General features: G+C 38.1%; 123 protein-coding genes and 4 pseudogenes (2 of these 127 cut by a window edge). 87 read left to right on the forward strand and 40 right to left on the reverse strand.

What is annotated here, in order from left to right; genetic code table 11:
• Positions 1–1,009, reverse strand: the 5' portion of a protein-coding gene (locus MKX29_RS11295; RefSeq protein WP_224937295.1) for a sigma-54 interaction domain-containing protein. The gene continues 395 nt to the left of window position 1, outside the view; 1,009 of the gene's 1,404 nt are visible here — the first part of the coding sequence; its start codon is at positions 1,007–1,009; the stop codon falls past the left edge of the window.
• A gap of 212 nt (positions 1,010–1,221) precedes the next feature.
• Here MKX29_RS11295 and MKX29_RS11300 point away from each other — a divergent pair, with 212 nt between their 5' ends.
• Genes MKX29_RS11300 through MKX29_RS11315 form a run of 4 tightly spaced genes read left to right on the forward strand, consistent with a single transcriptional unit; the run spans position 1,222 to position 5,560 of the window.
• Entirely contained in the window at positions 1,222–2,469 is a 1,248-nt protein-coding gene (locus tag MKX29_RS11300; protein WP_341105556.1) for a M20 family metallo-hydrolase, read from the forward strand.
• A 21-nt stretch (positions 2,470–2,490) separates the two neighbouring features.
• Entirely contained in the window at positions 2,491–3,777 is a 1,287-nt protein-coding gene (locus tag MKX29_RS11305) for an ArgE/DapE family deacylase (protein WP_341105558.1), read from the forward strand.
• A gap of 18 nt (positions 3,778–3,795) precedes the next feature.
• Positions 3,796–3,966 carry a hypothetical protein gene (locus MKX29_RS11310; protein ID WP_224937292.1) on the forward strand — a complete coding sequence of 57 codons (171 nt, stop codon included), beginning with the start codon at positions 3,796–3,798 and terminating at the stop codon, positions 3,964–3,966.
• Between the two features lies 1 nt (position 3,967).
• Entirely contained in the window at positions 3,968–5,560 is a 1,593-nt protein-coding gene (locus MKX29_RS11315; RefSeq protein ID WP_224937291.1) for a sodium:solute symporter family protein, read from the forward strand.
• 91 nt (positions 5,561–5,651) lie between these two features.
• Here MKX29_RS11315 and MKX29_RS11320 read toward each other — a convergent pair whose 3' ends face one another.
• Genes MKX29_RS11320 through MKX29_RS11330 form a run of 3 tightly spaced genes read right to left on the reverse strand, consistent with a single transcriptional unit; the run spans position 5,652 to position 7,598 of the window.
• Positions 5,652–6,047: a 5-carboxymethyl-2-hydroxymuconate Delta-isomerase gene (locus MKX29_RS11320; RefSeq protein WP_341105561.1), complete on the reverse strand. Its 396-nt coding sequence runs from the start codon at positions 6,045–6,047 to the stop codon at positions 5,652–5,654.
• A gap of 13 nt (positions 6,048–6,060) precedes the next feature.
• Positions 6,061–6,813, reverse strand: a complete 753-nt coding sequence (locus tag MKX29_RS11325; protein ID WP_251162244.1) for a fumarylacetoacetate hydrolase family protein — start codon at positions 6,811–6,813, stop codon at positions 6,061–6,063.
• Entirely contained in the window at positions 6,810–7,598 is a 789-nt protein-coding gene (locus tag MKX29_RS11330) for a fumarylacetoacetate hydrolase family protein (protein ID WP_341108252.1), read from the reverse strand. Before MKX29_RS11330 ends, MKX29_RS11325 begins: the two co-directional genes overlap by 4 nt.
• A 307-nt stretch (positions 7,599–7,905) precedes the next feature.
• Between MKX29_RS11330 and MKX29_RS11335 the strand changes: the two genes are divergently transcribed.
• Entirely contained in the window at positions 7,906–8,232 is a 327-nt protein-coding gene (locus MKX29_RS11335; protein ID WP_251162242.1) for a DUF485 domain-containing protein, read from the forward strand.
• A 1-nt stretch (position 8,233) separates the two neighbouring features.
• The gene (locus tag MKX29_RS11340) at positions 8,234–9,790 is read left to right on the forward strand and encodes a solute symporter family protein (RefSeq protein ID WP_251162241.1); all 1,557 of its coding nucleotides are present in this window, start codon (positions 8,234–8,236) and stop codon (positions 9,788–9,790) included.
• A 232-nt stretch (positions 9,791–10,022) separates the two neighbouring features.
• Here the strand turns inward: MKX29_RS11340 and MKX29_RS11345 are convergent, their stop codons facing one another.
• Positions 10,023–10,910, reverse strand: a complete 888-nt coding sequence (locus MKX29_RS11345; protein ID WP_224937288.1) for a LysR family transcriptional regulator — start codon at positions 10,908–10,910, stop codon at positions 10,023–10,025.
• Between the two features lie 156 nt (positions 10,911–11,066).
• Here MKX29_RS11345 and hpaI point away from each other — a divergent pair, with 156 nt between their 5' ends.
• The 5 genes from hpaI (at position 11,067) to MKX29_RS11370 (ending at position 16,592) form a co-directional block, all read left to right on the forward strand.
• Positions 11,067–11,996, forward strand: a complete 930-nt coding sequence (gene hpaI / locus MKX29_RS11350; RefSeq protein WP_095371699.1) for a 2,4-dihydroxyhept-2-ene-1,7-dioic acid aldolase — start codon at positions 11,067–11,069, stop codon at positions 11,994–11,996.
• Positions 11,997–12,023: 27 nt separating this feature from the next.
• Entirely contained in the window at positions 12,024–13,544 is a 1,521-nt protein-coding gene (hpaE, locus tag MKX29_RS11355) for a 5-carboxymethyl-2-hydroxymuconate semialdehyde dehydrogenase (protein ID WP_341105567.1), read from the forward strand.
• A 12-nt stretch (positions 13,545–13,556) separates the two neighbouring features.
• Complete coding sequence (gene hpaB / locus MKX29_RS11360; RefSeq protein WP_341105568.1) at positions 13,557–15,029, forward strand: 4-hydroxyphenylacetate 3-monooxygenase, oxygenase component; 1,473 nt, start codon at positions 13,557–13,559, stop codon at positions 15,027–15,029.
• Between the two features lie 13 nt (positions 15,030–15,042).
• Positions 15,043–16,032, forward strand: coding sequence for a 3,4-dihydroxyphenylacetate 2,3-dioxygenase (gene hpaD, locus MKX29_RS11365; protein WP_341105570.1), 990 nt, complete (start codon positions 15,043–15,045; stop codon positions 16,030–16,032).
• Between the two features lie 221 nt (positions 16,033–16,253).
• Positions 16,254–16,592, forward strand: coding sequence for a hypothetical protein (locus MKX29_RS11370; RefSeq protein ID WP_341105572.1), 339 nt, complete (start codon positions 16,254–16,256; stop codon positions 16,590–16,592).
• Between the two features lie 109 nt (positions 16,593–16,701).
• Here the strand turns inward: MKX29_RS11370 and MKX29_RS11375 are convergent, their stop codons facing one another.
• The gene (locus MKX29_RS11375; protein ID WP_224937308.1) at positions 16,702–17,619 is read right to left on the reverse strand and encodes a nuclease-related domain-containing protein; all 918 of its coding nucleotides are present in this window, start codon (positions 17,617–17,619) and stop codon (positions 16,702–16,704) included.
• 277 nt (positions 17,620–17,896) lie between these two features.
• On the opposite strand from MKX29_RS11375, the gene MKX29_RS11380 reads away from it, so the two are divergent.
• On the forward strand, positions 17,897–19,207 hold the full coding sequence (locus tag MKX29_RS11380; protein ID WP_224937282.1) for a short-chain fatty acid transporter: 1,311 nt from the start codon (positions 17,897–17,899) through the stop codon (positions 19,205–19,207).
• A gap of 45 nt (positions 19,208–19,252) precedes the next feature.
• Here the strand turns inward: MKX29_RS11380 and MKX29_RS11385 are convergent, their stop codons facing one another.
• On the reverse strand, positions 19,253–21,010 hold the full coding sequence (locus MKX29_RS11385; protein ID WP_341105575.1) for an ABC transporter ATP-binding protein: 1,758 nt from the start codon (positions 21,008–21,010) through the stop codon (positions 19,253–19,255).
• Positions 21,011–21,130: 120 nt separating this feature from the next.
• Between MKX29_RS11385 and MKX29_RS11390 the strand changes: the two genes are divergently transcribed.
• The 3 genes from MKX29_RS11390 to MKX29_RS11400 are packed head-to-tail and all read left to right on the forward strand — an operon-like array spanning position 21,131 to position 25,934.
• Complete coding sequence (locus MKX29_RS11390; protein ID WP_224937281.1) at positions 21,131–22,591, forward strand: ABC transporter permease subunit; 1,461 nt, start codon at positions 21,131–21,133, stop codon at positions 22,589–22,591.
• Between the two features lie 13 nt (positions 22,592–22,604).
• On the forward strand, positions 22,605–24,104 hold the full coding sequence (locus tag MKX29_RS11395; protein ID WP_224937280.1) for an ABC transporter permease: 1,500 nt from the start codon (positions 22,605–22,607) through the stop codon (positions 24,102–24,104).
• 30 nt (positions 24,105–24,134) lie between these two features.
• Positions 24,135–25,934 (forward strand): ABC transporter substrate-binding protein, encoded by a 1,800-nt coding sequence (locus MKX29_RS11400; protein WP_095371709.1) that lies wholly within the window; start codon positions 24,135–24,137, stop codon positions 25,932–25,934.
• Positions 25,935–26,177: 243 nt separating this feature from the next.
• On the opposite strand, the gene MKX29_RS11405 is transcribed toward MKX29_RS11400, so the two are convergent.
• From MKX29_RS11405 to MKX29_RS11415, 3 genes are all read right to left on the reverse strand, one after another.
• The gene (locus tag MKX29_RS11405; protein WP_224937279.1) at positions 26,178–26,846 is read right to left on the reverse strand and encodes a DNA alkylation repair protein; all 669 of its coding nucleotides are present in this window, start codon (positions 26,844–26,846) and stop codon (positions 26,178–26,180) included.
• Positions 26,847–28,085: 1,239 nt separating this feature from the next.
• Positions 28,086–28,616, reverse strand: a complete 531-nt coding sequence (locus MKX29_RS11410) for a ClbS/DfsB family four-helix bundle protein (protein WP_224937278.1) — start codon at positions 28,614–28,616, stop codon at positions 28,086–28,088.
• Positions 28,617–28,643: 27 nt separating this feature from the next.
• Complete coding sequence (locus MKX29_RS11415) at positions 28,644–28,799, reverse strand: hypothetical protein (protein WP_180316918.1); 156 nt, start codon at positions 28,797–28,799, stop codon at positions 28,644–28,646.
• A 454-nt stretch (positions 28,800–29,253) separates the two neighbouring features.
• Here MKX29_RS11415 and MKX29_RS11420 point away from each other — a divergent pair, with 454 nt between their 5' ends.
• The 7 genes from MKX29_RS11420 (at position 29,254) to MKX29_RS11450 (ending at position 32,367) form a co-directional block, all read left to right on the forward strand.
• A complete protein-coding gene (locus tag MKX29_RS11420; RefSeq protein ID WP_224937277.1) occupies positions 29,254–29,616 on the forward strand; it encodes a PadR family transcriptional regulator in 363 nt (120 codons plus the stop codon).
• On the forward strand, positions 29,577–30,353 hold the full coding sequence (locus MKX29_RS11425) for a VanZ family protein (RefSeq protein WP_224937276.1): 777 nt from the start codon (positions 29,577–29,579) through the stop codon (positions 30,351–30,353). The genes MKX29_RS11420 and MKX29_RS11425 overlap by 40 nt, the downstream gene beginning before the upstream one ends.
• Positions 30,354–30,491: 138 nt before the next feature.
• Complete coding sequence (locus MKX29_RS11430; RefSeq protein ID WP_224937275.1) at positions 30,492–30,779, forward strand: hypothetical protein; 288 nt, start codon at positions 30,492–30,494, stop codon at positions 30,777–30,779.
• 38 nt (positions 30,780–30,817) lie between these two features.
• On the forward strand, positions 30,818–31,267 hold the full coding sequence (gene yiaA, locus MKX29_RS11435) for an inner membrane protein YiaA (protein WP_373370931.1): 450 nt from the start codon (positions 30,818–30,820) through the stop codon (positions 31,265–31,267).
• A gap of 78 nt (positions 31,268–31,345) precedes the next feature.
• Complete coding sequence (locus tag MKX29_RS11440) at positions 31,346–31,522, forward strand: DUF6366 family protein (RefSeq protein ID WP_224937273.1); 177 nt, start codon at positions 31,346–31,348, stop codon at positions 31,520–31,522.
• Between the two features lie 107 nt (positions 31,523–31,629).
• A complete protein-coding gene (locus tag MKX29_RS11445; RefSeq protein ID WP_224937272.1) occupies positions 31,630–31,962 on the forward strand; it encodes a YxiJ-like family protein in 333 nt (110 codons plus the stop codon).
• Positions 31,963–32,133: 171 nt separating this feature from the next.
• Complete coding sequence (locus MKX29_RS11450; RefSeq protein WP_224937271.1) at positions 32,134–32,367, forward strand: hypothetical protein; 234 nt, start codon at positions 32,134–32,136, stop codon at positions 32,365–32,367.
• A gap of 37 nt (positions 32,368–32,404) precedes the next feature.
• On the opposite strand, the gene chrA is transcribed toward MKX29_RS11450, so the two are convergent.
• The 6 genes from chrA to MKX29_RS11480 all read right to left on the reverse strand — a co-directional run bounded on the left by chrA (position 32,405) and on the right by MKX29_RS11480 (position 36,429).
• Positions 32,405–33,580 (reverse strand): chromate efflux transporter, encoded by a 1,176-nt coding sequence (gene chrA, locus MKX29_RS11455; RefSeq protein ID WP_224937270.1) that lies wholly within the window; start codon positions 33,578–33,580, stop codon positions 32,405–32,407.
• Between the two features lie 11 nt (positions 33,581–33,591).
• Positions 33,592–33,903, reverse strand: a complete 312-nt coding sequence (locus MKX29_RS11460) for a PadR family transcriptional regulator (protein WP_180316920.1) — start codon at positions 33,901–33,903, stop codon at positions 33,592–33,594.
• A gap of 161 nt (positions 33,904–34,064) precedes the next feature.
• On the reverse strand, positions 34,065–34,751 hold the full coding sequence (locus MKX29_RS11465; protein WP_341105583.1) for an N-acetylmuramoyl-L-alanine amidase: 687 nt from the start codon (positions 34,749–34,751) through the stop codon (positions 34,065–34,067).
• Positions 34,752–35,023: 272 nt separating this feature from the next.
• Complete coding sequence (locus MKX29_RS11470) at positions 35,024–35,887, reverse strand: GAF domain-containing protein (RefSeq protein WP_224937268.1); 864 nt, start codon at positions 35,885–35,887, stop codon at positions 35,024–35,026.
• Between the two features lie 75 nt (positions 35,888–35,962).
• A complete protein-coding gene (locus MKX29_RS11475; RefSeq protein WP_224937267.1) occupies positions 35,963–36,139 on the reverse strand; it encodes a hypothetical protein in 177 nt (58 codons plus the stop codon).
• Positions 36,140–36,228: 89 nt separating this feature from the next.
• Positions 36,229–36,429: a cold-shock protein gene (locus tag MKX29_RS11480; RefSeq protein ID WP_095371726.1), complete on the reverse strand. Its 201-nt coding sequence runs from the start codon at positions 36,427–36,429 to the stop codon at positions 36,229–36,231.
• 395 nt (positions 36,430–36,824) lie between these two features.
• Here MKX29_RS11480 and MKX29_RS11485 point away from each other — a divergent pair, with 395 nt between their 5' ends.
• From MKX29_RS11485 to MKX29_RS11495, 3 genes and pseudogenes are all read left to right on the forward strand, one after another.
• Entirely contained in the window at positions 36,825–37,268 is a 444-nt protein-coding gene (locus tag MKX29_RS11485) for an SRPBCC family protein (RefSeq protein ID WP_224937266.1), read from the forward strand.
• Between the two features lie 361 nt (positions 37,269–37,629).
• A pseudogene (locus tag MKX29_RS11490) lies at positions 37,630–37,995 on the forward strand (DUF6262 family protein).
• A gap of 149 nt (positions 37,996–38,144) precedes the next feature.
• The gene (locus MKX29_RS11495) at positions 38,145–38,834 is read left to right on the forward strand and encodes an alpha/beta fold hydrolase (RefSeq protein WP_251162220.1); all 690 of its coding nucleotides are present in this window, start codon (positions 38,145–38,147) and stop codon (positions 38,832–38,834) included.
• Positions 38,835–39,138: 304 nt separating this feature from the next.
• On the opposite strand, the gene MKX29_RS11500 is transcribed toward MKX29_RS11495, so the two are convergent.
• On the reverse strand, positions 39,139–39,714 hold the full coding sequence (locus MKX29_RS11500; RefSeq protein ID WP_341105588.1) for a cysteine hydrolase family protein: 576 nt from the start codon (positions 39,712–39,714) through the stop codon (positions 39,139–39,141).
• A 118-nt stretch (positions 39,715–39,832) separates the two neighbouring features.
• Between MKX29_RS11500 and MKX29_RS11505 the strand changes: the two genes are divergently transcribed.
• Together MKX29_RS11505 and MKX29_RS11510 are read left to right on the forward strand one after the other, a co-directional pair.
• Positions 39,833–40,279: an Lrp/AsnC family transcriptional regulator gene (locus MKX29_RS11505; protein ID WP_095370616.1), complete on the forward strand. Its 447-nt coding sequence runs from the start codon at positions 39,833–39,835 to the stop codon at positions 40,277–40,279.
• A gap of 1,081 nt (positions 40,280–41,360) precedes the next feature.
• Positions 41,361–41,882 carry a DinB family protein gene (locus tag MKX29_RS11510; protein ID WP_341105590.1) on the forward strand — a complete coding sequence of 174 codons (522 nt, stop codon included), beginning with the start codon at positions 41,361–41,363 and terminating at the stop codon, positions 41,880–41,882.
• A 186-nt stretch (positions 41,883–42,068) separates the two neighbouring features.
• Here MKX29_RS11510 and MKX29_RS11515 read toward each other — a convergent pair.
• Positions 42,069–42,533 (reverse strand): annotated as a pseudogene (locus MKX29_RS11515) (transposase); the annotation flags it as partial.
• A 230-nt stretch (positions 42,534–42,763) separates the two neighbouring features.
• On the opposite strand from MKX29_RS11515, the gene MKX29_RS11520 reads away from it, so the two are divergent.
• The 9 genes from MKX29_RS11520 (at position 42,764) to MKX29_RS11560 (ending at position 52,217) form a co-directional block, all read left to right on the forward strand.
• On the forward strand, positions 42,764–42,868 hold the full coding sequence (locus MKX29_RS11520) for a metal-sensitive transcriptional regulator (protein ID WP_263624216.1): 105 nt from the start codon (positions 42,764–42,766) through the stop codon (positions 42,866–42,868).
• A 207-nt stretch (positions 42,869–43,075) separates the two neighbouring features.
• Positions 43,076–43,282 (forward strand): copper chaperone CopZ, encoded by a 207-nt coding sequence (copZ, locus tag MKX29_RS11525; protein WP_224937260.1) that lies wholly within the window; start codon positions 43,076–43,078, stop codon positions 43,280–43,282.
• 86 nt (positions 43,283–43,368) lie between these two features.
• On the forward strand, positions 43,369–45,795 hold the full coding sequence (locus tag MKX29_RS11530) for a heavy metal translocating P-type ATPase (RefSeq protein WP_341108254.1): 2,427 nt from the start codon (positions 43,369–43,371) through the stop codon (positions 45,793–45,795).
• Positions 45,796–45,799: 4 nt separating this feature from the next.
• Complete coding sequence (locus MKX29_RS11535) at positions 45,800–46,624, forward strand: hypothetical protein (RefSeq protein ID WP_341105592.1); 825 nt, start codon at positions 45,800–45,802, stop codon at positions 46,622–46,624.
• Between the two features lie 33 nt (positions 46,625–46,657).
• Entirely contained in the window at positions 46,658–46,930 is a 273-nt protein-coding gene (locus MKX29_RS11540) for a glutaredoxin family protein (RefSeq protein WP_224937258.1), read from the forward strand.
• Positions 46,931–47,052: 122 nt separating this feature from the next.
• Positions 47,053–47,670, forward strand: coding sequence for a nitrite reductase (locus MKX29_RS11545; protein WP_224937305.1), 618 nt, complete (start codon positions 47,053–47,055; stop codon positions 47,668–47,670).
• A 122-nt stretch (positions 47,671–47,792) separates the two neighbouring features.
• On the forward strand, positions 47,793–49,220 hold the full coding sequence (locus MKX29_RS11550; protein WP_341105593.1) for a DHA2 family efflux MFS transporter permease subunit: 1,428 nt from the start codon (positions 47,793–47,795) through the stop codon (positions 49,218–49,220).
• A 201-nt stretch (positions 49,221–49,421) separates the two neighbouring features.
• On the forward strand, positions 49,422–50,810 hold the full coding sequence (locus tag MKX29_RS11555; protein WP_224937256.1) for an aminotransferase-like domain-containing protein: 1,389 nt from the start codon (positions 49,422–49,424) through the stop codon (positions 50,808–50,810).
• A 111-nt stretch (positions 50,811–50,921) separates the two neighbouring features.
• On the forward strand, positions 50,922–52,217 hold the full coding sequence (locus MKX29_RS11560; protein WP_224937255.1) for an MFS transporter: 1,296 nt from the start codon (positions 50,922–50,924) through the stop codon (positions 52,215–52,217).
• A 185-nt stretch (positions 52,218–52,402) separates the two neighbouring features.
• On the opposite strand, the pseudogene MKX29_RS11565 reads toward MKX29_RS11560, so the two are convergent.
• The 5 genes and pseudogenes from MKX29_RS11565 to MKX29_RS11585 all read right to left on the reverse strand — a co-directional run.
• Positions 52,403–52,513, reverse strand: a pseudogene (locus tag MKX29_RS11565) (transition state regulator Abh); the annotation flags it as partial.
• Between the two features lie 249 nt (positions 52,514–52,762).
• On the reverse strand, positions 52,763–53,578 hold the full coding sequence (locus tag MKX29_RS11570) for an ABC transporter ATP-binding protein (RefSeq protein ID WP_224937254.1): 816 nt from the start codon (positions 53,576–53,578) through the stop codon (positions 52,763–52,765).
• Entirely contained in the window at positions 53,578–54,609 is a 1,032-nt protein-coding gene (locus MKX29_RS11575) for a FecCD family ABC transporter permease (RefSeq protein ID WP_251162210.1), read from the reverse strand. The genes MKX29_RS11570 and MKX29_RS11575 overlap by 1 nt, the downstream gene beginning before the upstream one ends.
• Positions 54,606–55,640 carry a FecCD family ABC transporter permease gene (locus MKX29_RS11580; RefSeq protein ID WP_307316040.1) on the reverse strand — a complete coding sequence of 345 codons (1,035 nt, stop codon included), beginning with the start codon at positions 55,638–55,640 and terminating at the stop codon, positions 54,606–54,608. Before MKX29_RS11580 ends, MKX29_RS11575 begins: the two co-directional genes overlap by 4 nt.
• A complete protein-coding gene (locus MKX29_RS11585; RefSeq protein ID WP_341105596.1) occupies positions 55,633–56,697 on the reverse strand; it encodes an ABC transporter substrate-binding protein in 1,065 nt (354 codons plus the stop codon). The genes MKX29_RS11580 and MKX29_RS11585 overlap by 8 nt, the downstream gene beginning before the upstream one ends.
• Positions 56,698–56,994: 297 nt before the next feature.
• Here MKX29_RS11585 and MKX29_RS11590 point away from each other — a divergent pair, with 297 nt between their 5' ends.
• Both MKX29_RS11590 and MKX29_RS11595 read left to right on the forward strand, forming a co-directional pair.
• Positions 56,995–57,465: a hypothetical protein gene (locus MKX29_RS11590; protein WP_341105598.1), complete on the forward strand. Its 471-nt coding sequence runs from the start codon at positions 56,995–56,997 to the stop codon at positions 57,463–57,465.
• A gap of 265 nt (positions 57,466–57,730) precedes the next feature.
• Positions 57,731–58,291, forward strand: a complete 561-nt coding sequence (locus MKX29_RS11595) for a hypothetical protein (RefSeq protein ID WP_341105600.1) — start codon at positions 57,731–57,733, stop codon at positions 58,289–58,291.
• Positions 58,292–58,496: 205 nt separating this feature from the next.
• On the opposite strand, the gene MKX29_RS11600 is transcribed toward MKX29_RS11595, so the two are convergent.
• From MKX29_RS11600 to MKX29_RS11615, 4 genes are all read right to left on the reverse strand, one after another.
• Positions 58,497–59,687: an iron-containing alcohol dehydrogenase gene (locus tag MKX29_RS11600; protein ID WP_251162207.1), complete on the reverse strand. Its 1,191-nt coding sequence runs from the start codon at positions 59,685–59,687 to the stop codon at positions 58,497–58,499.
• A 17-nt stretch (positions 59,688–59,704) separates the two neighbouring features.
• A complete protein-coding gene (locus MKX29_RS11605; RefSeq protein WP_224937246.1) occupies positions 59,705–61,126 on the reverse strand; it encodes an aldehyde dehydrogenase family protein in 1,422 nt (473 codons plus the stop codon).
• A gap of 1 nt (position 61,127) precedes the next feature.
• Positions 61,128–62,525, reverse strand: coding sequence for a hypothetical protein (locus MKX29_RS11610; protein ID WP_224937245.1), 1,398 nt, complete (start codon positions 62,523–62,525; stop codon positions 61,128–61,130).
• A gap of 172 nt (positions 62,526–62,697) precedes the next feature.
• A complete protein-coding gene (locus tag MKX29_RS11615; RefSeq protein ID WP_224937244.1) occupies positions 62,698–63,687 on the reverse strand; it encodes a LacI family DNA-binding transcriptional regulator in 990 nt (329 codons plus the stop codon).
• A 132-nt stretch (positions 63,688–63,819) separates the two neighbouring features.
• Here MKX29_RS11615 and MKX29_RS11620 point away from each other — a divergent pair, with 132 nt between their 5' ends.
• The 4 genes and pseudogenes from MKX29_RS11620 to MKX29_RS24505 form a co-directional block, all read left to right on the forward strand.
• Positions 63,820–64,578: an SGNH/GDSL hydrolase family protein gene (locus MKX29_RS11620; RefSeq protein WP_251162204.1), complete on the forward strand. Its 759-nt coding sequence runs from the start codon at positions 63,820–63,822 to the stop codon at positions 64,576–64,578.
• A 27-nt stretch (positions 64,579–64,605) separates the two neighbouring features.
• On the forward strand, positions 64,606–65,022 hold the full coding sequence (locus MKX29_RS11625) for a hypothetical protein (protein WP_341105603.1): 417 nt from the start codon (positions 64,606–64,608) through the stop codon (positions 65,020–65,022).
• Between the two features lie 250 nt (positions 65,023–65,272).
• Positions 65,273–65,395, forward strand: coding sequence for a hypothetical protein (locus tag MKX29_RS11630; RefSeq protein WP_341105605.1), 123 nt, complete (start codon positions 65,273–65,275; stop codon positions 65,393–65,395).
• 11 nt (positions 65,396–65,406) lie between these two features.
• Positions 65,407–65,925 (forward strand): annotated as a pseudogene (locus MKX29_RS24505) (spr1630 family ClpXP-sensitive toxin); the annotation flags it as partial.
• A 35-nt stretch (positions 65,926–65,960) separates the two neighbouring features.
• On the opposite strand, the gene MKX29_RS11640 reads toward MKX29_RS24505, so the two are convergent.
• The 4 genes from MKX29_RS11640 to MKX29_RS11655 form a co-directional block, all read right to left on the reverse strand.
• The gene (locus MKX29_RS11640) at positions 65,961–66,689 is read right to left on the reverse strand and encodes an alpha/beta family hydrolase (protein WP_341052308.1); all 729 of its coding nucleotides are present in this window, start codon (positions 66,687–66,689) and stop codon (positions 65,961–65,963) included.
• A gap of 21 nt (positions 66,690–66,710) precedes the next feature.
• Positions 66,711–67,424 (reverse strand): tryptophan-rich sensory protein, encoded by a 714-nt coding sequence (locus MKX29_RS11645; RefSeq protein ID WP_224937239.1) that lies wholly within the window; start codon positions 67,422–67,424, stop codon positions 66,711–66,713.
• Positions 67,425–67,531: 107 nt separating this feature from the next.
• Positions 67,532–68,008 (reverse strand): glutathione peroxidase, encoded by a 477-nt coding sequence (locus MKX29_RS11650; protein ID WP_224937238.1) that lies wholly within the window; start codon positions 68,006–68,008, stop codon positions 67,532–67,534.
• A complete protein-coding gene (locus tag MKX29_RS11655; RefSeq protein ID WP_341105610.1) occupies positions 68,005–68,463 on the reverse strand; it encodes a MarR family winged helix-turn-helix transcriptional regulator in 459 nt (152 codons plus the stop codon). The genes MKX29_RS11650 and MKX29_RS11655 overlap by 4 nt, the downstream gene beginning before the upstream one ends.
• Positions 68,464–68,635: 172 nt before the next feature.
• Here MKX29_RS11655 and MKX29_RS11660 point away from each other — a divergent pair, with 172 nt between their 5' ends.
• The 10 genes from MKX29_RS11660 to MKX29_RS11705 all read left to right on the forward strand — a co-directional run bounded on the left by MKX29_RS11660 (position 68,636) and on the right by MKX29_RS11705 (position 77,444).
• Positions 68,636–69,259 (forward strand): acyltransferase, encoded by a 624-nt coding sequence (locus MKX29_RS11660; protein ID WP_281202723.1) that lies wholly within the window; start codon positions 68,636–68,638, stop codon positions 69,257–69,259.
• Between the two features lie 731 nt (positions 69,260–69,990).
• Entirely contained in the window at positions 69,991–71,163 is a 1,173-nt protein-coding gene (locus MKX29_RS11665; RefSeq protein ID WP_341105612.1) for a bis-aminopropyl spermidine synthase family protein, read from the forward strand.
• Positions 71,160–72,260, forward strand: a complete 1,101-nt coding sequence (gene rsgA, locus MKX29_RS11670) for a ribosome small subunit-dependent GTPase A (protein ID WP_341105614.1) — start codon at positions 71,160–71,162, stop codon at positions 72,258–72,260. The genes MKX29_RS11665 and rsgA overlap by 4 nt, the downstream gene beginning before the upstream one ends.
• A 372-nt stretch (positions 72,261–72,632) precedes the next feature.
• Positions 72,633–73,433 (forward strand): MBL fold metallo-hydrolase, encoded by an 801-nt coding sequence (locus MKX29_RS11675; protein ID WP_341105617.1) that lies wholly within the window; start codon positions 72,633–72,635, stop codon positions 73,431–73,433.
• A gap of 19 nt (positions 73,434–73,452) precedes the next feature.
• Entirely contained in the window at positions 73,453–74,079 is a 627-nt protein-coding gene (locus MKX29_RS11680; protein WP_341105619.1) for a histidine phosphatase family protein, read from the forward strand.
• 12 nt (positions 74,080–74,091) lie between these two features.
• Positions 74,092–75,123 carry a DUF2804 domain-containing protein gene (locus MKX29_RS11685; protein ID WP_341105622.1) on the forward strand — a complete coding sequence of 344 codons (1,032 nt, stop codon included), beginning with the start codon at positions 74,092–74,094 and terminating at the stop codon, positions 75,121–75,123.
• A gap of 16 nt (positions 75,124–75,139) precedes the next feature.
• Entirely contained in the window at positions 75,140–75,442 is a 303-nt protein-coding gene (locus tag MKX29_RS11690) for a hypothetical protein (protein WP_341105625.1), read from the forward strand.
• A 21-nt stretch (positions 75,443–75,463) separates the two neighbouring features.
• Entirely contained in the window at positions 75,464–76,681 is a 1,218-nt protein-coding gene (locus MKX29_RS11695; RefSeq protein ID WP_341105627.1) for an MFS transporter, read from the forward strand.
• A gap of 364 nt (positions 76,682–77,045) precedes the next feature.
• Positions 77,046–77,243 carry a hypothetical protein gene (locus MKX29_RS11700; protein WP_341105629.1) on the forward strand — a complete coding sequence of 66 codons (198 nt, stop codon included), beginning with the start codon at positions 77,046–77,048 and terminating at the stop codon, positions 77,241–77,243.
• 57 nt (positions 77,244–77,300) lie between these two features.
• On the forward strand, positions 77,301–77,444 hold the full coding sequence (locus tag MKX29_RS11705; RefSeq protein WP_341105631.1) for a hypothetical protein: 144 nt from the start codon (positions 77,301–77,303) through the stop codon (positions 77,442–77,444).
• 199 nt (positions 77,445–77,643) lie between these two features.
• Here MKX29_RS11705 and MKX29_RS11710 read toward each other — a convergent pair whose 3' ends face one another.
• The gene (locus tag MKX29_RS11710; protein WP_341105633.1) at positions 77,644–78,798 is read right to left on the reverse strand and encodes an acyl-CoA dehydrogenase family protein; all 1,155 of its coding nucleotides are present in this window, start codon (positions 78,796–78,798) and stop codon (positions 77,644–77,646) included.
• A 214-nt stretch (positions 78,799–79,012) separates the two neighbouring features.
• Here MKX29_RS11710 and MKX29_RS11715 point away from each other — a divergent pair, with 214 nt between their 5' ends.
• From MKX29_RS11715 to MKX29_RS11750, 8 genes are all read left to right on the forward strand, one after another.
• Entirely contained in the window at positions 79,013–79,765 is a 753-nt protein-coding gene (locus MKX29_RS11715; RefSeq protein ID WP_251162191.1) for an amino acid ABC transporter ATP-binding protein, read from the forward strand.
• A gap of 17 nt (positions 79,766–79,782) precedes the next feature.
• The gene (locus MKX29_RS11720; RefSeq protein WP_224937225.1) at positions 79,783–80,628 is read left to right on the forward strand and encodes a transporter substrate-binding domain-containing protein; all 846 of its coding nucleotides are present in this window, start codon (positions 79,783–79,785) and stop codon (positions 80,626–80,628) included.
• Positions 80,629–80,679: 51 nt separating this feature from the next.
• On the forward strand, positions 80,680–81,378 hold the full coding sequence (locus MKX29_RS11725; RefSeq protein ID WP_224937224.1) for an amino acid ABC transporter permease: 699 nt from the start codon (positions 80,680–80,682) through the stop codon (positions 81,376–81,378).
• Between the two features lie 18 nt (positions 81,379–81,396).
• Positions 81,397–82,149: an amino acid ABC transporter permease gene (locus MKX29_RS11730; RefSeq protein WP_341052289.1), complete on the forward strand. Its 753-nt coding sequence runs from the start codon at positions 81,397–81,399 to the stop codon at positions 82,147–82,149.
• A 152-nt stretch (positions 82,150–82,301) separates the two neighbouring features.
• Complete coding sequence (locus tag MKX29_RS11735) at positions 82,302–82,625, forward strand: PadR family transcriptional regulator (RefSeq protein WP_095371757.1); 324 nt, start codon at positions 82,302–82,304, stop codon at positions 82,623–82,625.
• Positions 82,618–83,175, forward strand: coding sequence for an HAAS signaling domain-containing protein (locus tag MKX29_RS11740; protein WP_224937221.1), 558 nt, complete (start codon positions 82,618–82,620; stop codon positions 83,173–83,175). The genes MKX29_RS11735 and MKX29_RS11740 overlap by 8 nt, the downstream gene beginning before the upstream one ends.
• A complete protein-coding gene (locus MKX29_RS11745) occupies positions 83,168–83,965 on the forward strand; it encodes a DUF4097 family beta strand repeat-containing protein (protein WP_251162187.1) in 798 nt (265 codons plus the stop codon). Before MKX29_RS11740 ends, MKX29_RS11745 begins: the two co-directional genes overlap by 8 nt.
• 209 nt (positions 83,966–84,174) lie before the next feature.
• Positions 84,175–84,954, forward strand: coding sequence for a hypothetical protein (locus MKX29_RS11750; RefSeq protein ID WP_341105636.1), 780 nt, complete (start codon positions 84,175–84,177; stop codon positions 84,952–84,954).
• 171 nt (positions 84,955–85,125) lie between these two features.
• On the opposite strand, the gene MKX29_RS11755 is transcribed toward MKX29_RS11750, so the two are convergent.
• On the reverse strand, positions 85,126–86,334 hold the full coding sequence (locus MKX29_RS11755; protein WP_224937218.1) for a M20 family metallopeptidase: 1,209 nt from the start codon (positions 86,332–86,334) through the stop codon (positions 85,126–85,128).
• Between the two features lie 141 nt (positions 86,335–86,475).
• Between MKX29_RS11755 and MKX29_RS11760 the strand changes: the two genes are divergently transcribed.
• The 6 genes from MKX29_RS11760 to MKX29_RS11785 all read left to right on the forward strand — a co-directional run bounded on the left by MKX29_RS11760 (position 86,476) and on the right by MKX29_RS11785 (position 94,018).
• Positions 86,476–88,275, forward strand: a complete 1,800-nt coding sequence (locus tag MKX29_RS11760) for a sigma 54-interacting transcriptional regulator (protein ID WP_341105638.1) — start codon at positions 86,476–86,478, stop codon at positions 88,273–88,275.
• Positions 88,276–88,416: 141 nt separating this feature from the next.
• Positions 88,417–89,610: an iron-containing alcohol dehydrogenase gene (locus MKX29_RS11765; RefSeq protein ID WP_341105639.1), complete on the forward strand. Its 1,194-nt coding sequence runs from the start codon at positions 88,417–88,419 to the stop codon at positions 89,608–89,610.
• 22 nt (positions 89,611–89,632) lie between these two features.
• Positions 89,633–90,970 (forward strand): GntP family permease, encoded by a 1,338-nt coding sequence (locus tag MKX29_RS11770; protein ID WP_251162182.1) that lies wholly within the window; start codon positions 89,633–89,635, stop codon positions 90,968–90,970.
• 21 nt (positions 90,971–90,991) lie between these two features.
• Positions 90,992–92,455: a CoA-acylating methylmalonate-semialdehyde dehydrogenase gene (locus tag MKX29_RS11775; RefSeq protein WP_095371764.1), complete on the forward strand. Its 1,464-nt coding sequence runs from the start codon at positions 90,992–90,994 to the stop codon at positions 92,453–92,455.
• An 89-nt stretch (positions 92,456–92,544) separates the two neighbouring features.
• A complete protein-coding gene (locus MKX29_RS11780; RefSeq protein ID WP_373370924.1) occupies positions 92,545–93,204 on the forward strand; it encodes a carboxymuconolactone decarboxylase family protein in 660 nt (219 codons plus the stop codon).
• Between the two features lie 367 nt (positions 93,205–93,571).
• Positions 93,572–94,018: a VanZ family protein gene (locus tag MKX29_RS11785; RefSeq protein WP_224937213.1), complete on the forward strand. Its 447-nt coding sequence runs from the start codon at positions 93,572–93,574 to the stop codon at positions 94,016–94,018.
• A gap of 201 nt (positions 94,019–94,219) precedes the next feature.
• On the opposite strand, the gene MKX29_RS11790 is transcribed toward MKX29_RS11785, so the two are convergent.
• On the reverse strand, positions 94,220–94,546 hold the full coding sequence (locus tag MKX29_RS11790) for a YnfA family protein (RefSeq protein ID WP_341108258.1): 327 nt from the start codon (positions 94,544–94,546) through the stop codon (positions 94,220–94,222).
• 66 nt (positions 94,547–94,612) lie between these two features.
• Between MKX29_RS11790 and MKX29_RS11795 the strand changes: the two genes are divergently transcribed.
• From MKX29_RS11795 to MKX29_RS11805, 3 genes are all read left to right on the forward strand, one after another.
• Positions 94,613–94,843 (forward strand): hypothetical protein, encoded by a 231-nt coding sequence (locus tag MKX29_RS11795; RefSeq protein WP_341105642.1) that lies wholly within the window; start codon positions 94,613–94,615, stop codon positions 94,841–94,843.
• A gap of 15 nt (positions 94,844–94,858) precedes the next feature.
• Positions 94,859–95,002, forward strand: a complete 144-nt coding sequence (locus MKX29_RS11800) for a hypothetical protein (RefSeq protein WP_341105644.1) — start codon at positions 94,859–94,861, stop codon at positions 95,000–95,002.
• 66 nt (positions 95,003–95,068) lie between these two features.
• Positions 95,069–95,251, forward strand: coding sequence for a hypothetical protein (locus MKX29_RS11805; protein WP_224937211.1), 183 nt, complete (start codon positions 95,069–95,071; stop codon positions 95,249–95,251).
• A 31-nt stretch (positions 95,252–95,282) separates the two neighbouring features.
• On the opposite strand, the gene MKX29_RS11810 is transcribed toward MKX29_RS11805, so the two are convergent.
• Complete coding sequence (locus tag MKX29_RS11810; protein ID WP_341105646.1) at positions 95,283–96,812, reverse strand: amidase; 1,530 nt, start codon at positions 96,810–96,812, stop codon at positions 95,283–95,285.
• A 145-nt stretch (positions 96,813–96,957) separates the two neighbouring features.
• Between MKX29_RS11810 and MKX29_RS11815 the strand changes: the two genes are divergently transcribed.
• The 4 genes from MKX29_RS11815 (at position 96,958) to MKX29_RS11830 (ending at position 99,625) form a co-directional block, all read left to right on the forward strand.
• Entirely contained in the window at positions 96,958–97,377 is a 420-nt protein-coding gene (locus MKX29_RS11815) for a DUF4825 domain-containing protein (RefSeq protein ID WP_224937209.1), read from the forward strand.
• A gap of 551 nt (positions 97,378–97,928) precedes the next feature.
• Positions 97,929–98,354, forward strand: a complete 426-nt coding sequence (locus MKX29_RS11820) for a hypothetical protein (protein ID WP_224937208.1) — start codon at positions 97,929–97,931, stop codon at positions 98,352–98,354.
• A gap of 23 nt (positions 98,355–98,377) precedes the next feature.
• Positions 98,378–99,142 carry a hypothetical protein gene (locus MKX29_RS11825; RefSeq protein ID WP_224937207.1) on the forward strand — a complete coding sequence of 255 codons (765 nt, stop codon included), beginning with the start codon at positions 98,378–98,380 and terminating at the stop codon, positions 99,140–99,142.
• Positions 99,143–99,199: 57 nt separating this feature from the next.
• Positions 99,200–99,625, forward strand: a complete 426-nt coding sequence (locus tag MKX29_RS11830; RefSeq protein ID WP_341057797.1) for a hypothetical protein — start codon at positions 99,200–99,202, stop codon at positions 99,623–99,625.
• Between the two features lie 443 nt (positions 99,626–100,068).
• Here MKX29_RS11830 and MKX29_RS11835 read toward each other — a convergent pair whose 3' ends face one another.
• Positions 100,069–100,683, reverse strand: coding sequence for a nitroreductase family protein (locus MKX29_RS11835; protein WP_095371775.1), 615 nt, complete (start codon positions 100,681–100,683; stop codon positions 100,069–100,071).
• 128 nt (positions 100,684–100,811) lie between these two features.
• Between MKX29_RS11835 and MKX29_RS11840 the strand changes: the two genes are divergently transcribed.
• Both MKX29_RS11840 and MKX29_RS11845 read left to right on the forward strand, forming a co-directional pair.
• Positions 100,812–101,147 carry a winged helix-turn-helix transcriptional regulator gene (locus MKX29_RS11840; RefSeq protein ID WP_341105648.1) on the forward strand — a complete coding sequence of 112 codons (336 nt, stop codon included), beginning with the start codon at positions 100,812–100,814 and terminating at the stop codon, positions 101,145–101,147.
• A gap of 155 nt (positions 101,148–101,302) precedes the next feature.
• The gene (locus MKX29_RS11845) at positions 101,303–101,752 is read left to right on the forward strand and encodes a DUF1569 domain-containing protein (RefSeq protein ID WP_341105650.1); all 450 of its coding nucleotides are present in this window, start codon (positions 101,303–101,305) and stop codon (positions 101,750–101,752) included.
• Between the two features lie 4 nt (positions 101,753–101,756).
• Here the strand turns inward: MKX29_RS11845 and MKX29_RS11850 are convergent, their stop codons facing one another.
• Together MKX29_RS11850 and MKX29_RS11855 are read right to left on the reverse strand one after the other, a co-directional pair.
• The gene (locus tag MKX29_RS11850) at positions 101,757–102,218 is read right to left on the reverse strand and encodes a low molecular weight protein-tyrosine-phosphatase (RefSeq protein WP_224937203.1); all 462 of its coding nucleotides are present in this window, start codon (positions 102,216–102,218) and stop codon (positions 101,757–101,759) included.
• Entirely contained in the window at positions 102,211–102,822 is a 612-nt protein-coding gene (locus MKX29_RS11855) for a TetR/AcrR family transcriptional regulator (protein WP_251162174.1), read from the reverse strand. Before MKX29_RS11855 ends, MKX29_RS11850 begins: the two co-directional genes overlap by 8 nt.
• Positions 102,823–102,992: 170 nt before the next feature.
• On the opposite strand from MKX29_RS11855, the gene MKX29_RS11860 reads away from it, so the two are divergent.
• Positions 102,993–103,763 (forward strand): SDR family NAD(P)-dependent oxidoreductase, encoded by a 771-nt coding sequence (locus tag MKX29_RS11860; RefSeq protein ID WP_224937201.1) that lies wholly within the window; start codon positions 102,993–102,995, stop codon positions 103,761–103,763.
• Between the two features lie 49 nt (positions 103,764–103,812).
• Here the strand turns inward: MKX29_RS11860 and MKX29_RS11865 are convergent, their stop codons facing one another.
• A complete protein-coding gene (locus MKX29_RS11865) occupies positions 103,813–104,607 on the reverse strand; it encodes a GNAT family N-acetyltransferase (RefSeq protein WP_341105652.1) in 795 nt (264 codons plus the stop codon).
• A 354-nt stretch (positions 104,608–104,961) separates the two neighbouring features.
• On the opposite strand from MKX29_RS11865, the gene pgsB reads away from it, so the two are divergent.
• Genes pgsB through MKX29_RS11890 form a run of 5 tightly spaced genes read left to right on the forward strand, consistent with a single transcriptional unit; the run spans position 104,962 to position 109,566 of the window.
• Complete coding sequence (gene pgsB / locus MKX29_RS11870; protein ID WP_224937199.1) at positions 104,962–106,143, forward strand: poly-gamma-glutamate synthase PgsB; 1,182 nt, start codon at positions 104,962–104,964, stop codon at positions 106,141–106,143.
• 12 nt (positions 106,144–106,155) lie between these two features.
• On the forward strand, positions 106,156–106,605 hold the full coding sequence (gene pgsC / locus MKX29_RS11875) for a poly-gamma-glutamate biosynthesis protein PgsC (protein WP_095371783.1): 450 nt from the start codon (positions 106,156–106,158) through the stop codon (positions 106,603–106,605).
• 18 nt (positions 106,606–106,623) lie between these two features.
• A complete protein-coding gene (locus MKX29_RS11880; protein WP_224937198.1) occupies positions 106,624–107,778 on the forward strand; it encodes a CapA family protein in 1,155 nt (384 codons plus the stop codon).
• Complete coding sequence (locus MKX29_RS11885; protein WP_251162169.1) at positions 107,775–107,933, forward strand: hypothetical protein; 159 nt, start codon at positions 107,775–107,777, stop codon at positions 107,931–107,933. The genes MKX29_RS11880 and MKX29_RS11885 overlap by 4 nt, the downstream gene beginning before the upstream one ends.
• A gap of 13 nt (positions 107,934–107,946) precedes the next feature.
• The gene (locus MKX29_RS11890; RefSeq protein WP_341105657.1) at positions 107,947–109,566 is read left to right on the forward strand and encodes a gamma-glutamyltransferase family protein; all 1,620 of its coding nucleotides are present in this window, start codon (positions 107,947–107,949) and stop codon (positions 109,564–109,566) included.
• A gap of 141 nt (positions 109,567–109,707) precedes the next feature.
• Here MKX29_RS11890 and MKX29_RS11895 read toward each other — a convergent pair whose 3' ends face one another.
• Positions 109,708–110,244, reverse strand: a complete 537-nt coding sequence (locus MKX29_RS11895; RefSeq protein WP_341105659.1) for a hypothetical protein — start codon at positions 110,242–110,244, stop codon at positions 109,708–109,710.
• Positions 110,245–110,728: 484 nt separating this feature from the next.
• Here MKX29_RS11895 and MKX29_RS11900 point away from each other — a divergent pair, with 484 nt between their 5' ends.
• The 6 genes in view from MKX29_RS11900 to MKX29_RS11925 are tightly spaced (at most 12 nt apart) and all read left to right on the forward strand, a layout consistent with a single transcriptional unit that may run on beyond the window.
• Positions 110,729–112,099, forward strand: coding sequence for a capsular polysaccharide export protein, LipB/KpsS family (locus MKX29_RS11900; protein WP_289434689.1), 1,371 nt, complete (start codon positions 110,729–110,731; stop codon positions 112,097–112,099).
• Complete coding sequence (gene kdsB, locus MKX29_RS11905; RefSeq protein ID WP_251162165.1) at positions 112,056–112,787, forward strand: 3-deoxy-manno-octulosonate cytidylyltransferase; 732 nt, start codon at positions 112,056–112,058, stop codon at positions 112,785–112,787. The genes MKX29_RS11900 and kdsB overlap by 44 nt, the downstream gene beginning before the upstream one ends.
• Positions 112,780–113,661, forward strand: a complete 882-nt coding sequence (kdsA, locus tag MKX29_RS11910) for a 3-deoxy-8-phosphooctulonate synthase (protein ID WP_224937191.1) — start codon at positions 112,780–112,782, stop codon at positions 113,659–113,661. Before kdsB ends, kdsA begins: the two co-directional genes overlap by 8 nt.
• Positions 113,624–114,607 (forward strand): KpsF/GutQ family sugar-phosphate isomerase, encoded by a 984-nt coding sequence (locus MKX29_RS11915; protein ID WP_224937190.1) that lies wholly within the window; start codon positions 113,624–113,626, stop codon positions 114,605–114,607. The genes kdsA and MKX29_RS11915 overlap by 38 nt, the downstream gene beginning before the upstream one ends.
• Before the next feature lie 11 nt (positions 114,608–114,618).
• On the forward strand, positions 114,619–115,140 hold the full coding sequence (locus tag MKX29_RS11920; RefSeq protein ID WP_251162164.1) for a KdsC family phosphatase: 522 nt from the start codon (positions 114,619–114,621) through the stop codon (positions 115,138–115,140).
• A 12-nt stretch (positions 115,141–115,152) separates the two neighbouring features.
• A protein-coding gene (locus tag MKX29_RS11925) for an HIT family protein (protein WP_224937188.1) crosses the window boundary here: on the forward strand, positions 115,153–115,343 show its beginning. Its footprint extends 229 nt past the window's final position; only the first 191 of its 420 coding nucleotides appear in the window; its start codon is at positions 115,153–115,155; the stop codon falls past the right edge of the window.

Below are 115,343 nucleotides of genomic sequence, written 5' to 3' on the forward strand. Positions count from 1 at the left end.
AATCTGTAATATGTTCTTTTCTACCACGGATAGGGGGGAGCTTAATTGTAAGGATATTTAGACGAAAGTATAAATCAGCTCGGAATTTTCCTTCTTCTACCATTTGATCGAGTTTTCGATTAGTTGCAGCTATAATTCTCACATTTGCTCTTTTATATTGTCTTCCACCAATAGGTAAGTAAGTTTTGGTTTGTAAAAAATGTAATAGTTTGGCCTGGAGGTGGATGGGGAGTTCACCTATTTCGTCTAAAAATAATGTACCACCTTCTGCAGCTTGAATAAGGCCCTGTTGCCCAGTTTTGTTTGCCCCTGTAAAAGCTCCTCTCATGTACCCGAAAAGCTCTGACTCTAGCAAACTTTCAGGCATAGAAGCACAATTAATTTGTATAAATGGTTGACTATGTCGGTTACATAATAGGTGAATCCTCTCTGCTGTTACACTTTTTCCAGTCCCTGTTTCTCCAATAATTAAAGCAGTTGTATCTACTCTAGAAATTTTATTAATAATATTTTCAATCTCATTATCAATCATTTGTTCCTTTTGTTCAGGATTAGATTGTCTAGTAGATAGGTAGAGTTTCTTAATCTCTAAACTATATTTTTCTAGTAACTCTTCTGTCTCTTTTAATCGTGAGGAGGTCTTTACTGCTTCGGTTATGTCTCTGCAGTGAGCAACAACTGCAATGACTTGTCCATGCTCTTCCTTAACTAGATGTCCAGTAGCAATAAACTTTCGACCATCTCTCATCTCTTGAACAGTACTTATATTCTTTTTTGCTTCTAATGCAAGTCTGGTGACTGAAGGAGTGAAGACTTTCTCTTTCTCTAGTTCTTGTACACTTCTACCAATGAGCTTCTCCTTTGGAATATTACACATTTCTTCACTTGTAGAGTTTACCCATAAGGTCATACCGTTTTTATCTGTAATATAAACAGCGTCATTGATTGAGTTTAAAATTTCAGAGAAAAATTCAGGTCTCAATTGAGCAATTGCGTGAAGTCTCTTCAAATTGACCCTCCTTTAGTGAGTTGTATTCGAATCACCCCTTCAAAAGAAGAAATTCAAATGGTTTAAGTGAATTGAAATCAACTCAAAGCGAGTCGATATTAAAGAAATTATAACAAATATTTAAAATTTTCTCTATAAATAAAGGGTCAATTGTTACAATCACTTGGCATGCTAATTGCATCTTACTCATTAAAAGAGAAGGAGTGGCTAGGATGAGTCAGCAATTAGCAGAAATTAATATTCAGCGTTTAATGGGAACGATTGAGGAAAGTGCGGAAATTGGAAAGTTACCTAATGGAGGGATTTGTCGTTTGACTTTAACTGATGAAGATAAGGTCATGCGAGACTTATTTTATCAGTGGTTGTTAGATGCCGGTTTGGAGATCAGAATAGATGACTTCGGAAATATGTATGGGCGTCGTGAAGGAGAAAGGGATGAATTAGCACCTGTCTTAATTGGTTCCCATTTAGATACACAGCCCAATGGTGGTAAGTTTGATGGGATATTAGGAGTTCTTGGTGCATTGGAAGTTATTCGAACTTTAAATGACCTGGAGTTAAAAACAATGAGGCCAATAGAAATTGTTAATTTTACGAATGAAGAAGGCGCACGTTTTGAGCCAGCAATGTTGGGTTCAGGTGCAATGACAAATGTTTTTTCTAAGCAAGCCGTTTTAAATAAGACCGATCAACAGGGGAAGGTTTTTGGTAGTGAATTACGGAGGATAGGTTATGAAGGGACTGAGGAAAATCGAGCTAAAGATATTTTTAGTTTTCTAGAGTTACATATTGAACAAGGTCCTATTTTGGAAGATAGTCATAAAGCAATCGGTATAGTGTCGGGTATCCAAGGCATGAACTGGATAGAAGTAACGGTGAAAGGTGAAACGGCACATACAGGCACAAGGCCGATGGTTAATCGAAAAGATGCCATTCTACATGCAGCAAAACTAATAACAAGAATCTATTCATTAGCAGCGGAGTATCCGGATTTATTAATTTCAGTAGGCCGGATAAATGCCTACCCGAATGTGATTAATTCTGTATCCAGTGAAGCTAAATTTTCAATTGATATTCGTCACCCTAATAACAAAACACGCAAACGATTTACTAACCAATTAAGAGAGACTTTAAGCATGATGACGTTAGTTGAAAATATGGAGATACAAATCACTGATATAGCTGACGTTGAAACAGAGCACTTTACTGATAGCATAATAGATGTCATTCAAACGGCTGTTGAGAAGTATGGTTACTCTTACTTAAACATGCAAAGTGGAGCTGCTCATGACGCGAAGTATTTAAACAAGGTAGCACCTACAGGAATGATATTTATCCCAAGCATTAATGGGGTAAGTCATTGTGAGGAAGAACTCAGTGAAGCAGTAGATATCGAAAGAGGTGTTCAAGTATTGCTTCATAGCGTTATCACACTCGCAAATAAAGAGAATCTAATATAAAAATTAAGGGGGCTAAGGTAAATGACTAAAAATACAAAAGATGTAGTGAACGAGGTTTTTGAAACAGTTGAAAGCTTATGGGATGAAGAAGTTGAATTTTTACAAAAATTAGGACGTTATCCTTCCACTTTAGGAAATGAGACAGCCATTCAAGAATACATCGCTACCTTTTTACAAAATGATTTACGTTTAGAGGTAGAAGAAATGATTCCTGATCCGAAGCAACTTGGTGCTCATCCAGGTTTTTCAACCCCTGAATGGTCGTATAAAGGCCGTCCAGTTGTTGTGGGTAAGTATGAAGCACCTGGTGAGAAAGATGGGAAAAGTATTATCTTACAGGGACATATTGATGTTGTAAGCCCAGAACCAATGACAAAGTGGAGTCATGACCCGTGGGGTTCTTCAATTGTTGGAAATAAAATGTATGGTCGTGGTATTGCAGATATGAAATCTGGTGTAGTTGCTATGATCTATGCCTTAAAAGCTGTACGGGAGGCAGGAATCATTCTTTCTAATGATGTCATTATAAAGACAGTAATTGAAGAGGAATGTACGGGAAATGGTGCATTGGCTGCTATAGAGGCTGGGTATCGAGCAGATGCTGCGTTAATTCCTGAACCTTTAGGGCAAAAAGGATTAATCGGTCAAGTGGGTGTAATATGGGTACGAATCAAAGTAACAGGGTTGGGAGCCCACACAGAAAGAGCAGAGCAATCAATCAATGCAATTGTTAAGTCCTATATAATGGTTCAGGCACTATTAGACTATGAAGAAGCCATTAATAGTAAAGAAAATCACCCCATATTCGCTGATCACCCTCATCCATTGAATGTAAATATAGGAAAAATACATTCAGGAGATTGGCCATCTACGGTACCGTCAGAATGTATTATAGAAGCAAGAGTAGGTTTTAATCCGGGTATCGACCCACAAGATGTGAAGGAAGAGTTGAAGACATTTTTATTAGCTGAAGCGAAGAAAGATCCTTGGCTGATGGAAAATTTGCCTGAAATTACATTCTATGGGTTTCACGCAGGTGGGTTTGTCATAGACCCCGACCAGGAAATTTTTCAAATACTTGGTGAAGCACATGAAATTACTGAAAATAAAAAGCTAGAATTTAGTACATTTACGGCAACAACGGATGCTAGATTTTACAATTTGTATTACGATATCCCATCCACATGCTATGGTCCGACAGGAGGAAATTTGCATGCACCTGATGAATGGGTGGATTTAGAAAGTGTTAAAAGAGTAACTAAGACATATGCTGCTTTCTTGCTAAAGTGGTGTAAATATAAAGAATAATTTTATGGGGGGATAGTAATGTATATTGGTGCATGGCTGCTTTTCGGAAGTGCGATTTTTACAAGTGTGCTAGCTTCTGTCATTGTCATTAGAATATTAAGAAAAGAATATTTACCCGTTATTCAAAAATTAGAAAAAGAAGACGGTTCTACAACAAGTGAGAAAGATGACATAACGAAGGAGGCTTAGGATGGAAAAAATAATCTTTTTTATAGTTATAGCAGTTTACATTATTGCGGGTATTATTGTAACAAGATATGTAAAAAGTAAGGATGATTTTTATGTGATGGGTGAAAAGGGTTCAACACTTCTCATCGTAGGAACATTAGCAGCCACTTATCTAAGTGCTGTAACATTGTTAGGTCTTGCAGGAATGAATTATAGCGAAGGTCTTGTAGCACATGCAGGTTTTGGTTCTTTCGGTGCATGGTTGGGCACGTTATTTGCGGTCATTTATATAGGTAGAAAGATGAAAGCAATTGAATGCCAAACGCTTCCTGAGTTCTTTGAAAAAAGATTTAAAAATAAAACAGTTACGGTCATCTCAACAGTTATTATGATTATTGGTTTATTAGCTTACGGAGTCGTTCAGCTTATAGGTGCAGGGGTGGTCTTATCTGAAATATTAGATATTCCGTTCCCGATACTAATATTGCTATTCACTTTTGCCCTCTTAATCTTCAGCGCAATGGGTGGAATGTATGGTGTTGTTATAACAGACACATTGATGTTTTTTACAATGCTAGCTATTTCAATCATTATATCTCCGATTATTATAGGACAAGCTGGTCTCGATCAGATTAAGAACTTAGGAGAAGTAATTCCTAACTACTGGGGAGTTACTGGTGCGGAGAATCGTCCATTTGGATGGATATTCTCTCAATTTTTAATGTGGATATTATTTTTCACATGCACACCGTCACTTGTATCTAGAGTGTTCCCTGCGAAAAATGATTTTGTTATACTAAAAACAGCAGTTATTGGTGTGTTCTTTGCTCCTGTTATGCAATTACTTGTCTTTATTGCAGCAGCAGCCATGCAAGTACTTCAACCCGGAATTGAGCCTGCTGACCGTGTATTTATTGTTGGGATGATGGAATATATTCCTTCTGGTCTTGCGGGGATTGGCCTTGCAGGGTTAATGGCATCCATTATGTCTACGGCTTCAACACTTTTTGTTTTAACAGGTTTTGCATTAGCTAAAGACTTATTTGAAAATGTCTTACATAAGGAAATGAGTGATAAGCAAAGTTTAATTCTAGGGCGTGCTGCTCAAGTGTTTGTCGCTATTCTTGTTTGTATTATTGCCATTATTCAACCATCGTCAATATTCTGGATTTCCATATATGCAGGTTCGATTTTTGCTGTGGCATGGTTGCCAACAATTGTTGGGAGTCTTGAATGGAAGAGAATGAATAGTAAAGCAGCAACAGCTAGTATGACTGTGGGCATAATCTCTTATATCCTATTTGGGGAACTTATTCGCTGGAAAATAGTCTCATTCCCAACGGGTTTTGATAATTTCTATTTAGCTATTATACTTTCTATACTTACTTTGATGATGGTTGGATATTTAACCACACCATCAGAGTATGAGTTGCAATACTATCAAAAGCTAAAGAATGCAAAATTATCTACATTAACTATTCGGAATATACTTAAAAATCCGAACGGTTTAGCCCAACTCAAACGTGAATATAAGCAAACCTTTATCATTGCTATTTCTTTTATTGTGATTTCAGTTGTGCTATGGGGCTATTTCCTTGTAAAGCTAGGGATGTAATTCCTGTCTTAGCAGGCGAAGGTAATAGAAAAAGTCTCTCTCTACAAAAAACATTGATTGTGGAGAGAGATTATATAAAATACATTAATAACTAACGATTATTCTTCTTAAACCGACCATGAATATTATTCCACTTATACGTACCAGCTTCGCTAAATTCATACAGTTCCATTGATAAAGCAAAATAGCGTTGATCATATAGTTCCTTGAAGTGATCCTTCATCATAGTAAAGAGTTCGTCACATACAGCTGCCTTTACCTGCTCACTTCGTCCGGAGCCGATTTTGAGGGTTGCATGAACGAAGGCATCGTCTGCCTGACCATCTGCAATATAATAGTCTTCTAGCTCAATGGCTCTTGAACGGATTCCGCCTATCGGAAAAGTAGGCGATTTACTGATGAGGATTTTGTTCGCTTTCTCTAATAAGGCGGGAATATGTGCAGCGCTTTTGATGTTGCTCGTATATTCAATAATGAAATGTGGCATAAAAATCCTCCTTTCACTGATAGACAGGTTCGCTTATAATGGTGTTCTTGAGTCGGCCGATGCCTTCGATTTCAGTGATGACCGTGTCTCCCACTTTCGTATCGACTGAACCTTTTGGTGTCCCAGTGAGAATGATATCGTTTTTATTGAGTGTCATGAAACTGCTTAAATAGGCGATGAGCTTTGGAATACTAAAAATCATATCTTTCGTTGTTCCTTCTTGGACGACACTGTCATTTACATAGGTGCGTAAAGTGAGATTCATTGGATTTTTTATCTCATCTGCACTGACAAACCAGGGGCCGATGGGTGTCAATGTATCACGATTTTTCACACGTAGGTTTGGGCGATAGTAGTTTTCTAAATAATCGCGGATGGCGTAATCATTGGCCACGGTATATCCAGCGACATAGTTATAAGCATCCTTTTCTTGTATATTTTTACCAGATTGACCAATGACTACTGCTAATTCACATTCATAATGCATATAGGTAACATCGGCAGGGCGGAAAGTTTCCCCGTTATGACCGATAAGTGTATTAGGTCCTTTTAAAAAAACGAGGGGCTCTTTCGGTGCGTTAAAAGAAAGCTCTGCCGCATGATCGGCGTAGTTGAGTCCTAATGCAAAAATCGTTTGTGGCACAATAGGAGGGAGCCAAACGACATCATCTTCTGAAACGATGGCGCCAGTATCTAATTGTAGCTTACCGTACCATTCTATTGCCTCGTGGATATTCCCTTTATAGGCGACACGTGCGGTTTTCATATCGTATTCTCCTTTACTGGTTGTTTTGTGATAATAACTTGGTTTTCAAGTGAGCCGATGCCAGCAATCGTTATTTTGACAACATCCCCATTACGAGCAAGTGGAGGGTTTTCTGGTACACCGACTAGTAATGTATCGCCTTCAAATAAGGTCATAAAGGAAGTAACCTCTGCGATCAGCTCAGCGACGGGGCGGATTAAGTTTCTAGTTGTTTGCTGTTGCTTTAACTCTCCGTTGATATGGATGGTAATATCTAAGTCGTCAGGGTTCGCCAGCTCTTTTCGATCAACAATCCATGGACCGATTGGACAGAATCCGTCTTGCGCTTTTTCCTTGATGGCAGGACGGTAAACACTGCTATGTGGAATACTGACATCATTAGCAATTGTGTAGCCCAAAATATAATTTTGTACTTCTTCTTTTGATACGTTGCTTGCTTTTTTACCGATGACTACTGCAAGGGCAGCGCCTATTTGTAAGGTATCTTCTTCTTTTGGCATAGGAATGCTCGCTTGATGGTAATTGATTGTATTGACTGGTTTGATATAAAGAATGGGTGCTTTCGGTGGTTGTTGGTAAGGGCTTTCATAAACAGCTGAACCAAGTGCTTCTAACTCACCTTTGTAATTAAGTAATGTTCCGTAAATCGTTCCAGATACTGGGGGATGGACGACAAGCTGTTCAATTGGGGTTGTCTCTTCTCCTCGGGTTATTAGTTGTTTAGTAGAATCGACATAAACCTCTTGTAAAAAGAATTGTCCATTATATCTCATCATTGCTTTCATCAATGTGATCAACACTCCTTTAACAAAATGGGTGATTAAATCATAATAGATTACAAGTTATTTTTCAAATTGTTAAAATAGTCAATTATTTTTTGTTAATGTAATGATTTAACGTAAAAAATAGAGAAAGTAAGGAGCTGAGTGGGTTTTCACAAGATAATCTGGGAGATCTATACTTTTTTTATATTTAAAACTAATGAAATTGGTATTTTTCTATATTTGGATGGTCATGATAGAGTGATTTTTGAAAAGTCTCTATAAAAGACTGAATTTTTAGATAAATAATTAAATAAGGATGTGATCGTCCATGCAAAATGAAGTGCGTAATCATCAATCCCATGTAAGTAAATATGATCGAATAGCAGGGATGGATGAATTTCGAGGGTTAATGGCAGAAAAGAAAAAGTTTATTATCTCGTTTACGCTGTTTTATGTTGGTTACTCATTACTCTTGCCCTTTCTAGCGTTGTATACGGATATATTAAATGTCCATGTTTTTGGAGAAGTGACACTTGCTTGGTTATATGGTGTTTCTTTTATCCCTGTTTCCCTTTGGGTGTGCAATGTTTATGTGAAACGGGCCGCTCATTTTGATGAAGTGGTGAAAAGTATGTTAGAAAAGGAGAATGTATAACATGGATATTCAGGTTATTATCCTTTTTTCAATTATTACCATTGGTACCTTGCTAATCACGTATTTTGCTTCGAAGAAAACAAAGACAGCTGGTTCTTTTTATACAGCAGGGGGTGGATTAACTGCTAGGCAAAATGGTTTGGCTTTAGCAGGTGACTTTATGTCTGCCTCGACCTTTTTAGGGTTAATTGGCGCCTTTGCTCTGTCAGGTTTCGATGGATTCTTCCTTATGTATCCTGCATTACTATCCTTCTTAGTGATTTTATTTTTAGTAGCTGAACCTTTACGAAATTTAGGTAAGTACACATTAGGTGACATGATTACTGCACGTTACCGTTTCAAACAGGTGCGCGCGGTCACTGCGATTAACACAATTGTTATATCCATTTTTTATATGCTTGGACAATTGGTAGCTGCTGGTGCTTTGTTCAAATTGTTATTAGGTATTCCATTTCATATCTCAATCATTATTGTTGGTATTGGTATGCTCACATTTGTACTCTTCGGTGGAATGACGGCAACGAGCTGGGTTCAGATAATTAAGGCGATTTTACTCGTGGGCGGAACCTTTATTTTGTTTATCATGGTGATGTGGCAATTTAGTTTTAACTTCATTGGGATGTTTGCTGAGATGAAAACTGCTACACCAGTTGGAGCCGATTTCTTAAACCCTGGGGTAAAGTATTTAAGTGGATTGGATGCAGCTTCATTGGTGTTAGGATTGTTGCTTGGGGCTGCAGGCTTACCGCATATTTTAGTCAGATTCTTGACAGTTCCCAATGCCCAAGTAGCGCGTAAGTCCGTTGTTTGGGTCATGTGGATTATGGGGTGTTTTCATTTTATGGTGATCTTCTTAGGGTTTGGTGCAGCGAAGTTAGTAGGAATGCCATCCATTATTGAAGCCAATCCAGCTGGTAATATGGCGGCACCATTATTGGCGCAACTTGTTGGTGGGGATTTGATGTTTGCCTTCATTTCAGCGGTTTCATTTGCAACGATTCTAGCAGTTGTAGCGGGGATTGTTGTGACAGGGGCAGCTGCCTTTTCTCATGATTTGTATAATGAAATTTTCAAAAATGGACAAGCGACAGAGAAGCAGCAGATGAACATGGTTCGCTTAGCTTCAATAGTGATTACGGCGGTATCCATCGTACTCTCTCTTTCTTTACAAAGCTTCAATGTTGCCTTCTTAGCTTCCCTTGCTTTTACTTTGGCAGCAAGCTCGAATCTTCCAGTTATTTTATTTACGGTATTCTGGCGAAAATTTAATAAAACGGGGGCGGTTTTCGGCATGTTAGTCGGTTTGCTAGGGACGCTTACACTCGTTGCCTTAAGCCCGAATGTGTGGAATCCTGTACCAGGTGCGGCGCTCTTAACAGGCGAAGCTATTTTCCCGCTTTCTTCACCAGGTATCGTTTCTATCCCACTTGGTTTCTTAGCTTGTTACATTGGGACGAAAATTGGTGCCAAGAAAGCAGCTTTGGAAGAGGATCGCTATACAGAAATATTAGTAAAATCACATACAGGTAGCGATGTGAAAGGTGTAATTAAACATTAAATATTGGTGAACGAGATACCTGGTTGTTGGCGGGTACCTTGTTTTTTTATGAGGAGAGATGTTACGGCTATTGTAGGAAGAGGGGGAAATGAGAGTGACGCCAAAAGAGAAATTGCGGCTCTCAGTTCATCAAGCGCACCAAAAAAAATCACTGTCTCTCCCGGTAAAAAGGAACTGTGAAAATCGCCTCTCCCCAGTTCGAAACCAGATATACCCATCTAACCAAATCCAATCAAACGTTTGTTTGAAAGGTCTCTATCATTCGACGGGCACTTTTCGATAGGTAACGATTTTTCAACCAAATAATGGCCGATTCCGATTGAATGGTTGCATCTTCTAGCTCTATGACAATCGCTTTATCTGCATAATAGGATTGCAATGTAGACTTAGGTACTATTGTTGCACCAACCCCAGCAGTAACAAGAGATAAAAGCATAGAGGCATCGGGACATTCCAAAATCACTTTCGGTTCAAAGCCGTGACGACGGCATTCATTTGTGACGATTTCGAATTGACCTTTGCCATTGATGCGATGGAGTAAGAGTAATGGGAAGTTTTTGATATCTATCATTTTGATGGAGGTCTTGTTGTGGATATGTTGTTGCCATGATTCTGGAATGACTAGTACGTAAGGTTCTGTTGGAAAGCGAATCATCTCAATATCATCCATCTCTAGCGGAAGGCGAGTGACAGCTAGTTCGATTTCGCGATTTTTCAACAGCTCGCCAATGTAGTAAGTATCGCCTTCTCTTAACTGAAAGGTAACAAGAGGGTATTTTTCACGAAACGCCCGTAGGCGGTCTGGTAAAAAGGCGAAACAAGATTTGCTCGCACCAATAGAAAGCTTTCCTTTCACGCCTTCATTTGTTTCTTTGACTTCGTTTTTAGCTTCATCTAACTCAGATAATATTTGTAAGGCACGTTCATAAAGGACGCTACCTGATTTGGTCAGTTCCATTTTCCTACCAATGCGATCGAATAATTTAACGTCTAGTTCTTCTTCTAGTTGTTTCAGTTGGTGGCTAAGTGGTGGCTGTGCCATATGTAACTTCTTTGCTGCACGTGTGATTTGCCCTTCCTGAACAATTGTACAAAAGTATTGCAGCTGCTTTATGTCCATCTTGCTCCTCCTTGAAACGATACTTTTTTTATATCCAAAACAAACAAAAACAATATTTTTTATATAATCTAACACATGTTAAACTGCAAATGAAAGAGCTTACAATAAAAATATTCAAAAATTTCAGAAATAAACTTAAAGAAGGAGTGTTTGTAAATGACGAAGTTTGCTGAAGTAAAACAAAGATTAAGAGGTTCGATTGCACCGATTATTACACCATTTCATGAAGATGAATCGATAGACTTTGACTCATTTAAAAAGCTCATCCATTGGCATATTGAAAGCGGAAGTCATGGTATTTCTGTTACAGGAACAACTGGAGAACCAAGTTCATTAACAATCGATGAACGATTGAAAGTGATGGAAGTGGCGAAAGAAACAATTAACGGAAGAGTACCATTTGTACCAGGTACAGGCTCAACAAACCATCAAGAAACATTGTACTTAACGAAAAAAGCAGCGGAGATGGGTGCAGATGCTGCCCTTATCATCGTTCCTTATTATAATAAACCTTCGCAACATGCGCTTTATAAGCACTTTAAACTTGTCGCTGAATCCGTACCAGATCTCCCCCTCATCGTTTATAACATTCCAGGTCGAACAGGCACAAATATGCATGTGGAAACACTTGCGAAGTTGAGTAAAGATTGCCCGAATATTATTGGTGTAAAAGAATCGAATAAGGACTTCGAACATGTGAACCGTGTACTACTGAATTGCGGTCGTGATTTCCTACTTTATTCAGGAATTGAACTGTTATGTTATCCGATGCTAGCCATTGGTGGCGCAGGACATATTAGCGCAACAGCAAATATTGTCCCAGATAAAGTGGCAGCGATTTATGATGCATGGAAAGCTGGCGATGTAGAACAATCGCAAAACTTGCATTACGAACTCATGCAGTTGAATGATGTTTTGTTCAAAGATACGAATCCTGCACCATTAAAAGCAGCACTTGGTCAAATGGGCAAAATTAAGCCGGTACTTAGACTGCCGATGGATTTACCAACGCAGAGCTTGCAAGATGAAATTGCAGAAGTCTTAAAACATTATGTGGACCTTCCTGGCGGTGTCGTGCAGAAGTAAAGTGATTTAAACAAGGAGTGAAACAATATGACTAATCATGTGACCGAGACGAATCAATCAAAGCAAAATTTTGCAGTTGAGGATGTATCCCTATTTATCAATGGTGAATTTGTTGATAGTGTTTCAAAGAAAACATTTGCCAATCTAAGTCCCTTTTCAAATGAAACGATTAATCTTGTAGCTGAAGGCGATAAGGAAGATATTAATGTTGCAGTGGAGAGTGCGAAAACAGCTTTCGAGACAATTTGGAAAACGATGAAAATCTCAGAGCGGATGGTATATATTAACCGCATTGCTGACCTTATTGATGAAGAAGCAGAAGAGATTGCGAGATTAGAAGCGATTGATACAGGGTTGCCTATCAGCCAAACGAAAAAACAAGCGGCACGTGCAGCGATGAACTTCCGATTTTACGCGAAAATGGTTGAATCGACCTTGCATGGTGAAGCCTACCAAGTGGACGATGAATTTATCAATTATACGATCTACAAACCGCTTGGGGTTGTGGGGTTAATTACGCCATGGAATGCCCCATTTATGTTAGAGACATGGAAGGTGGCGCCGGCATTAGCGACTGGGAATACGGTCGTCCTTAAACCTGCGGAGCTATCTCCATTAACGGCGAATAAACTGGCTGAAGTGATTCAAAAAGCAGGTTTACCTAAAGGGGTATTCAATATTGTCCATGGTTTCGGGGAAACAGCAGGTGATGCCCTTGTGCGTCATCCAGATGTGGAAGCGATTTCATTTACGGGTGAAACAACGACTGGTTCAACCATTATTAAAAATGCTGCCGATACGTTGAAGAAAACCTCAATGGAATTAGGGGGGAAATCACCGTTGATTGTTTTTGAGGATGCCGATTTAGATCGCGCCCTTGATGCAGCTGTTTGGGGAATATTCTCCTTTAACGGTGAACGCTGTACATCGAACTCCCGCGTGTTTTTGCACAAGAATATTAAAGATAAGTTCGTTGCAGCACTTAAAGAGCGGGTGAAGAATATCGTCGTTGGTGATCCCATGGATAAGGCCACAGAACTTGGCCCGCTGATTGAAACAGCCCATTATAACAAAGTGAAAAAATATATTGAAATCGCGGGAGAAGAAGGCTGTGACGTTTTCCAAGGGGATGTGCCATCAGCATTCTCTGCCGGTAATTATGTTCCACCAACTTTATTATTAAACGCGACGAATGATATGAAAGTTTGCCAGGAAGAAATCTTCGGACCAGTGATGGCTGTGATTGAATTTGAAACAGAAGAAGAGGTCATCCAAGTGGCAAACGACGTAAAATACGGCTTAGCTGGCTTCGTTTGGACGAATGATATTAAGCGTGGTCATCGTGTGGCCCAAGCTGTAGAGGCAGGAATGATTTGGATTAATTCGCAAAACACACGGGATTTACGAATTCCGTTTGGTGGAACGAAGGCGAGTGGTATCGGACGAGAAGGTGGACATTATGCCATTTTCGAATTTTATACAGAACCTAAGGTCATTCATGTCGCCATAAGTGATCACCATATTCCACAATTCGGTAAGAAAAAATAAGGAGGGGAATAGATGGGGGCAAAGAATGGAAAGCAATATATCGAGCGGCTAAAAAAGGCGAGCAATAATATTTATTTGCACGGCGAAAGAGTGCAAGACGTAACAGCACATCCTGGTTTAAAAGGTGTCGTGAAATCAATGGCAGATCTATATGATTTGCAGTTTGAAAAACCGGAAAAAATGCTTTACACGTCACCAACAACAGGTGAACAAGTAGGAATGACATGGCTGCAACCAAAAACGATTGAAGATGTAATAAAAAGACGAGAAGCCATTCAAGAGTGGGCCCTTACATCAGGTGGTATGATGGGCCGCTCACCCGATTACTTGAATGCAGAAGTGATGGCTATGGGTGTATCAAATGAATTATTTGCTGAAGCAGATCCGATGTTCGCAGAAAACGCACGTAAGTATTACGAATTTGCTAGGGAAAATGATATTAGTTTGACACATACATTGATTCATCCACAAGTGAACAGGGCTAAGGCACAACATGAACAGAAGGATGCCAATGTCGCTCTCCATTTAGTGAAGAAAACAGATGAAGGAATATATGTGGATGGTATCCGTTTATTAGCAACGCAAGGCGGTATCACTGATGAAATTCTTGTATTTCCATCGACTGTGAAAAAAGCAGGTGAATTGGATGATCCGTATTCTTTAGCGTTTGCTATTCCGAATAATACCCCAGGATTGAAGTTTATTAGTAGGGAATCATTCGATTATGGGAGGAATAGTTATGACCATCCACTTAGCTCCCGTTTTGAAGAAGGAGATGCAATTGTATCATTTGAAAATGTATTTGTTCCGTGGGAGCGTGTATTTGTGTGCGGGAATTCATCAATTTGTAACCGCACCTTCCGCGAAACAAATGCGGTCGTGCATATGTCGCACCAAGTCGTTTCAAAAAATATCATTAAGACAGAATTTATACTCGGGGTAGCTTTGTCGATGATGGATGCCATTGGTATTGATAGTTTCCAACATGTGAAAGACAAAGGAACAGAAATCATGTTGGCACTTGAAACGATGAAATCTCATATGTACCGTGCTGAACATAATGCAAAGCTCGATAAGTGGGGCACCATGACACCTGATTACGAGGCACTCGATGCTGCGCGCAACTGGTACCCAAGAGTTTATCCTCGTCTCATAGAAATTCTGCGTGTACTAGGTGCATCTGGATTAATGGGAATTCCGACACAAGCTGATTTTCAAAATGAAGAAATTGGTGATATTATTCACCGTGGATTACAAGGGAAGAATCTAGAAGGTTACGAGAGAGTTCAACTATTTAGGTTGGCTTGGGATATCACGATGAGTGCATTTGGTAGCAGGCAAATGCATTATGAATACTACTTCTTCGGCGATCCTATCCGTATGGGGATGACCTACTTTGATCATTATCAAGCAAAGGATGAGCTAAAGGCCAGAGTACAAGACTTTTTAGGCAAAGCGTCCAATTCAAAGTTTTTAAAAGTATAAGGGGGAGCGCGTGATGAGTGTAGATTTTGATATTATTCGCACGGCTAGAGCGATTTTACATGTGACCGATTTAGAACGATCTCGTGATTTTTATATCAAAGGACTTGGTTTAGTAGAAACCGAATCGGATGAAAATACGATTTATTTAAGAGGCTTAGAGGAACATGTTCATCATAGTCTAGTGTTGAAGAAAGCAGACGCACCACATGTTGAAGTCACTAGCTATAAAGTAAGGTCAGATGCCGATTTAGATACATTGGCAGCTATGTTTGAAAAGCACGGTATGAAGACAAAGTGGTTAGAAGAGGGCAGCCAGCATGCCATTGGCAGGGCTTTACGGGTACAGGATGTCTCAGGAATCCCGTTAGAATTTTTTGCGAAAATGGATACAGTTGAGCGCCTATTACAACGCTACGATTTATATCAAGGCGCAAAGGCCCAACGGATTGACCATTTCAATAATATGGTCTCTGATGTGGAAGCTGCTTATGATTTTTATACAAAAGAACTCGGTTTCTCTTGTTCAGAATACACGGCAACTGAAGAGGATAAAATCTGGGCAGCCTGGATTCATCGAAAACCATCCGTCCATGATGTCGCCTTTATGAATGGGGAAGGCCCTCGTGTACATCACGTCGCCTATTGGCTCAGCGATCCGATGAGTTTAATTCATGGTTGTGATGTGCTAGCAGCACTGGGTTATGCAGAAAATATTGAACGTGGCCCAGCAAGACACGGCTTATCCAATGCCTTTTTCCTCTATTTAAGAGACCCAGATGGCCACCGTATCGAGCTATATAATGGCGATTATTTAACGAGCGATCCCGACTTCAAACCAATCCGTTGGGAGCTCAACGACAAACGCCGCCAAACATTCTGGGGTGCAGCAGCACCGGACTGTTGGTTTAATGAAGCATCAACCGTTCTAGATGTACACACTGGCAAACCACTTGAAACTGTGGCAGCGAAATTGAAGCAGGCTAAACCGATATTTATTGTGTAATGGTGGAGAGGGAGTCTTCATTGGAAGCACTCCCTCTATTTCTAGTAAGAAAGCTAATTTTTTTGAAAATAGAATGACTGCGAGTCGTTTCATCTAAAAAAGGGATAGTCGCGACTGATCTGGATGGAAAAGAAAAGTAGAGGAAAAGAGAGAGTCGCGACTAATCTAGTTGAAAAGAAAAGATAAGTAGGGTAAAGGGAAGAATCACGACTAATCTGGCTGTGAAGGAAAAGATAAGTAGGGTAAAGGGAAGAATCGCGACTAATCTCGTTGTGAAGGAAAAGATAAGTAGGGTAAAAGGAAGAATCGCGACTAATCTCGTTGTGAAAGAAAAGATAAGTAGGGTAAAAGGAAGAATCGCGACTAATCTCGTTGTGAAAGAAAAGATAAGTAGGGAAAAAGAAAGAATCGCGACTAATCTCGTTGTGAAAGAAAAGATAAGTAGGGTAAAAGGAAGAATCGCGACTAATCTGGCTGTGAAAGAAAAGGTAAGTAGAGAAAAAGAGAAGGTCGCGACTAATCTAGTTATGAAAGAAAAGATAAGTAGGGAAAAAAGGTAAAGCCACGACTTTTCCTCCTTCGGGTCATTTGTTTATGGCTTTGCCCCAAATCGTCAAAAAAGTGTTTAGCCTCTTGTTTAATCAAGGACTTTCATGACCTGAGGTACGGTTAAAAATTGCTATTTATGAGTTCATAATAGGTTGCTCGGCCATTTCCGAGTCTTTTAGCGTTTTTCTGCAATATTCTATGAATAATAGCAGTGCTTACTTGCTTCCCAATCCACTCGTATATATCTAATGTTTTAATTTTCCTCTCAGGAAATAGGATTGAATAGTCTTTAATATTGTTGAAGATGATGTCATTTACAAATCCCGAATGGGAGCATTTCTTGCATTTAAACCTTTTTTTACTCAATCGCTCCATCCTCCCACAACACTTACTACAAAACACGCCCTTCGCTAATTCTTCATAATGATATTCTGGTTTGACAAGCATGTTTAGTTTGTTTTTGTGGTTGTCTAATAATGTCTCGATGATTTTAGTGTGAAGTAATGTTGGAGAGACAGTTTGTTTTTTTAATGAGTCAAGGTATTGTGGGATTTGTCCAGGAAAAATGATATTTCCATTTGGTTTTGCACCATATAAAATAAATTGGGGATTAACGAATATGAGGTGGTATTCAAAGGGAATGGGGAGCTGGTACCTCTTAAGAAACTGGTGAATGAGCGGTTCATTTCGTTTGATTTGGATGAGTGGACTTTTCATTTCTTTTTTTGAAGGACTAAGCCATTGGTCACCAACCAGTGTATAATTACCACTGTAATTTTTGATTTCAAAAATAACTATTTTATTCTGCAGAATACAAAGAGCATCTAATTGAATAATGGATTGGTTAATCTCAAAATTGAGATCATAAAGAATGGGAATGTCATCTGGCAGTTCGCTTAAGAGGGTTGTCCAACGTATTTCACCATCTGCTCCTTTTTTCATTGCTTGTAGGTGATGAAGGTGGTCTGAAGATAATTCCTTTCGAGCATGGAGTGCAAGAAGAAAACGGAGTTGTTGGGGAGGGTATAGCGGTTTCATAATGGGCAATCAAAATCATCCTTTCCTACTTTTTCTTATATTATAAAGGAGAAAGTTCGCCATGTTAACTATTACATTGGAGCAAGTGAGAGATTCTTAAGTGCTATATGATTTAGATTTTACTATAGGTAGTAATGAACTTTTGTATTGATGACCACTCAATTACTTTCTTTATTCCGGACAAACTTTTTGAGAAAATAAAGCGTATATCCCTTTTCCCTCGTTCATACCATGTACTACAGCCTAGTGCTGACGAGCATGTTAGGGGGAGTAGGGAATGAATCGATTAGCACACCGTTTTTCAAAAATGGTTGAGAGATTTTTACCGGATGCCTTTGTCATTGCTGTTATCCTGATGTTACTCATGATGGGCCTTGCTTTAATCATGAATCCAAGTGAGCCATTGATGATTGTGGAGTCTTTCGGTGATGGCTTTTGGACTTATTTAACCTTTACTATGCAAATGGTTTTATTATTAATGACGGGAATGGCATTAGCTAAAGTCCCTTTTATCCAACGTTTTCTCAGCCGTGTAGCATCATTAGCCAAAAGTGCAAATCAAGCTTATATTCTCACCTTTCTCGTATCCTCATTTGCCTATTATATTAACTGGGGATTGGCGGTCATTGTCGGTGCAATCATCGCCCGAGAGGTTGGTAAAAGAAATCAGCAGGCGCATTTTCCATTACTGGTAGCAGCTGCATATGCACCCACGGTATTGTACACAGCTGGTTTATCGAGTTCAATTGGATTATCAGTGGCAACAGAAGGTCATTTTCTTCAAAGTGCTATTGGTGTCATTCCTACTTCCGAGACAATATTCCATCCAGGTACAATGACGATTCTTATTGCCTTAGTGATAACGATGCCACTATTCATCATATTAATGGCACCAAAAAAAGACATTATTCCTTTTGTAGAAAAAGAAAAAAAGGTAACTTCTCGACAAAAGGAACAGAAAATAGATAGTCCGGCTATGAAGTTAGAGCGATCGAAGGTTTGGGGAACGGTAACAGGTTTGATTGGACTTATTTATTTACTGGTTTCATTTTGGAATGGTAGAGATTTAGATTTAAATATTATTAATCTTGCGTTTCTATCTTTAGGTTTATTATTTCATCAGTCGCTTACTCAATATGCAGAAGCTTTTAAGGATGCGGCCTCATCGATATCACCGATTATTTTGCAATTTCCTTTCTATGCTGGCATTATTGCGGTACTTGGTAGCTCAGGGATAGCTGAGTCTATTATCAATTGGATAACCAATGTGGCCACATCAGATACTTTTGGTGTTTTTACTTATTGGACTGCAGGCGTGGTGAACCTACTCGCCCCGTCTGGTGGAGGACAGTGGGCATTACAAGGTCCATTACAAGTAGCGGCAGGAGCACAGCTAGGAGTAAATCATGCCATCACGGCAATGGCTGTCGGTTGGGGAGATGGTTGGACGAATCTCATTCAACCCTTTTGGGCTCTACCTATTTTAAGTGTTGTTGGTCTGCATATTCGCCATATAATGGGGTATTGCATTTTGTTGAGTGTTTGGGTCGGGGTGATTACTACTATTCTTATCTATTTTGTCTACTAGAGAATTTATAAAAGAAAAGCCGACCGAAAATGGCCGGCTTTTCTTTTATATTTCCACTGTTACCTTCGGCTGAGCAACCCAATGCCCAGGCGTTACTTCCACAAGTTCAGCATTATCGAGTTGATATTCCTCACGTCGCTCTTCTTGTGCGGACAAAGTTTCGCGTTTTTTCTGCCGTTCAATCGCTGGGTCAGGGATTGGGATGGCAGCGAGTAGTGATTTTGTATATGGGTGCTGCGGGTTAGCATAGAGTTCTTCACTTTCTGCGAGTTCGACGATTTTTCCCCCGAACATAACGGCTACACGGTCACTAATATGTTTAACCATGGAGAGGTCGTGGGCAATAAATAGGTAGGTCAATCCAAGCTTTTGCTGTAAGTCTTCAAGTAATTTAACGATTTGCGCTTGGATGGATACGTCTAGTGCAGAGAGTGGCTCATCACAGACGATGAATTTTGGTTCGACGGCAAGTGCGCGGGCAATCCCAATTCGCTGTCTTTGTCCCCCAGAAAATTCATGGGGATAACGCATTGCATGTTCCTTCTCCAAACCCACCATTTCTAGTAATTCTTCTACGCGTTTCCGGCGTTCTTGCTTATTTTTTACGAGCTTATGAATATCTAGTGCTTGACCGATAATATCAATTACTTTAAAGCGCGGGTTTAATGAAGCATAAGGATCTTGAAAAATCATTTGCATATGTCTGCGCATCATCTTCATTTCCTTTGCTGTTAGTTGATTCACAGGAATACCCTGGTACAACACTTCACCAGCAGTTGGTTCATTTAATCTTAAAATCGCACGCCCGGTGGTGGACTTTCCTGAACCAGACTCCCCGACAAGACCAAGTGTTTCACCAGGTTTAATAAAGAAGCTAATATCATCAACAGCCTTCAACACTTGGCCTTTGCCTAAATCGAAGTGTTGTTTCAATGCTTTTACTTCGAGAAGGGGTTCTTTTGCATTGATATCTTCACTAATACGCGGTGCTGGTTTTGCTTTCTTTTTTTCATGAAGCTTTGGTAAAGCGTTGAGTAATCGTAATGTATAAGGGTGAGTGGCATGCTCAAAGATTTCTTCGGTTGTGCCTTTTTCAACGATTTCCCCGTCCTTCATTACGACAACACGGTCACACATGCCAGCAACAACGCCAAGGTCATGGGTGATTAAAATGATCGCAGTACCGAATTTTTCCTGCATATGCTTCATTAGGTTCAGTATTTGCGCTTGTATGGTTACATCAAGTGCTGTTGTTGGTTCGTCAGCGATGAGTAGCTTAGGACGACAAGCAAGAGCGATAGCAATCATTGCCCGTTGCCGCATCCCGCCAGAAAACTCATGTGGGTATTGGGCAAAACGAACTTCTGGCTTTGGAATCCCTACTAATCTTAAAAGCTCAATGGCTTCAGCCTTTGCTTGAGTTTTACCTAATCCTTTTGTATGTTTTAGCATTGTTTCAGTTAATTGTTGACCAATACGCATCGTTGGATTCAACGAGGTCATTGGATCTTGGAAGATCATGCTCATATCTTTCCCTCTGATCGCTTCCATTTCTTGATCACTTGCATTGACCAGATCTTTACCGAGAAACATAATCTCGCCGTCTTTTAAAAGGGAAGGAGGAGACGGGAGCAGTCTCATAATCGAGCGGGCAGTGACACTCTTGCCACTGCCTGATTCACCGACAATGCCTAATGTTTCTCCTTTATTGACAGTAAAGCTGACACCTTTGACAGCTTCAAATTCCTTCTCTCGAGACATAAAGGATACTTGTAAATTTTCTATTTTTAATAACGGTTCCACATTCTCCACCTACCAAACTTTGATGTTTACTCTCGAACAATATTGACAGTCATATTATACTAGAATTAAAATATAGTATACAACTAGGAATTATCGGGACTAAAGGGGGTGAACGGATGAATGAATACAGTCAATAATGCGCCACAGATACATTCATCTAGCGTTCCTAATGTGCTTTCGACACTCAGTCAAACCTTTGGGAAAATGAACCAATACCCATTTTTAAAATGGGCGATGTTGATTATAGGTTTACCAGTTTATGTGATTAGCTTCATTATTTACCTCATAAAGAGAAAAGATGACGCTTATCAGCGGTTATGGCGTGAGCTCCATCAAGCATGCACAGAAGCCGGTTTAAAGGAAAAATTAATTACGAAACATATAGAACAGCAAAGGCGAAAGCAAACGTTCTTTCAGCAAAAGATAGATGAGTTGAAAATGAAACAAGTGGCTGAAAAGAGAGCAGAGGATGAGTTTCTTCAGGTAGTAGAGGATAAAGTTCAGGAGGAATTAGCACAGCGAGGAGAAGATCAATTAACTTTTGCAAGTATCATGCGATCATTATTAGAACATCCAGTATTTGTTGTTCTAACGTTCATACCTGGATTATTGTTCTATACCCTCCTTTTCTTGTATATGAATCCGTATATAAAGTATATTTTTGAAAGGCTTGTTTCCACCCTATTTGTTATTGTTGGGGTCGCTTTTTTTGTGTTTACGATTTTGTATATTTCACCGTTTGATCCAGCTGCCAATATTTTGGGAGTAACGGCTACTAAGGAACAGATCGCGACATTTAACCAAATTTATGGGTTAGATCAACCGTATTGGGTTCAATTATGGCAAGCAATTCAAGGTATTTTCACATTTGATTTAGGTGCTTCTTTTGCCGGAAATGAAAATGTTGTGGATGCCATCGCTAGAAAAATTCCAATCACACTATTACTAACGTTTATTGCCTTAATTTTAGCGATTGTTATTGCCATTCCTATTGGAATCATTTCTGCTACAAGGTCTAATACCTTTTTAGATTATACCCTTATGTTCGTAGCTTTAATTGGGTTATCGATTCCGAATTTTTGGCAAGGTTTAATCTTTATTTTAACATTTTCGATTGAGTTACAGTGGCTGCCGGCTACTTTTACACCAGGTAATTTGCTTTCGATTATCATGCCAGCGGTTGTCCTGGGAACCGGTTTAATGGCTTCCATTGCTCGGATGACTCGCTCATCTACGCTAGAAGTCATCCATGAAGATTATATTATTACTGCAAGAGCAAAAGGTCTTAATGAACGCCGCATACTTTGGCGCCATGCTTTTGGAAATGCTTTGATACCAATTATTACTGTCATTGGTTTAATGTTTGGCGGTATGCTCGGTGGAGCTGCTGTTACAGAAAAAGTTTTTAATATTAGTGGAATTGGAAGTTATATTGTTGATAAACAATTTATCCCTGATATTCCCGCTATTATGGGCGGTGTTGTATATATTGCCATTACAATCTCATTAGTGAACTTATTGATTGATATTTTATATGCATTTATCGATCCAAGAATTCGTTCAAAAATGAAACAATATTAAAAGTAGGTGCAGCATGTCTACTCATAAAGATAGCTTGTTAAAAAAATTCGCCTTAAAGGCGACATCTGAATATGCGCAGGCCAACTTTGCCCTTGTTGTCTCTATTGCCTTAACGCTGATCTTTTTGCTTGCAGGTATTGATTTTTCAACAGGGGCAATCAAGCCAGTTTTCTTTTCATTATTTATTGCTTATGCCGTTTTCTCTATCATTCAATCTTTTATTGCTTATCAAGTGAAGCGGGATTTGAAAAGAGATGGCGTTATACGCTCGTCGACAAGAATGTGGGGTTATTTCCAACTATTAAGTGTATTGGTGGGTAATATTTTCACAACCGCTTTTGCATTTGGTCTTATTAAAAAGAAAAAAAGCCCACAATACTTATTTACTATGTTTATGTTGATGACGCAATTCTACGTGATTGCGGTATCTTCATTAAACTTGTTTAAACCTTACGTAGCGAATACATTCCTCATGGGTATGTTTTTGTTACTGGCCATTTTCGTTTTTCAGTTGGTTGTACTCCTTTTAGTAATAAAAGATAACGGACAATTATCGAAATGGAAGTTGTCTGTAGGAATCCTATTAATACTTACTTCTTTAACCGGTAATTTATTTGCCCTTGCCTTAGGTTTATTTATGCTATTAGAAGTGTTCAGCAAAACGCCATCTACTGTTGCTAAATGGTATGCGATGTGGGAGAAAATTGCGAGTAATATGACAGCGATGCTAGGATTATTTTTCATTCTGTTTATTTTCTCTTTATCGATTTGCAGTTATTGGACCTTCGATTATGGTATGGCGGTTGATAATAATTATGGTGCTACATTACAAATGCCAAGTCTTGCCTATCCTTTAGGTACAGATAATTTTGGTCGCGATGTGTTCTCGCGCATTGTCTTTGGGGCCAGGATCTCTCTGATTGTAGGGGTTTTATCGACCTTCATTCCGTTTGTGGTTGGTGGGATTCTAGGTGCTATTTCTGGTTATTATGGGAAACGCACGGATAATATTTTAATGCGATTATTAGATGTATTATATGCTATTCCAGGTATTTTACTTGCGATCGTCATCATCGCAGCTTTCGGGGCAAGCACAACGACACTAGTGATTGCCTTAAGTGTTGGTTCAATTCCAACGTATGCAAGAACGATGCGAGCAAATGTGCTGATGATTTCCAATATGGAATATGTTATGTCGGCTCGTGCGCTCGGAGCAAGTAATCTATCGATTATTTTTAAACAAATTGTCCCAAATAGTATGGCGCCAATGATTGTAAAGGCTACGTTAACAATCGGAGGAGCAGTAATTGCCACAAGTAGTTTAAGTTATTTAGGATTAGGAATTGAGCCGCATATACCGGAATGGGGTAATATCTTAAAAGTAGGTAGTGCTTATCTAGAATCACATTCCTACTTAGCTATTTATCCTGGTATTGCTATTATTGCACTTGTTTTATCGTTTAACTTTCTTGGGGACGGGTTGCGTGATGCACTTGACCCTAAGCTTGATTAATAAATAAAAGACTTTCAGGGGGGAAAGCAGATGAAAAAGGCGGTACTATCATTCTTGTTAATATTTACATTGATTCTAACAGGATGTGTGAATACAAAATCTGATGTTGAGAATGAAGGTTCAGGTAGTGGTGATGGCTCTAAGCCATCAATAGAGATTCTTGGCATGAGCAGTAGTGAAGAGGACATGAACATTGTTCGTGACCAATTAACGAAGAATGGTTTTGATGTAAAATTAAACATCCAACCTGACTATGGTAGCTTTAAAGCACAACAAGATGCAGGAAACTATGATGTTGCTTTATCAAGTTGGACGACTGTAACAGGAAATCCAGATTACGCTGTGCGTTCATTGTTTATTAGCGGTGGAGATTACAGCATTATGGCTGATAAAGAGATTGATGAGTTGATAGATAAAGCAAGTACTGAAACACCAGAAGAATACGCAAAAACATATAAGGAATTCGAGGAAAAACTTGTATTTGATAAAGCTTATATTGCACCATTATATAGCTCTTACAAAACACAAGCATTGAATAAAGATGTGTTAGTACCAGATTCTGTTCGCCTTTCTAAATCGCGCTCTTTAGCATGGGAAACGATTGATTTCCAAGATGAAGCGAAGAGAGAATCAGATCCACTCGTATTATCGCAAACACTTTCAACACTGACTTCCCTTGACCCAATTAAAGGGAACGATGGTTCTATTAATATGTTGAATTCGAATATGTATATTCGCCTTGTAAACTTAACAGATGATGATGTTGTGACGGCTGATGGTTCCCTATCTCGTAATTTTAGTATTGCAGATGGCAATTCTGAGTATTATTTCTTATTAAGAGATGACGTTAATTTTGCCAAAGTTACTGATAAAAAAGCAGAAGAAACAGATGACCTTGTTGGTGCAGAGGATGTTGTCTTCTCACTAGAACGTGCGAAGGATAAAAATTCTGTACCAGATCACCGCACATATAGCTTACATGAGCATATTGAGACAGCTGAAGTTGTGACAGATGTTTCAGAATTAGAGAAAGTACAAACTTCAGGTGGCGAGGGTACGGTTAAAGCAGCACTTGAAGAAGGATTAGATACAGAGATTGCCGAGTTAGTTGCTGAAGATGATGCAGCAGATAACGCAGCAGGTAAATACCAAGTGGTGAAAGTAACAACTACAGAACCATTCCCACAAGTATTAAACTACCTTGCGCACCAATCTGCAGGTATTGTATCAAAAGAACAAGTCGAATCAATCAACACGTATAAAGTGGAAGACTTTGATGTAAACAAGGACATCGCTTATGGTGACCAAAACACAGTAACTGAAGGCGATAGCTATGACAATACGTTATATGCTAGTGGCCCATACATCTTATCTCATAAAAATGATTATGAAGCTGTATTCTACAAAAACCCAGGTTATATGACGGATACTGAAAATGAACCAAATATTAATCAAGTAAATGTTCGTTTCATTGCCGATATTGATAGCTCACTTTCTGCCTTACGTAACGGAGAAACACATATTCAATACAGCGTACCAGAAAATAAATATGAGACGGTAGAAGGCGATAGCAAACTACAATTACAAAGCATTCCAAGTAATGCTGTATCATACCTTCTATTTAATACAGAAGGTCGTGCCGTTTCTGAAAGTGCCGATCTAAGAAGAGCCGTACTTTACTCTATCAACCAAGAGGAAATCATCGACTACTACCAAGGTAATAAAATCAAAGCCTCATCTACAGTAAGTCCACTAGTAGATACTGGCAATGAACTAAAAGCCGATGCTGATAAAGTGAAGGAATTCTTAGGTAAGTATCAAGCTGAATAAAGGATAGAAATGAAAGATACCCCTCACAGGAATTTGTGGGGGGTTTTTGTATGGAGCTATCGTTCTAGTTGAGTGATGGGGTCAGTAAAAGGAGGAGAACAATTTTCAGTGTGGCATTTCGCACTAGCAAGAGTCATCATTGCTTTCGATATAAAATGCTGATTGGTTACGTGATAAGTGATTTAATATTGAAGCAACAAATTTGTATTACACCGTGCACAAATACAGTAACCCCTGAGGTAACTAGTTATTTTGCCGTTTGTCCACTTCAATCGCAATGAACTCTGGCAAATAGCTGGGAGTACAACCTTTTGCTACTTTTTCATCTTTGTAAAGACCCGTTTTCTCACCAAGATTCATACAACGTGTACGATTCTTTTCATCATAAACGCCTATCCAGCCTGCGGTGAAATTCATAGCCCATTGAACTTCCGGTTCCTCCTGCATAATATTAGCTTCTAATCTAGATAGCAAGTCTGCGGTGTTATCAGGCGGTGTTTGTCCAGTCCATCTCAATCGCCCTTGATAATACCAGAAAGCTCGCCTTTGAAGAGCAGAAGGACTATTTTCCCATGACTCCATCAATGCAATTTTCTTCTTGTCTTTGGTGAGTTGATTAGCCATTAACCAATCCATTAAGTTATTTCGCTCATCAAGAGTGTGAGTCTGCATATCCTTATCAAGCTTATTTAGCACATCTTGAGAAAGAAGTTTTTTGTCCATAATTAAGATTGCTAATAGTCTAGGCAAAAACTCTTCAGTTGACCAAAGTTCCATAGCTAGTTCGTGATCTTTTTTAATATCCTTCGCGATTTTTCGTAAGTCGCCTAGCTTCGTTTTACTATTGATCTGAAGTAGAATGTGTTCTGCTTTTGAAGATCGCTTTATTTCTGTATCTTTGTTTTTATCCATTTTATCCAACTCCTTTTTAAAAGCACTGTTTCACAATATGTCCGTGATGGTCTATATAATTTTAATCCGTGGTGGTGTGCCTCCAAAGTTCCTCGTATTTATAGTGTAGCATATATCGAATTAAAGCTTTCTCTACATATAATAGAAGAAAAACCATCTCTAATATAATACAAACATTCAATTCCTTTTAATTGGCTACGAAAAGAGCATCTCTTTTTAAAGAAATGCCTCGTTTGTTTAAGAACATCTATTCACAAAATAATTTATTAAGTAAACTCACTTTTATTTAGTTTGCCGCCATACTCATCATTTCAATCCCCTGACATTGAGAAGGCGTCCCTTTTATGAGTGTAAAGGAATTTCCGACCTTTTAAAAAGACAGGCCAATGACTAATGTAAGTCGTTTGAAGAGGAAAGTGATAATTTAAAAGCAGTATCCAAAGCTGGTTAAAGAGGAGGAAACATATCCAGAAGAAATCTCCAACAACGAGGAAACCCTAAACTTATGAACTGTTTATATTTCATGCCCACAAAGTTAGGTTTAAAGGTATTCGTAGAAAAATACTAGATAGACTGCTGGTCTTTGCCATTTGTAATGCTATTGGTTATAAATGAGTGATATGATTCAGAACAGATGAAAGTGTATCTTCTGTTAATAATCACTAATAATCATCAACAAAGCATTTCCCAGATAAATGATTTCATTTGTATATATTACCTGATATATTTGAAACGATTTCTTATTTTATTCCGTTTACATACCTTACTGATATTTACCATCAGGCATTGTTTGATTTCGATGGAAAGTTGCCAATAGTAGGGGATATATCGATTATACTTGGCTTAAGTATTGTTTTTTATTTAATGACAATTAAAACATTTAGGTGGCTCTAAAGAAAAAAATTTCGTTTTGAAATCAACTAATTGTATAAAATAATATTATTTCACATCCTTAGAGGACCTTATTCAACAGTAATAGTGGGTCATAATAGAAACAATAGCTAATTAAATAAAAATGGTTTACGGCTAAGAATGTACCCTATAGGTAAAAGTCTACCTATAGGGTACTTTTTGTGAAGTTATGGTCTCGTCGTTGGAGAAGAAGAACAGTACTTCTAACTTAGGAAACCAACATTGTCTATCAAAAAGTGGAGATGAGAGCAATTCAAAAGTAATCCCCGAATCCGAGAAAGAAACAAGAACCGCAAGCGGGATACTGAGAGTAATCCACATCCAAAACTATTTGTTCCTATCACTAACCATATTCATTGAATTGATTTCAACAATAATCTTTTCGCATTTCCCCATTGCCCACAAGTAGTGCTTGGATGTATTCGCAGCAAAATAGCTATATAGATTGCTTGTTTTTGTCCATTTGTAATGCTTTTTGGTGATGATTTCTTCAGTGGTATGGGACTTGATAATGTTCATGATTCGCTCATGGCTTAATTTACATTTCTTGATTGCTTGGTTGAGTTTCATATCTTGGTAGTTTTCCCAAATTTGTTGATTAAGCTGTTGAATCTCTCGCCACTTATACCCGGGTGCCGGCATGGATGGTGTATCTCCGGCCATGCCTTCTCTATACCAGCGTTCCAACATCGCATGCCATTCATATAGGTGCATAAGAATATCGCGGAAATTTTTATCCCGGTCAGCTGTCTCGATGGAAAGGCTTCTTTTTCTTACAGGAACAGATTCAATTAGTTTCATTAATGAGTGGAAATGTTGTTCACTCTCCAGTAAGAGGCGTTCCTTTGTATCATCCATTTCGGCCATATCCCTCCATTTTCAAATCTATTGTTGCACCCCGTAAATAATAATGCTTAAAAAAACACTAATAAATAAAGTAATCAGCCAGTCTCTTTTTCTTGTCATTTTCAACAGAATATTAAGCACAGCACTAATGAGAAATAGAATAAGAAAAATAATAAAAACGTATATTAATTCCATAGTATACCCCTATAAACGATATTTTGTATGAAAACAATCATATATATGAACATCACAATGGCGCAAAATAAAGCGATCCCTTTATGACCTTGTTGAAATAGAGTAATAGTCATAATAAGTAACATCAACCCTAATAGCAGTAACGACAATGGCTGCAATGTGAAATCTTCCGTTATGAAAATATATGTGATGGTAATTAAAGCGGGAAAAGATAAGATCATTTGTAGGATTTTAAGCACACTTTCTCTCCATTCTTAAATTCTTATTGAGGCAGAATAAAATATTCTTCTACTACAAAAATAATAACAAAAATTTCCTTGTTTTACATGGGGATATTCTTAAATTTGGAAAAAAACCGTGTATGTTCATTGTATAAAGACAACAATTACCTTGTAATACGATGTACATCGCATTACAATATAGTTAGCGACTTTCCAAATAAAGGAGAAACAGAATGGATAAAGAAATCATGAAGGGTAGTATTGATATTTTATTGCTTTCATTATTATCTAAAAAAGATATGTACGGATATGAGATGGTGAAGAGCTTAAAGGAAAACAGTCATGAGTTGTATAACATGAGTGAAGGGACATTGTATCCGGCTTTAAAGAGGTTGGAGAAGAATGGCTGGATTGAAGCGTATTGGGAAGATTCACAGTTTGGTGGTCGAAGGAAGTATTATCAATTAACAAACGGTGGAAAAACAGAATTAAGTAGGAAACTAGGCGAGTGGCAAAAAGTGAATGATTTGATTAACGTAACAACGGAGGGGCTCAAGTGGACAAAGAGGTTGAATCCTATATCAAACAAATTGTAAATACAATTGATTGTGACCATGTTGAAAAGCAAGAGATCATTGATGAAATGACAGACCATATTTTACTACTGAAACAAGAACATAGGCAAAATGGCAAGAGTGAAAAAGAGGCCGTACAGCTGGCTCTAGCTGATTTTGGCAATCAGAAAAGCATTGCACATGGTTATAATCAATCTATCTCCCCATTCTATCAGCTCTATAAGGTGAGTAGCTGGTTGCTGTTTTCATTGTTTGCACTAGTCGTCTTATGGCAGTTAATTATTGGTCGGCTCTTGGAGAGAATAATGAATTATGCTAATGGTTATACAGGTAATTTTTATTTTTTATCAAGAGAAGAACAAATGAGCTTTTTTAACTTTAATTTATCTGAATGGGGCATGAATGTAAATATTATCCCTTTTAAAACGACAATCACCTATCTTTTAGGTGCTGATCGCTTTAATTTGGATATTATTATCACTAACACAATTGGAAATATCCTTATTTTTCTGCCATTAGGAATATTACTTCCGGTGCTTTTTAAACATTGTCGACTTTTTTCAGTCGTAACCATCACTGCCATTACTGCGAGTTTTTCTATTGAGCTTCTACAGTTTTTCTTGCAGATTGGGCAGTTTGATATTGATGATATTATCCTTAATACGATGGGTGCAATGGTAGGTTACTTGATGTATAAAACGATCTTTAAGGTGAATTTGTTCATAAAGGAAGCTCATTTAAAATTGAATAAAGGATAAAAGAAGAGTTGGTTCGCGTTTTCGAACTAACTCTTTTTAGGTATTTATTCTCAAAAATTACATTTTTCATAAATAAACGTTTCTAAACGAATTTACAAAGTGTATAATTACACTAAATTAAACAAAATGAGGTATAAGATGATTGTGATCATTTGTTTACTCCTTGGCTCGGTATTTGCCATTTTTGGTCAAGATTTTGCTTATTCCCTTCATGCTATTTTGCCTAATGTTTATCCAATCACTTTTTTAACCATTGTAACGATAAGCAGTTATTTATTTTATATGCTAGCGATTGCGATAACATTTTACCGAGTAATTAAACATAGAATGAAGGTAAAATACTTGGAAACCCTTGTAGTGGTAGTTATGATAAGCTTCATCATGTCAATCTGGTCAACTTTTGTATTAGCCATGTGGTGGGGTTGAGAAAGGTGGAGGTTATATTGTCGAGTGATGAAGAGTTGATGGTAGAGAAGGCGAAAAAGACTAGTAATAAAGTGAAAGAAGAAAGAAAAGAAGGGGAACCATCAGCAGCTTTTAAAGGTGCTTCATGGGCAGCCCTATTAGTAGGTGTGACGGCTTATATCATCGGTCTATTTAATGCTGCGATGGAACTCAATGAGAAGGGCTATTATTTTGCTGTTCTAATATTTGGATTGTATGCCGCTGTTTCTTTACAAAAGGCGGTAAGAGACAAGGAAGATGGTATTTCTGTGACGGGTATTTATTACGGGATCAGTTGGTTCGCTTTAATTGTCGCCGTTTCATTAATGGCCATTGGGTTATATAACGCTGGTAGTATTATTCTAAGTGAAAAGGGATTTTATGCGATGGCTTTTGTCCTTAGCTTATTTGCAAGTGTCGCAGTGCAAAAGAATATTCGTGATACGCAAGCTGCGAGGGAACGAGAATAATAGAGGAGAAAGGGAAAATGCAGTAAATATAGCTATCTATTGCTTTTCCCTAAAGTGTGAAACAAAAGGGGTGTAGGAATGCCATCAGAAGATAGAAAGAAGCAGGAGGAGAATCCTCCCACAGTTACGCTAAATGATAGCATTAATAAAAGTCAGAGTCCGTCACCTGATGTAAGTGGGATGGGCTGGAACGATTTACTCTTACTCGTAATTATTGTTATTGGGGGTTTTTTCTTTTATCAGTGGTTCTTTTGATACTGGGAAAAGTAGCTCTCGATAGAAACCTTTATTATCCCTGTGTTAACAAATAGCGTCTAATCGGTGGTGGGCATATCAATAAACAAACAATATTCGAACAGTTAATGGAAAAAAAGGAAAATCTATATCATCCCATGCCATTTGAAGACTTAACAAAGATCGATAATGATTTTGGTGATTCGTATCCATTAGAGGATTTAACTGTAGATTTACATACATACTGGATGAATATAGCAGGTAGTCTAAGTTACGTTGCCAACAACCGCCAAGATCAGCTTTCACAAAGGCAAGTATCATTATTGACATCCGACTTTTTTGAGCAGTTCCCTACATATGAGTTTTTAAAACGGGTAATGAGAGATTATCCTCATTTTTTAGATGAATATATGCTGTACGATGAGGTACGTGTGTTACTGTTAACGTATTTGGTGGAATAGAAGTTAATGAATATGGTAACAAATTTTTATTAGCTGAAGTTTCAGTTTATGCTATTAGTTGTTTCTTATATATTAATAACATATTTGTGGAAAATAAAGAGTGGCTATATGAAAATGTGTCCTATATACTAATTAAGCAATAAGATTTTCATTTAGTTGGGAGTAGGAGCCATGGGGTTTGGGGATATGTTTTCATTGGTGAATGGAATCATAATATTGACATTTGTTCTTATCATTCCTACCTTACTTATCATTGTATTTGTAGCCACGAGTAAGGTCATAAAAAGGTATTTAAAAAACGGAGAATTGATGGAGGAAAAATTAAGAATGGAGCTTGATGAAAGGCAGAAACTAGAGCATCGTGTAACGGAGCTAGAAAATCAATTGAAGATGAAGCAAAAATAAAGTAAACCGTTATTTTATAATAACGGCTTAAAGGTGTTCAAGTCATTTCTATCAATACTCCCCCTAGTGCGCCAGCTAAAACAATGAGCCACGGGGGGAGTTTCCAATAAACCAACATAAAGAATAATATAGCTGCTAAGGAAAAATCTAATGGCGTAATAATAGCACTCGTCCATATGGGCATATAAAAGGCTGATATTAGTATTCCAACAACAGCAGCGTTAATGGCAATAAATGCTCCTCTTATGTGATGATTCTTCCTTAATGCATGCCAAAAGGGTAAGACACCAAAGATAAGCAGTATGGCAGGTAAAAAGATAGAAAATGTTGCAATCATGCCTCCTAACCACCCATTCATATCAGCGCCAATAAATGCTGCAAAGGTAAATAGTGGACCAGGCACAGCCTGCGCAGCGGCATAACCAGATAAAAAGGCTTCTTCACTAATAAATCCAGTAGGAACAAATTCTCTTTCTAATAAGGGAAGAACTACATGCCCTCCTCCAAATACCAATGCACCAGCCCGGTAGAAACTGTCAACCATACTTAGCCAAGTATTTGAAATTAAACTGCTTAAAATTGGAAGGATGGTTAAAAGCCCGAAAAATAAGCTTAAACAAACCAATCCTATCTTCTTTGATAACGGTACTTGTAATGATAAACCGTCATGCTCCTCTTTTTTACTAAACATAAAATAACCAAGCAATCCAGCTACCAAAATGACCCCAATCTGCGATAGGTTATGGGGAATAAGTAAGGTGATCAAAAGCGCGAATAAAGCGATTGATTTTCTAGTTAAGTCAGGGGTTAAACTCTTAGCCATCCCTAAAATGGCATGAGCGACAATGACTACAGCAACTATTTTCAACCCTTGGATGATGCCAAATTCCATTAGACCAAGCTGTTGAGCAAAGTAAGCGAATAAAATAAGAGCAATGACTGAGGGCATTGTAAAGCCAATAAAAGATACAATCCCACCTAAAACGCCACCTCTCATGACACCAATGCCAATTCCGACTTGACTGCTTGCTGGGCCAGGTAGAAATTGACTTAATGCTACGAGGTCAGCATAACTTTTTTCGTCCATCCATTTTCTTTTTCGAACATATTCCTGATGAAAATAACCTAAATGTGCGACTGGTCCTCCAAAAGAAGTGAAACCAAGTCTTGTTGATACAATGAAAATCTCAAGTAGTTTTTTAAAGTATTGCATGCAGGACTCCTTTACTCTTTAATTTCTTTGAATAATTCATAGGCCTTTGCTCTTGCTTCAATTAAAATAGCTTCACCTTTTTCAGTAATGCGATAATACTTTCTTATTTTTCCATCTACCAATTGGTCTTCTTTTAACAATAAACCATCAGCTTCCATTCCGTGGAATATAGGGTATAGTGTACCTGCGCTAATGGTATAACCATGTTCTCTTAATTCGTCTAACATCCAGCTTCCATATATGGGATGCTCTTTGGCATGATGTAAAATATGAATGTGGATAAAGCCCAAAAATAACTTTCTTAATATCTTATTGTTTTCCAACCATAAGGACTCCCTTTTGTTTTCCAATACCGATATCGGTTTTCGATAACAATATTAATATAAATCATTTTATATGTAAAGGTTTTTATATGTTCAATTAAAGGAATCTATTTTGAAAGTATAAAAGAATGGACCCCTATCAATGGGGTCCATTCTTTCTTTTATTTCACCCGCAAAATTTGACCCGGATAAATCGTATAATTTGCATCTAATCCATTCCAGTTACGGATTTGCTGTATAGTGCTACCATATCTATTGGCGAGAGCATATACAGTATCTCCGCTGACAACTGTATGATAGATAGCTCCTCCTGATGGAACCAGGTTGAAGGCACGTACGAGTCCATTTACATGTCCTTGGGCAATAGCTTGAATAAATGACGCTTGTTTTAATTTGTTGGCATCAGCAACTGTGTCAATAAAACCGTTCTCTGTTAAAATAGCAGGCATATTGCTTTCTCTTAATACGTGAAAATTGGCTTGCTTTCTCCCACGATCGGCGAAGTTAACGACTTTCATTATTTCTTCATGGATGATATTTTGATAGGTTGTTGTAGGTGTGCCGGATCCAGGATAGATATAATCCTCATAGCCAGTACCGCCACCGGCATTAATATGAATGGATAAGAAGTAATTGGCCCCCCAAGCGTTGGCATCGTTTGTTCTTTGGGCAAGAGAAACGGTTTGGTCACCTGTTCGACTCATTCGTACCTCAGCATTACTATATCCTAATAATAAATCTCTTACCTTTGTAGCTATTTGTAGTGTAAGGTTCTTTTCCTGTAAACCATTACCTACTGCTCCAGGGTCAGTACCACCATGACCAGGATCGATATATATTTTTACCATATGAAAATACCTCCTTTTCTAATAGTTTTATGCAAAGGATGTATTTAGTGCTTGTACACTTAAACTACTTTTTAACCATTTGATTGATTCGCACAAGGAAGGTTAGTAGGAAGAGGTAGATTCTAAACAAGGTCATTAAAGAGGTATGGAGATATTTAGCTTATAAAAGCGGGAATGACTATGATGGTCTTGCTGTCGATAAAGAGGGGAGCGGAGGCTTTCTTCTAATAGGAAGGTTAAGACACGGGGAAATTGCTGAAGAGCAGTAGGAGTTACTGCTCTTCTTCACGTTCCACAATTTGATAACCTAATTTTTTTAGTCCGCCTTCAATACTTCTGACAAATGTCACTTCTAAATCTTGGAATTGGTCTCTCATTCTTGTTGAGCTAGCAAGTGCGGTTGGAATACCCGAAAGCATTACCTTCACGCCCATAAGTTTAAGAGCAGAGACTAATCGATTAAGTGCGTCGGAAAATTCATAATTAGAGATTTGCATTTCAGATAAGTCGATGAGAAAAGAAGAAATTTTATGGCTTAATGTATAATTTAATGTATCCTCAAGAATTTTTCTTTCCCTTTTATCGTTGACGTTGCCTTGTAGTGCCAAGATAGCAATCCCTTTTGATATCGGAATGATGGGTACGCTGAGTAAATCGATATCTTCATAAAGGTCATCGAGTTCAATAATATAGGAGAGGACATCGGCAATGGACTGGACCATTTCCACTTGTTCATTGGTAAAGGTTTTTTCATCTTTATCCATTAAACAGAGCGTGCCGAAGTTTGATCCATCTGTGCGATTTAACGGAACACCAATAAAGGCTTTCACCCCAAGCTCATCGGTGATTTTTCGCTTTTTTGTTTCTTCATCAGCCATTAAATTCATCACGGTTTTCGCAGGTTCATTATTTTCTAATACAAGTTTGCAATTCGATTCTTGATAATCAACAGCAATATCGTCTGGTATGATAAATTCCACTTTATTATAGGAATTAATAACAGTCATTTTATTGCCTACTTTTTTGGCTATATATGCAGAATTGACATCTAATTTTTTAGTTAACAACGCAAATAATTTAGTAGACGTATCCACTAGTGATTGGTAAACTGTTTTATCCTTTACTTTACTGATCATCGAACATCTCTCCAAAATTGATTGATACTATAATTTTAGCATAAAAATAGAATCACTGATTACAGATGCAAGAACTTAATTCTTTTCGCGCTTCATCAATTCTTCTTCAAAGAAAAATGTACCAGGATATTTATTAACGACATAAGAGTATCTTTTCATATTTTTTACATACTGGCTTTTTGATATAATCACTTGCTCTTTCGTCCTTTTTATATTTACCATTTCCCCGATACGAAACATTTCTACGCTCATAATCTCAATCCCTTTCATTAGTGAAGATAATGTGTCCTTACCGTTAATGAAAAAAAGACTCCTAGATGGAGTCTTTTTTTCTATAGTAATTATGCTTTGTTAACGTTAGCTGCTTGAAGACCACGTTGACCTTGTTCGATGTCAAATGTTACTTTTTGACCTTCGTCTAAAGATTTGAAGCCTTCGCTTTGAATTGCGCTGAAATGTACGAATACATCTTCTCCGCCTTCTTGCTCGATAAATCCAAAACCTTTTTCTGCGTTAAACCATTTTACTGTACCTGTTTCCATGTTATCGTCTCCTGTTGTGGGGTTACCACAAATGTATTACTACCCTTGTTCAAACATACGATTTTAAGACAAAAAATTCCTTAGAAGAGATTTCCTCTCTCTCAATTTTACACCGAACAAAAATAATTATATTCATCATACCATTTTTCAATGATATTAGCAAATACAGGAAGGTGTTATTTAATGTAAAAAAAGATAAGACTAGCAAGGGGCTGGATTTCAAAAGTCAGTTTAATGTTTTAGGTATGCAGGATTTAAAGAATAGGACTTTGCTTGATGATATACTTAAAGTAAAGATGCAGTTTAGTTAAATAAGAAGCATTAATGTAAAGAAAGAGTACCGTAGGATATAATAGAACAAGTATTAAATATTCTGAAAGAGAGTTGATTTTGTTATGGATACCCAAGTAACTACGAAATTTAAAATATATAAGCAAGCAAATGAGGTTTTTGAAGCCATAGTAGACCCTTTCAAAATCGGAAACTTTTGGTTCTCATCGAGTTCTGAAAGATGGGAACAGGGCAAGACTATTACATTAAGATATGATGAATACGAAGCAGAAGGTATTATACATGTATTAGAAATCGAAAAAAATAAGAAAATCGTGTTTTCATGGGGCGGAGAATCTGATGAAGAAACAGTTGTTATAATTACACTGAAAGAGTTGGATAATGCGAGAACAATTATTGAGGTGAACGAATCAGGTCTTAATGAAGATGACCCTGAAATAGTAAACAAAATGCTAGGACAAAAAGAAGGTTGGGTTTATATGCTAACTTGTTTAAAGTGCTATTTGGAAAATGGTGTTAGTGATTTGAGAGCTTCATTAATCCATTAATAAAAAACCGACTATTATTATTTTGTGCATTCTTATTGAACTAAACCAGCTTATAGTTTGTCAACATTTTCATTAAAATATTTCAAACAACAATGACATATTACATATTAAAATAGATCATGCCAAATAACCTTCCACTTTCTCACTTTTGGAGGGTTTTGTTGTATTTAGATAGATATAGTTCCTAATCTATATCCTTGAAAATAGTTCTGTTTTTTAGTAAGGAGTAACCAATTTAAAAGCTTATTTACACAGGCAATAATTGCTACTCTGAAGGGGTTTCCTACTTCACGTTTTTTATCATATGACTTATCTAAAAAGGTCAACCAGAAAAATCTGGCTAACATTATATTACGATCGGATGCTTTACTTTAAGAAGAGTATTTTTTTAGCATGTTTTGAGATTAAATCAAAACATACTTCAATAAAACGCCTTATATAGGCCAAAGAAAGCTTGAATTTTAACAGTGTTGCTCAACAAGAGGCAGGAGTTAGTAAAGCGGCACTATACAATAACACAGAAATTAGTGAGCGAATCGAAATCTTTACGTATGCAACAAGCACAAGTCCCAACTGCAAAGCAAATCAAACGTGAAATGGATAAAAAAAACACCAAAGAAGCTATGATTGCTTCAATAAAACGTAAGGTTAAGAAGTTAGAGGAAGAAAAAAAGGAATTACGTGAGCAGTTAAAATTTCCTATGAAGAAGTTTATAAAAAAATCTGAGGGAACTCCGTTTCCTATCTTGTTCAATTAAAGGACCATACTGTTGAAGATGAGCAGGGAATATTCACACACTCGCTGAAATATATAGGTATGGACATTAAATAAATCGGGTTTCATATGACGAAACCCACCATAGGAGATGATCGGAGATGGAAACCCTAGTAAATCAAATTGAATTGAATGGGCTCACTTTTCAATATCGCGAGAGTGGAGAACCTTCCGCACCACCGCTTGTTGCACTTCACGCGCTGGGAAAAAGTGCAGAATCATGGGATCAAGTGGCTGCTGTATTAGGAGAAAAATATCGCGTTTTAGCTTTAGATCAACGGGGTCACGGTGGGAGTGCGAGAACTAGTACATATTCTTTTGAACTGATGTCCGATGACTTGCTTCATTTTGCGAATGCTATGAATTTAGAACGATTTACGCTAATTGGTCATTCCATGGGGGGAACAGTATCCTATCTTTTCTCGGAAACATTTCCGTCAAGGATAGAACGGTTGATTATTGAAGACACTCCTCCTCCTTTTCCGGATAAGCCGATCGAAGTTCCTTCCAAACCTTCTGATCCCCTACCGTTTGATTGGCTTGTTGTGTCTTCGATTCTACAGCAACTTAATGAACCCAATCCCGAATGGTGGGCGCGTCTTACCGACATTATCATGCCGACTCTAATTATAGGCGGTGAGTCCAGTCATATTCCTCAAAACAAATTACAGGAAGTTTCTGAACGCATCCCGAATTGCGAATTGGTGACGATAGAAGATGCTGGGCACTTTGTGCATGATGCTAATTTACCAGCCTTCTTAGCTGCTGTAAAAAGTTTTCTTAATTCATGAGTTTCAGTACACTTTTACTGTTATCCTAATTTTTATTAAACAATCGACGCTTATCTGAAATAAGGTAAACGTCCTTTTTCACAGAAAAAAGATTGAGTTGAGCGAATGATTTTGAAATAATTGGTATTGAGCAATAGGGCCATATTGTTGAGGAATTAAGGACAGTAGATATCCTGATTAAAGATTATTTGTGGGAAGTTACACTTAAGCTAACGGTTGCAGTTGAAGAAGGATACCTTATTAATTAGTTTAAACAACAGCAAAAAGGGAGATTCTTTTTAAACAACCCCCCATTAGTATTGAATTATTTGTTCTTCAAGATTGTGTTAGCTTCTTGTTGCAGGAAATCCTCAGTTGATATTACGTTGGCATACATACCATTAAGTGCACTGACAAACGCAAAATGAACCTGTTCAGCTGGCACGACCTTATCTTGATAAGATAATCCCCTTGTCGCACATGCATCTTCAATAAGAGTAGTTTCAAAGCCTAGCTCTACAGCACCTCTGACTGTGGCATCAATACACATATGCGTCATCATACCTACAATCACTAGCTTGGTCACTCTTTTTTCTCTTAATTTGCGCTCTAGTTCGGTTTTAAAAAAGCTGTTAGGTGCATGTTTTATGATAATACTTTCGTGTTCTAATGGTAAAACAGTTTCATTTAGTTGAACTCCCTCCGTATTTGGAAGAAAGAATCCTAAACCTGGATTACTTGCAATATGTTGGACATGAAAAATATTATCTTTGTTATTCTGTCTAAACCATTCAAGAACTTTAGCAGCATTAGAGGCCGCTTTTACGGGGTTGCTTAATTCCATCTTTCCATTTGGAAAATAGTCATTTTGAATATCGACAATGATTAAAGCTGTGTTCATTTTTTTCACCTCATTAAAAAATTTATTATAATAAAATGATAAATAATAGCTTGGTTTTTATCGATACTTTGATGAAAAACTTTTATATCAAATAATTTCACGGTGAAAGGAATTTATTATGGAAATTGATCAAATTGATTTTCAGATTCTACGGTTACTAACCGAAAATTCACGTATTCAATGGAAGGACTTGGGAGGACAAATTCATATGACTGGACAAGCAGTAGGGAATCGTATTAAAAAACTTGAGGAAAGTGGTGTAATTAAAGCCTACTCCCTAATAATCGATGAAATGAAACTCGGGCTTTCTTATACAGCGTTTGTCATTGTTCATATGAAAACAGCTAATCATGCTGCTTTTATTCGTTTTATTAAAGATCGAAAAGAGGTAGTTGAAGCTCACCGAGTATCTGGAGAAGGCTGTTACCATTTAAAAATAAAAGTTAAATCCCAAAATCAATTGAATCTTCTTCTTAATCAACTTCTCGATCATGGGAACTATAGTTTAAACCTATCAATACAAGAGATTAAACAACGTAATCCGTTGACTGCCATATTACAATAAACATTTGTTTCAAAGAAGTTTTGTGAAGTATTCTGCTTAAACAAAAGGGGGCTTATCTGTAATAGTTAAGTGACTAGAAGGCTCTTAATACTGTTGAACGATCTTCCATTAAAGGGCGCTTATCTTGAAAATAAAGGTAAGTGCTTTTTGATGTTAAGGGCCAGATTGTTGCATAGTATATATTAAAATTAATGGTAATTGGGGGCGATATATTTTGACAAATGAACGAAGAAATATGGGATTATTTCTTTCATAAGTTTGATTGTGAGCATTATTTCCATGGCTGTTTTTTTTTTGGTCGGAGGTACATTGGTTAACGATAATGTCACAATGATAACTGGCTTAATATTTTTAGTTATTACTTTGATTTTATATTTGTTTAGCAAAAGGAATCTATTCGGAAAGATTTTATTATACGTTTCTGCAACATTATATTAATTGTTTTGGTGATTTTTTTCGTAGGTAGGATTTTTATTTTGGAGCACACCGGAATAAAAAGGGGCAACTGGCACGAGTGTGACATAAGATTAAAGGTGGTAGGTATGGATATACTTTTGTTTCTTATTTCTTATATTCTGTTAGATATCATAGGGTCTGCTCTTTATGTTGCTGTACTTTTGTTTTTTTTCGCGACCCCTTGGAAGGGTTTTTAATAAAGATGAGAATAAATGGAACTCATTTTTCCAATTTGGAAAAGGTATAGGATTTTATTTTATAATGATTTTTCCATATTTAGTAATGATTGTTGTGATGTTTTTGGTAAGCAAAGGTTGGTTTGAGTTTATTAACTTTGAATATAGTGTTTTGGGTTCTTTAAGTGTGGTTACATACACTTATTATGATTTCTGAATTCCCTAAGCTCAGAGGTATTGTAAATAACAAGTTACAGTAAAACGATTAAATTGTGTGTAAGAACTGAGATATTGTTTTAAACAATCGGGCGCAATTCTTGAAAAGAATTGTGCCTTCTTTCAGCTAAAGGGGGAGTTTGTGAAGTACGGAAAGAATTTTTTTATTTAAAAGAAGGAAACATCCATTTTTAATAGAATGTAAGTATTTTAATTAGAGGAGGTTGATCTTGTTGGAGAGAAGAGCTTTACTGGTATCCTCATTACCAGAATATGAAGAAGAGATTGGCCGATGGATATGGTGTTTAGCGGATGTTCGACGTACTCTTATTACTGAATTAACTGGAATCAGCCAAAGCTTAATTGACAGAAAAATAGTCGGAAGGCAATCAATTGGGACTCTTTTGTATCACATTGCATTGATCGAGGCAGATTGGTTATATGTAGAAGTACTTGGAACCGATTGGGATCCTGAAATTAGCTCATTATTTCCTTTAGAACATCGAACTGAAGGCAATTTAACTCACTTTGAGGGAGAAAGTATAGAGGACCATTTTTACCGGCTCAATAAGGTACGTGAAGTATTTCTTTCTCACTTTCGTTCAATGGACCTAACCGATTGGCGTAAACCGAGAGCACTTGAACATTATGACGTCACACCTGAGTGGGTTGTTTACCATTTGATTGAACATGAATCACATCATAGAGGTCAAATTTTTCAAATGCTTCGGGAATTACAATATGGTAAGTGTTAAAGAAAGGGAACTTATAATCCCTCTTGACTAACTGACTGGCTTTAGATAATTATAAAATCAATAAATGTGTTTAAGAAACATTTGCTAATTATTCACACTAATAGATAAATCAATTCGAGTGTTTATTTCATTAAAGGGCGCTTATACCAAATGAAGTGAGCCCAAAAAGTTAGACATTATATTAAGTTAAGCAGCTATGGAGGATTGTATTCGGTATTGCCCCGAGCTCAATCCTTTTAATTTTTCCCTTTCATACGTTTGTGATTGTAGTATTCGTTATAGAGTTCAAGCTCACGCTTGAATTGAGCCATACTCTCAAATTCTTACATAAAAATAATTCCGATTTTAATAGACTAAAGACGTTCTCAATTACTGTGTTATCTAAACAATTGCCTTTACGAGACATACTTTGAGTAATACCATTTTGTTTTAATGCATAAGAGTATTCTTTCATTTGATAATGCCAATATTAATCTGAATGTAAGATAGGCGCATCTACTTCGGATAAGCATTAAAAGCTCTGACTAACATATCTGAAACAAGTCCATATGAGGAGGGCTTTGAATATTATAGGCTACGATTTTTACACCATTAAATAAATCTAGTATGGGGGAAAAGATATAATTTCTCACCAAATAAATGAAATGCGGTTTGTAAGCCAGTAATCATTTGCTGGCATTTTATTTAAAAGTTGACATACCCTACGAGGGTATAGTAATATTGGTTTTGTCAATCCGGTATATCGGCAGTTAATTCTATATCTAGAGGGGGGATAAGAATGGACGAATTGATCATGATTTCTAATGAAACATGATGCAGCAGTCAAGAAAAAGAAAGTGGAAACTATCCAAGTGATTTACAAGATAAACTTCATTAAGAGGATGAACAGAATTGAGGGTCATATTAAAGGAATAAAAAATATGATGACGAGAAAAAATTTTTGTGATGATATTTTACATCAAATACAGCAGCCCAAACAGCATTAGATCTTGTTTCCCGCGTTTTGTTAGAGAGTTATATTAACACTTTGTGTGATTGTGAACGGTTAAGACAAGATGATCCGGTGGAAGAATTTTAACGACCTTTTCAAAAATCACAAAATTTAATCAAAAATTTACTATTTATTATACCTAACATAGGTATGGTAATGTGAATATATTAAAACTAGTAAAGTCATTTAAGGAGGAATTATTATGCAACAAGTTACACTTAATGTACAAGGAATGTCTTGTGGACATTGCGTTAATTCAATTGAGGGAAATGTAGGAGAACTGAAGGGTGTGGAAACTGTAAAAGTGCATCTGCAAGATGGAAAAGTAGACGTAGCCTTTGACCCGGAAAAGGTAGACTTGAAAGATATTACCGAAGTGATTGAAGAGCAAGGCTATGATGTTGCCTAAGAAGAGCGGTCGTGCTTCTGTAGCACGATTTTCTTTTTAAAAAATATATACCCTTATGGGGTACTTGTTTAGGAGGGAAAACAATGATGAGAGCAAACAAAGAAGTAAGTTTGCAAATTCAAGGCATGACTTGTGCAGCATGTGCCAACAAAATTGAAAAAGGTCTAAACAAGATAGACGGTGTAATAGATGCCAATGTCAATTTTGCGATAGAAAAAACAAAGGTTGTTTACAATCCTGAGAAAACAAATGTGCAAGATTTTGAAGATAAAATCGAGAAATTAGGTTATCGCGTGGCACATAATAAGCAAACATTTGATATATCTGGGATGACTTGTGCAGCATGTGCGAATAAAATTGAAAAACGATTAGCTAAAATGGATGGAGTTTCTAATGCTACGGTTAACTTTGCCCTGGAGAATGTCATGGTTGAATATAATCAAGACCAAGTGACAACTGGAGATATGATTGAAGCAGTAAAAAAGCTGGGGTATACGCTTAAGGCTCAAGCATCCAAAGAAGAAACGGCCAACAGTAAGGATGAAGAAGTACGAAATCAGACTGGGAAATTCATTTTCTCCGCTATTCTGACGTTTCCTTTGTTATGGACTATGGTCACGCATTTTAAGTTTACTTCTTTTATCTATTCACCAGTTATGTTAATGAATCCATGGGTACAATTGGCATTAGCCACTCCAGTTCAATTTATTGTTGGCGCACAATTCTATCGAGGTGCGTATAAAGCATTACGAAATAAAAGTGCAAATATGGACGTTCTCGTTGCACTCGGTACATCTGTCGCATACTTCTATAGCATTTTTCTCGGTATTGAATGGCAAATGAATGGTCAAGAGGGGATGCCAGTACTCTATTTCGAAGCAGCGTCAGTTATTATTACATTAGTTATCCTTGGGAAGCTTTTTGAAGTGCGTGCCAAAGGACGCACAGGTCAGGCTATTCAGAAATTGCTTGGCATGCAAGCTAAAACAGCACGAGTGATACGTGATGCTGTCGAACAAGAAATAGCAATTGAAGAAGTAATTGTTGGAGATACCATTATTGTTCGTCCAGGTGAAAAAATTCCAGTTGATGGGCAAATTATAAAAGGTGAATCTGCTGTAGATGAATCTATGATTACAGGAGAAAGTATTCCTGTCGATAAAAAAATAGGCGACATTGCCATTGGCTCAACGATTAATAAAAATGGAATGTTAACCATTGAGGCTACCAAAGTTGGAAAAGATACTGCGCTATCCCAAATTGTAAAAGTGGTAGAGGAAGCACAAGGAAGTAAAGCAGATATTCAGCGAGTGGCTGACCATGTATCAGGTATCTTTGTTCCTATTGTTGTAGGGATTGCAATCGTGACATTTCTTGTTTGGTACTTCATCGTCGAACCTGGTGAATTACGATCAGCACTTGTTCCTGCCATTACAGTTCTTGTCATTGCTTGTCCATGGACGCTTGGTTTAGCGACACCAACATCTGTTATGGCTGGTTCTGGACGGGCTGCAGAACTAGGTGTTTTATTTAAAGGTGGAGAATATTTAGAGAACACACGCTTATTAAATACAATTGTTTTAGATAAAACTGGAACAGTAACCAAAGGGGAGCCAGATTTAACAGACGTTCTTCCTCAACAAGGATTCACGGAGGAAGAAGTACTATCCTTAGTGGCATCTGCTGAAAATAGTTCTGAACACCCTCTTGCTGAAGCGATTGTTAAAGGTGCAAAAGCAATGGGTACTATGGTAAAAGAACCAGATTCATTTGAGGCGATACCTGGCTTTGGTATTCGTGCTGTAATAGAAGGTAAAACAGTTTTTGTTGGTACAAGAAAATTGATGCAACAACAAGCTATCGATATCACTTCTATAGAAGAAGTGATGTCAAAACTAGAATTAGATGGTAAAACAGCAATGTTAATTGGTGTTGATCAACAATTAGCAGGAGTGATTGCTGTAGCTGATACTGTGAAAGAAACATCAAAAGCAGCTATTGAAAGAATGCACGCGCTTGGCTTAGAAGTCATTATGCTTACAGGTGATAATGAACGGACAGCACAAGCAATTGGTAAACAGGTCGGTATTGACCGTGTTATTGCAGAAGTGATTCCTGAACAAAAGGCAGATGAAATTAAGAAATTACAAAAAATGAATAAAAAAGTAGGCATGGTAGGTGATGGCGTGAATGATGCGCCTGCTCTAGCTGTTGCGGATATTGGAATGGCGATTGGTACAGGAACAGATGTAGCCATTGAGGCAGCTGATATTACACTTATGCGAGGAGATTTGCACAGTGTGGCAGATAGTGTAGAACTGAGCGACAAAACGATGCGAAATATTAAGCAAAACCTGTTCTTTGCGTTTTTCTATAATTCTGCCTCTATCCCAATTGCTGCTATTGGCTTACTGGCTCCATGGGTTGCCGGAGCTGCAATGGCGTTTAGCTCCGTATCTGTTGTACTAAATGCCTTGCGGTTACAACGTTTAAAGCTAAAGGGAGGGCAGTAAAGCTATGTCAATCAAAAAGTGGGTTTCTCTAGGTAGTGTATATTTAATATTGGTTATCCTAGTATATAGCTTAATTACTGGAAATAACCCTTTTCAAAGCGGAGAATTAGACCATAATCATGAAACTTCAGAAGTTCAAAAGGAGGAAGAAACAATGGAACATAGGCAGCATAATCATCATCATGACCATCAGGTTGAATCAGAGCTTAATACAAATGTTACGTACAATGATGGAAGAGTTTTTATTAAATTGGAAGCTGATAATGGAAACCCACCTAAACTTGCTAAAGAGCATGAAAAAGAGATGCATTTTATCATTGTTTCTAATGACTTAGAGGCGTATTATCATTTACATCCAGATAAGGAACAACAAGGTTCATATGTAGTAAATCAAGAGTTGAGTGACGGCACTTACCAAGCATTCGTTGATATTACTCCAGAAAATAAGGCGTACCAGGTCGTCCCAAACCCAGTGCAGATTGGAACAAACGAAACAGATAAAGCAAGCCTAGAGAGTGAGGATAAATGGACAAAAGAAATTGATGGGAAGACCGTCACCTTAGAGGATGTTAATGCTGCGGTTGAAGAAAAAGTTCCTTTGGTATTTGATACGCATGGGGAAAAGCCAGATCCACATCTAGGTGCCTTAGGGCATGTGGTGATTGTTGACGAGGAGGTTGAACAATATATTCATGTTCATCCAGCTTCAGAAGATACAACCACGTTCAATGCGCATTTTTCTAAACCTGGTAAGTACAAAATTTGGGCGGAATTTAAGTTTGGTGATAATGTAAACGTCTATCCGTTTATTTTAGAAGTAAAGGAATAAAACAAAGTTAAAATAAAGGAGTGGGGTTTTGAGATGAAAAGCTATCAACTTGAAGTTTACACTAGACCTACTTGCTCTGATTGCCAAGATTTGAAAAAATTCTTGCAAAGTCATCATATTCCTCACAAGGAATACGATTTAGCAAAACAACCATCAAAAGAAAAAGATCTAATTAAGATAACCGGAAGCAGAATTGTTCCAGCACTTGTGTTTTCTCATCCGTCCCTCTTAGGATGGATGAGAAAACCAAAAAGCATGATAGGGTTCGAAAGGAATAAAGAAGAGATAAAGAAGTTATTAATATAGCATAGATAACATTATGTACCTGCTTTTTGTGCATAGATATATTTTCACTAATTTTATACCCTACCATGGTAAAGTATTCGTAATTAATGAAAAAATAGTTGGATTTAAAAGGGAGAAATGATATGGAGAGCGATGTTAAAAAACTTAAAATAGCCGTAAATGGAGGAATAGGGTTTGGGGCAAAGCTAAACTCAAAACAACTTACGATGATCTCAAAATATATGAATGAAGATGAGGAACTGGAGTTGACAACCTTCCAACAACTCTATGTAGATATCCCAGAAGATAAAAAAGAAGAAATCATAAAAAATTTTGAAAATGTCGGGTTAGCATGTTACCCAGTTGGAAACTATGTGAAAAGTTTGAGAACCTGCAATTTTTGCAAAGGAGAAGAAGAGGAAGGAATGCCGGTAGCAAAGGAATTAAATAAACGCTTTGCGGGAAAACCTGTACCGTTTACCCTGAAGTTTGCTTATACAGGTTGCCCTATAGGGTGCGGTGAACCAATGTTAAGCGACATAGGCGTTATGAAGTTTAAGGATCATTACAATTTATATGTTGGTGGAAAAGCAAAAGGAAGAGATGCGGAAGTTGGTTATCTACTGAAAGAGAATCTAACTCCAGAAGAATTGTACGATACTGTAGAAAAGATTATTGCTAACTATTCGCAAATGGGTAAAAAACGGGAGACATTCTGTAAATTCTGGAAGAGGGTAGGTAAGGACCAATTGATAAGTTAATATAAATGCTTTTTTCGTTGTGGATTAATAAAAAGGTAAAGGGAATTAATTTACTTTTTCAATGATGGACTATCATTTAATATCGAAACTAATTAAACTGTAATTCTGGAGGTAATTTCATTATGCCTACACATGCACAGGCAATTTCGCAACCTGATTCAAAGCGTTGGAAAGCACTAGCTTTGTTGTGCTTTGCAAATTTCCTTGTGATGATGGATTCTGCGATTATTCAGATTGCCCTGCCATCTATCAAAGAAACGCTTGGTTATAGTCAAGAAAGCTTACAATGGGTAATGAGTGCTTTTCTTATTATATTTGGAGGATTTCTACTATTGGGTGGAAGGTTAGCGGATTTATTCGGAAATCAACGCATATTTAATTTAGGCGTTATTATTCTAGTTGTATCATCCTTGTTTGCAGGTATAGCTTGGAGTGAAATGAGTCTAAACGTATGGCGTGGAGTTCAAGGATTGGGCTCTGCTTTCATTGCACCAGCTGCACTGTCCCTGATTATGCTCCTGTTTTCTTCTAATGGTAAAGAAATGGGTAAAGCACTTGCTTTCTGGGGACTGTCTGGGGCAGCAGGTGGAGCTTTGGGTATCGTTTTAGGTGGCGTTATTACAGAAGTTCTTGGTTGGCGCTGGACATTATTGATCTATGTTCCACTTGGTATTATCGTGCTTACCTTGTCTCCGAAGCTTTTACAAGAGGCAGGGCGTAAAGCAACTGGTCGTGTCGATTATATCGGTGCCATTTTAGTTACTGTTTCTTCTATGTTAATTGTTTATGGAATTGTAACAGCAGAGCAAAGTGGCTGGCAGTCATCCAATACAATATTCTCCTTGGCTGTCGGTGCTATCTTGTTTCTTATTTTCCTTTTGGTACAGTCCAAGAAAAGAGAACCACTTTTACCACTCAATATATTTAAGACGCCTTATTTAGCTATAGGAAATATTTCTGTTTTCTTAATAGCAGCATCATGGTTCCCGATGATATATATACTTGTTTTATACTTGCAACAGGTTTTACAGCTTTCTCCATTTGTTGGAGCAATGGCATTGTTGCCTATGCCTGTATTTATGGCGCTTTTCATGATATTTATAGCCGAAAAAGTGATGGACAAATTCGGAATGAAAAAGACCATGATTACTGGATTTATCTTACTTGGGGCCGGATCTGTTTTATTTTCACAAACAGCTACAGTAGACGGGAACTATTGGACCAATGTGTTGCTCGCTTCGTTAATAGCATCTCTAGGTAATGCACTTGCTTATTTACCTGCGACTACGGCATCTGTATCAGAGGTCGAATCAGAAAGGTCAGGTATTGCATCTCGTTTATACAATACCTTTTACCAAATTGGATCAGCGGTTGGTCTAGCTTTAATAGTAGCTATTGCAGGCGCAACAACTGCTTCTAGTACAGCCGGGTCACAGGTAGTTGCTTTGAATGATGGGTTTCAACAGGCATTTTTCTGGGGCGGTATAATAGCATTTCTGGGTGCTTTACTGGCACTACTGTTTACACACTCACCAAAGCAAGGAAAATAGAATAGTCCAAAGTGATATAAATTTAAAAAGGGTTTAAACAACTATGCGAATCACAAAATAATCATGAATATTAAAAAAAGAATGGTGGCCTTACTTATAGATAATTACTCAGGTATTCATTGATAGGGATAAAGAAAAAGAGAATTTTATTTTTTATAGAAATGGTACAATCATATAAAATTGTAAAAAGGGATGCATATTATGCCAATTAATTCTTTTGAAAACTATCCGATGAGCTGGAAGCCTTCGGTTGATAAAACTGAAAAACCTATATATCAAGCACTTGCAAGGCAATTGGAGAAGGACATACTTAACGGAGTTTTGTTACCAGGAACAAAACTTCCACCACAAAGAGAATTGGCTGATTATCTAGATTTAAATCTGAGTACCATTTCAAAAGCTTTTAAAGTTTGTGAGTTGAAGGGCTTGTTAAGCGCTTCAGTTGGAAGTGGGACGTTTGTATCATATGACGCGTTATCGAATGCCTATTTACTTGAAGATACAAAGCCGCAGCATTTAATTGAAATGGGAGCAACACTTCCAGATAATGCTTCCTACGAGCCATTGTTAATCCAACTGAAAAGTATGCTGCAAGAGACTGATTACGAAAAATGGTTTGGATATGGTCGGACAGGCGAAAGTCTATGGCAAAAGGATGCAGCTATAAAGTTACTCCGAAGAGGTGGATTCGAAACAACTGTTGAACACATTTTATTTGCAAATGGAGCTCAAAATGCAATTGCTGCTACACTAGCAAGTCTTTGTAAGCCTGGTGATCGCATTGGGGTTGACCAGCATACGTACCCCGGCCTAAAAACAGTTGCAGCGATGCTTAATGTACAAATAGTGCCGATAAAGTCAGAGAACTATGAAATGAGTCCAACTTCTTTTGATTATGCATGTAAAAATGAAAATATTAAAGGCATATACTTGATGCCAGATTATCATAATCCCACAGCTTCCTTAATGTCGGTTGAGAATCGGAAAAAGATTGCTAGCATTGCCAAAAAGTATAATCAGTTCATTATTGAGGATGGATCTTACCATCTTCTTAATAAAAACCCACTACCAGCAGTTGCATCATTCGCCCCGGAACAGGTTGTCTATATTGCAGGTTTATCTAAAGCATTAGCACCAGGATTACGACTAGCCTATGTAGCAGTGCCGAGTCAATATAAGGAGCCCATTTCAAAGGCACTTTATAATTTAAACATAACTGTTTCCCCGTTATTAGCGGAATTGACAGCACGTACGATTGTATCCAACCAATTTGAACTCTTAATTGAGGGGCATCGAAAACAGACCATTCAAAGAAACCAAATAGTAGATCGATATTTGAGTGACTATAAGTGCCTAGGTGTTGAAACGGGTATCTTTCGTTGGTTGCTATTACCAGGCAAGATTACTGGTGCAGAATTTGAAACGTTAGCTGAGCAAGAGGGAGTACAAGTATATGCAGCTGAACGTTTTGTAGTTGGAAATAGTTGTCCCGAAAGGGCAGTAAGAATCTCTGTTTGCGCACCTAATACCACACAAGAGCTTGAACAAGGATTGATTATCCTTAAACGTTTATTAAAGGGTCATACCTAATATTGTTTGCCATACAATTATGATATTGTATGGTTTTTTTGTGCGTGTTATGATATTTCAAATCTTGTTGGAAGATTAATAGAATGAGTTTTTGGAAAGGTAGGTAGGAACATGGTACAAAAAGATCGTGTAGAATTGTTAGAAGTACAAACAACTACGCTGAAAAGCTACATTCTTTCTCCAGAAAAACAAAAAGCGTTATATAAGCGTACATTATTCGTGGTAAGTGTTTCACAAATTTTTGGTGGTGCAGGGTTAGCAGCAGGAGTTACGGTGGGGGCACTTCTTGCACAGCAAATGCTTGGTACAGAAGCCTTTGCCGGACTTCCATCAGCTTTATTTACTTTAGGGTCAGCAGGAGCAGCCTTACTCGTTGGGAGACTTTCGCAAGCTTCTGGACGTCGTATAGGTCTGGGAACAGGTTTTATGATAGGTGGACTGGGAGCAATAGGGGTCATCATTGCAGCAATTATAAATAGCGTTTTGCTGTTATTTCTTTCATTACTTGTTTATGGCTCAGGAACTGCAACAAATTTACAAGCTCGTTATGCAGGTACAGATTTAGCAAATAGTAAACAGAGAGCGACTGCTATTAGTCTTACCATGGTATTTACAACATTTGGTGCAGTTGCTGGTCCGAACTTAGTAAATGTAATGGGCGATATTGCTCTTTCTATTGGCGTTCCAGCACTTGCTGGTCCATTCATTTTGGCGGCAGCAGCATATATCTTAGCAGGTATTGTTCTTTTCATTATGCTTCGCCCAGATCCGTTACTAATAGCAAGAACAATAGAAGCATCGAACAAAGAAAAGAATGAGAAAAAACCTTCAGTCAATACTGAGCAATTAGAGAACAAAAGAGGCATAATTGTAGGTGCGACAATTATGGTTCTGACTCAAATTGTAATGGTAGCTATTATGACTATGACACCAGTTCATATGCGGCATCATGGACATAGCGTGGGTGAAGTAGGTATGGTTATTGGTTTTCATATAGGTGCCATGTATCTCCCCTCACTGGTTACTGGTATCCTTGTTGACAAATTGGGCCGTACTGTTATGGCGATTGCTTCTGGAACTACGTTACTTCTGGCGGGTTTAACAGCAGCATTTGCTCCAGCAGATTCCATGGTTTTCCTCGTAATTGCACTTTCTTTACTTGGATTAGGATGGAATTTTGGTTTGATAAGTGGGACTGCACTTATTGTTGATTCAACTACAACTTCTACAAGGGCTAAAACACAAGGTACGTTGGATGTTTTCGTTGCGTTATCAGGAGCTGCTGGTGGAGCCTTGTCTGGAGTGATTATGGCAGGTTCAAGTTATCTAACTTTATCATTTATTGGAGGGATTCTCTCCTTATTATTAATTCCGATTATCATATGGTCTCGTAGAGGTGGTAATTAGAAAGAAAGGTTATATTACTAACACTATATTTTGGGCATATCTTTATGTAGATTCCTTTAATATCAAAATCAAAATGAAAGATACGACCTAATTCATATTTCACAATCGGGGGATACATCTTAGTCATATATAATATGTATCTCCCTTTATTTTTTTATGACTTTTTACGATTTAAGTCTTGATAAGAAAATTTCTATCGGGTCTTTAATGTTAATATCCATTACCCTTCTTAATTCGATGGGTATGACGTTTCTACCTAGCTCGTCTACATTTCTAACAATTCCAGTGCTTTTCAAATGGTTCACCTCTATTCGTTTTTCTAGATAAATAGAAAACTGCCTTATCAAAGGCAGCTTCCAGAAGAAACTATGCAGAAATTATACAAGGGGATTTACTATATTTTACATAAATGATACAAAAGAACAGCTTTAAGTCTAAACCTTGGGCCTTGCCCAAACCCACCGAGGAAACCTTCCCCAGACCCCATTTAATCGAACTCCCTATCCCCTCAACTCGCTCATTTTACAGAAGCGAGTTTCTTGTTCTTATAACGATTCATTTACTTGTACATGGTATCTGCCCCTAGGTACAACCATAGGTGAGAGGGACACAGGGTCATTGATGACAGTGCAATCTAGACCAAAAACTTTTTTCACAAGATCAGTTGTGATGACTTGAGAAGGTTCACCTTCTGCGATGAGCTGCCCTTTTTCTAATGCGAAAATGTAATCTGCGTAACGTGCAGATAAGTTAATGTCATGCAAAACCATGACGATAGTTGTCCCGTATTTACGATTGAGATCGGTTAATAAATCTAAAATTTCTACTTGATAGGCAATGTCCAAAAACGTAGTGGGCTCGTCTAAAAATAAAATATCTGTTTGTTGTGTCAGTGCCATGGCGATCCATACTCGTTGTCTCTGACCACCAGATAGTTCGTCAATATTACGATCGGCCAGTTCTGCGATATTCATAATTTCCATTGCTTCAGCTACCGCTTCATAATCCTTCTTAGACCAACCACTGAACATTTTCTGGTGAGGATAACGCCCTCTACCTACGAGATCAGTTACTGTAATTCCCTCTGGAACAATAGGGGACTGTGGTAAAATACCGAGTACCCGAGCGAGTTGCTTCGGTGGAATTTGATCAATTGATTTCCCATCAAGAATAACCTGACCGGACTGTGGTTTGATTAGCCTCGCCATCGTTTTTAACAAAGTCGATTTTCCACAAGCATTTGCCCCGATAATGACATTTATTTTATTGCTTGGAATCTCCACATCCAACCCATGGAGAATCGTTTTCTGATCATAACCGGCTACGACTTCCTTCGTTTCAAATTGGTGTATTGTTTTCATTATAAACTACCCTTTCGATTCATACGGATAAGTAAGTAAATTAGATATGGTGCCCCGAGTAATCCAGTAATAATACCAACAGGATATCTAGTTGTAAAAGCAAACTGACCAATCAAGTCAGCTGCTAAAACAAGATTCACACCAACGAGACCTGCAGGAATGACATTAGAATACCCGACACCAACTAGTCTTTTGGCAATCGGTCCAGCTAAAAAGGCAACGAAAGCAATCGGTCCGGTCGTTGCGGTGGCAATGGCTAGCATGGCGACCGAAGTTAGTACAAGGAGTATTCTTGTTTGATTCGTATTCAGTCCGAGCGATGTCGCGGATTCTTCACCTAATTCAAGAATCCCAAGCTGTCTACCCAAAATGGCAACAATAGGCGCGCATAGGATGACAGTAATCATTAATGGAATCGTTGAATCTAGCTGAGCACCATTCAAGCTGCCGTTTAACCATCGTAAGGCAGTAGGTATATCTTCTTGCGCCCCTCGCATTAATAGAAAAGAAATGGCTGCACTCAACATAGCTTGGATACCAATACCGACTAGTATTAATCGTCCGATGGAAAAAGATTTTCCTTTAGATAAAATAAAAATAAGGAAAACCGTTAATAATCCGGCAATGACTGATGCAATAGATACGACCGTGTTACTTGTATGGAAAATAAGAATACAAATTAAAGCAGCCACACTTGAACCAGCAGTAATACCCAGAATATCGGGGTTAGCAAGCGGGTTCCTTAGCATCGTTTGAAATGTATTCCCTGCTATGCCGAAAGCAATACCAGCAAAAAAACCAGCTAACATTCTCGGGAAACGGATTGTATTGACGGCAAAGGAAGCACCGCCAGCAGCATTTCCTGTTAGTGCACTCCAAATCTCTTGTGGCGGATAATAGGAGTTACCAAACATGAGCATGGCACAGCATAATGCTAAGGCTGTAGCAAAGAGTATGCTATTAATCAGTAACCAGCGCTGTCTTCTTTTTATTCGTCCCTGTTTAATAACGGTTAATAATGGATGTCTCATAGTGAACGCACCTTCATTCTAATCGCTAAAAATATTAATAAAGGCGCTCCAATAAAGGCTGTAACAACTCCAGCTTCTAACTCCCCTGGGCTACCGATGATACGACCAGCGATATCTGCGATTGTTAAAATGACTGCACCTGATATTGCCGACATGGGAATGGTGAATCTAAGATCAGCACCTAGAATGAGTCGCATCAAATGCATCGCTAATAAACCGACAAAGCCAATTGGACCGGCTAGCGCAGTTGCGGCACCACATAAAATGACCCCTGCAAATGCAGCGATTAAACGAATCATACCGGTTCTGACACCTTGTCCGGTAGCCACTTCGTCACCGAGTGCTAATGCATTCAAAGCAGAAGCAGTCATGATCGCAAGCAAAATCCCTGCAACTAAAAAAGGTAAAAAAGTGAGGATTAAGTTCCAGTTAGCAGATCCTACACTACCTACTTGCCAAAATCTAAATTGATCCATGACATATGTACGAGATAGCATAATGGCACTAACGAGGGAAGAGAGAGCGGCACTTGTTGCTGCCCCAGCTAAGACGAGCTTAAGTGGGGTCGCACCTGAACTCCCCATTGAACCAATTCCATATACAAAAATCGCTGTTAGCATAGCTCCAACAATCGCAAACCAAATATATTCAGCTGCACTGCTAATTTGAAAAAAAGCTATCCCACAGACGACAAAAAGCGCTGCCCCTGTATTTACGCCAAGAATACTAGGGTCAGCAATTGGATTTCTTGTTACAGATTGCATGAGTGCACCGGAAACACCAAGAGCAGCACCGCATAATAAACTAAAAATCGTACGAGGGATGCGTTCTTGCACAACACTTGAACTAAATGATTCTATTTCTGGGTGAAATAGACCGGTAAGTAACTCATTCCATGATACAAACCTTGCGCCAAATGCCAAAGAGGCAACAACACATAAGCATAGTAGAATGATAGATGCGACGAGCACAATTATCAAATGCTTTGGTAGATGCCTTTTTGGGACTTGCTTTTCAATTAAATTATTCATCAACTTTCTCAACCGCATCTGCGATTAATTCTAAGTATTCATCGATTGTATATTCGATAGAAAGCGGGTTAGGGTTCCCGGAAGCTGCAAGTGGTGTGTTGTTACCAATAAAGACAACCGATCCTCTTTCTATAGCTTTAATTTTGCCAAGACGAGCGTCTGCTTTTACTGCATCATATGTGCTTTCATCATTATAACCGATGATAATATCAGCATCATTAAGTACATCAGCATTTTCGGCACTCAAAGATAAAGAGAATGCATTTTCATCTTCGATTAGATTGGTAATACTCTCAGGTGTTTCTAATCCCATTTCCATAAGGAAAGACACACGTGGATCAGCAGGTGTATAGAGGTGGAACTGAGACAAATCGTTTGCTGAGAAGTTAGCCCAAACTACTTTTTTTCCCTTTAATTCAGGATACTCTGCAACTTTTTCCGCAACTAAATCCTCTGTATCTTTAATGAGTTGTTCTCCTTCTTTCTCCATACCCATCCCTTTGGCATTAAGAAGCACTTGTTCACGCCATGTTGTTGTCCAAGGAGTAGTTGGATATGCGACAACTGGTGCAATTTGTGTTAATAAATCGTAATCTTCTTGTGTAATTCCAGAGTAACCAGCAAGTATAACATCTGGATTGGAGTCTGCAATCGCTTCAAAATCAAGACCATCTGTATCTTGATAAATATTAGGATCTTTAATATCAAGTTCTTCAAGTTTCTTCGTAGTCCATGGAAGTAAGCCACTACCATCTTCTACACCATAGTTTGCTGCAGAAAAACCGACAGGCTCAACGCCTAGGGCTAGTACAACATCATGGTTCGCCCATTGAATTGTTGCCACTCTTTCAGGTTTTTCTTCAATCACTGTTTCCCCAAAAGCATGTTCAATCGTAATTGGATATTCTGTTTTGGATGGTTGATCTGTAGTTGTTTCCGCCTCTTTATCTTTTTCATCTTCAGAAGCAGTTGATTCATTATTTGAGCAACCAATTAAGGCAAACATGGCGGTAGATACCAGTAATAGTAGTAATAAGAACGACTTCTTTGCTTTCATTTTTTTCCCCTTCTCTTCTATTAAACTGTGACAATCGTATGTAGTAATTTAATAACGATAATCATTCTCATTCAGTGTATAATTACCTAGAGTAGAAGTCGATCATTTTCGGAAATTTATAATAACTTTATAAGGCAATCAAGCTATTTTTGATAGGATCCTGTCATGTGGAAAATTACAAAAGAAGAAATCATTGTTTAAAGGAACTCTATGAATGGGGGATGGGGGGAGCATAGAAACGAGAATCACCTGACATAATCATGGAATGATATACACTTTCATGAGACAACTACCAAGATGTATAGGCAAAAAGAAAATGCACACACAAGTGATGAGAAATATGTTGGCAAAAAGAAAATGCGCACACAAGAGATGAGAAAACAGTCAAGGTGTGTTGGCAAAAGGAAAATGCGCACACAAGAAATGAAAAACCGGCTAAGATGTGTTGGCAAAAGGAAAATGCGCACACAAGAGATGAAAAACCGGCTAAGATGTGTTGGCAAAAAGAAAATGCGCACACAAGAGATGAGAAAACAGTCAAGAAGTGTTGGCAAAAGGAAAATGCGCACACAAGAAATGAAAAACCGTCTAAGATGTGTTGGCAAAAAGAAAATGCGCACACAAGAAATGAAAAACCGTCTAAGATGTGTTGGCAAAAAAGAAAATGCGCACACAAGAGATGAAAAACCAGCTAAGATGTGTTGGCAAAAAGAAAATGCGCATACAAGAGATGTAAAACCTTCTAAGATGTGTTGGCAACCCCCATAAAACCCCACATCATATATTTCATTTTGTACTTACTGAAATAACCAAATACGTACATCGCTAGCAAGACACTGACAGTTGGTATGTAATTAGAGAGCGCCGCAAAGGAGCGGTCACTACCTTTAATCTAGGAGAATAACTAATAGCCACCATAATGCGGTGGTCGCCTCCCATGACCGTGTAAAAACATCACTCTAGATGACTACCAATATCATTATGAGTGAATGTATAATAATACCAAATAAATATAAGGAGGTTATTCAAATTTATGAAGTTCACTCAAGCAGTTTTTCCTCTTCTAGTTATCGTAACGATATTGTACTTGATGGTTAATCTTCTACTGTTCATTTTGTTTTCGGTTGCTGATGCTCATATGAATCTTCATACGATGCTATATGTCATTTTACCAAGTGTATTGTATTTTTTATGCGTGTGGTTTGCGATAAAACGCTTACGTCCAAATAGGAGGGAGAAGCCCAAGCAACTTTGGTTGTTTTCTTTAGCATGGGTATGGCCAATCGCTTTGATTAGCCTACTAGTTTTTAATGGCGTTCATGCCAAATTTAATGAAATGGATTGGAGAAATAATCCACACGAACGAGTGCGAATGATAGACGATTTGTTAAATACGTATGATTTAAAAAATAGACATTATAACGAAGTAATTGAAAAACTAGGAACACCAACAGAAAACACGTATTTTAAGAGTGACAATAACATCGTTTATTATTTGGGTAATGAAAGGAGTATCATTAGTATTGATAGTGAATGGCTAATCATTACATTTAAAGAGAATCGAGTAGCTCATTATGAATTGAAAACAGATTAATAAGAAAAGCGCAAGGCGCCCGTAATCGTCGACAAGCATAAGACGAGCCGGCGGAAAGGTTGTTCTTTAACCTTTTTGACGGATTGGCTTATGACCTCGAGCCGATGGCGCCTGGAGCTAGACATGAAAACTCATTGAAAAATTTTATACTTTCTTATCTAATAAAAAAGGGATGCAAGTAATGAATTGCACCCCTTTTTTATCATCATGCTTTTACTAGCGTTTGATCAACTACTTTACCCTCAAAGGCGGCTTCATAAATTGTATATATATCCTCTTTACACAATTCCATTGGACTTCGAGCAAGTAAACGAGTTTGTTTTGTCGCATCTTCTGTTAAAGAATCAAGTGCATCATGGCCAATGTTAAAGCCTTTTAAAGAAGACGGGATGCCAACATCTTCGACTAAGCGTTTTAATTCTTCTACACAGCGGTGGGAAGCTTCTTCTTGTGAAAGATGGGTAGAGCTAAAGCCCATTGTATCGAGAATATCCTTCATCCTTTTTTCACATGCTGAACGAATATAGCCCATCACATATGGCAGAAGAACAGCGTTTGAATCACCATGGGCAATATGGAATTGACCGCCTAGTGGATAAGCAAGTGCATGAACCCCAGCTACACCTGCGTTAAAGAAGGCAATACCAGCTAAATAACTCCCATAGCTCAAGTCAATGCGTGCTTGTTTATTATCGCCATGATGAACAGCTGTGCGAATGGATTGACTGATTAGGCGAATGGCCTGGAGTGCTAAAGCGTCCGTGACTGGGCTCGCATTTTTAGACACATATGCTTCAATCGCATGTGTAAGGGCATCGATACCAGTAGCAGCTGTTACCTTTGCAGGAAGAGACATTGTGAGTGCTGGGTCAACAATAGCTACATCTGCAAGTAAATAATCATGCGTGACGACATCTTTTGTTGTTTCCAATGAAAGGACGGAGATATTTGTTACTTCTGATCCTGTTCCAGATGTAGTTGGAATTAAGATGCTCGGTAATCCTTTTTTTGTAATCGATTTTGTGCCGGTTAGATTTAAATAATCAGCTACATCACCTTCATGAACAGCGATAACGCCAGCTAATTTTGTTAAGTCAAGTGCACTTCCGCCACCGATGCCGATGACCATATCAAAAGCGTGTTCGCGCGTATAGGAGACTAGTTTTTCCCCAACAGCAAGTGGTGGTTCAGGAACAACATCAGTGTAAACATCAGTGATATATCCTGCCTCATTAAGTGGGTGTGTCACTTTATCCGTTAAGCCAATTTCCTTTAAAAAAGGGTCAGTAATCACAAGGATTTTTTTGACGTTAAACTTTTCTACTTCTTCAACGAGGTGGGAAAGGGCATCCCAGCCCGTGTAGCTTATAGGGGTAAAGGTGATTTTTTCAGACATGATGGTCACTCCTCTAATTAATTTTGGTTCCAAACAATTAATTTTGTTTCTGTCATTTCGTGAATCGCGTATTTCAAACCTTCTTTGCCCGTACCGCTTTCTTTCACTCCGCCATATGGCATTTGGTCTACACGATAGGTTGGAATATCATTAATCATCACGCCGCCCACTTCAAGTGCTTTAGAAGCATGGAAGGCAGTTTGAATATCATTAGTGAAAATCCCAGCCTGCAAACCATAGTCAGAATCATTGATTGCAATAATACCATCTTCAATTGAAGAGATACGGTTAACAATAACAATAGGGGCAAACACTTCTTGGCAAGAAACCTTTGCAGTCGCATCGACATTCGTTAAGATGGTTGGTAAAAATACGCCATTTTCAATTTTTCCGCCTGTAATAATCTCTGCTCCTAAGGAGACTGCTTCATCAACCCAACTCAATGCGCGCTCCTGTTCAGCTGGATGAATCATCGCTGATAGGTCAGTTGTTGCATGCATGGGATCACCGATTGTTAATGCCTGAGTAGCTTCGGCAAACTTTTCAATGAACGCAGGGAAAATTTCTTCTAGTACGTACGTACGTTGCAGAGAAATACAGACTTGCCCTTGGTTAGAAAAGGCACCTGTTACACATTTAGCTACGATTTCTTCTAAGTCTACGTTTCTATCAATAATCAGTCCTGCATTAGAGCCGAGTTCTAGTGCAACTTTCTTTAGTCCTGCTTTATTGCGAATACCAATACCAACGGCTGGGCTACCAGTGAAAGTAATCATTTTCACAAGCGGATTCTCGACAAGGGCATCTCCGACAATACGACCACTGCCAGTAACTACGTTAAATGCACCCTTGGGTAAAGAAGTTTGGTCAAGGAGTTCAGCAAGAAATAGAGCAGATAATGGTGTTTGCGATGCTGGTTTTAATACAATCGGGTTTCCAGAGGCAATCGCTGGTCCCACTTTATGTGCTACTAAATTTTGTGGAAAATTAAATGGTGTAATGGCACCAATTACGCCAATCGGTTCCTCGATTGTATAGCCGAATCGGTTAGCTCCGTTTTTGGCTGCGTCCATCGGAATCATTTCTCCTGTTAAGCGTTTTGCTTCCTCAGCTGCGAATTTATATGTCTCAATCGTACGGTCAATTTCACCTAGTGAGAATTTCAATGGTTTCGCTGATTCTAAAGAAATGATTTCAGCAGCTTTTTGTCGATTTTCCTTAAATAATAGAACAAGCTCTTCTAATATTTCTGCACGCTCGTAGGCAGTCAAACGAGCCATCTCTTTTCTTTTTTGATGCGCCATCTCAATGGTTTCTTCCACTTCCTCCTTTGAAGCTTGTGGAATTTGCGCAATCACTTTATTTGTATAGGGAGAGAGGAGGTCAGCATAGTTTGCTGAGTCTCTCCATTCACCATTGATATATAATTGTTTCTTCATATTAACTCACCTGCTTTTCTTGATTTTTGAGATCTTCACTATCTTTATTAAACGTTTTGTCTATTTCTCCTTTAAAGAAATCTTTTCCGTATAATAATAGACAAAGAATAATACCTACTGCAAACGCCCAAGCAGCGCCTTTAATACATAGAACAGCTGCGACAATCCCAGCTACACCAAGATCTTTTTGACTTCGTGCTTCTAAAATACCAACTTTCACACTTACATATCCTTGAATAAGAAGAGTTAATGCCATCGCAACCCCTAGTATAGGCTCAACGAAACTTACGATTGGCAGTAGCCATAATCCAGTATTTGTTCCCCAACGGAAAGAGCCTACGCCACCATATAATGAATCCATTGCTTTTCTGCCTTTTTTAAAGCGTTCAACCATAACAACTTGCATCGCACTCCAAGCTGGTCCGGCCATTGTGACATCAGGTCCGATGATACTCATTGCCCCGTTTCGAATACCAAATATCCAGTGAGAGCGGTTTGGATTATATTCAACCTTTTCATCTGGACGTTTAGATTGTCCATCCTCTACTAATGCTTTTACTTGTAATACATCACCAAACAACACAATATATGCAGCCAAAACTGTAGGAATCGCGGTAATAAACATCATTAAAGGCGGTAAACCAATACCAAATACTGTGTATTCATTCCATAGAGTAATAAAGTCTGGGGAAGAAAAGCCCCATTCTATTGCAGGTAATTTAGCTTCACTAAAGATTGGAGCGATAAAAACAGCTAATAATATTACTGGGAATATCCCTAATTTAGCGACCGTTTTCCAAAAGACATTCTTATTTTGGAAGTGAATAAAATGTTTTGAAAATAAAAGATAAAACCCAATTCCAATAGCAATCGAGATAGTCCAAGGGAACAATTCAAAACGGCCACCAACTTGGAAAACAGAGATGACAGCTGCTAAACCAGCACCTAGGATAACACCAGCTTTTAATGCGGGCGGAATAAAGCGAACAACCTTTGATGCCAATCCAGTAGCCCCGAGTAATAATGATAGAATACCGAGTGTTAATTGGAAGGCGATCAGTGAGTGAACACGTTCAGGTCCTTCTGGGAATTGCTGACAGTACAGCATGATTAAAGGAATGGCTGGTGTAATCCAACCAGGTACAGCCGGATCACCTAGTAAATGATGTAATAAGTAAAAAAGTCCATTTAAAACAACAATAGCGAGTGCTACTTCAAAAGGCATACCGAGTAATTCCATTAAAAGCGGGATGGCTGATAAATCAACAGCACACATTAATAGTCCTTGCACATAATCGGGCCATTCAAAACGGTAATGGATAAAAGGTAAGCGAACCTTAAAAGGTCCTGCTGGGATATACGGTGATTCTTCGCCGTATTTTCTGTTTTTCCATTTCATGACGGTTTTTTCCTCCTTAATTGTAAACCCTTACAAGTTTGAATATTAAATTATGAATACGTAACCATTTTTTTGTAAAGCGATTCCACATGAGTCGTTCAAGCTCATATGGAAGAGGGTAAGGGATTATGCTTTCGAAATGGTTACGTATTCATTTTTGCATAAATAAAAACTATTGATATGCCTTTGTTGTTTTCCTATTAAATACTTTAACAGATTCAGTGATTTTCACGCAACTGTTTTTTTTATTTTCAATCATTTCAATCAGTTCATTGATGGCTAGAAAACCTAAATTTTGCTCAGAGATACTTCCGACGGTTGTTAACTCGATACTACCATGTTTACTTAAGTCAACATTATCGATACCCACTACGCTAATATCGGCTGGGACACGATAACCGGCTTTTGTTGCTTCATCGATGGTTTGTAGAGCGATTGCATCTGTGGCAGCACAAATAGCTGTCGGTGGAGTTGGTAATTGCATCAGTTTTTCAAATGCTTCTTTTACCGCTTGTTTTGATGTATTCGTTTGAATCACGTATTGCGATGCAAGGTCTTGAGTGTTCATCCCTTCCACGAAGCCATCGTATCTATTTTTAAATGTACTAACGGTAGAGGGACCTCCAATCCAAGCAATTTGTTTATGACCTAACTCTAGCATATGACGAGCTGAAAGTATGCCAGCCTGAAAATTATCGATTTCAACGAAATGTTTATTATTAATATGTTTTCGATTATATGTAATAAATGGTATATCCATTTTCTCAAACTTCTCGAAAATAGGATCATCAAGTAAGATACAGGACATCACGACCCCATCTACCTTATTTTCAACTACTGAAGTATATGCCTCATTTAATTTCTCATCATTTACAAATTGAACATGCACACGATAACCTTTGCTATTAGCGTAATTAACAATTGCTGCTGTTGTATCGACAAAAAAAGGATTGTGAAGGGGTCCAGAAAGTAACGCAATCGTGTTTGTTTTATTTTGTACAAGAGAACGCGCATGGGCATTCGGAATGTAATGAAGTTCTTCAATCGCAGCCATCACTTTATCTACTGTTGGTTTTTTGACTAGGTTTGGAGTATTAAGTACACGTGATACAGTCGTTTGAGAAACGCCAGCATGTTTGGCAACATCCTTAGAAGAGACCATCTAGTTTCCTCCTTTCATGAAAAACTGTGCTTCCTTATTTTATCAGATTCCCATGGGTGAGAGAAGTCAAAATGACCTAGATTAAGTGCCAGTGAAAAGGGTAAGCAGAGAGTATGAAAGGAAGCGAATAAAATGAAAAAAACGATGATCTTAGTGTTTACGAGTATTTTATTGTTTTCTGGCTCTGCTGTGTCGGCTAAAACAATCCATTCATTTAGCGAGCAGACAACAATTTATGATTATATTGTCTCTGAAAGCTACAGTAAGAACGGTGCAAAAGTAGCCGTTATTGGCAGTAGTGTTGCTCGTGGAAAAGGAGCATCTCATCCGATGTTTTCTTGGTTCCGTTTATTAGAAAAGGAAGTGCGCGAACGCCATTTGCCACATAAAAAAAAGCTGTCATTTCATAATTTTGCTAAAAGCGGTTACACCTTAAATATGCTACTTAAGGATGGAACGGTGGATCAGTTGGTAAAATCAGAGCCTGATTTGGTAATGATTGAAACAGGTGTCGTTAATAGTTATCAATATCATCAAAGCATAAAAGAAACGGAGCAAGCGATTGAAAAAACCGTTGATAAAATTAAAAAGGCCACTCCTGATACGAAAATTCTTTTTCTTTCTCCCAATCCGACAACTGTTCTTTATAACGGAAAAATTGATAATAAGCGCAATCATTCTTATCAAGACTATTTAAAAGCAACAGAACAGTATATTAAAGAAAACGAGTGGCCATATATAGATATTTATCGACCGATGGCAAAAAGAATGGCGGACAGTTCCATTGATTTACAAGACACATTGGCAGATGGGGTGCATCCGAATAATATTGGGTACTATATTTGGTTTCAAGTAATGAATGAGTACTTCAATCAGCCGATCCCGTGGTAAAATGAAAGAAAACCTCGGAGCTGATGAATGTTGAAACAACAATTAACTTTAATGGAAGCATATATGATTGAGCTATTACGTAATCAAGGTGTAACGGATGAAGAAATTATAAGAAAATCTTTGTCAAAGGAAGTGACAGAGTGGAGGAAGTATAACGAGCAGTTCGATTTTGAACAATTAGCTCATCTGGCCCAAAAAGATGAGGCAAACTTTGTTTCAATGATTAACAATGGTTACCGCATCAAATTCCTTACTTTTCCTGGATTGCAACGCATGTTAAGTATGAAGTTCGGATTAGAGAAAGACCAAGATTACACGCTTGTAGAAAACGGAGTAACTAATGTAAAAGTAAGTGAGAGTCAATTAAAAGAGATAGAAAAAGTTTTATCGCTCAACTGGAAAATAAAGAGAGAAGAAACTTCGGTTTCTATCCAAAATGGCTAAAGAAAGATAGCATTCGTTTCTTCATTAGGCGAATGCTTTTATCATTTCTCTTTACTAGAAGACCATAAATAATAGAATATAGAAAAGAATAAAGAAGCTCCTATTGCGTATGGTATGGGAGAACAAAAAAGAATTAATAGACAAAAGGGCATGGTAATCAGAATGGTTTTTTTCCAAAACAAGCAATGATCTTCCTTTCCAAAAAAGGTTGAATATGTGAAAGAGAAAACTTAGGAGGAAATATCACTTGATGAATTATAAATTTTCACCTGAATTAAGCCAGGCGATTGTTGATGGGATATTAAAAGGATATAGGCATTACATTCATGAGCGTGAACAGAAGAAACGTGAAATGCTTATTAGTACAGGTTAGCATGGGTAAAAGGCAATCATATTGAAGATGCCGTAGCACAAGAATGTCGCAAACTTGGGATTCAATTTGAATTTTCTAAAGCCGGTTATGCATGGGGTTATCTTAAATTCGAAAATAAGGCAACAAACTCTTTATTTATCATAAAAAGTGGAGGACCTTCACCACAATCATCACCGAGTCGAAAAGAGGAGCACTATTTAGTTGAACTCTCCAAGATTAATCGTCATATTGATTGGCAGCAATTAGAACAAATGAATGAAGTAGGAGAACAGTTAATGTTAGAAGACGTCACTTCTCAGAATTTTGAACAATTAAGCTTCGGTGAATTCGATTCTCTTAAACAAACGTTTGATCAATTTTATATTGTCTCCTATGAAATGGATGAAACAAAACTATTATCAAAAATTCAACTGCTTATGCCAACTCCGGGCATGAAGAAAATTCATTTAGTTGAAGACTGGTTACCTCTGGCATTTCATTCATCTTATCATATTACAGAGATTGAAGTAGAAGGAATTAGAGGAGAATAACAGGAGGGCTATCTATAGGAGATAGCCCTTCTTAATTATTGTTTTTGTTCTTTTATCCAGTGAGTAATGGTATCGATGATCGTTTCTTGTTGTTTCTTAATAGAAATGTCGGCTGGGTTGTCACCAGATTGTTCTCCGTATACACCAAAATAGGCATGGTTTCCTCCTTCGATTTCTACGAAGTCTGCTTCATCTGGAAGAAAAACCTTCTTCTCGTCAACTTTAGCGGGCGTACTTAGTCCATCATTTGAGCCACTTATGGATAAGACAGGTAGTTTCGAATTTGTCAGTGTATCATTATCAGAGGCATAGGCACCCAGTAGTATTAAACCATGTACTTGATCTATGTTTTTATCGGCGTACATGGCTGCTGCTGCACCACCCATTGAATGGCCTCCAACAAACCAATCTACATCTTTATACGTACTAATGATTTCGTTAGCTTTAGAAACATCAAGTATGGCGATGTTTAGTGTTACATGTGGTATAGCGATAAATAGATTTTCTTTAGCTAATTCTTGACCGATATAAGCATAAGCTTCGGGTTCTACTTTTGCACCCGGATAAAGAATCAGACCTATTTGACTATTAGGGTCACCGAATAAGAGCCAATCATCTTCAACGCTTATTTGGTTGTCTACGGGGATCGTTGGCTCATTCACTGAATGATAAGTGAGCTGAGTCCAGATGAAAAATCCACCGATTGCTGTAACTACTAGAGCTGATAGGATAAGGAATACTTTTGATTTGATTATTTTCTTCATAATTTGCCTCTTAAGTTGTATTTACTTTTTGAAAAATTTGTAGAGCGTATAGATAAAAATAACGATTAATAAAAGGATGAGGATCATCACAAAGGTTTTCACAGCATCATTAGGTGTTTCTGCATATATACCAATGTATGCCCAGATGAAAACAAGTGTATAAATAAAGTCTTTAAATCGAATAGAGAAAACAATCGCTAATATTGTAGCAACTGCTAACATAATAAAGGTCCAAGTCACTTCATTCAATCCGAGAAAAACAGTCTGTTCCATCCCTACAAACCAAACAAATACATTTAAAATACTTGCTACAGAAACCCAACCAATATAAATGGAAAATGGTAGTTTTTCAAAGAAAGTATGAGTGGTATCGTTTATTCTGCCATAGATCAGAATTAAGGTGACAAGTAAAGCAAAAATGATGATTACTGATGTAAGTAGTGCTTGAGCAGTAAAAGCTAGAATCCAACAGCCATTTAATAAAAAGTTAAGAGCTGGTAGGTAGCTAGTTTTTACATAAACAGCATCACCTTTCACGAAAAAAGCTCTGATAATCCAAATAAATAAAAGGAAATAAATGAACCCCCAAATGGAAAATGCAAAACCAGCAGGTTGTAATAAAGGTTGGTTAGCATCAGCAACATTGCCAACATTTGTAGCGGACCAATAATTTAAGAAAATCATTATAGCGAAAGTAATAAGGTAGACAATACCTAGTTTCTTTGACTGATTCATGAATGAGCCTCCCCTTGATAAATAAAATGATGGTATTAATTGTAATACCCTAAAGTGAACGGTAATAATCATAGTATTCTACCAGGGGGAAGGCGAAGTGATATGTCTTAATTTGATAGTAGTTGTTTTATTTTTTCCTCAAAATCACTTGGTTTGTCTGTAGGACCGAAGCGCTCTACCACATTTCCATTTTGATCAATGAGAAACTTAGTAAAGTTCCATTTAATGCTTTTGCTCAGAAAACCTTTTGCTTCTGTCGTTAAATAATTGAATAAAGGGTGTGCTTCTTTTCCATTCACTTTAATGATTTCATGCATAGGAAATGAAACACCATAGGTCATCCGACAAGCTTCACTCGCTTCCTCAGCAGAGTCGAGTTCTTGTTTAAATTGATCCGAAGGAAATCCTAATATAACCAGTCCCGCATCTTTATATTTTTGATATAGGTTCTCAAGTTCTGCAAATTGTGGGGCCAAACCACATTTTGTTGCGGTATTGACAATTAGTAATACCTTGCCTTCATATTGCTCCAATTGATAATTGGTACCGTTTTCGAGTTTTACGTTTATATCATATAAATTCATTTTTTCTCCTCCCCGTCATTTAATTGAGATAACAGTGTATTCAATTCTTGTAATTTTAATTTGAATTGGTCATCAAATATAGCAAATGAATCCCATTTTGTAGCCTTAGTTGCAATCATTTCTGATATCGTACTTTCGGAGTTTCTTCCTTTTGTGGTCAATGAAATGACTACAGATCTTTTGTCCATTGGTGAGGGTGTTTTCGTTATATAATCTTTTTTTACTAGTTTAGAAATAATGGGGTTTAAGGTACCAATCCCTAACGATAACTTTTCACTTAATTGTTTAATAATCATATGATCATTTTCCCACAGAGCGAGTAAGACAATATATTGAGGGTAAGTGAGGTCAAACGGTTCCAGTGCTTTCCGGTATAACTTAGTATATTGATTTGTTGCTTTATAAATAGCAAAACATAATTGATTCTCTAAGGTCTGTGCTTTTACTTTGGCCACCTCCTTATTTACATCGTACACGATACATTATATATCGAGTACGATGTAAATGCAAAAATAAGATGACAATTAAATCATATGTAACAGTTGTTTTCAGTTTCTGTAAATTCCTCCTTTACAATAACTCAGTGATGTTATAATACGAGCAATAATTGTAAGGAGGTCCATTTTCATGATACTTCAAGAAGAAATTAAAGGACTAACGACGAAAGTATTTGGAAAAAACAATCAACTAATATACGATGAAGAATCGTTTATTTTTAAAAATGCTGAATTAAAAATCACTGGTTCAAATAATAAAATCCATATTGGAAAAGGGACAAAACTATCCAATATATTAATTCACATACGAGGTTCAAATAATGAAATTATGATAGGGGAAAATACCGACTTAATTGGTCATATATTATTAAAAGGCAAAAAACAATCAATTAAAGTGGGTGACCGAACGACCTTTAAGAATGTCTATCTATTATCACAAGAAGGAAAGAATATTTCCATTGGAGCGGACTGTATGTTTTCTTATGATATAGCCGTGAGAACAACAGATGCTCATTCCGTTCTTGACCTTGAAACAAATGAAAGATTGAACGGTGCAAAGGATGTGGTCATTGGTAATCATGTTTGGGTTGCTGCTAGTTGCTTGATCTCCAAAGGCGCGGTGATTCCGGACGATACGATCATCGGAGCAAGATCAGTTGTTACTAAACCTTTCTCCGAAGCACATACAACCATTGCAGGCTCTCCAGCTAAGATAATCAAAACAGGGACAACTTGGAGTCGAGAGCGGTTATAGGAGTGGAGTGATAATTATGATGAATTTCATTTCAATAATGAAGAGCCTTATTATATTTCAAATGTAATAAGGCTTAAAATTTATAAATTAAATGGAATAGTGCTTATTGGTCAAGCTTAAGTGAGTAGTATGATAATCTTATAATCTCTTAAGTTATCAGTTGAGTTTGTATTATTCATACTTTACCAAGTTTTGCAGGAGTACAATTAAAGGAGTTAGAAATGCGTGGAAGGTCGTAAGAAAAATAGAATAACTTTTACTCTTGATTATTTAATATATCCAAGTTACAATTGGATATATTTTTCAATATAGGAGTTTTGCCTCGATGTTGGTATTTGTTCTTAACTAATCAACCAATTTTATATGGTTCTTTCTATTACATGGAAAAATCCACTTTTTGAAGTGGTTTGTTTGTCTTGGACAAAAATAGATGAATCAATATAGGTTAAGAACACAACGGCCATCCTTAATTTATAATTGACTACAAAAGCCGTGCTCGTTTGCACGGTTATATTTTTTACTCTCACGTTAGAAATAGGTTTTTTTAACGACCGGTATCATTCTGACAAAAAAGTCATTTGGTAGTCAATATCCTAAAAAGGACAGAAGATGGACTATATGTTCATTTTCTGTCCTTTTTTATTTGGGATTAAGTATCTGTTTGGATGACGTGTGTGTTTATCCACAATGAATAAAGCACATTAAAATATCGACAATAAGCGAGTGATTCCATGAATAATTATATTGAACAAGTTAATGCAAAGGTATGTCTTCAAGAGGGTCCTTTGGTAATTGAACAACTTTTGGTTGAATGTTTTATACAACCTGGGATATCAACAAAAGAACTAGCACGAAAAGTCCTTCTTCCAGTTCCAGTGGCTACTGCGGTTAAGAAGGAACTTATAAAGGCAGGTGCATTAATCCAGGATCGTGGGGTGCGTTGTACCTATAAAGGGCTTTCATATATCGAAAATGAATTAGGATATGATGGATTAGACAAAGCCTTATATCAAAGGCTTATGACTAATGAGACAGATTGGAAGGTAGAGCTTGAAGGTATATTATCGTTACTAACAAGGTTATTTCAATTACGCCCACAAGTTAATGTGCAAATTGATCAATCAAAATGCACACCCGAAACAAGTTTGCGTCGGGCAATACTTTGCCTAAGAGAGCATGCGTTGATAGGAAAAAAAATCTTGTGTGTTGGTGATGACGACCTAGTCAGTGTGTCGCTCGGCCTTCTTCTTAACCGGTTATTTCCGGATAAGAGGAATAAAAACACCATGATTACCGTCATAGATAATGATTACCGATTCTTACAATATATTCTTCATATAAATGAACGAGAAGGCCTATCTATTAATGACCTTCATATGGATTTGCGACAATTACTACCAGAGTATTTTCACGAACAATACGATTGCTTTTTTACAGATCCGCCTTATACGTTACAAGGAATGTCTTTGTTCCTTTCTCGCGGAATAAGCGCTTTAAAGAAAGAAAAAGGCTTCCCAATCTTTTTGTCATTTGCCCATAAATCACCAGACTTTATGCTGGCATTGCAGCATGAGCTAATACACATGAGTCTCTCAATTAAAGAGATTATAGTAAATTTTAATGAATACGAAGGGGCACAAATGATTGGAAATAAAGGACAAATGATCGTTCTTCAAACAACAGAATCAACGAAGCCTAATATTATAGGTCGATTCGAAGATGCAATCTATACAGGTGAGGTAAGGCAAACAATCCGTACTTACCAATGTAAGTCGTGTAATAGAGCAACCCTTGTTGGCATCCAGGGAGACTTTCCTACAATCGAAGCGTTGAAAAATCAAGGATGTCCGGTGTGCAATCAAAATAAATTTGTGTTAGTAAAAAAACAAGTTAGGAGGAAATGAAGTTGAATAATATTGATATGAAAAATTTAGGACTTACTGAAGAATTTATACAGGAGTCTAAAAAATATAAAGACCTTTTTATTGGTAGAGTTTCATCACAATCTAAAAACTTATATAAGGTAATCACAGAAAAAAGTGAGATAGTTGCTGAGATCTCTGGTAAATATCACTATAATGTAAAAGGAATTTCTGAATATCCTGCTGTGGGAGATTTTGTAATGATTGATAGAACAAATAATTCACAGGGGAACGGAATTATTCATCACATACTTTCACGAAAAAGCGCATTTGCACGTAAAATGGCAGGAACTAAAGAAGATATACAGATGGTAACTACAAATATTGATACGGTTTTTATTTGTATGTCATTGAACGATGATTATAATCTACGTAGACTAGAGCGTTACCTTTCTATCGCATGGGATAGTGGTGCAACACCGGTTATTGTACTTACAAAATCAGATTTATGTAATGAAATAGAAGCAAGGCTTAATGAAATATCTTCTATTGCAATAGGTGTAGCAGTACATGTTACAACAAGTGTTTCTGATGAAGGGTACCATTCCTTAAAAAGTTATCTCGCTAGCGGTAAGACAGTAGCGTTTATAGGTTCATCTGGAGTTGGAAAATCAACCTTAATCAATTGTCTGATAGGGCAAAAAATATTAGATACGAATGGTTTAAGAAATGATGATAAGGGCAGACACACTACTACAAGACGAGAACTGATTATGTTGCCAAATTTAGGTGTTGTTATAGATACCCCCGGTATGAGGGAACTTGGGATTATAAGTGCAGATTTAACGACATCCTTTTCTGATATTAATCAACTTGCTTTTGATTGTAAATTTAATGATTGTACACATCAACATGAGCCGAACTGTGCAGTACAAAAGGCAATTAAAGATGGTTTTTTGTCTGTTGAGAGGTTAGAAAGCTATTGGAAACTAAAAAAAGAGACTAAGTATCAAGGTTTGAATTCTAAAATGATTGAAAAAGAAAAGACAAATGAAATGCTTAGTAGTATGGGCGGCATGAAAAACTTTAGGAATTTCAGAAAGTCCATCAAAGAACAGAGTAGAGATAAAAAAAGATGAAGTCTAAGAAAGGATTAAAATAAAGAATAGGGTAACATCTCCATGTTGAGCTGTTACCCTATTTTTTGATAGATAGGTTGTATAGTTAAATAGGATTTTTATTTTTGAAATAGTGTACATAAACTGAAGGACGAGATTGACACGCAATATCTTATGAACATAGAAAGAATAAGTTCAGAAGATAAAAGAACTGAAAAATGGCTTTATTTCTTCCAAAACGATCCATTTAATAGAAGCTATTTAATACAAATGTTGATATCTCTTATTTAGATATCGTTATCTATTCACATCTACCAAAAATTGCTATAATTAAGAATAGACCAACCATTATACATTAAGTACCTCAAAAACTCTTCCAACCCAAAATTTGAAATGCAGGTGAAGCTTGTGTTAATTAAAGATTCTTGGTTTACTGTGCAATTAATTGATAGTAAAACGTATGCGATTAGTGAATATGGCCACTGGGAAAAAGTACATTCGTTTTTACTCATTGGTGAAGAAAAAGCGGTACTCATTGATACAGGTCTTGGAATAGATAACATTAAACGTATAACCGATCAATTAACTTTCTTACCTATTGAGGTCATAACAACGCATGTTCATGTCGATCATATTGGTGGACATGGGTTGTACGATACGATTTACGTTCATGAGCTAGATAAAGACTGGTTAGTTAATGGTATTAGTGGTCTTACGCTCCAACAAATCCGCACTGATATACAAAGAGATATTACAATCCCCACCCCGAAAACATTTAATCCTGAAACGTATCAGCCTTTTACAGGAGAGCCGACCGCTTTACTAGCGGATGGTGATGTGCTGCAATTAGGGAATCGAAAACTCAAAATCTATCATACGCCAGGACACTCACCGGGGCATATTACTATTTTTGATGAAACATATAACTACCTATTTACAGGTGATTTATTGTATGATACTGAGCCTATATTCGCTTTTTATCCTTCGACGAGTCCCTCTGATCTCGTACGATCAATTGAAAAAATAGCGCTGATTCCCAATGTTGCAAAAGTGTTCGGATCACATCATACATTAGGATTAGCACCGACTGTTTTGAAGGAAGCTTATGATGCAGTTCAGTATTTAAAGAGTCATCAATTGGATCGATTTGGGACAGGCATACATTCCTTTCAACAGATAAGTTTCCGATTTTAGACAGAAAGAAGGGTGAATGGTGAAATTATACATGACAAGACATGGTCAGACAGAATGGAATAGAGAAAGAAGGCTACAGGGAAGATTAGATTCTAACCTAACAACAATTGGGAGGGAGAACGCCAAATTATTAGGAGAACATTTAAGCAAAGTCCCGTTTGATGCGATTTATGCCAGTCCAAGTGGAAGAACGATGATGACGGCGAGCCTGATTAAAAGCAATCGCCCAATTAAGATTTTTACTGATGAGGATTTACAAGAGATTTATATGGGAAGTTGGGAGGGGCAGCAACAATCAGATGTAGAAAAACAATACGCAGATGAGTTCCATGCCTTTTGGCGTGCGCCTCATCTCTATCATCCAACAGAACGAGAAAGTTTTCAGCAAGTACAGGATCGAGCAGTAAAAATGCTAAAAAGAGTGATGACAAACCATAAGAATGGAAATGTTTTGCTTGTTACACATACGGTCGTAATTAAAACGCTTCTTGCCTACTTAAAACAAATACCTATGGAAAATCTTTGGGATGCCCCGTACATTCATGATACTTGTCTTTCAGTAATTGACATTGTAAATGGTCAGAAAAATATCCTATTGGAAGCAGATATGTCTCATCTTCAACCGGACCAATATGAATTCACTTAGGGAGGTTACATTGTGCAGAGAGAAATGACGGAAGCGGGTCATCTTTTAAATGATAAAGGGGAACTTGTTCAAGCAGGGTATGCAAAACAGCTCCTGCTTACATATGATCGAAAGGCCATCAAGGCTCAAGCATGGAGAATAAAGGAATGGGATTATTATTTAGTTTGTAATGATGATTTTGGTGTCGCTCTAACCATTGCCGACAATTCCTACATGGCTTTATTGAGTGTGTCTTTTCTTGATTTTAAGCGTGCATCCTATCGAACGACAAGTATGATGAAGCCTCTTACATTTGGGAAGTTGAACTTACCGTCGACTTCAAAGGAAGGCGATATTGTTTACCAAGATAAGCGAATTAAGCTGTCTTTTTCGCATATAAAGAATGGTAGGAAATTATGTTGTCATATGAAAAATTTCGATGGTAAAACTGACTTTGCCTGTGACATTGATTTAGTTAATGAGGCTAAAGATTCTATTGTAATGGCTATTCCATTTAAGGAAGATCGACAAGCGTTTTACTATAATCAAAAGATCAATGGTATGCGTGCAAAGGGCAGTGTCCACTATGGGCAAACAGAATATCAATTTCAGGAAAAGAATAGCTTTGCTACATTAGACTGGGGCAGGGGAGTATGGACATATAAAAATACGTGGTATTGGGGATCAGCATCTGGTGTTGTCGAGGGGAAAACATTCGGTTTTAATATCGGCTATGGTTTTGGCGATACTTCACTTGCCAGTGAAAATATGCTCTTCTATGATGGAGTGGCCCATAAACTGGAAGAGGTTACTTTCCATATCCCACAAAATAATGGAATCTTTGACTATCTCTCACCTTGGCGATTCACTTCAAGCGATGGAAGATTCGAAATGGACTTCATCCCCATTTTAGATCGTAAAGACCACACCTCGGTCATAGTTATTTCTAGTGATCAACATCAAGTATTTGGTCATTTCACTGGTAAAGCGGTATTGGATGATGGAACAACCATTGTACTGAAAGACTTTCTTGGTTTTGCTGAGAGGGTGGAGAATAAATGGTAAGAAAAAGGTGGTTATTATGGGTTGGTTAAATATAGGGAGTCTGGTTTTAGGCATGGTTGCTTGGATCTTACCGTTGCTGAATCTTAGTCGAGAACAAGAAAATACCAAACGGTGGACGACGTATTCATTTTTATGTTTCATCTGTTGTAGTACGGCTATTTTATTCCAATTAATGGTGCAAAAATTTCTTGTAGAAATAGGAGATTTTAGTGCCTTGATGGATATAACCAGTTCAGCTGTCTTTGCTTCAAGTGTGCTTTTAGTCGTGACAATTCTATTGAATGTATTGGCATGGGTAAAATATACGAAAACGATATAGAAGGGGAATGAGGGTGGGTCGATGATAAACGAAGAATTTATTAAAGTGTGGAGTCATTACTTATCGCGTCTTTTAAGTGATCGTTTTTATGAACTTATCCTTCCCCTCATTGTTCTCGGTATTTCTGGGTCTCCTATTATAACGACGGCTGTATTAATGGTGCAAAAGGCGGCATCGATTCTCTTTGCCATTCCAGTAGGAACGTTTATTGAAAGAATCAATGTGGTGACTGTAGCTTGGGTTGCCAATTTCGTATACGGCTGTTTGTTATTTTTTCTTTCTTATATTTTCGCTAGAGGTATAGGGGACCTATGGTTGATCACTATCATTATATTTTTACTCGGTTTTGCTGGTCTTGTTATTCAAATTGCCCAACAAGCAATGATTCCCCGCATTGTTTCGAGAGAAAGGCTTTTAAGTGCGAATAATTTACTTAAGGCAGCGGATGCCATTGTTACATTCATTGGCCCAGCCTTAGGTGGCTATCTCCTTGCAACATATGGTGGCTCGACTACCCTCATCATTTGTGGCACGCTCTATCTCGCAGCCATGCTTCTGCTTATTTTCATAAAATACAATCATCAACCAACGGTGAAAAAACAACAAACTTTAATAAAAAGTGTAAGGACTTTTATCGAAGAATCGAAAGCAGGAATGGGCCAACTTTTTATTAATACGCCACAAATGTTAATTACTTTAACAGCGATATCCCTCTCTTTTAGTACCACCTTTATCATCCTCAGTGTCATCATGCATGCAGATTTAACGCTATCTTTTTCAGAAACACAAATTGGACTGTTACTGTCATGCGCCGGTATTGGTAATCTGCTAGGTGTTTTTCTCATGCCGCGGTTTAAGCAAATGAATTGGCTACCTTTCCTAGGTATCCTCATGGCAATCTCAGGGGTTGGGATTATACTTTTGACCACTAGTCATTTTTATTTGATGTGTTTGGGGATGGTTCTATTTGATGGTGCGCTTTCAATGGGATTTGTTGTCCAAATCTCTGTCCAACAAGGAATTACACCCGATCATTTAATCGCTCGCGTCAGAAGCGCAGTACATGTTCTGACAAGTCTTACCGGAATGCTCGCTACTTTCTTAGCAGGGGTGATAACTGAATGGAACACTTATTTGCCCTTCTTAATCGGGACCACAATATTAAGCTTATTATCTCTGTTTCTATTCAAATATAGACACAATGGTGTGAGGCTAAGTGAGATGAGACCACTGGATTGAAGCAAAATAGGAATAGTGGAGGTAATTAGGGAAAAAAAGATAAAAAGAAGTGTTGGGAAATGTGAAAGTTTCAATACGAACACAGCTAGGATGAAAAGCAGAACGATGAATTGTCAAATTGGAGATACGAACACAACTAGGATGGAAAGCAGGTAGATGAGTTGTCAAATTGGGAATACGAACACAACTCGTATGAAAAGGAGGTAGGTGAGTTGCCAAAATGGGAATACGAACATAACTCGGATGAAAAGCAGGTAGATGAGTTGTCAAATTGGGGATAAGAACACAACTCGGATGAAAAGCAGGTAGATGAGTTGTCAAATTGGGAATACGAACACAACTCGGACGAGAGGAGGTAGGTGAGTTGCCAAAATGGGAATACGAACATAACTCGGATGAAAAGCAGGTAGGTGAGTTGCCAAAATGGGAATACGAACATAACTCGGACGAAAAGGAGGTAGGTGAGTTGTCAAAATGGGAATACGAACATAACTCGGACGAAAAGGAGGTAGGTGAGTTGTCAAAATGGGAATACGAACATAACTCGGATGGTAAGCGGTGAGATGAGTTGTCAAAATGGGAATACGAACATAACTCGGACGAAAAGGAGGTAGGTGAGTTGCCAAAAAGGGAATACGAACATAACTCGGATGAAAAGCAAGTAGGTGTGTTGTCAAAAACGAAATCCGAACACATCCCAAATGAAAAAGCAAAAAGATGTGGTGACGGACCTAAAATAGTCATGAGAAAAAGCAAGTGGTAAGATAGATTGCCAAATTCGTGATGACAAACATAACAAGTGACAAAAATGCGCTGAGTCGAAATCCCCCATTCCCCTACTACAAATGTTATCCTCTCAGTTTGAACCTCCCCAATCACCTCCAAACGCTACTTATCGCCACAAAAAAAGACACGGAGAAATTTAATTTTGGAATTCCCTCGTGTCTGATTCTAGCTTGCCCTTATTTATAGACAGCAATCGCTGATTCGGCAAGTTTTTGAATAGTGATATTGTCCATTGGCGGATTATGAAGACCAGCACGGACGTCTCGGTAATATCTTTGAAGTGGATTATTACGTTGTAAGCTTTTTGCTCCTGCGACACGCATCGCTTTATCGACAACGGTAAGTGCTGCATGTGTGACTTGGTATTTAGCAACAGATAGTTCGTTTTCAATATATTTTCTTCTATCTATATCATCGTATACTTCGGCCACGTGATAGAGTAGATGTCTTGCAGCAAGCAAAGCGGCATCGATTTCACCGAGAAGTGTTTGTACATTCGGTAATTCACTAATAGACCCCTTTATACTATTTGGTTTATGCTCTAAGGCAAATTGTACGGCATAATCTCTAGCTGCTTGAGCAATTCCGAGATAGCAGGCGGGGATATGTAATACCCATCCATTTAAAGATTTTCCCCTGTCAGCAATTGTTTCAACGAGTGCCTCTTCAGGAATGACTACTTGATCTAATACGAGATCATGACTTCCTGTTCCTCTCATAGCCACGACGTCCCATGTTTCGTCAATAGATAATCCTGGCGTATCTTTATGAATTAAGAAAAAGCCAATCGTTTGTTTCTCCTCTATCCAGGCAGAAGTGAGAAAATAGGTTAAAGCAGGCGACATGGTTGTAAAATTTTTACGGCCATTAATAACCCACGAACCTTTTTGGCGCACAGCAGTTGTTCCGGGTCTGCCACCTCTTGTCGGGCTACCTGTTTGTGCTTCGCTCACAGACCGGTTCACAAGTGCGCCTTTTTGTACATCATTTGCAAAAGAGGCAAGTTGTTTCTCTGTCCATAGTTGCTTTTCATAGATTTCACCTAATCCACCAACATGCCAGCCGATACTTAAGGCAGTGGCACTATCGTAGGAAGCAAGGGTTTCTTGGAAAAGAACCATGTCATACACACCAAGCCCCTCACCCCCATATTTTTTAGGTAATGTCACTTTTGTATAACCTAATTCCACTAATTCACGAATATTCTCATGAGGGAATTTCGCCTCTTCATCTATCTCTTGTGAACGACTAAGAAACGTCGCTTTTTTTGTCTGTAATGCATGTAACCACTTTGTCTGCTCTTCCGTCTTCACGAATAATTGTGAAACCAATGTCTCTTCCTCCTCTAATGAACGATCTAATCCCTACTTCCTTTGTTGGTTTAAATGTTAAACAAGTGGTTCAGGTTCGTCAAGGAGGGGATACTGGTTTGTTGAAATATTTAAAAAATAATAAAATTCCGACTTTACATATAGAAATTGTTTTGTTAATCTTTTTTTATAAAATTCTAACACCGATGCAGTAATGCAGGAAAGTGAGGTTTAAATGATCTTACTGAAGCATATTCATAAAAAGTTTAAAAATAACCATGTATTAAAAGGTATTGATTTAGAAGTATCCAAAGGGGATGTTGTTACAATTATTGGTCCGAGCGGTTCAGGAAAAACAACGCTCCTTAGATGTGTGAACTATTTGGAAAAACCAGACGAAGGAACAATATCAATCCATGATTTAACGATACAAACAAAAAAACCAGTAAAGAAAGACATTCTCCAATTAAGAAGAAGGACGGCGATGGTTTTTCAACACTATAATCTTTTTGAGAATAAAACGGTTCTAGAAAACGTCACAGAAGGTTTAATCGTCGCACAAAAGAAATCGAAAAAAATAGCGAGAGAAATCGGGATAGACATTCTAACTAAGGTAGGTTTAGCAGATAAGATCAATGCGTATCCGCAACAACTTTCTGGAGGTCAAAAACAAAGAGTGGGGATTGCCCGGGCGTTAGCGCTCAATCCGGACGTTATATTGTTTGACGAGCCAACTTCAGCACTTGACCCGGAAATGGTAGGAGAAGTGCTAGAAATTATTCGAGAAATAGCTAGTGGTGGGGTTACGATGATGATAGTCACCCATGAGATAGATTTTGCTCGTGAGGTTTCGAATAGAGTGGTATTTATGGATGATGGCCAGATTATCGAACAAGGGCCGCCTGACGACATTCTTATTCACCCGAAACAAGAGAGAACAAGGAAGTTTTTAAAAAGAATAATGAAAGAACCAGACTTTACTATCTAAGAGAATGGAGGACTAAAATGAAAGGGTTAAATATTGCATTTTTAATTATAATAAGCGTTTTATTCATTGCTGGGTGCTCGTCTTCAAGTAATGGGACAACTGAAGATGGTAAGAAAGTTATTACTGTCGCCATAAGTGACGAGGTGAATCCACCATTCCTATATGCGGACGATAATAATGAGCCAATTGGTTACGATATGGATTATTTGAAAGAAGTAGAAAAGAAATTAGAAGACTACCATTTTGAATATGTTTGGGGAGAAGAGGAAGCAAATTTAGTTGGCGTGGATACAGGCAAATATGATTTTGCGATTAATTGGTTTTTTAAAAACCCTGAAAGAGAAGAAAAGTTCCTTTATCCAGAACAGGAATTTGGTTATTCACTCACTTCTCTCGTAACACAACCAGATCGTGAAGATATCAAAACATTAGAAGATATGGTAGGCAAAAAATTAGCACCGATGTCTCCTAGTGGTGGTTTAAGAACAATATTAAATAGTTATAACAAAAACAATCCTGATGAGCAAATTGATATTGAGAGTATTGAATTTCCTTCTAATGCAGATAACCTAGAGCGGGTTAATGATGGTAAGGATGATGCCATGTTTATTAATGTAACAACATTCAATGCTGTCCAAAAAGAGTTGGATTTAAATTTGAAAGTGGCCGGGATTGTGTCAAAAGAGCCTGTTTATGCCGTCTTTAATAAAGAACACACAGAATTAGCTAAAGAGTTCGATGAGGTGACGAAAGAGCTTATTGAGGATGGTACCTTACCAGATTTGGCTGAAAAATGGTTTGAAGTCAATTTCTTCGAGAACTTAGATTATATCAATGAGGAAAACTATAAATTTAATCCGTAATCACATCGAATTACGGATTATTCTTTGTTATTAGAAAGGGGAGAAGGTTGAATGTCTGTGGTGAATGATTGGTTTAGTTTGTTTATACAAGTATTAGATAAGCTACCAATCACCTTATTTATGTTACTCATTTCATTAGTTTGTTCATTAGTCTTAGGCGTAGCTATAGCGATTATCCGTATTAAGAGATTCAAAGTACTTTATCAAATCGCAACATTTTATCTCTCATTCTGTCGATCGACACCTTTATTAGTGCAATTATTTCTTGTTTATTTTGGGTTACCACAGCTGTTATTAGCTTTTCAAATTGATATTAATAGTATGGATCGGATGATTTTTGTTTTAATTAGTCTCTCCCTGCATAATGCTGCTTATCTTTCAGAAGTTGTACGTTCTGCCTATTTGGCAGTTGGTGAGGATCAATTTGAAGCAGCATATAGTGTAGGAATGACTTATACACAAGCATTATGGAGAGTGGTGTTGCCTCAAGCCTTCGTTTTATCTTTACCGAATTTAGGTAATAACATTATCGAGCTATTAAAAGATACTTCCTTAGCATTCACGATTGGTATTATCGATATTATGGGTCAAGTAAGGATTATATTAGGTAATAACCATGGTATAGGTATGTTTGAGATTTATGTCGTCATTTCTCTTATATACTGGGGCACTTGTATTTTAATAGAAATGGTCATTAGTACATTAGAAAAGGTTTTAAAGAAAGGAAAGATCAGTTTATCCAAATTATAATGAAGGAATGAACACTTAATGCCTATGATCAATTTTGAATTTGCTATTGAGCAGATTCCTGAGGTTTTAAAAGGGGTGCCTATCACCTTAGCGATTGCTGTTGTTGCAATGGTGTTTGGATTGATATTCGGTCTGCTAATTGCTCTTTGCCGAATTTATCGCGTCCCTATCCTTAATCGCCTCTTCATTATTTATATATCATTTATTAGAGGTACGCCATTATTGGTACAATTATATGTATTCTTCTACGGTGTGCCTGTTCTATTAGAAAAAATGAATCAATCTTTCGGTACAGCCTATAATGCTGATCATATTTCACCACTGCTTTACGCTTTTATTGCATTCACAATTAATGTATCAGCTTATCAAGCAGAAATTATGCGGGCATCCTTAAATGCTGTACAAATCGGACAAATGGAAGCGGCCCATTCTGTGGGAATGACTACTTTTCAAGCGTTAAAAAGAATTGTCCTCCCGCAAGCTTTCTTAGTGGCCTTACCAAACTTGGGAAATACATTTATTGGTTTAATAAAGGCGACCTCACTAGCATTTGCGGTAAAAGTTGTAGAAGTGATGGCACTGGCAAAAATCATTGCTAATGATGGTTATCACTTTTTGGAAATGTACTTAGTCGCTGCTCTGATCTATTGGTTGATTTGTTGGTTATTGGAAGTGCTATTTACCTATATAGAAGGAAAAATGAGGAATAAAGAGATAAAGCAAAAGAAAATGAACACAACGATTAGTAAAGATGTTCCTTTAAGAGTCTAAAGCTAAAATGAAGTCTACGGGCTTCTTTTTTTTGGAAAATTTCATTCAGTACCTTGCAATGTATAATACTACCTGCTATAGTATGATTACAGAATTTAATAACACATATTGTTTAGTACTATATAATATATAGTAGTGGAAGGAGGAAGAAAATGAACGTCCAGTTTAAGAAGGGTGTGCTCGAGTTATGCGTCTTAGTTTTGCTTGATAAGCAGGATCATTATGGATATGAGCTCGTACAGAAGATATCTGATCAAATTCAAATATCTGAAGGTACGGTTTATCCATTATTGCGCAGGTTAACGAAGGAAGAGTATTTTACAACTTATTTACAGGAATCTAAAGAAGGTCCACCAAGAAAATATTATCAGTTAACAGATAAAGGACGCATCTATTTACAGGCGTTGTTAGCAGAGTGGTACGAATTTACAAACGGGGTTAATCATTTAATAAAAGAAGGTGTTAAAGATGAATAAACGGGAATTTCTCATCACCTTAGAAGCGGAATTAAAAGATATTGATAAACAAGAAAGAATGGAATTACTTCAAGATTATGAAGCCCATTTCGAATTTGGATTAGAAGAAGGGAAAACAGAGGAGGAAATTGCTAAAGATCTCGGTTCACCGAGAGGCATTGCTAAGGAGGTTAAGGCGAGTTACCATATCGAGCAAGCAAAAGGTGATGGTGGCATCCAAAATATTTTGCAGGCGACATTGGCTGTCATTGGATTAGGTCTATTTAATCTAATCATTGTCCTCGGTCCCTTCCTTGCCATCGTTAGTATAATCTTTTCCGGTTGGATTGTAAGTTTTGCAGGTATTATTTCACCCTTATTAGTGCTCATCGACATTTTTATAACCTCATCATTTGAATTAGTGAACTTATTTGCTGCTATTCTTTTTTGTGGGTTGGGGTTATTATTATTGGTCGCTATGATGTATGTTACTAAATTCATGAAGAAAATTTTTATTCGTTATCTTTCTTATAACGTCTCGATTGTTAAAGGAGGTATGAAGGGTGATTAAGAAGTTATTATTAATTGGTGGATTGCTCGTTTGCGTTGGTGGAGTCGGGTTTGCGTTTACCTATGGGCAATTGCAAGCAGAAAATGTTTCGGAGACGAAAACAATTGAAGAAGCCTTTAACAATGTAGAGGTTAAAACAGATAATGCCCAAGTTATCCTCGCTCCAACCGATGGCGAGGCAGAGGTGAGATTAAGTGGTGAAATGAAAGGAAAAGAACATGAGGATTTCAAAGTATCCGTTGCAGGAGATACTTTGAAAGTAGAGCATCAAACGGATAAAAGGACGTTTCGCTTATTTAGTTTTGATTTAGAAGAGTTTAATAAACAAATAGAAGTTTATTTACCAAGAGAAGCATATGAAGAAATAAGTGTCGAAAGCAGCAATGGTGTCATAGATGTATCGGAGTTGAATGCCAATCAAGTCATATTAGATACGAAGAATGGAAAGCTACGATTAAAGCAACTTGATAGTGATTATATTCATGCAAAAACGAGTAATGGTGCAATCATTGCAAATGATATACAAGGTGAAATAAAAGCTCAAACGAGTAATGGAGCTATCCAAATGTCACTACCAACTATTCACTCTCCGTTAGACTTAGCCACTTCCAATGGTGCGATTATTGTTGAGGTAGAAGAAGCAGTTAACAATACAACCATCACAGCTAACACGAGCAATGGTTCGGTGCAAATCCTTGGATCGAATGAAGGAAATCGAACCATTGGTGACGGGTCGGTAGAAGTGAAGTTGAAGACAAGTAATGGGAGAATTGAATTAACGGAAAAATAAGGAACGTAGGAGGCAGTCCCTTGAGGCTGTCTCTTTTTTCTCGGCGAAACCTGTGTGTGGAAAATATTGTAATATACTATGTTGGGAGAGGGTGTCCCGGTGATTAAGAGTTGCTAAAAGGAAGGAATGTTGTACTTGGCTAGGAATAGAGGGGGAGTATAGAAAAATAAGTAATCACGACACTCAGACAGGAGGGAAAAACGAATGCGGTGTGCGCAAAAGCAAAGGAAAACTCAGTGCCAACAGCGCGTAAAAGGGAAATACGCGCAAAAACAAAGGAAAACTTAGAGCCAATTGCGCGTAAAAGAGAGATACGCGCAAAAGCAAAGGAAAACTTAGAGTCAATTGCGCGTAAAAGAGAGATACGCGCAAAAGCAAAGGAAAACTTAGAGTCAATTGCGCGTAAAAGAGAGATACGCGCAAAAGCAAAGGAAAACTTAGAGTCAACTGCGCGTAAAAGGGAAATACGCGCAAAAGGAAAGGAAAATTTAGAGTCAACTGCGCGTAAAAGGGAAATACACGCAAAAGCAAAGAAAAATTTAGAGTCAACTGCGCGTAAAAGAGAGATACGCGCAAAAGGAAAGGAAAACGCAGAGTCAACTGCGCGCAAAAGGGAGATACGCGCAAAAACAAAGGAAAACGCAGAGCTAACTGCGCGTAAAAGGGGAATACGCGCAAAAGGAAAGGAAAACCCAGTGGCAACTGCGCGTAAAAAGGAAATACGCGCAAAAGGAAAGGAAAACTTAGGGCCAACTGCGCGTATAGGAGAAATACGCGCAAAAGGAAAGGAAAACGCAGAGTCAACTGCGCGTAAAAGAGAAATACGCGCAAAAGCAAAGGAAAACCCAGAGTCAACTGCGCGTAAAAAGGAGATACGCGCAAAAGGAAAGGAAGACCCATTGCCAACTGCGCGTAAAAGAGAAATACGCGCAAAAGCAAAACAAAGCCCCACGCTAACTGCGCGTAATACAGTCTTATGCATATGGTAATTCCTCTTCTTGTAGAAGGCGACTTCTGACCATGCAAATAAAGTGGTAAGAAATTGCTGCCACAAGTATATAAAAAGAAGCATTCACCGCCCTCAGTAAAACCTACACCCTCTTAGACTCTAAGAGTGGATTACATCAATCATGATTCTAAAACAAAGTACTCAGAACAGATTAAAGCGTCTCAATGACTGTGGTATCCACTACACCTTGTTGTTCCATATACTTTACTGTAGCTGTGGCGAGCATGTTTGCTGCAATGAGCATGCCTCTTTCATCAATATCAAATTTAGGATGATGATGAGGGTATGGTGTTCTTCCAACAATAGCTGCACCGGTATTGAAGAAGGTGCCAGGAACTTTTTGTAAATAGTAAGCGAAGTCTTCACCACCCATACGAGGGGCAATCTCTACAGCCGCAGTTACACCAGGAACCTCACCAGCTAATTGAGCAACAAACTTTGTTTCAGCTGCATGGTTGACAAGAGCTGGATAGCCATGAACATATTTATAATCATAACTTGCAGCCGCAGTTAAGCAGGTTCCTTCGATTACACGCTCGATTTCTCTTTCCATCCTATTCCTTATGTTTTCGTTAAAGGTTCGAACCGTTCCTGTAAGTGTGACAGAATCAGCTATGACATTGAATGCATTTTTGGCATCGAATTCACCAATAGAAAGAACAGCAGATTCGAGTGGATCAATACGGCGGCTAACGATTTGTTGGAGATTAACAATGAGTTGAGCGCCGAGAACGATACTGTCATTTGCTTCGTGAGGATGGGCGCCATGTCCACCTCTTCCTTGGAGTTTAATATGGAAGCGGTCAGCTGCTGCCATGAGTGGCCCAGAACGATAGCCGATTTCACCTAATGGTTCACCGGATGAAATATGTTGACCGAAAATAACATCGACCCCTTCCAAGCAACCATCTTCAATCATCGCAATCGCACCACCCGGCATATATTCTTCCGCATGTTGATGAATGAAGACAATTGTGCCCTCAATTTCATTTTGAAGTTTATTGAGTACTTTTGCTAAAACAAGTAATGTCGCTGTGTGTGTATCGTGACCGCAAGCATGCATGACACCGGGTTTTTTAGACTTATAAGGAAAATCATTTTCCTCATGAATGGGTAATGCATCGAAATCCGCTCTTAAAGCGATGGTTTTTCCGGGCTTTGCTCCATGTAATTTAGCGACAACACCACGCTCTCCTACACCAGTTCGGACTTCATGTCCAAGCTTTTGGTGATAGTTAGCAATGAACTTGGGTGTTTCCACTTCTTGAAAAGAAAGTTCAGGGTGCTGGTGCAAATGTCTTCTGATTTCAACCATTTCGTTATAATGTTCTTGTAGTAATGAATAAAGCTTTTCTAACATATAAATCCTCCTTCTATGTAAAAAAATATGGTGAATCCTTCATCACGTTTGAGTGAATAAGTTTATAATAGTTGAAGAGGAGAATAAATTCCAATATATTTTTAGAATATTTCGTTTTATTTCTTGCGGGAGGTGCCTTTCATGTTTATTGAAGACCGTTCAAAGACAAGGGAAAAGCTAGAAAGAGAGGAATTCTTGAAAGTAAGGTATTGGATGTCGCCTGATCCACCTTGTATTTCTTTAGGAGAAACGTTAGGACAAGCTGGTGAAAAGATGAATCGATATCAAGTAAGTAGCTTACCAGTCATTGATGATCATAAGAAGCTAGTTGGCATCGTATCTATGAAAAAATTATTTTCTTATCTTCTTAAAGGTCAAGATAGAGATGTCACCATTCATCCGGTGCCAACGAGGAATTTTGCCTATGTCCGGTTGGATGATTCCATCCTCTATGCAGCTTCCTTTCCTTATGAGGAACTGCCAGTAGTAGATGAAAATGATTATGTTGTCGGAATGATTCATACAAGAGAGATGATGGATGGATATAAAAAATGGATTCATCGCATTGAACAGCAAGAGAATGCCACAGAAGTATTGAAGGTTATTTTAGAACGAGCTTACGAAGGGATCGCTGTTGTTGATCAGTATGGGGTCGTGCAGGAATTTAATGAAGCTTATAGTCAATTTATTGGTGTGAAGAGGGAGGATGCGATTGGCCGTCATGTGACTGAAGTGATTGAAAATACGAATCTTCATCAAACGGTTAAAACAGCTACACCAGAACGTGGGGTAGTCCAAAGAATAAATGGTCAAGATATGATCGTTCACCGTATTCCACTATGGCAAGAGGGGAAAGTGATTGGTGCCATTGGCATGCTTATTTTTGAGGGTGTGACAGAAGTATATAAAATCTATCAATCATTACAAAAAAATCAACAAGAAAACAGTAATAATCGTCCGCCCTTTGTCGAACAACTTAAAAACGATCGCCATGTTACATTAGACGATATTGTTGGTGAAAGTAGGGAAATTAAAGAGATTAAGCGATTAACAAGGCGTGCTGCGCGTACAATGGCTACCACACTGATTACGGGAGAAAGCGGAACAGGGAAAGAAATGGTTGCGAAAAGCATGCATGTATTGAGTCCGTTTGCCGAGGGTCCTTTTATTAGTGTGAATTGCGGGGCAATCCCAGAAAGTCTGTTTGAATCAGAGCTATTTGGCTATGAAGAAGGTGCTTTTACTGGAGCAAAGAAAGGTGGGAAATTAGGTAAATTTGAATTGGCGCAGTATGGAACGCTCTTTTTAGATGAGATTGGCGAATTACCTTTAGTCATGCAAACGAAACTATTACGAGTCTTGCAAGAAAAAGAAGCGGAGAGAATTGGTGGTAACAAGAAATACCCGATTCGTGCGCGGATCATTGCCGCAACTAATCGTAACTTGAAAAAATGTATTCAAGAGGGGAGCTTCCGTGAGGATTTATATTATCGTCTAAATATCATCGAAATTCCCCTTCCTTCCTTAAAAGAAAGGAAAACAGACATTCCGTTATTATTAAATGAATATACGAAAAAAATCTGCAAGCAATATCAAATCGAAGAGAAAATCTACACACCTGAAGCAATTGGAATGCTTGTACAACGGGATTGGCCGGGTAATATTCGTGAACTTGTTAATGTCATAGAAAGGTTAGTTACCCTCGTCGAACAACCCGTGATTGACATTACCCATATACATACTTATTTAGAAGAACAACCAAAATCCATCACAAAGGAACCTTCTTTAATAGAAGAAGCGAAAGATATGGGGAGAAAACGGGAAAGAGACCTCATTATAGATACTTTGCGTCAAGTTGGTGGCAATAAGAAAAAGGCAGCGGAACGTTTAGGTATTCATCGAACCACATTATATCAAAAGTTGAAAAAGTTTCAATTATGAATGAGTGTAGTAGAATCACTACATAAAATCTACACATGTAGTGATTCTACTACACTACAACCCTTACAATCTTTTGAATGTAAGGGTTTTCTTTTTGGCACATCAATTGCATATAAATAAATGTATAGAGGAGGGAGAAAAATGAGTACGCAGATTTTTAGAACACCACAAACGGTCTTATATGGGAAAGGTTCTTTTGAAAAGCTTGGCGAGGAAGCCAGTTTAAGAGGAAAGAAAGCCCTTATTATTAGTGACCAAATTATTGATGGCCTAGGGTGGACGAAAAAAGCGGAAGCCATCTTAACAAAATCTAATGTTGAAACTATTCTTTATTTAGGTGTATCTACTGAACCAACTGATAAGTTTGTGGCAGAGGCATTATCTCTTTTTCAAAAGGAAGCCTGTGATTTAATTATTTCACTTGGAGGTGGAAGTTGCATTGACACAGCCAAAGCGGTAGCTGTATTAGCTACTAACAGTGGATATATTGGTGACTACATGGGCGTGGATAAATTAGCAAGTAGTGCGGCTATCAATCATATTTCTATTCCAACAACTGCTGGAACTGGATCTGAAGCAACAGATGCAACCATCATTACGAATACGACTAATGATGTCAAAATGATGATTAAACAACCAGTCTTTATGCCAACTGTAGCTATTGTGGATCCCGTGCTTTCGATGTCATCTCCCCAACATGTCACTGCAGCTACCGGGGTCGATGCGCTCAGTCACGCGATAGAAGCGTACATATCGAGAAAAGCACACCCAATGACAGATATGATGGCTTTATCAGCTATGAAATTAATTGTCGAGAATATCGAGACAGCATTTACAGATGGTGAGGATTTAGAGGCAAGAGAGGCAATGGCATTAGGTTCAATGCAAGCAGGGATGGCATTTTCTAATGCAAGTGTGTGTCTTGTGCACGGGATGTCAAGACCGATAGGTGCACTTTTCCATGTGCCCCATGGCTACTCCAATGCTATGCTATTGCCGGCTGTTCTAGAGTTTAGTAGAGAAGCTTGTGTCGATCGGCTAGCCGATTTAGGAAGAATCTTTACTAAAGGAAGTGAGCCTCTCACAAATGAACAAGCAGCCGATTTGGCAGTAGAATCCGTTAAAACGTTATGTGTGAACTTAAATATTCCTAATCTGTCTGGATGGGGAATAGATGAGATTCTATTTAAACAATCGATTAGTAAAATGACGCATGATGCCATTGCAAGCGGTAGTCCTGGGAATAACCCGAGAGTGCCAACAGTTTCTGAGTTAGAAGATTTATATCTTGCTTGCTATCATTATCAATTTGCTCAAAAGGAACAAGTGAAGTAATAGTCCGGGGGAGGGCGTTTAAATGTTAGGAATGCTAGGGTTAATATTAGGTTTAGTCCTACTGATGTTTTTAACATTAAGAGGCATTAATATCATTATTGCTGCCATTCTAAGCTCGATTGTTGTTGCCATAACAGGTGGCTTAAATTTAGAGAAGGCACTGGCAGGTTATTATATGGACGGCTTCACAAATTATTTTGCCTCTTGGTTCTTAATTTTCTTACTAGGAGCGATTTTTGGGAAGATAATGCATGAGACAGGTGCCGCTGAGAGCATTGCCCAATGGATTAAGAGAACATTAGGCGCGAAAAGAGCTGTATTTGCCGTAGTGGCTGCAGCCGCAATCATGACTTATGGTGGAGTAAGTTTATTTGTGGTCGGTTTTGCTGTTTATCCTATTGCTGTTTCATTATTTAGAGCGGCGAATCTTCCACATCGATTTATCCCTGCTGCCCTTGTGTTTGGATCGATTTCTTTTACGATGACCGCACCAGGTAGTCCAGAAATTCAAAACTTAATTCCAACTGAGTTTTTCGGTACAACTCCCACGGCTGGCGGTTGGGTCGGGGTACTCATGGCACTTCTTGTAATGATTACGGGAGGACTGTTATTAAGCAAATTCGTTCAAAATGCTGTTAAAAGAGGGGAAACTTTCTCATTACCAGGAAATAGGGCAAAAGAAGAAGTATCTGCAGGTTTGGCGGAGAAAACAGAAGGAGAAATCTTGGTAGAGGAAAAAACATTACCTCATATTGTTTTCTCAATTTTGCCATTAATCTGTGTTATTGTTATGCTAAATATTATTGCACAGTTTGCTTCTTCTACTGCAGCAGCCCTTATTTCATTAACGGCTGGTATTGTCCTTGCATGTCTGACGATGTACAAGTTTTTAGCACAATTTTGGAATGCGTTAGCAAAAGGAGCACAAGATGCACTTGTCGCCGTTGCGAATACTTGTGCGGTCGTTGGCTTTGGTAGTGTAGCTGCTCAAGTGTCTGCATTCGATACCGTAGTCGATGGACTTGTAAGTTTGCCAGGTCCACCTATATTAGGTTTGGCGGTGGCCGTCACATTAATTTGTGGAATTACAGGATCAGCCTCAGGTGGTCTAGGTATTGCCCTACCTATTTTAGCGCCGATCTATTTAGCTCAAGGGGTCGATCCAGGAGCCATGCACCGTGTAGCGACATTGGCTTCAGGTGGTCTAGATTCTATGCCGCATAACGGTTATGTTGTTACAACAGTGCGAGCGATTTGTGGAGAAACACATAAACGTGCGTACTGGCCAATATTCTGGCTCAGTGTAGTTATTCCAACCATTGCTATGTTACTAGCAGTAGTCTTGTATTCTATATTTTAAAATTTGAGAGGAGTATGACAAATGACAACAACTACAACATCTACATTAAAGAATTTTATTAACGGACAATGGGTAGAGGCAAAAACAGAAAACTATCAACCGGTTCCTAATCCAGCAACTGGTGAAGAGTTAGCGCAAGTACCGATCTCAACTATTGATGATGTCAACGAAGCAGTAAAAGCAGCAAGCGAGGCATTCAAAACGTGGAGTCAAACGCCAGTACCAAAAAGGGCACGCGTACTTTTTAAATATCAACAACTACTGGTCGACCACTGGGATGAGTTGGCACAGCTTGTGACCGAAGAAAATGGAAAAAGCTTTAAAGAAGCATATGGTGAAGTACAACGTGGGATTGAGTGTGTAGAATTTGCTGCGGGTGCACCGTCGTTAATGATGGGTAAACAACTACCTGATATCGCCACAAATATCGAATCGGGTATGTATCGCTATCCTGTGGGGGTAGTGGGTGGTATTACACCTTTTAATTTCCCGATGATGGTCCCATGCTGGATGTTCCCATTAGCCATCGCTTGTGGTAACTCATTTGTATTGAAGCCATCAGAAAGAACACCTTTACTTGCTAATCGCTTAGCAGAATTATTTAAAGAAGCAGGATTGCCAGATGGCGTATTGAATATCGTTCACGGTGCACATGATGTCGTGAATGGTTTATTGGAACATAAGGACGTTCCAGCTATTTCATTCGTTGGATCCCAACCTGTTGCTGAATATGTATACAAAACAGCTTCCTCTCACGGCAAGCGAGTACAGGCGTTGGCGGGAGCGAAAAACCATTCTATCGTTATGCCAACAGCTGATTTAGACGCTGCAGTTAAAGAAATTATTGGTGCAGCATATGGCTCTGCAGGAGAGCGTTGCATGGCATGTTCAGTTGTCGTGGCAGTAGATGATGTGATTGAGCCCTTATTACAAAAATTAAATACCGCTGCTGATCAAATTACAATTGGTAATGGTATGGACGAAAATGTATTCTTAGGACCAGTGATTCGCCCAGAGCATAAAGCACGTACAGCTAGTTATATTGAATCAGGGGAAGAAGAAGGTGCCGTTTTGGTACGTGATGGACGTAAGGATGAAGCTTACCATGAAGATGGTTATTTTATCGGGCCAACCATTTTTGATAAAGTAACACCGGAAATGAAGATTTGGAAGGATGAAATCTTCGCACCCGTTTTATCAATTATCCGTGTATCATCTCTCCAAGAAGCAATTGATCTAACGAACCAATCAGAATTCGGAAACGGTGCTTGCTTGTTTACAAAAAGCGGCAGCGATGTCCGTCAGTTCAGAGAACGTATCCAAGTGGGTATGCTAGGGGTAAATATCGGGGTACCAGCACCAATGGCCTTCTTCCCATTCTCAGGTTGGAAAAATTCATTCTATGGTGATCTTCACGCAAATGGTAGTGATGGTGTGGAATTTTACACACGTAGAAAAATGCTCACTCAACGCTGGGAGTTTTGATCGATTTAAAAGGAATTTGTCGAAAATAAAGGATTCTCTTCCTTTTTTCAAGAATATTTCTGGGGAAATAAAATGAATCGGAGGGGAATATGTTGGCAAATGACAGTTTGTATCAAAAATCAAAGATTAGAAGAATTGGAGAATTAGGAAAGTCAGCAGCGGAAGCCAATAAAACCTTTTTTGCCTTTGATAAGGCAGCATTAGCGGATGGTGCCATTACGGAAAGAACGAAAGAAATTATTGCTGTCGCCTGTGCTCATGTTACGGGGTGTCCGTATTGCATTGAAATCCATGTAGGTAATGCAAAGAAATTGGGGGTTTCAAAAGAGGAAATTACAGAAGCAGTCTTAGTAGCGACCGCTCTTAAAGCAGGCTCTGCCTTCGCACATGGCACTCATGCGTTAAATGCTTACGAGGAAGTAGAAGCAGATAACCTCTACCAAGCGGCTAATATGAAGAGAATGACTGAGTTGAAAGACTATGCTCCAGATGCGGTAAAAGGTTTCTTTGGCTTTGATGAAGCAGCTATGAAAGACGGGGCCATCAATAAAAAAGATAAAGAGCTTATTGCTGTCGCCGTTGCTCATATTACAGGTTGCGCCTACTGTATTGATATACACACAAAGAATGCGAAAAGACTCGGGATTACAAAAGAAGAACTTGTCGAAAGCATCTTTGTCGCAACTGCTTTAAAAGCAGGTTCCGCGCTAGCACACGGTATCAATGCATTAAATGCCTATGACGAATAGGTGAAATTAGATCACTCCACGGACATCATTGCCCGTGGGGTTTTTTTGATAGGTTAAATGGGGAGTCTAATAGTTTAGCCTCTCCTGAATAAAGTGGGAGAGATTAGGGTTACCACTAAGAGGATTGGCGTAGCTGTTAGCGTATGGGGTTCACGAGCACAAGAGGGAGGGGAGCTGTTAGAAGTGTTAGCAGAATGAGAAATGTACACAAAAGAATAGAAAAATACCAGTTGTACTGACAAATCACAAATGTGAACAAATGCTCTTTTTAGAAAATCGTCACTTGCCATATCTGTGCGTAATAACCGTGAAGGATGTCATCTACTAAGGTATAATAGAGTTATGACATATAAAGGACGACATGCTTATGAAAAAACAATTATATTGGCTCCCTAGTATTTTGTGGATGGCAATGATCTTTATTTTATCTCATCAACCGGGGACACAATCAAGTCAATTAAGTGGTGGGATTACAGAAGTTATCGCTGCTTGGGTTCCATTTTCAATTGAAAACTTACATACTTTAGAGACTTTTATTCGCAAAAACGCGCATTTTTTTGCTTATTTTATTTTAGGGATATTTATTCTTTTTGCCATAAGACAAGGGAATATACTTACTCGTCAAAAGCTGCTTATATCCTGGATTCTCACAACAGTTTATGCGGCGTCTGATGAATTTCATCAACTTTTTATTCCAGGGCGTTCGGGTGAAGTAAGGGATGTATTAATTGATAGTGTCGGCGCAGCAACAGGGCTTATTTTATTTTCTATCGTTTATTATTGGCGGAAAAGTAAAAATCGTGGGTCCGTATAGTTACAAGAAGGTTTAAAACGAGAAACCCCCACACAAGACGGTTCAAAATCAACATGAGATCGAAAACCACAAGAAGTGTGGGCAAATTTAAAAAGTCCGCACTTGCTCCAATCACCCATTATGCAGACATCATTCGCTTTTACCTAGAAAGACTTTTACATTACAATTAAACTAAACACCAATACAGCATTAATCACATGCTTAATGACGAGGCGCAAGTAACATCACACCAACACCAACCAGGCAGATGGTAGCTCCAATCCAGTCATACATATCAGGTGCTTTTTTATCAATGCCCCAGCCCCATAGGACAGACAAAATAATGAATACACCACCATAGGCAGCATACACGCGTCCGAAAGATGGGAAGGCTTGAAAGGTAGCAATCACGCCATATAAGGCTAAGGCAACACCACCGCCAATTCCCCAATAAAAAGGTTTCCCCTCTCTTAGGCATAGCCAAATGAAATAACCGCCGCCAATTTCTGCAATTCCGGCTAATAAAAATAGTATAATCGCACTCAAGATTTACTCAACTCCTATTTTCTGTTTATGGTAAAATATAGGTAACGATAACAAGGGAGAGGTCATCTGATGAAAAAATTTTTAATATTCTTACTAAGTTTTATCGTTCTTAGTTATGTATTTGAAATCGGATCCGGTCTAATCTTGACACTTATATATACACCCGAGATTACATTTGCTACAACGCAAAGCCAAACAGTAGAATTTGGGGCCATTGCTAACCCGTTCCCTTATTCATTTGCATTACTCGCCGGCTGTATCGCTTATTTTCTATCTCAACGATTATATCATGCGAAGTAAACTTGAGGTGATGGTTTGAAAAAGAAAAAAGACGAAGAGAGCAAAATGAAGACAGATGATGACTGGAATAGAACTTTTTACGGTACGCCAACTGTTGGGGGAATGGCTATTGTTCTTGCCATCATAGGGTATATCATTTATCAAGTGTTAATGAGTTAGTACAATCAAAATGATGTTCTTTAAGAGCATCTTTTTTTATGGAGCATGAATATAAGGAGTGATTCAATGCTAACCTTCAGTTTCATCGGCTTCTATTTGATGCCAGTCCTATGTATTGTTTTTTGCTTAAATTTGGTTTCCCTTTTGAAGAAAATCCGTGATGAAAAAGAAACAGAGAAAAATACTTTTTGGCTGACAGTATCGTTTAGCTTAATCATTTATACGATTATGAGTCTAGCAGCTAGGTAGAAAACAAAAAAAAGCCCCTTCGATTGAAGGGCTACTCCTTTTTCACTAATTGCGGAGCTTTACGGCCACCGGCAGCTTTTTCATAGGCATAGGCCATACCAAGTAGGTCACCTTCGCTCCACATTGTACTGAAAAAAGCGAGGTTAAAGGGGGAGCTATTACTATAAAACCCTGCTGGTATTGTTATGAGTGGCAATCCACTAATATTAATTTCGGATATGGTAGAAGTCGCAACATCCTCACGATCTAAAGTTGGTACATCTTCTAGCATTGTTGGGTAAACAAAGGCATCTAATTGTTGCTCAGCCATAATGTAGGTAATGGTGCGTAACAGTTCGTTCTTCGTTTCTTTAAAGCGTGTTAAATCAGGTAAGCGTTCAGCATTTTCGAAAGCTTTGTCGGTTTCAAGTGGTCGGACAAAGGAAGCTAAGGGCTGGTCTCCTTCCCAAGGTATTGCTCCCGCTTTTAAGAAAACTTTTTCCATATTTAACGAAGGATCAAGGTTTTTGAAGTATTGATTAAGGTCGTAAAAAAAGGATTCTCTTCCAATCATTGTATCAATAGTTTTCATATATGGAGCCAGTGGCTTTACATGAAAAGGATCTTCAATCACCTCTGCACCCAGTGATTGCAATATTGAAATACTTTTTTTATAAAGTGCTTCCGTTTCTGCCGTCATTTTCGTTTCTCGCCAACTAGGACCGTATAAACCAATTCTTTTCCCTTTCAAAGCATGTGATGAAAGGAAAGAGGTATAGCCCTTCTCTGGAATCGTACTAGAAATGGTTTTAGCATCATCAGGTGAATAGCCAGCGATAACATCAAGCATAATCGCTGCATCCCGCACCGTTCTGGCATGCGGCCCTAATACATCTCTTGTACTGCCAGCAAGCGGAGTCACACCTGTAGTAGGAATGAGTCCGAATGAAGGTTTAATGCCAACAATTCCTTGCGCTGCTGCTGGTACTTGTATGGAACCCGCTGTTTCTTCTGCTACTCCAAGAACGGTAAAATTACCAGATACGGCAGTAGCCGTGCCACTACTACTACCACCAGGTGTTAATTTTCTATTTACCGCGTTGTATGTAGGACCTTTCCAACTAGTATTAGCATGGTATGCACAACTAAAGGCAGGGATATTTGTTTTGCCGAGTATGATGGCATCAGCTGCTTTTAATCTAGAGATAATGGTGGCATCTTTCTGTGGTAATAATTCTATTCCACCTGTATGTTTAGAGAGTGGAGCCCAGCCAAATGTAGATGGAAAACCAACCATATCGACAGCTTCTTTCACAACAACGGGGATACCTGCTAATGGACCCACCTTTTCCCCACGCATCCGTTTCGCATCGATGGTTTTCGCATCAGTAAGCGCCTGTTCGTTCATAAATGTAAAAGCATTATATGTCAATTCATATTGTTCAATACGCTCAAGAAAAGATCGAATGACTTCTTCAATTGTATACTCACCTGTATCATACAATTTGTGAAGCTGTTCAATTGTTATTTCCTCAAATAAAAATAAATGCTGATTTTCTGATCGTAACGAGTGCGTTTTCATCACATCATCTCCCTTCAACATTTGTGTATTTAATCTATACTATTACAATTGAGGAGAATTTGCATGATTATTGTTAGAAAATTTAACAAAATATGTTATTGTGTTTGTGAGATGGGTTGATTCAAATCGGCCAGGAGGTGGTTAAATGTTATCGAGAAAGAACTTTTTTATTTTACTCTTGCCATTCTTTCTTCTCTTTGGTTGCCAAGGTGCAGAAGAAGAAGAATTATTCCGATATAAGGGTGCCTATATTGGTGACAATAGTGCCGTTGGAAATATACTGAATGAGACAACGGACTCGATCGATTATTTTGAATTAAAGACAGATCAAGAACCGTATGGTTTAGAAGTATTTTATCATGAAGTCAATGATGGAGAGGCATTAATGAAAAAACAAGCGACTGTTCTTTTTTCCTTAGTGCGAAACGTGGAATGGATAAGTTTTCATGTGAATGGAAGTGAAACGAAAGTAACGAGAGGTGAAGTAAACAGTTGGTATGAAAAAGATATAGCAGGTGTAGGGAGCCAAAAGGAGCTAGAGCAATTAATAAACAGTTGGAACTAGATCCATTCTACCTATGACTGCTGAACTACAGGCCTGCATCGTCACTTTTGCAGGTCTTTTTTTAATACTAAAACTACCTAGTAAATTGGAATGAGAGATAAGTATTTGGTAGAACAAGTGACCTATTAAATGGATGTGGAAGGTTGAATATTTTTCCTTATTTTTCTTGTTGTACATATAGGTAATTGGATTTAAAAGTCTTGCTAGCAAAGGAGTGGAAGCACTTCTTCTCTATTATTCAAGTGTGAATGAGTGTAAATAATAGGAAAAAAGAGAAAAACATAGATATCAATAATATATTCTGAATTTTTGGTAAACTATTACGTTTTTCATTATGATGCGTCTCATTTATACTACGTGTAGTGTTTTTTATCAAGAACAATATAGAACATATGAAAGAACAAATGACAAATGAAAGGGGGAAAGTGATGATTCTAGGATATAAGTCACGGTAGTTGAATACTAGCTTTACTTTGTCCTAATAATGAACACACATCTATGGTTGATTCCCCTATGAAAAATAAATGAGAGCAAGAAAGGACAGTATGAGAGTGAAAAAGGTAACGACCATCACAATCATTATTTGTCTCATGATTGGTCTAACAGGTGTCTTCGTTCAAGCATTTTCGAGCGAATCTCTAGGAAAGTGGAGTAATGAATTATTCGAGATAAGTGAGGAACAGACCAATAATGAGCTGGCAACCGCCTATGAATCTTGGTCTGAACAAATGAAACAGCAAAAGCTAGATGCACAACTAACCTATGAAAAAGCAATGGAAAAAAACGTAGTAGTTTCAAGTGAAGAAGCGAAAAAAGAGATCAACCAATACTTAACTTTATACAAAGTAGATATTCAAAACATAAAAAAAGAACTAAGCCATTCATTTCATACGTATGAAGGTGAAAAGAAGGAAGAACTTAAATCTGAGATGGATCAAGAAATACGATTATTTTTAGAAGAAACGTTAGAAAAATAAATTTCGACAAAGGGGTCGGGAAGATGAAAAAGAAAATCATAGCTGGTGCAGTTACAGTCGGATTGCTAACCGGAGCAGGCTTCTCGTTAGCGAATACAGATGCGGGACAGGCTTTGAAAACTTGGTATGATAACTTATTTAACCAAACAAGTGCTGAGGTTCTAAGTGAATCGGATGCCAATTTTGAACAGTTATTAACAGAGCTCAGAGCAGAAAATGAAACATTAAAGGAGTTAGCAGCCAGTCAAATTGACGAGAAAACATTGCGTGAAATTGAAGGTTCTACTTTAGCTATTGACCAGGCCAAATATGAACATATTGCATCCCTAGATAGTGAGAAATTGTTGATCTTGGAAAATATGGATTATCAATTCTATCAACTATTTTTAGAAGGCTATTTTCATATTAAGGCAAAAGGCGATTTAATGCAGGAGGAAGCAACGGCTGGTTTCCAAGCTTTTGCTAGTGAGAAGGGCCAGTCGGCTTTAGAGCAAGTCACAGCGGAATTAAATCAAGCGAAAGCAGATGCAGTAACAGAACTTGAGCAAGAGATTGTAGCAGCGAAACAGGAAATTGTTACAAAAGTAGAATCTCAAGTTGAAATTAGTAGTCGAAATCTTCGTAATCAGGCGAATTGGAAGGCTGAAGAAATTCGAGAGGCATTAGATGCCATCCTTGCTAATTTAGTCGCAGAACAAGAGGCTGCTATAACAGCGAAAGCCGCTGAACTAGAGGCAGATGCAAAGATGAGTTTAGATGACGTTGTCAACAATATTGTCAATGATTAATTCGTTTCAGGGCCAGCTTGCTTGGCCCTGGAAATCTCGTAAAGGGAGGAAAACAAAATGAATCATAAAAAAAGTAAATATATCAAAATATTGTTTAGTTGCCTTTTCGCAGGTTTCCTTCTTTCTGTTAGTTTTCGATTTGTGTCTGCAGGTGAAGATATGGAATCGATGCTAACGAATTGGTTCTCTGCAAAAAAAGCAGCGTCCATCGCCGAGATAGAAACGGCTGTAAACGAAGAAAAAAATAAGCAAATTGTTAAATTAAAAGAAGAAATCCCACAAAAACTAGCAGCAGCAGATCAACAAATAAAACAGAAAACGGAGTCAGAAGTAGCCAAACGTGTAGCTGAATTAGAAGCGTACACAAATGAATTGATCCAAAATTACGATCCAACCATTGAGGAGAATCAGAAAAAAATCGCTGAGTTAGAAGCCATAATGGAAGCAGCAAAGGCTGATATGACGGCAGTAGCTGAGGAGTAGTTGAGTGGATCGATTCTTAACTGATTCCACGACTTCATCACTAACACGGCCCGTGCCTTTATTGATAAAATTTGATTCGATGTGGGTTGAAACCAATCAAACAGAGATCCACATTTGAAAGCTTGACGCGCTACCGGGTTAAACGAATCAAATTTACCGATGTCTCCAGTTAATTGACGTGTTTCCCACCTAATCTAACAACAAAATAATCCAACACCTCCCTATATTGCTGCGTTTTCATATTAATCCACTCTAAGATTATTAAAATTTAAAAATTACCTGTCCTCATCTAAACCCAATCAAACTTCAATCTAAACTATGGATTCCAATTTCTAAGGTCATTTACCGCACCATAAAAAAAGAACAAAGACCAAAAAGTCTTTGTTCACGCGTAACTTATTTTTCAATGGGTCTCATTGATAGTGGGTGCTATTTCCAAACGATTAATAAAACTTCACTACGCGCTCAAGAGGTAGTCTAGTTGTATTAAAGGCAGGTGCAGCGCTTTTGCCAATAGCGATTAATGTAATGGGGAATATGTTTTCTTCTAGCTCAAATTGTTTGGCGAAGGCAGCTTTATCGAAGCCTCCCATTACGATTGTATCTAGCTCACGTTCTTTTGCGAGCAGAAGCAATTGCATTGAAATCAGACCAGCATCATAGCTTGCGATGTTCATTAGTCCTTCTTTCGGTTGGCCAGGATAAAATTGGTGTGTATTGCTGATGGTACGGTCAGCAATGGATTGATCCATGTAACCAGCTTCGACATTTTGAGTATAGATTTCCTCAACATTTTTATAAGCCTCCGTATCACCAAGTACGGCAATAACAGCAGAAGCATTTTCTACAATCTTTTGGTTGTTGCCAAATACAGGTAAAGCCTTTTTCATTGCTTCATCTTGGATAGCGATAAATCTCCATGATTGTAAATTACTAGAAGAAGGAGCAGAAATAGCATGTGCTAATAGTTCTTCTAAACTTTCTTGATTTATTTTAAAAGAAGGATCGAATACCCTCACAGACTTGCGTTCATTCATAAGAGTAACTAATTCTGACATTTAACTCTCCACCTTTACTTATGTTTAGTAAGTTTATTTCGTTTATAAACTTACCATTCGTAAGTTATGTTGTCAACTAATGAATATATGGTACTATTTAATGAGGACAGGTAAAGGAGCTATAAAGAATGGATTGTAACCATAAATTGAAAACGGATTCTAAGCATATCTGTAGCAACTACCATGAAGCGATTGAATTTATAGGTCGTAGATGGATGGGCATGGTCATCTATTCCTTAATGGACGGACCGAAGAGATTTTCTGAATTAGCAGATGAAATTAATGGTATTTCTGACCGATTACTTACAGAACGGTTGAATGAACTCATTAAGGAAGAACTTGTGAATAAAACATTTTTAGAAGATTCTTCGAAAAAAGTTGAATATGCCTTAACAGAAAGAGGAATGAGCTTGAAGAAAGTTATTGAAGCCATTCTTGCTTGGATTGCTGAAAACGAAAAGTAATAACCGAGACAAATATTGTAGCTGAAGAACGAACAGATCTATAGAGGATTTGTTCTTTTTTTGGGCTCTTTTTTATATTAGAAGGAGTGTATAATTCTTTTGTTGAAAGCTATAGAGTGAATAATAAATTGTGAATGAAGAGGGGGAGAAGGGAAATGAAAAGTATCTATGATCCGGTATATTTAGAGGAAATTTTAACACGTATAGATCGTTTGAGTTCCAATTCAAAACGGCAATGGGGGAAGATGAATGTCGCCCAAATGATGGCTCATTGCTCAGCCTTTCAAGATATTGCGATGGGGGAATCTTCTCCAAAAAGGAGTTGTTTGGGAATCTTTGTAGGAAACTTCGCCAAACCGATTTTTTATAACGAAAAGACTTTACCTAAAAATATGTCTACGATTCCGACCATTTTAATTGTCAATGATAGGGACTTTAGCAAAGAGAAGGAAAAGTTGAAACAAAAATTATTGCAATTCCATGCTGATGGACCAGAAAAGTGTACAACCCATCCCCATTCTTTTTTTGGTAAACTGACCGCTGAGCAATGGGGAAAGGGTATATACAAGCATCTAGACCATCATCTCAAACAGTTTGGTCTATAACGCATCATCTTCGTTCTTCCTTTATTTTCTTCATCAAGGCTTCACAACCAGCGCTCACTAAATCATATGTTTCCTGGAAATTCCCGGTATAGTAAGGGTCCGGCACATCCTTTGCACCTTCAGTTAAATCTAATAAACGGAATATTTTTGGATGCTGAGGTTGACCCAGTATACGGTATATATCTTTTATATTCGATTCATCCATTGCCACAATATAATCAAATACTTCGAAGTCTTCTTTCTGTAATTGACGTCCTTTTAATCCTTTAGAGGAAATACGATAGTCGTTTAAAATCGCGAGTGTTCCTTTATGTGGAGGCGCGTCAATGTGCCAAGAGCTCGTCGCTGCTGAATCTACGAATATTTCCTTCTCTAGTCCAACTTGTTCTACCTTATGTCTAAATATCGCCTCTGCCATTGGTGAACGACAAATATTACCTAAACAAACGAATAACACTTTAATCATGAGGATGCCCCTTTCCTTTTACAAAAAATGATTCAGTCGAAACGACCATAAGTTCAACAATTTGTTCAGCCATATAAGTGGGTGTATGTGGAAAGTCCTCTTCAATCCAGCGAATAATGAGACCAGCAATGCCATTGGCTCGATAAATATATAACCATTTAGCGTCAACTGAACTGTCCTTAGGCAGAACATAGTCGTATTCATCTAAAAAAAGTTGTTCAATTGCTTGTGCCATTTGATAGCGGAAATCGACACGAATATGGTCACTTAATAATAATTGATATAGTGATGCATGTTCTTTGAAATAATTGAATAGAGTAATCTCCTCAATCGGAAGTTCTCGTAAATAAACTTGTTCATATGCTTGATAAGGAATACCAATTTGTTCAATCATCTCATGTAATGTCTCATCAATGACCTCTTTTAGTAACTCGTCCATCGAATGAAAATTGGCGTAAAATGTTCCACGATTATAATTTGTCTCTCTTGCAATCTCAGATATAGTAATTTGGGCGAAAGGCTTTTTGTATAATAATTCTATAAATTTTGTTTTAATAGCTGCGCGTGACCGTTGTACGCGTTTATCTAAAAAATCATGCTCCAAGAGAATCACCTCTTTCCTTATTATGTTGAATTCCTATATATTTTGCAATTTTACTGAACAAAATAAAATAGGTTGCACATTACTGAACAAAATGTCCCAGTTTGTATATTGAGACACTAAAAATGATGAGATTTAATAGTAACTGAACAAAGGAAAGGGAGGAAAGGACAATGACATTTCCAGTATTAGAAGGTAAAGTCGCTATTATTACAGGCGCAGCAATGGGTATGGGGGAAGCGACGGCTAAACTTTTTGCAGAGGCAAAAGCGAAAGTAGTCGTAGCTGATTTTAATGAGGAAAAAGGCCAAGCAGTAGTAGAAGAAATCAAAGCTAGTGGCGGAGAAGCTGCTTTTGTAAAAGTAGATATCTCGAAATCAAAAGAAGTACAAAACATGGTGCAATTTGCTGTAGACACATATGGTAAATTAGATGTAGCTGTGAATAATGCTGCGCTAACACCAGATGATAAATTAGCCGCTGAGTTCGATGAAGATTATTGGCACCGTTTAATGTCTGTAGACTTAACAGGTACGGCTCTTTGTTTGAAATATGAGCTACAACAACTAGAAAAACAAGGAGACGGTGGTTCGATTGTTAATATCTCATCTGTAAGCGGATTCCGTCCACAACCACAAAATATTGCTTATGTAGCAGCCAAGCACGGAGTAGTTGGAATGACTAAAGTAGCTGCAATGGAATATGGTCCAAAAAATATACGTGTGAATTCAGTAGCTCCTGGTGCCATTGATACACCAATGCTTAGAGGTGCGCTTGATCAGTTTGGATTTACGGAAGAAGAATATGCTCCACAATTAAGCTTGTTGAATCGCTTTGGTCAACCAAGAGAGATTGCTCAAGCAAGTCTATGGTTAGCATCAGATGCATCTTCTTATATTACAGGTACCACTATTCATGCGGACGCTGGATATACATCTAGATAAGACGCAATTATGAGAGCTCTTTTTAAAAGGAGCTCTATTTTTTTACTCCTCATAACGATTCATCCCTCACCCATATCGCCTTTGTATAGGCAACCCTCATTCCTGCTCGCTCCATATTCCTCTGACTAACTGAACCATAGGAGGCTTGCCCAACTATCCATTTGCAGCCGATTTCCTGCGCATGTTGAATTCTTTGTTGAATAAGTGCAGACTGCACACCTTTTTGTCGAAAAGTAGGTAAGGTAGAAGCAGCGGCGAGGTTCCCCCCTTTTTCATTACAAAAAAGTACGCCGACACCAGCCGGTTCATGATTCACTAACGCTAAGTAAAATGTCCATTCTGGTAACGAATAAAGGACAGCATTGTTTTGTGCTACGCCTTCAAGTAAGAAAGAAGGCATTTGAAAGCCTTGTGTGTATATGTCAGCAAAAGTCTGGAATTCATCTCGATGTAAGGCGCGAATTTCAATAGCGCTATTAACAGGTTTTATGGTATCGGGTAACTGCTTATATAAAGTGGTATGAAAGTCTATCTGATAAAAACCACGTTTGTGCAAAGCCTTTAATAATGATTGGGAATGATGACTCGGTGCAATTTCGAAGCGAGCAGGAATATGTTTTTCATCATAAAAATCAATTATTTCATCAAGCAATAACTCGTCTTCTCCACAAAGCCCTTTGATCACATTAAAAGCTGGTCCCGGAATACTTTTAACGGTGTAAGCCATCGTTTGTCCGAATGATTGAATGGATACGCCCATTGGATTATTTTGTAGGTTTCCAATAGCAAGAAGGCGTGAAGTTAGTGTATCCATTTCGATTTGTTCCCATAATTTTTCATTCATACATTTCACATCCTTGTTCAACTTTTTTCGACACCCTTCTGGATATTTCCTCTTTGAGAAGTTTTTTTCTATCTTATGTCAGCATCGATGTCACCTGTCATCTAATTTTTATAAAAGAAATACCTACCTACGGACATAAAAAATGTTTTATAAGGAAAACGATTTGAACAACTAGAAAAAATTGTTTATTAATAGTGATTTATCCCTCCGAAATTGTTGTTTTAAGTCAAATCTGGTTGTCATCTATCGGTAAAAAAAGTTTATTTCCATGTGATGGCTATGAAATATTTATATATTAATATATTAATCGTGCCAATTTGACAATGAAAAAAAAGGAAAAGAGGAGGCGGGCATATGTGGATTATTGTTGTTTGCTGTCTCATTTTATTAACGGCAGGAATTATGGAGAAAAGAAAACATCGTAAGAGGCTAGATGCGTTAAAGATACGAGTGAATATTAATGGAATCCGCGGGAAATCAACAGTTACAAGGCTTATTACCGGGATATTATTCGAAGCTGGTTATAAGACAGTAGGAAAAACAACCGGAACAGATGCGAGGATGATTTATTGGAATGATCCAGAAGAGAAACCAATCGTAAGAAAGCCTCAAGGGCCTAATATTGGTGAACAGAAGGAAGTGATTAAAGAGACGGTTGAGCGTGGGGCGGAAGCATTGGTCAGTGAATGTATGGCGGTTAACCCCGATTACCAAATTACTTTCCAAGAAGAATTACTACAAGCGAACATCGGCGTTATCGTTAATGTATTAGAGGATCATATGGATGTCATGGGACCAACATTAGATGAAGTTGCTGAGGCTTTTACAGCGACTATCCCACATAATGGTTATCTAATTATTACCGATGATGCATATCGTGATTATTATGAAAAAGCAGCTGCGGAGCGTAACACGACCGTGATTGTTGCAGATAATAGTAAGATTTCAGAAGCATTTCTAAAACAGTTCGATTACATGGTTTTCCCTGATAATGCCTCTTTAGCACTGGCTGTAGCAGAAGCGATTGGTATTGATGAAAAAACGGCAAGACAAGGGATGCTCAATGCGCCACCAGATCCAGGAGCGATGAGAATTTCTCCAATTGGACATTCGAAAGAACCATCCTATTTTGTTAATGGTTTTGCGGCAAATGATGCGTCTTCAACTTTGAATATTTGGAAGCGAGTAGAAGAAGTTGGATACCCGACAAAGGAACCCATTGTTATCATGAATTGTCGTGCAGACCGCGTCGATCGTACGGAACAATTTGCTAGAGATGTACTACCATTTATCCCAATGAAAACACTTGTGGTGATTGGGGAATCGGCGGAACCAATTGTGAAAGCATACGAACTAGGACTTATACCTGCCCATTCATTAGAAAACTTAGAAGGGTCGGATACGGGAGAAATTCTCGAACATTTAAAAGGAGAAATGAAAGGTTCTACCATTTATGGAGTCGGCAATATACATGGTGCTGCAGAACCGTTAATAGAAGAAATTCAACATTTGAAAATAAAACAATTAGTCAGTTAAGGAGCGTTTTCCATGTTTGGTGATGATTTATACATATCTCTTATTTTAGGCGTCCTACTCAGTCTCTTATTTGCTGAGAAATTTGGGATTATGCCTGCTGGGTTAGTCGTGCCAGGTTACCTGGCTCTTGTATTAGACCAGCCAATCTTTGTTTTAATAATTTTGCTCGTCAGTTTGCTAACTTATGTGATCGTAAAATACGGTGTATCAAAGGTCGTTATTTTATACGGACGTCGCAAGTTTGCTGCAATGCTGATTACCGGGATATGTCTCAAATTGATATTAGATTATTTTTACCCGATATTACCGTTTGAGATTAATGAATTTAGAGGGCTGGGAGTTATTGTACCAGGATTGATTGCAAATACGATTCAAAAACAAGGAGTTACCATTACATTAGGTAGCACACTGCTTTTATCCGCTGCCACATTTGGCATTATGTACGTGTATTACCTATTTTAAAGGAGAGAGAAGACCACAATGGAACATAAAAAGAAACCTAGGAAGCTTAATTTTCATGAACAACTTCTTCGTTTCTTAAAGAAGCAGAAAAGACGTATTCCTGTACATATCATGATTCTTTTTCCGGTGTTAATTGTTGCATTTGCTATTATCTATAGTTTTGATATTCGTACGGAGGCAGATGCTGAGCCAGAAGAGAATGCGCAAGTAACGGGCGTGGCTGTTGGAGATGTGATGGTCGGGAGACATGTGGAAGAAGTAACAAACCGTTATGGTTATGACTATTTATTCCGTTATGTAGAGCCTTTGTTTAATCAAGCGGACTATGCGACGGGGAATTTTGAAAATGTAGCAAGCGACCGAGAGCTTGAACCGATGGAAAACAAAGAGATTACATTGCAAGCCAATCGTGAATCGGTTACGGCGATGAAGGATGCTGGTTTTCAAACGATGGCCATGGCGAATAACCATATGATGGATTACGGAGAACAGGGAATGATTGATACCCTTGATACTTTTCATGAACAAGGTATCGATGCCGTTGGCGCTGGGACAAATAGTACCGATGCTAGAAATCGTATTTCTTATCAGGAAATCAATGGATTAACGATTGCGACACTTAGTTTTTCCGACTTAAGTTCTGAAGAAACGAAGGCAGGAGAAAAACAAGCCGGGATATTAGATTTTGATCCAGCCACTTTTATCCCATTAACTGCAGAAGCAAAGAAAAAGGCAGATTACGTGATCGTCCATGCCCATTGGGGACGTGAATATAATAGTCGAGCGAGTGATCGACAAAAAGAGCTGGGAAGAGCGTTAGCAGATGCTGGAGCCGATTTAGTTATTGGACACCATCCCCATGTATTAGAGTCGATTGAGGTCTATGATGACACAGTTATTTTTTATAGCTTGGGTAACTTTATTTTCGACCAGGGCTGGTCAAGAACGAGAGAAACAGCACTCGTACAATTTCATCTCATGCCTACAGGGGAAACGAATTTCGAAATTACCCCTATGAAAATACGAGAAGCTACACCCGCCCCTCTATCAAACTGGGACAAGCTCTCACAGCAGTCAATTATCCGACAATTAACGAGAGACTTGGATGTGGATCACGCGACAGTTGATGATAAGTTAACATTTACAGTTAAACAAAGGGAGGGAGAAGAATGAAGAAGGTATTGAAACGTTTATTGCCTTATTTATTTGTAGCCTGTTTATTCCTTTTCATCGTTGGCTTCAGTCAAACAGATACGCTAACAGAAAAAGAGGAACAAGAAATACAAATCGAGTTATTGAAGGTGAAGGTGCAACAAAACCAAGATTAAAGAAGGAGGAACAATGAAGAAAAAACTTATACTGCTAGGATTGCTGGTCGTTATTCTCATTGTGATTGTTCTTCTACGGGTTTTTGATGGAAAGGGTGAAGAAGAGGTGAGCCTCCCGATGATAGGAACAGAGAGCGGTGAATACGGGGTAAGTGCAAGCCACCCGTTAGCTGTAAAGGTAGGAATGGAAGTATTAAACGAAGGGGGTAATGCAGTTGATGCGGCTGTTGCTGTGTCTTATGCATTAGCCGTTGTCGAACCATATGGCTCAGGCCTTGGCGGTGGCGGGGAGACACTTGTATATCAAGAAGGGGTAAAGCCATTCGTTCAGCAATATAGAGAAATGGCTCCGCTCTCTTCGGAGGAAGTAGAATCAGATTCAGGCATTCCTGGATTTGTAAAGGGAATGGAAGATATTCATGAAGCTGAAGGAAGTATGTCGTTTAAGAAGATTATGGATAAAGTGATCCCACTAGCTGGAGACGGCTTCCAGGTAGATGAGGATTTATCTTATCGCTTTAAGGTAGCGCTAAATAATCGGATAGACGAGGATGAAGAATCACCTTTTATTATTGATGGGGAGCCGATAGAAGCAGGTGATCGTCTCGTGCAGCCAGCTCTTGCTCAGACGCTTAAAAAAATCCGTGATGGCGGTGCGGCAGCATTTTACCGAGGTGAGATGGCAGAGTCTTTCGCTGAGCAACATGAATCCTTTGACCGCAGTGATTTTAGTAAGTATACTTCACAAAAAATGAAAGCAGTGCATGGAGAATTTATGGGATACGATGTTTTTTCATCTGCCCCACCATACTCAGGGCTGACCGTCATTCAATCATTACAGATGGCAGAGAAAGTATTAGAAGAACAAAAATGGGAAGATGAACCTTCATTTGTCGCCTCTTTCGGAGAAATTAGTAAAATTGCCTACGAGCAGAGATTATCGCAAATAGGGGATATGGATTATACCAATCTTGATTTGGAAAAATCAATGAGTAAAGAGTTTACTGATGAGTTGGTGGAGGAGCATAAGGATATTTTCAAAAGTGCCCAATTAAATGATTCAGAGGCAGAACGTAAAGATTATGGGCATACCACTCATTTTGTTGTCGTAGATGATAGCGGTATGATGGTATCCACAACGAATTCATTAGGGAACTTCTTTGGAACAGGAGAGTATATGAAGGAAGGATTCTTCCTGAATAACGCACTCACCAATTACAGTGAAAATGAAAAAAGTCCGAATGTGTTTGAACCAGGTAAACGGCCAAGAAGCTTTATCTCGCCAACGATTCTAGCAAATGATAAAGAAGTTATCGGCATAGGCTCACCTGGAGGAAGAAGAATTCCTGCAGTGGTCACCGAATCCATTCTCTATCATCTTGTGTATGGTTATAGTTTACAACAAGCTGTGGAGCGACCACGCTTTTATTTAGAAGACGATAAAATTGAGATTGAACCAGGCTTCAAACGGGAAACCTATAACGAACTACAAAGTAAAGGCTATAAAGTGAAAATCAATGACAACGCCACTTACTTCGGCAGTGTCAATGCCTTATCCCTACAACTAAATGACCGTACATTAGACGGGGCTGCAGATCCCCGTAGAATAGGAGAATGGAAGAAAGCTGAATAAATGAAAAAGGCATTCAATCAAACGTTTGATTGAATGCTTTTTTTTTGCTGAATGACTCTGATATCTGAAGGGGTTTCGGGTGAAAATAGTTGCATGAGTAAAACTGTGTGAGTGCAATTAACTTTATGAGGGGAGGGGCTGCTAAATTGGAAGGATGTTTATTAGTAGGTCAATCAAGTTTTTGGAAGTAGATGGTGTGGGGGAAATCCAAGAACGTAGCAAAGAATTGTGTGCAAGTTGAATATACTTAGAAGTAAAGAAGAAGGTGAAGAAATTATATTCAGATACATGAAGTGTGAAAAACCATAGAAGTGTTGGCAAATTGGAAATACGAACATAAGAAGAGAAAAAACCTGCGAGTAGTGTTGGTAAACCGAGAATACGAACATAAGAGGAGAAAAAACCTGCGAGTAGTGTTGGTAAACCGAGAATACGAACATAAGAGGAGAAAAAACCTGCAAGTAGTGTTGGTAAACCGAAAATACGAACATAAGAAGAGAAAAAACCTGCGAGTAGTGTTGGTAAACCGAAAATACCAACATAAGAAGAGAAAAAACCGGCGAGTGGTGTTTTTAAAACGAAAATACGAACATAAGAAGTGAAAAGACCGACGAGTAGTGTTGGTAAACCGAGAATACCAACATAAGAAGAGGCACAATCGGCAAGTTGTGTTGGCAAACTGGGAATACGAACATAAGAAAAGAAAAAAAGGCAAGTGGTGTTGGCGAATCGAGATTACAACTATAAGAAGGAGTACATTCTTCCTAACTACACAAGGTACAAAAAACACAGATAAAGTTTGTGTTTATCGTAGAAAATCCACCAAGAATGATTGCTTTCCTAGAGTGGGAAATATCAAAATCTACACCATTAGTTTGAGGTTTACACGTAAAACAATTCGTTTAACTCAATTAAGTATTCAATAACGAATCATCGAAGCGGAGATTATTGTAAAAGAAAATCTAAAGCTAGTTCCTCTATTGAAAAGACTTCCCCTAAATTGTAAACCCTCCATTAACTATTATGAAAATTTTCTAACAAATGTAAATGTCTATTAAATGGTTTGTAAATAATCGGTAAATCCATCATTTTCCGGCGATTGTCATGATACACTCTAGGCAAATAAAGCGTTAAATACAGCCGATGAATTTGGAGGATGCTAATGGCTCATTTCATGTTTATTCGAGGCAACCGCAATAAGAGGCTTTTTCATGATATTGGGGCTGAGTTGGAGCGAAAAGGTCATCAAGTTCATTTAATACAGCTTGAATTAAATGAGTTACTAATGAAAACGACCATTCCAACCGTTTTTTTACCTAATCATGTGGCGAAAGAGGAATACCCGATTAGTGACAAGGAGTTAATGGATCTACAGATATATAATATTACTTTTACAAAAAGGGTACTGCAAAAGGAAATCCCCCTAAGTGAGCTTAGGATGTATAAGCGGTACATGGCAGCACTAGATCACCTGCTTGATAAGTACAACATAGAAGTAATTTGCTTGTTTAATGGCTATCATTGGATTGACCAAATATGCCGTTATTTAGCAAAGAAGAAGGGTTTGCGGACGTATTTCTTTGAAGATGGGCTGTTCAGGCCGTATACGATTACGTGTGATCCGAATGGGATTAATGCCTGTTCGAGCGTCCCGAGAGACTTCTCCTTCTATCAGGATATGGAGGTCGACCGTCCGCGTCTAATGAAATTTATGTTTCGCCCGGAGGAAGAATCACTTAAGCACCTAAAGAGGGAAAATCTAGTGAAGGTTGCTTCAGCAAAACTATTATCAATGGCAGGGTCACTTTTGCGTATCCACCCAAACTATTTTGCTCATATTAATTTTTGGCAAGGACTCAAATATTTCGTTCATAAGAAATGGTATAGCCGAAGAAAGGAAGATGAGGTTGACTTGCGGGGTGAATATATCTTTCTCCCGTTTCAAGTGTCTCGTGATACGCAAATTTTTTATCATTCACCACATATTCAATCAATGGAGCAATTACTAGAAATTACTTTAAAAGCGGTGGAACAATATAACCAGACGTATCACAGGCAAATCAAAGTCATTGTAAAGGAACATCCTGAAGACTTATCAAGACAAAACTATCAATCATTAAAGAACAAATATACAAATGTACAATTTGTTCAAAAATATCGGATGGACAAGCTTTTGAAGGCTAGCTTAGCTGTGGTGACGGTCAATTCAACAGTCGGAATAGAAGCGCTTGCTCATTACAAAAAGGTGATTACATTAGGAGATGCCTTATACAATATTGATCCGCTAGTGGAAAGATGTCCGCATCCAGATCTTTTATATCAAAGTTTGCAAAAGTCATTATCGACCCCTTTATCTATAGATAAAATTGAAAAATTTCTCTATTATTTACGATTTCATTACCAAACAGAAGGTGTACTCAATCGACCTAATAAACAAACAGCAAAGAATTTAGCAAATAGATTAGAAGATTATGAGAGAGGTGTATTGGATGAAAGCGATTGGAATCATTCCCGCAAGGTACGCATCGACTAGATTCCCAGGTAAACCACTTGCACTTATTGCTGGTGTACCGATGATTGAACGGGTATATCGCCAAGTGTGCCAATCGGAAGAATTAGAACGCGTCATTGTCGCTACTGATCATGAAGAAATTAAACGAGTAGTAGAATCAATCGGTGGTGAAGCGATATTAACAAGCGCCGCCCATGAAACGGGCTCTGACCGTATGGCTGAAGTAGCATCCAATATAGAAGGTGACTTTTTCATTAATATTCAAGGAGATGAGCCCCTCATCCAGCCTACACTGATTAATGAGATGGTTCGCACCTCTCGAAAACAGCAAAATAGGGCTGTAATCACCGCTATGAAAAAAATTAATCGCCCTGAAGATATCACGGACCAAAATGTGGTAAAAGTCGTTACAAATGAGCAAAATGAGGCACTCTACTTTTCGAGAGCACCGATTCCTTTTCAAAGAGGCGAGAAAACCGATTATTTTAAACATATTGGTGTCTATGGTTATCCACGTGAAATATTAATGAGATTCGTTATGCTCCCACAATCACCGCTTGAACAAGCGGAAATGCTTGAGCAATTAAGGCTGATAGAAAATAATATTCTGATTAAAATGATTGCAACAGATGACCCGTTCCACGGTGTAGACACAAAGGAAGATATTCAAAAAATAGAAGAGATTCTAGGGGGAAAACAGTATGTCTAAAACAGTCAGATTAAATGATGAAATCGTATTTGGCGGTGAGCGTCCTTTTGTATTGATTGCCGGACCATGCATGTTAGAAAGCAAAGAAGTAGTGATGGAGACAGCGGCAAGATTAAAAGAAATTACCTCTCATTTAGGCATTCCATTTATCTTCAAAGGGTCATTTGATAAAGCGAATCGATCATCTATATTTTCCGAAAGAGGGCCTGGACTTCAAGCGGGATTAAACATGCTAGCAAATGTGAAGGATGCCTTCCGCATTCCTGTGTTATCAGATATTCATGAGCCTAGCCAAGCGGCCTTGGCTAGTCAAGTACTGGATATTATCCAAATCCCAGCCTTTCTTTGTAGACAAACAGACTTGCTTACTGCTGCAGCGAAAACAGGAAAAGTCATCAATGTGAAAAAGGGTCAATTCCTCTCTCCTACTGACATGAACAATGTTGTGACAAAGTTAAAGGAAGCAGGCAATGAGCGAATATTACTTACAGAAAGAGGCTCAACATTTGGCTATAACAATTTAGTTGTTGATATGCGTTCATTACCAATGATGAGAGAAATGGCACCAGTTGTATTTGATGCCACACATAGTGTGCAAATCCCTGGAGGCAATGGTACAAGTACAGGAGGGAAGCGTGAATTTGTTCCTTACTTATCTCGTGCCGCAGCAGCAGTTGGCGTCGACGCTATTTTTATGGAGGTTCACCCTAACCCTGAAAAAGCGTTATCTGATGGACCGAATATGGTGAAATTAAGTGATGTAGAACAAATATTAAAACCGATTGTAGCCATGGATTGTTTATTAAAAGCATCATCCTATGCAGGAGGGAATGAGCATGCTGAATATGAAAACGAACCAGCTGGATTATACTAATCACGTGATTTCTGTATTGGAAAAAGAAGCAACAGCTATTATGCAGTTAAAAGATCAAGTCGGTCCACATATCAATGAAGCGATTGCCATGATTCTCCAATGTGAAGGAAGAGTGGTTATTACAGGCATAGGCAAATCAGGCATAATTGCCAGAAAAATCAATGCTACTATGGCGAGTACAGGTACACCTTCTATTTTCCTTCATCCATCGGAAGGCTTACATGGAGATTTAGGGATGGTTACGGCTAAGGATGTAGTGATAGCGATATCAAATAGTGGGGAATCGGAAGAAGTATTACAGCTCATTCCATCCATAAAAAGAATCGGTGCGAAAATGATTAGTATTGTGAAAAACCCATTATCGACATTGGCTAGAAAGTCAGAGATCGTCCTTTGTATAGGCAATGTAGAAGAAGCCTGCCCACATGGTTTAGCTCCTACAACAAGCACGACGGTTACTTTAGCTTTAGGAGATGCCTTAGCCATTGCCTTACTAGAAGCAAGAAACTTTCAGCCAGAAGATTTTGCAGTCTTTCATCCGGCAGGCTCATTAGGTAGAAGATTATTACTTAAAACAGCTGATGTGGTCGCTAATACCCGCAAAAACCCGATTATTGCTACACATGCAACCGTTCAAGAGGCACTATTCTCTATGACTTTACAAGGAATGGGTGCGATCAGTGTAGTCACAGAGAAAAATGAATTATTCGGTATTTTAACAGATGGTGATATTCGAAGAGCATTTGCGATGACGAATACAATACTTGAAGAACAAGTCCTTCAATATTGTAATCCACAACCCTATTTTCTATCAGAAAATCACCTTGCTTCTGAAGCGAAGACATTAATGGAGCAGCATAAAGTAAATGTGCTGCCGATTGTCAATGACAAACATGAGCCCACTGGTATGATTCATATTCATGACCTTATGCATCTTGGGTTGTAGGAGGCACACTGATGAAAAATATTCGCTTAATCGTGTTAGATGTTGATGGTGTGTTAACCGATGGCAAACTCTTGTTATCAAGCAGTGGTGAAGAAGTAAAGGCATTTCATGTACATGATGGCATGGGAATTAGCCTAGCGAAGTTTGTTGGGATAGAGGTCGCGATTATAACAGGCAGACGATCTGCGGCAGTTGAGAAACGAGCTGCGGAACTGAACATCAACCATGTGCAGCAAGGTGTGAAAGATAAAGTATCCGCCCTTTTACAATTAGCGGGTGAATTAGATATTGATGTGAATCAAATGTGTTATATCGGTGATGATCTGAATGATATAGAAGCAATGAATATGGTCGGGTTAGCTGCATGTCCAGCAAACGCGATGGAGGAAGTGAAGCAAGAAGCGGAAATCGTTGCGGAACGGATGGGCGGTAATGGCGCAGTGCGGGAGATTATTGAATCCATTCTTCGTCAAAGTTTTGATTACGCGGCACTAGTAAAGGATTTTCTTAACCAACAGGCGGTCAGACAGTAAGGAGTGTTTCTCTTGAATAGCTGTGAAATTTGTGAAAAACAGTTCACTCATAAGCGTGAAGTAATTTACAGTAATGATCGGTGGATGCTTGTTGCGGTTGAATCAAGGACTGCATTGGGCTATTTACACTTGGAAACGAAGAGACATATTGAACAGTGGCACGATTTAAACGAGGCAGAACAGCATGATTTTTTTCATATCGT

Source organism: Cytobacillus sp. FSL R7-0696 (genome assembly GCF_038006865.1).
In the GTDB taxonomy this organism is placed as follows: Bacteria; Bacillota; Bacilli; order Bacillales; family Cytobacillaceae; genus Cytobacillus; species Cytobacillus kochii.

Bases quoted from the DNA above. Each gene is read 5' to 3' on its own strand.
- hpaI (WP_095371699.1), top strand. From the start codon at position 11,067: ATGACGAAGTTTGCTGAAGTAAAACAAAGATTAAGAGGTTCGATTGCA.
- MKX29_RS11325 (WP_251162244.1), bottom strand. From the start codon at position 6,813: ATGAAAACCGCACGTGTCGCCTATAAAGGGAATATCCACGAGGCAATA.
- MKX29_RS11530 (WP_341108254.1), top strand. From the start codon at position 43,369: ATGAGAGCAAACAAAGAAGTAAGTTTGCAAATTCAAGGCATGACTTGT.
- MKX29_RS11485 (WP_224937266.1), top strand. From the start codon at position 36,825: ATGGATACCCAAGTAACTACGAAATTTAAAATATATAAGCAAGCAAAT.
- pgsB (WP_224937199.1), top strand. From the start codon at position 104,962: ATGTGGATTATTGTTGTTTGCTGTCTCATTTTATTAACGGCAGGAATT.
- MKX29_RS11825 (WP_224937207.1), top strand. From the start codon at position 98,378: ATGAAAAAGAAAATCATAGCTGGTGCAGTTACAGTCGGATTGCTAACC.
- MKX29_RS11755 (WP_224937218.1), bottom strand. From the start codon at position 86,334: ATGTTAGAAAAGCTTTATTCATTACTACAAGAACATTATAACGAAATG.
- MKX29_RS11470 (WP_224937268.1), bottom strand. From the start codon at position 35,887: ATGATCAGTAAAGTAAAGGATAAAACAGTTTACCAATCACTAGTGGAT.
- MKX29_RS11880 (WP_224937198.1), top strand. From the start codon at position 106,624: ATGGAACATAAAAAGAAACCTAGGAAGCTTAATTTTCATGAACAACTT.
- yiaA (WP_373370931.1), top strand. From the start codon at position 30,818: ATGGTAGAGAAGGCGAAAAAGACTAGTAATAAAGTGAAAGAAGAAAGA.
- MKX29_RS11415 (WP_180316918.1), bottom strand. From the start codon at position 28,799: ATGGAATTAATATACGTTTTTATTATTTTTCTTATTCTATTTCTCATT.
- MKX29_RS11450 (WP_224937271.1), top strand. From the start codon at position 32,134: ATGGGGTTTGGGGATATGTTTTCATTGGTGAATGGAATCATAATATTG.
- MKX29_RS11835 (WP_095371775.1), bottom strand. From the start codon at position 100,683: ATGTCAGAATTAGTTACTCTTATGAATGAACGCAAGTCTGTGAGGGTA.
- MKX29_RS11775 (WP_095371764.1), top strand. From the start codon at position 90,992: ATGACAACAACTACAACATCTACATTAAAGAATTTTATTAACGGACAA.
- MKX29_RS11590 (WP_341105598.1), top strand. From the start codon at position 56,995: ATGTATAGGCAAAAAGAAAATGCACACACAAGTGATGAGAAATATGTT.
- MKX29_RS11340 (WP_251162241.1), top strand. From the start codon at position 8,234: ATGGATATTCAGGTTATTATCCTTTTTTCAATTATTACCATTGGTACC.
- MKX29_RS11505 (WP_095370616.1), top strand. From the start codon at position 39,833: ATGGAAATTGATCAAATTGATTTTCAGATTCTACGGTTACTAACCGAA.
- MKX29_RS11310 (WP_224937292.1), top strand. From the start codon at position 3,796: ATGTATATTGGTGCATGGCTGCTTTTCGGAAGTGCGATTTTTACAAGT.
- MKX29_RS11375 (WP_224937308.1), bottom strand. From the start codon at position 17,619: ATGAAACCGCTATACCCTCCCCAACAACTCCGTTTTCTTCTTGCACTC.
- MKX29_RS11560 (WP_224937255.1), top strand. From the start codon at position 50,922: ATGGTACAAAAAGATCGTGTAGAATTGTTAGAAGTACAAACAACTACG.
- MKX29_RS11580 (WP_307316040.1), bottom strand. From the start codon at position 55,640: ATGAATAATTTAATTGAAAAGCAAGTCCCAAAAAGGCATCTACCAAAG.
- MKX29_RS11915 (WP_224937190.1), top strand. From the start codon at position 113,624: ATGCTGAATATGAAAACGAACCAGCTGGATTATACTAATCACGTGATT.
- MKX29_RS11545 (WP_224937305.1), top strand. From the start codon at position 47,053: ATGGAGAGCGATGTTAAAAAACTTAAAATAGCCGTAAATGGAGGAATA.
- MKX29_RS11690 (WP_341105625.1), top strand. From the start codon at position 75,140: ATGGGTTGGTTAAATATAGGGAGTCTGGTTTTAGGCATGGTTGCTTGG.
- MKX29_RS11550 (WP_341105593.1), top strand. From the start codon at position 47,793: ATGCCTACACATGCACAGGCAATTTCGCAACCTGATTCAAAGCGTTGG.
- MKX29_RS11305 (WP_341105558.1), top strand. From the start codon at position 2,491: ATGACTAAAAATACAAAAGATGTAGTGAACGAGGTTTTTGAAACAGTT.
- MKX29_RS11380 (WP_224937282.1), top strand. From the start codon at position 17,897: ATGAATCGATTAGCACACCGTTTTTCAAAAATGGTTGAGAGATTTTTA.
- MKX29_RS11575 (WP_251162210.1), bottom strand. From the start codon at position 54,609: ATGAGACATCCATTATTAACCGTTATTAAACAGGGACGAATAAAAAGA.
- MKX29_RS11420 (WP_224937277.1), top strand. From the start codon at position 29,254: ATGGATAAAGAAATCATGAAGGGTAGTATTGATATTTTATTGCTTTCA.
- MKX29_RS11395 (WP_224937280.1), top strand. From the start codon at position 22,605: ATGTCTACTCATAAAGATAGCTTGTTAAAAAAATTCGCCTTAAAGGCG.
- MKX29_RS11885 (WP_251162169.1), top strand. From the start codon at position 107,775: ATGAAGAAGGTATTGAAACGTTTATTGCCTTATTTATTTGTAGCCTGT.
- MKX29_RS11650 (WP_224937238.1), bottom strand. From the start codon at position 68,008: ATGAATTTATATGATATAAACGTAAAACTCGAAAACGGTACCAATTAT.
- MKX29_RS11720 (WP_224937225.1), top strand. From the start codon at position 79,783: ATGAAAGGGTTAAATATTGCATTTTTAATTATAATAAGCGTTTTATTC.
- MKX29_RS11795 (WP_341105642.1), top strand. From the start codon at position 94,613: ATGAAAAAATTTTTAATATTCTTACTAAGTTTTATCGTTCTTAGTTAT.
- MKX29_RS11805 (WP_224937211.1), top strand. From the start codon at position 95,069: ATGCTAACCTTCAGTTTCATCGGCTTCTATTTGATGCCAGTCCTATGT.
- MKX29_RS11785 (WP_224937213.1), top strand. From the start codon at position 93,572: ATGAAAAAACAATTATATTGGCTCCCTAGTATTTTGTGGATGGCAATG.
- MKX29_RS11675 (WP_341105617.1), top strand. From the start codon at position 72,633: ATGCAGGTGAAGCTTGTGTTAATTAAAGATTCTTGGTTTACTGTGCAA.
- MKX29_RS11335 (WP_251162242.1), top strand. From the start codon at position 7,906: ATGCAAAATGAAGTGCGTAATCATCAATCCCATGTAAGTAAATATGAT.
- MKX29_RS11320 (WP_341105561.1), bottom strand. From the start codon at position 6,047: ATGCCACATTTCATTATTGAATATACGAGCAACATCAAAAGCGCTGCA.
- MKX29_RS11610 (WP_224937245.1), bottom strand. From the start codon at position 62,525: ATGAAATGGAAAAACAGAAAATACGGCGAAGAATCACCGTATATCCCA.
- MKX29_RS11860 (WP_224937201.1), top strand. From the start codon at position 102,993: ATGACATTTCCAGTATTAGAAGGTAAAGTCGCTATTATTACAGGCGCA.
- MKX29_RS11840 (WP_341105648.1), top strand. From the start codon at position 100,812: ATGGATTGTAACCATAAATTGAAAACGGATTCTAAGCATATCTGTAGC.
- MKX29_RS11845 (WP_341105650.1), top strand. From the start codon at position 101,303: ATGAAAAGTATCTATGATCCGGTATATTTAGAGGAAATTTTAACACGT.
- MKX29_RS11540 (WP_224937258.1), top strand. From the start codon at position 46,658: ATGAAAAGCTATCAACTTGAAGTTTACACTAGACCTACTTGCTCTGAT.
- MKX29_RS11605 (WP_224937246.1), bottom strand. From the start codon at position 61,126: ATGAAGAAACAATTATATATCAATGGTGAATGGAGAGACTCAGCAAAC.
- MKX29_RS11920 (WP_251162164.1), top strand. From the start codon at position 114,619: ATGAAAAATATTCGCTTAATCGTGTTAGATGTTGATGGTGTGTTAACC.
- MKX29_RS11480 (WP_095371726.1), bottom strand. From the start codon at position 36,429: ATGGAAACAGGTACAGTAAAATGGTTTAACGCAGAAAAAGGTTTTGGA.
- MKX29_RS11315 (WP_224937291.1), top strand. From the start codon at position 3,968: ATGGAAAAAATAATCTTTTTTATAGTTATAGCAGTTTACATTATTGCG.
- MKX29_RS11620 (WP_251162204.1), top strand. From the start codon at position 63,820: ATGAAAAAAACGATGATCTTAGTGTTTACGAGTATTTTATTGTTTTCT.
- MKX29_RS11830 (WP_341057797.1), top strand. From the start codon at position 99,200: ATGAATCATAAAAAAAGTAAATATATCAAAATATTGTTTAGTTGCCTT.
- MKX29_RS11865 (WP_341105652.1), bottom strand. From the start codon at position 104,607: ATGAATGAAAAATTATGGGAACAAATCGAAATGGATACACTAACTTCA.
- MKX29_RS11500 (WP_341105588.1), bottom strand. From the start codon at position 39,714: ATGAACACAGCTTTAATCATTGTCGATATTCAAAATGACTATTTTCCA.
- MKX29_RS11600 (WP_251162207.1), bottom strand. From the start codon at position 59,687: ATGTCTGAAAAAATCACCTTTACCCCTATAAGCTACACGGGCTGGGAT.
- MKX29_RS11780 (WP_373370924.1), top strand. From the start codon at position 92,545: ATGTTGGCAAATGACAGTTTGTATCAAAAATCAAAGATTAGAAGAATT.
- MKX29_RS11770 (WP_251162182.1), top strand. From the start codon at position 89,633: ATGTTAGGAATGCTAGGGTTAATATTAGGTTTAGTCCTACTGATGTTT.
- MKX29_RS11410 (WP_224937278.1), bottom strand. From the start codon at position 28,616: ATGGATGATACAAAGGAACGCCTCTTACTGGAGAGTGAACAACATTTC.
- MKX29_RS11660 (WP_281202723.1), top strand. From the start codon at position 68,636: ATGATACTTCAAGAAGAAATTAAAGGACTAACGACGAAAGTATTTGGA.
- copZ (WP_224937260.1), top strand. From the start codon at position 43,076: ATGCAACAAGTTACACTTAATGTACAAGGAATGTCTTGTGGACATTGC.
- chrA (WP_224937270.1), bottom strand. From the start codon at position 33,580: ATGCAATACTTTAAAAAACTACTTGAGATTTTCATTGTATCAACAAGA.
- hpaB (WP_341105568.1), top strand. From the start codon at position 13,557: ATGGGGGCAAAGAATGGAAAGCAATATATCGAGCGGCTAAAAAAGGCG.
- pgsC (WP_095371783.1), top strand. From the start codon at position 106,156: ATGTTTGGTGATGATTTATACATATCTCTTATTTTAGGCGTCCTACTC.
- MKX29_RS11645 (WP_224937239.1), bottom strand. From the start codon at position 67,424: ATGAATCAGTCAAAGAAACTAGGTATTGTCTACCTTATTACTTTCGCT.
- MKX29_RS11695 (WP_341105627.1), top strand. From the start codon at position 75,464: ATGATAAACGAAGAATTTATTAAAGTGTGGAGTCATTACTTATCGCGT.
- MKX29_RS11850 (WP_224937203.1), bottom strand. From the start codon at position 102,218: ATGATTAAAGTGTTATTCGTTTGTTTAGGTAATATTTGTCGTTCACCA.
- kdsA (WP_224937191.1), top strand. From the start codon at position 112,780: ATGTCTAAAACAGTCAGATTAAATGATGAAATCGTATTTGGCGGTGAG.
- MKX29_RS11570 (WP_224937254.1), bottom strand. From the start codon at position 53,578: ATGAAAACAATACACCAATTTGAAACGAAGGAAGTCGTAGCCGGTTAT.
- MKX29_RS11890 (WP_341105657.1), top strand. From the start codon at position 107,947: ATGAAGAAAAAACTTATACTGCTAGGATTGCTGGTCGTTATTCTCATT.
- MKX29_RS11730 (WP_341052289.1), top strand. From the start codon at position 81,397: ATGCCTATGATCAATTTTGAATTTGCTATTGAGCAGATTCCTGAGGTT.
- MKX29_RS11725 (WP_224937224.1), top strand. From the start codon at position 80,680: ATGTCTGTGGTGAATGATTGGTTTAGTTTGTTTATACAAGTATTAGAT.
- MKX29_RS11555 (WP_224937256.1), top strand. From the start codon at position 49,422: ATGCCAATTAATTCTTTTGAAAACTATCCGATGAGCTGGAAGCCTTCG.
- kdsB (WP_251162165.1), top strand. From the start codon at position 112,056: ATGAAAGCGATTGGAATCATTCCCGCAAGGTACGCATCGACTAGATTC.
- MKX29_RS11615 (WP_224937244.1), bottom strand. From the start codon at position 63,687: ATGGTCTCTTCTAAGGATGTTGCCAAACATGCTGGCGTTTCTCAAACG.
- MKX29_RS11475 (WP_224937267.1), bottom strand. From the start codon at position 36,139: ATGAGCGTAGAAATGTTTCGTATCGGGGAAATGGTAAATATAAAAAGG.
- MKX29_RS11445 (WP_224937272.1), top strand. From the start codon at position 31,630: ATGGAAAAAAAGGAAAATCTATATCATCCCATGCCATTTGAAGACTTA.
- MKX29_RS11535 (WP_341105592.1), top strand. From the start codon at position 45,800: ATGTCAATCAAAAAGTGGGTTTCTCTAGGTAGTGTATATTTAATATTG.
- MKX29_RS11390 (WP_224937281.1), top strand. From the start codon at position 21,131: ATGAATACAGTCAATAATGCGCCACAGATACATTCATCTAGCGTTCCT.
- MKX29_RS11300 (WP_341105556.1), top strand. From the start codon at position 1,222: ATGAGTCAGCAATTAGCAGAAATTAATATTCAGCGTTTAATGGGAACG.
- hpaD (WP_341105570.1), top strand. From the start codon at position 15,043: ATGAGTGTAGATTTTGATATTATTCGCACGGCTAGAGCGATTTTACAT.
- MKX29_RS11735 (WP_095371757.1), top strand. From the start codon at position 82,302: ATGAACGTCCAGTTTAAGAAGGGTGTGCTCGAGTTATGCGTCTTAGTT.
- MKX29_RS11430 (WP_224937275.1), top strand. From the start codon at position 30,492: ATGATTGTGATCATTTGTTTACTCCTTGGCTCGGTATTTGCCATTTTT.
- MKX29_RS11400 (WP_095371709.1), top strand. From the start codon at position 24,135: ATGAAAAAGGCGGTACTATCATTCTTGTTAATATTTACATTGATTCTA.
- MKX29_RS11665 (WP_341105612.1), top strand. From the start codon at position 69,991: ATGAATAATTATATTGAACAAGTTAATGCAAAGGTATGTCTTCAAGAG.
- MKX29_RS11640 (WP_341052308.1), bottom strand. From the start codon at position 66,689: ATGAAGAAAATAATCAAATCAAAAGTATTCCTTATCCTATCAGCTCTA.
- MKX29_RS11345 (WP_224937288.1), bottom strand. From the start codon at position 10,910: ATGGACATAAAGCAGCTGCAATACTTTTGTACAATTGTTCAGGAAGGG.
- MKX29_RS11585 (WP_341105596.1), bottom strand. From the start codon at position 56,697: ATGAAAGCAAAGAAGTCGTTCTTATTACTACTATTACTGGTATCTACC.
- MKX29_RS11740 (WP_224937221.1), top strand. From the start codon at position 82,618: ATGAATAAACGGGAATTTCTCATCACCTTAGAAGCGGAATTAAAAGAT.
- MKX29_RS11765 (WP_341105639.1), top strand. From the start codon at position 88,417: ATGAGTACGCAGATTTTTAGAACACCACAAACGGTCTTATATGGGAAA.
- MKX29_RS11810 (WP_341105646.1), bottom strand. From the start codon at position 96,812: ATGAAAACGCACTCGTTACGATCAGAAAATCAGCATTTATTTTTATTT.
- MKX29_RS11625 (WP_341105603.1), top strand. From the start codon at position 64,606: ATGTTGAAACAACAATTAACTTTAATGGAAGCATATATGATTGAGCTA.
- MKX29_RS11815 (WP_224937209.1), top strand. From the start codon at position 96,958: ATGTTATCGAGAAAGAACTTTTTTATTTTACTCTTGCCATTCTTTCTT.
- MKX29_RS11630 (WP_341105605.1), top strand. From the start codon at position 65,273: ATGAATTATAAATTTTCACCTGAATTAAGCCAGGCGATTGTTGATGGG.
- MKX29_RS11900 (WP_289434689.1), top strand. From the start codon at position 110,729: ATGGCTCATTTCATGTTTATTCGAGGCAACCGCAATAAGAGGCTTTTT.
- MKX29_RS11495 (WP_251162220.1), top strand. From the start codon at position 38,145: ATGGAAACCCTAGTAAATCAAATTGAATTGAATGGGCTCACTTTTCAA.
- MKX29_RS11440 (WP_224937273.1), top strand. From the start codon at position 31,346: ATGCCATCAGAAGATAGAAAGAAGCAGGAGGAGAATCCTCCCACAGTT.
- rsgA (WP_341105614.1), top strand. From the start codon at position 71,160: ATGAAGTTGAATAATATTGATATGAAAAATTTAGGACTTACTGAAGAA.
- MKX29_RS11520 (WP_263624216.1), top strand. From the start codon at position 42,764: ATGAACAGAATTGAGGGTCATATTAAAGGAATAAAAAATATGATGACG.
- MKX29_RS11715 (WP_251162191.1), top strand. From the start codon at position 79,013: ATGATCTTACTGAAGCATATTCATAAAAAGTTTAAAAATAACCATGTA.
- MKX29_RS11465 (WP_341105583.1), bottom strand. From the start codon at position 34,751: ATGGTAAAAATATATATCGATCCTGGTCATGGTGGTACTGACCCTGGA.
- MKX29_RS11595 (WP_341105600.1), top strand. From the start codon at position 57,731: ATGAAGTTCACTCAAGCAGTTTTTCCTCTTCTAGTTATCGTAACGATA.
- MKX29_RS11405 (WP_224937279.1), bottom strand. From the start codon at position 26,846: ATGGATAAAAACAAAGATACAGAAATAAAGCGATCTTCAAAAGCAGAA.
- hpaE (WP_341105567.1), top strand. From the start codon at position 12,024: ATGACTAATCATGTGACCGAGACGAATCAATCAAAGCAAAATTTTGCA.
- MKX29_RS11760 (WP_341105638.1), top strand. From the start codon at position 86,476: ATGTTTATTGAAGACCGTTCAAAGACAAGGGAAAAGCTAGAAAGAGAG.
- MKX29_RS11330 (WP_341108252.1), bottom strand. From the start codon at position 7,598: ATGAAAGCAATGATGAGATATAATGGACAATTCTTTTTACAAGAGGTT.